General features: G+C 62.3%; 103 protein-coding genes and 3 tRNA genes (2 of these 106 only partly in view). 60 read left to right on the top strand and 46 right to left on the bottom strand.

Annotation, left to right across the window (positions count from 1 at the left end):
- Positions 1-1,176 carry the 3' portion of an ABC transporter ATP-binding protein gene (locus tag AC1L6K_RS10820; protein WP_480948896.1) on the top strand. Its footprint begins 504 nt before the window's first position, so the window shows 1,176 of its 1,680 coding nt (coding positions 505-1,680); the start codon falls outside the window, past its left edge; the stop codon is at positions 1,174-1,176.
- A 313-nt stretch (positions 1,177-1,489) separates the two neighbouring features.
- On the opposite strand, the gene AC1L6K_RS10825 is transcribed toward AC1L6K_RS10820, so the two are convergent.
- Entirely contained in the window at positions 1,490-2,653 is a 1,164-nt protein-coding gene (locus tag AC1L6K_RS10825; RefSeq protein ID WP_480948897.1) for a tyrosine-type recombinase/integrase, read from the bottom strand.
- A 7-nt stretch (positions 2,654-2,660) separates the two neighbouring features.
- Positions 2,661-2,882, bottom strand: a complete 222-nt coding sequence (locus AC1L6K_RS10830; RefSeq protein ID WP_480948898.1) for a helix-turn-helix domain-containing protein — start codon at positions 2,880-2,882, stop codon at positions 2,661-2,663.
- Between the two features lie 401 nt (positions 2,883-3,283).
- Here AC1L6K_RS10830 and istA point away from each other — a divergent pair, with 401 nt between their 5' ends.
- Together istA and AC1L6K_RS10840 are read left to right on the top strand one after the other, a co-directional pair.
- Positions 3,284-4,840 carry an IS21 family transposase gene (gene istA, locus AC1L6K_RS10835; protein WP_480948876.1) on the top strand — a complete coding sequence of 519 codons (1,557 nt, stop codon included), beginning with the start codon at positions 3,284-3,286 and terminating at the stop codon, positions 4,838-4,840.
- Positions 4,837-5,586, top strand: a complete 750-nt coding sequence (locus AC1L6K_RS10840) for an ATP-binding protein (RefSeq protein WP_480948877.1) — start codon at positions 4,837-4,839, stop codon at positions 5,584-5,586. The genes istA and AC1L6K_RS10840 overlap by 4 nt, the downstream gene beginning before the upstream one ends.
- A gap of 676 nt (positions 5,587-6,262) precedes the next feature.
- Here the strand turns inward: AC1L6K_RS10840 and AC1L6K_RS10845 are convergent.
- The 6 genes from AC1L6K_RS10845 to AC1L6K_RS10870 form a co-directional block, all read right to left on the bottom strand.
- Positions 6,263-6,658 (bottom strand): alpha/beta fold hydrolase, encoded by a 396-nt coding sequence (locus tag AC1L6K_RS10845; protein WP_480948899.1) that lies wholly within the window; start codon positions 6,656-6,658, stop codon positions 6,263-6,265.
- A 119-nt stretch (positions 6,659-6,777) separates the two neighbouring features.
- Positions 6,778-8,001: an ABC transporter permease gene (locus AC1L6K_RS10850; protein ID WP_480948900.1), complete on the bottom strand. Its 1,224-nt coding sequence runs from the start codon at positions 7,999-8,001 to the stop codon at positions 6,778-6,780.
- A gap of 2 nt (positions 8,002-8,003) precedes the next feature.
- The gene (locus AC1L6K_RS10855) at positions 8,004-8,933 is read right to left on the bottom strand and encodes an ABC transporter ATP-binding protein (RefSeq protein ID WP_480948901.1); all 930 of its coding nucleotides are present in this window, start codon (positions 8,931-8,933) and stop codon (positions 8,004-8,006) included.
- Complete coding sequence (locus AC1L6K_RS10860; protein ID WP_480948902.1) at positions 8,930-9,736, bottom strand: CPBP family intramembrane glutamic endopeptidase; 807 nt, start codon at positions 9,734-9,736, stop codon at positions 8,930-8,932. The genes AC1L6K_RS10855 and AC1L6K_RS10860 overlap by 4 nt, the downstream gene beginning before the upstream one ends.
- A gap of 725 nt (positions 9,737-10,461) precedes the next feature.
- Positions 10,462-12,894: an HAD-IC family P-type ATPase gene (locus tag AC1L6K_RS10865; protein ID WP_480948903.1), complete on the bottom strand. Its 2,433-nt coding sequence runs from the start codon at positions 12,892-12,894 to the stop codon at positions 10,462-10,464.
- 80 nt (positions 12,895-12,974) lie between these two features.
- A complete protein-coding gene (locus AC1L6K_RS10870) occupies positions 12,975-14,459 on the bottom strand; it encodes a DUF4389 domain-containing protein (protein ID WP_480948904.1) in 1,485 nt (494 codons plus the stop codon).
- A 188-nt stretch (positions 14,460-14,647) separates the two neighbouring features.
- On the opposite strand from AC1L6K_RS10870, the gene AC1L6K_RS10875 reads away from it, so the two are divergent.
- The 5 genes from AC1L6K_RS10875 to AC1L6K_RS10895 all read left to right on the top strand — a co-directional run bounded on the left by AC1L6K_RS10875 (position 14,648) and on the right by AC1L6K_RS10895 (position 18,160).
- Positions 14,648-15,490 (top strand): CPBP family intramembrane glutamic endopeptidase, encoded by an 843-nt coding sequence (locus AC1L6K_RS10875; protein WP_480948905.1) that lies wholly within the window; start codon positions 14,648-14,650, stop codon positions 15,488-15,490.
- A 146-nt stretch (positions 15,491-15,636) separates the two neighbouring features.
- The gene (locus tag AC1L6K_RS10880) at positions 15,637-15,993 is read left to right on the top strand and encodes an SPW repeat domain-containing protein (RefSeq protein WP_480948906.1); all 357 of its coding nucleotides are present in this window, start codon (positions 15,637-15,639) and stop codon (positions 15,991-15,993) included.
- 144 nt (positions 15,994-16,137) lie between these two features.
- Complete coding sequence (locus AC1L6K_RS10885; protein WP_480948907.1) at positions 16,138-16,473, top strand: PLD nuclease N-terminal domain-containing protein; 336 nt, start codon at positions 16,138-16,140, stop codon at positions 16,471-16,473.
- Positions 16,470-17,399 carry an ABC transporter ATP-binding protein gene (locus AC1L6K_RS10890; protein ID WP_480948908.1) on the top strand — a complete coding sequence of 310 codons (930 nt, stop codon included), beginning with the start codon at positions 16,470-16,472 and terminating at the stop codon, positions 17,397-17,399. The genes AC1L6K_RS10885 and AC1L6K_RS10890 overlap by 4 nt, the downstream gene beginning before the upstream one ends.
- Positions 17,396-18,160: an ABC transporter permease gene (locus AC1L6K_RS10895; RefSeq protein ID WP_480948909.1), complete on the top strand. Its 765-nt coding sequence runs from the start codon at positions 17,396-17,398 to the stop codon at positions 18,158-18,160. The genes AC1L6K_RS10890 and AC1L6K_RS10895 overlap by 4 nt, the downstream gene beginning before the upstream one ends.
- Positions 18,161-18,731: 571 nt before the next feature.
- Here AC1L6K_RS10895 and AC1L6K_RS10900 read toward each other — a convergent pair.
- On the bottom strand, positions 18,732-19,271 hold the full coding sequence (locus AC1L6K_RS10900; protein WP_480948910.1) for a flavodoxin family protein: 540 nt from the start codon (positions 19,269-19,271) through the stop codon (positions 18,732-18,734).
- A gap of 591 nt (positions 19,272-19,862) precedes the next feature.
- Here AC1L6K_RS10900 and AC1L6K_RS10905 point away from each other — a divergent pair.
- From AC1L6K_RS10905 to AC1L6K_RS10925, 5 genes are all read left to right on the top strand, one after another.
- Positions 19,863-20,798, top strand: a complete 936-nt coding sequence (locus tag AC1L6K_RS10905; protein WP_480948911.1) for an ABC transporter ATP-binding protein — start codon at positions 19,863-19,865, stop codon at positions 20,796-20,798.
- Positions 20,795-22,465, top strand: a complete 1,671-nt coding sequence (locus AC1L6K_RS10910) for an ABC transporter permease (protein WP_480948912.1) — start codon at positions 20,795-20,797, stop codon at positions 22,463-22,465. The genes AC1L6K_RS10905 and AC1L6K_RS10910 overlap by 4 nt, the downstream gene beginning before the upstream one ends.
- Before the next feature lie 1,105 nt (positions 22,466-23,570).
- The gene (locus AC1L6K_RS10915) at positions 23,571-24,332 is read left to right on the top strand and encodes an SDR family NAD(P)-dependent oxidoreductase (RefSeq protein ID WP_480948913.1); all 762 of its coding nucleotides are present in this window, start codon (positions 23,571-23,573) and stop codon (positions 24,330-24,332) included.
- A gap of 211 nt (positions 24,333-24,543) precedes the next feature.
- Entirely contained in the window at positions 24,544-27,009 is a 2,466-nt protein-coding gene (gene ppsA / locus AC1L6K_RS10920; protein WP_480948914.1) for a phosphoenolpyruvate synthase, read from the top strand.
- 137 nt (positions 27,010-27,146) lie between these two features.
- Positions 27,147-28,532 (top strand): MBL fold metallo-hydrolase RNA specificity domain-containing protein, encoded by a 1,386-nt coding sequence (locus AC1L6K_RS10925; RefSeq protein WP_480948915.1) that lies wholly within the window; start codon positions 27,147-27,149, stop codon positions 28,530-28,532.
- 168 nt (positions 28,533-28,700) lie between these two features.
- On the opposite strand, the gene AC1L6K_RS10930 is transcribed toward AC1L6K_RS10925, so the two are convergent.
- Positions 28,701-29,342, bottom strand: coding sequence for an NADPH-dependent F420 reductase (locus tag AC1L6K_RS10930; RefSeq protein ID WP_480948916.1), 642 nt, complete (start codon positions 29,340-29,342; stop codon positions 28,701-28,703).
- A gap of 67 nt (positions 29,343-29,409) precedes the next feature.
- The gene (locus AC1L6K_RS10935) at positions 29,410-30,471 is read right to left on the bottom strand and encodes a zinc-dependent alcohol dehydrogenase family protein (protein WP_480948917.1); all 1,062 of its coding nucleotides are present in this window, start codon (positions 30,469-30,471) and stop codon (positions 29,410-29,412) included.
- Between the two features lie 283 nt (positions 30,472-30,754).
- Between AC1L6K_RS10935 and AC1L6K_RS10940 the strand changes: the two genes are divergently transcribed.
- Both AC1L6K_RS10940 and AC1L6K_RS10945 read left to right on the top strand, forming a co-directional pair.
- Positions 30,755-34,015 (top strand): beta-phosphoglucomutase family hydrolase, encoded by a 3,261-nt coding sequence (locus AC1L6K_RS10940; RefSeq protein ID WP_480948918.1) that lies wholly within the window; start codon positions 30,755-30,757, stop codon positions 34,013-34,015.
- Between the two features lie 457 nt (positions 34,016-34,472).
- Positions 34,473-34,817, top strand: a complete 345-nt coding sequence (locus tag AC1L6K_RS10945; RefSeq protein WP_480952738.1) for a histidine kinase — start codon at positions 34,473-34,475, stop codon at positions 34,815-34,817.
- Here AC1L6K_RS10945 and AC1L6K_RS10950 read toward each other — a convergent pair.
- The 4 genes from AC1L6K_RS10950 to AC1L6K_RS10965 all read right to left on the bottom strand — a co-directional run bounded on the left by AC1L6K_RS10950 (position 34,743) and on the right by AC1L6K_RS10965 (position 37,623).
- Entirely contained in the window at positions 34,743-35,897 is a 1,155-nt protein-coding gene (locus AC1L6K_RS10950; RefSeq protein WP_480948919.1) for a hypothetical protein, read from the bottom strand. The two genes, AC1L6K_RS10945 and AC1L6K_RS10950, sit on opposite strands and share 75 nt — an antisense overlap.
- Before the next feature lie 269 nt (positions 35,898-36,166).
- Positions 36,167-36,520 carry a helix-turn-helix domain-containing protein gene (locus tag AC1L6K_RS10955; RefSeq protein ID WP_480948920.1) on the bottom strand — a complete coding sequence of 118 codons (354 nt, stop codon included), beginning with the start codon at positions 36,518-36,520 and terminating at the stop codon, positions 36,167-36,169.
- Complete coding sequence (locus tag AC1L6K_RS10960; RefSeq protein ID WP_480948921.1) at positions 36,507-36,830, bottom strand: tyrosine-type recombinase/integrase; 324 nt, start codon at positions 36,828-36,830, stop codon at positions 36,507-36,509. The genes AC1L6K_RS10955 and AC1L6K_RS10960 overlap by 14 nt, the downstream gene beginning before the upstream one ends.
- A 31-nt stretch (positions 36,831-36,861) precedes the next feature.
- On the bottom strand, positions 36,862-37,623 hold the full coding sequence (locus AC1L6K_RS10965; RefSeq protein WP_480948922.1) for a hypothetical protein: 762 nt from the start codon (positions 37,621-37,623) through the stop codon (positions 36,862-36,864).
- A 19-nt stretch (positions 37,624-37,642) separates the two neighbouring features.
- Here AC1L6K_RS10965 and AC1L6K_RS10970 point away from each other — a divergent pair, with 19 nt between their 5' ends.
- A complete protein-coding gene (locus tag AC1L6K_RS10970) occupies positions 37,643-37,927 on the top strand; it encodes an SHOCT domain-containing protein (RefSeq protein WP_480948923.1) in 285 nt (94 codons plus the stop codon).
- A 249-nt stretch (positions 37,928-38,176) separates the two neighbouring features.
- Here the strand turns inward: AC1L6K_RS10970 and AC1L6K_RS10975 are convergent, their stop codons facing one another.
- The 4 genes from AC1L6K_RS10975 to AC1L6K_RS10990 form a co-directional block, all read right to left on the bottom strand.
- The gene (locus tag AC1L6K_RS10975) at positions 38,177-38,587 is read right to left on the bottom strand and encodes a DUF302 domain-containing protein (RefSeq protein ID WP_480948924.1); all 411 of its coding nucleotides are present in this window, start codon (positions 38,585-38,587) and stop codon (positions 38,177-38,179) included.
- A gap of 55 nt (positions 38,588-38,642) precedes the next feature.
- On the bottom strand, positions 38,643-40,148 hold the full coding sequence (locus tag AC1L6K_RS10980; RefSeq protein WP_480952739.1) for a multicopper oxidase family protein: 1,506 nt from the start codon (positions 40,146-40,148) through the stop codon (positions 38,643-38,645).
- Complete coding sequence (locus AC1L6K_RS10985; RefSeq protein ID WP_480948925.1) at positions 40,148-40,411, bottom strand: SHOCT domain-containing protein; 264 nt, start codon at positions 40,409-40,411, stop codon at positions 40,148-40,150. The genes AC1L6K_RS10980 and AC1L6K_RS10985 overlap by 1 nt, the downstream gene beginning before the upstream one ends.
- A 156-nt stretch (positions 40,412-40,567) precedes the next feature.
- Positions 40,568-40,825 carry a metal-sensitive transcriptional regulator gene (locus tag AC1L6K_RS10990; RefSeq protein ID WP_480948926.1) on the bottom strand — a complete coding sequence of 86 codons (258 nt, stop codon included), beginning with the start codon at positions 40,823-40,825 and terminating at the stop codon, positions 40,568-40,570.
- Positions 40,826-41,018: 193 nt separating this feature from the next.
- Here AC1L6K_RS10990 and AC1L6K_RS10995 point away from each other — a divergent pair, with 193 nt between their 5' ends.
- A complete protein-coding gene (locus tag AC1L6K_RS10995) occupies positions 41,019-42,428 on the top strand; it encodes an MBL fold metallo-hydrolase (RefSeq protein ID WP_480948927.1) in 1,410 nt (469 codons plus the stop codon).
- A gap of 586 nt (positions 42,429-43,014) precedes the next feature.
- Here AC1L6K_RS10995 and AC1L6K_RS11000 read toward each other — a convergent pair.
- Positions 43,015-43,779 carry a sulfite exporter TauE/SafE family protein gene (locus AC1L6K_RS11000; RefSeq protein ID WP_480948928.1) on the bottom strand — a complete coding sequence of 255 codons (765 nt, stop codon included), beginning with the start codon at positions 43,777-43,779 and terminating at the stop codon, positions 43,015-43,017.
- Complete coding sequence (locus AC1L6K_RS11005; protein ID WP_480948929.1) at positions 43,776-44,384, bottom strand: rhodanese-like domain-containing protein; 609 nt, start codon at positions 44,382-44,384, stop codon at positions 43,776-43,778. Before AC1L6K_RS11005 ends, AC1L6K_RS11000 begins: the two co-directional genes overlap by 4 nt.
- 681 nt (positions 44,385-45,065) lie before the next feature.
- Between AC1L6K_RS11005 and AC1L6K_RS11010 the strand changes: the two genes are divergently transcribed.
- From AC1L6K_RS11010 to AC1L6K_RS11020, 3 genes are all read left to right on the top strand, one after another.
- Positions 45,066-45,536, top strand: coding sequence for a sensor histidine kinase (locus tag AC1L6K_RS11010; RefSeq protein WP_480948930.1), 471 nt, complete (start codon positions 45,066-45,068; stop codon positions 45,534-45,536).
- Positions 45,537-45,576: 40 nt separating this feature from the next.
- Positions 45,577-46,101: a hypothetical protein gene (locus AC1L6K_RS11015; RefSeq protein ID WP_480948931.1), complete on the top strand. Its 525-nt coding sequence runs from the start codon at positions 45,577-45,579 to the stop codon at positions 46,099-46,101.
- 346 nt (positions 46,102-46,447) lie between these two features.
- Entirely contained in the window at positions 46,448-46,750 is a 303-nt protein-coding gene (locus tag AC1L6K_RS11020) for a hypothetical protein (RefSeq protein ID WP_480948932.1), read from the top strand.
- A gap of 4 nt (positions 46,751-46,754) precedes the next feature.
- Here the strand turns inward: AC1L6K_RS11020 and AC1L6K_RS11025 are convergent, their stop codons facing one another.
- The 3 genes from AC1L6K_RS11025 to AC1L6K_RS11035 form a co-directional block, all read right to left on the bottom strand.
- Entirely contained in the window at positions 46,755-47,168 is a 414-nt protein-coding gene (locus AC1L6K_RS11025; RefSeq protein ID WP_480948933.1) for an SRPBCC family protein, read from the bottom strand.
- Positions 47,165-47,857 (bottom strand): hypothetical protein, encoded by a 693-nt coding sequence (locus tag AC1L6K_RS11030; RefSeq protein WP_480948934.1) that lies wholly within the window; start codon positions 47,855-47,857, stop codon positions 47,165-47,167. The genes AC1L6K_RS11025 and AC1L6K_RS11030 overlap by 4 nt, the downstream gene beginning before the upstream one ends.
- 339 nt (positions 47,858-48,196) lie before the next feature.
- Positions 48,197-48,667, bottom strand: coding sequence for a pyridoxamine 5'-phosphate oxidase family protein (locus AC1L6K_RS11035; protein WP_218712488.1), 471 nt, complete (start codon positions 48,665-48,667; stop codon positions 48,197-48,199).
- Positions 48,668-48,954: 287 nt separating this feature from the next.
- On the opposite strand from AC1L6K_RS11035, the gene AC1L6K_RS11040 reads away from it, so the two are divergent.
- The 7 genes from AC1L6K_RS11040 (at position 48,955) to AC1L6K_RS11070 (ending at position 54,235) form a co-directional block, all read left to right on the top strand.
- Complete coding sequence (locus tag AC1L6K_RS11040; RefSeq protein ID WP_480948935.1) at positions 48,955-49,623, top strand: response regulator transcription factor; 669 nt, start codon at positions 48,955-48,957, stop codon at positions 49,621-49,623.
- Positions 49,620-50,840 (top strand): sensor histidine kinase, encoded by a 1,221-nt coding sequence (locus AC1L6K_RS11045; RefSeq protein WP_480948936.1) that lies wholly within the window; start codon positions 49,620-49,622, stop codon positions 50,838-50,840. The genes AC1L6K_RS11040 and AC1L6K_RS11045 overlap by 4 nt, the downstream gene beginning before the upstream one ends.
- Before the next feature lie 107 nt (positions 50,841-50,947).
- Positions 50,948-51,238, top strand: coding sequence for a hypothetical protein (locus AC1L6K_RS11050; RefSeq protein ID WP_480948937.1), 291 nt, complete (start codon positions 50,948-50,950; stop codon positions 51,236-51,238).
- A 1-nt stretch (position 51,239) separates the two neighbouring features.
- Positions 51,240-52,211, top strand: coding sequence for an FAD:protein FMN transferase (locus tag AC1L6K_RS11055; protein ID WP_480948938.1), 972 nt, complete (start codon positions 51,240-51,242; stop codon positions 52,209-52,211).
- Complete coding sequence (locus tag AC1L6K_RS11060; RefSeq protein ID WP_480952740.1) at positions 52,204-52,761, top strand: ferric reductase-like transmembrane domain-containing protein; 558 nt, start codon at positions 52,204-52,206, stop codon at positions 52,759-52,761. Before AC1L6K_RS11055 ends, AC1L6K_RS11060 begins: the two co-directional genes overlap by 8 nt.
- On the top strand, positions 52,758-54,011 hold the full coding sequence (locus AC1L6K_RS11065; protein ID WP_480948939.1) for an NADH-ubiquinone oxidoreductase-F iron-sulfur binding region domain-containing protein: 1,254 nt from the start codon (positions 52,758-52,760) through the stop codon (positions 54,009-54,011). The genes AC1L6K_RS11060 and AC1L6K_RS11065 overlap by 4 nt, the downstream gene beginning before the upstream one ends.
- Positions 54,008-54,235, top strand: coding sequence for a ferredoxin (locus AC1L6K_RS11070; protein ID WP_480948940.1), 228 nt, complete (start codon positions 54,008-54,010; stop codon positions 54,233-54,235). The genes AC1L6K_RS11065 and AC1L6K_RS11070 overlap by 4 nt, the downstream gene beginning before the upstream one ends.
- Here AC1L6K_RS11070 and AC1L6K_RS11075 read toward each other — a convergent pair.
- Genes AC1L6K_RS11075 through AC1L6K_RS11100 form a run of 6 tightly spaced genes read right to left on the bottom strand, consistent with a single transcriptional unit; the run spans position 54,228 to position 59,727 of the window.
- Entirely contained in the window at positions 54,228-54,950 is a 723-nt protein-coding gene (locus AC1L6K_RS11075) for a VIT1/CCC1 transporter family protein (protein ID WP_480948941.1), read from the bottom strand. The genes AC1L6K_RS11070 and AC1L6K_RS11075 overlap by 8 nt on opposite strands.
- A 48-nt stretch (positions 54,951-54,998) precedes the next feature.
- Positions 54,999-55,952, bottom strand: coding sequence for a hypothetical protein (locus AC1L6K_RS11080; RefSeq protein ID WP_480948942.1), 954 nt, complete (start codon positions 55,950-55,952; stop codon positions 54,999-55,001).
- Entirely contained in the window at positions 55,949-56,671 is a 723-nt protein-coding gene (locus AC1L6K_RS11085; RefSeq protein WP_480948943.1) for a cytochrome b N-terminal domain-containing protein, read from the bottom strand. Before AC1L6K_RS11085 ends, AC1L6K_RS11080 begins: the two co-directional genes overlap by 4 nt.
- Positions 56,668-56,835, bottom strand: coding sequence for a hypothetical protein (locus tag AC1L6K_RS11090; RefSeq protein WP_480948944.1), 168 nt, complete (start codon positions 56,833-56,835; stop codon positions 56,668-56,670). Before AC1L6K_RS11090 ends, AC1L6K_RS11085 begins: the two co-directional genes overlap by 4 nt.
- Complete coding sequence (locus tag AC1L6K_RS11095) at positions 56,828-57,280, bottom strand: universal stress protein (RefSeq protein ID WP_480948945.1); 453 nt, start codon at positions 57,278-57,280, stop codon at positions 56,828-56,830. The genes AC1L6K_RS11090 and AC1L6K_RS11095 overlap by 8 nt, the downstream gene beginning before the upstream one ends.
- Positions 57,277-59,727 (bottom strand): phosphoketolase family protein, encoded by a 2,451-nt coding sequence (locus tag AC1L6K_RS11100; RefSeq protein ID WP_480952741.1) that lies wholly within the window; start codon positions 59,725-59,727, stop codon positions 57,277-57,279. Before AC1L6K_RS11100 ends, AC1L6K_RS11095 begins: the two co-directional genes overlap by 4 nt.
- Positions 59,728-60,001: 274 nt before the next feature.
- On the opposite strand from AC1L6K_RS11100, the gene AC1L6K_RS11105 reads away from it, so the two are divergent.
- The 3 genes from AC1L6K_RS11105 to AC1L6K_RS11115 all read left to right on the top strand — a co-directional run bounded on the left by AC1L6K_RS11105 (position 60,002) and on the right by AC1L6K_RS11115 (position 64,231).
- Positions 60,002-60,517: a universal stress protein gene (locus AC1L6K_RS11105; protein WP_480948946.1), complete on the top strand. Its 516-nt coding sequence runs from the start codon at positions 60,002-60,004 to the stop codon at positions 60,515-60,517.
- A complete protein-coding gene (gene mgtA, locus AC1L6K_RS11110; protein WP_480948947.1) occupies positions 60,495-63,146 on the top strand; it encodes a magnesium-translocating P-type ATPase in 2,652 nt (883 codons plus the stop codon). The genes AC1L6K_RS11105 and mgtA overlap by 23 nt, the downstream gene beginning before the upstream one ends.
- Positions 63,147-63,355: 209 nt before the next feature.
- Positions 63,356-64,231 carry a universal stress protein gene (locus AC1L6K_RS11115; RefSeq protein ID WP_480948948.1) on the top strand — a complete coding sequence of 292 codons (876 nt, stop codon included), beginning with the start codon at positions 63,356-63,358 and terminating at the stop codon, positions 64,229-64,231.
- Here the strand turns inward: AC1L6K_RS11115 and AC1L6K_RS11120 are convergent.
- From AC1L6K_RS11120 to AC1L6K_RS11130, 3 genes are all read right to left on the bottom strand, one after another.
- Entirely contained in the window at positions 64,151-66,100 is a 1,950-nt protein-coding gene (locus AC1L6K_RS11120) for a heavy metal translocating P-type ATPase (RefSeq protein ID WP_480948949.1), read from the bottom strand. The two genes, AC1L6K_RS11115 and AC1L6K_RS11120, sit on opposite strands and share 81 nt — an antisense overlap.
- A gap of 45 nt (positions 66,101-66,145) precedes the next feature.
- Positions 66,146-66,601 carry a universal stress protein gene (locus AC1L6K_RS11125; RefSeq protein WP_480948950.1) on the bottom strand — a complete coding sequence of 152 codons (456 nt, stop codon included), beginning with the start codon at positions 66,599-66,601 and terminating at the stop codon, positions 66,146-66,148.
- A 210-nt stretch (positions 66,602-66,811) separates the two neighbouring features.
- Positions 66,812-67,282, bottom strand: a complete 471-nt coding sequence (locus AC1L6K_RS11130) for a pyridoxamine 5'-phosphate oxidase family protein (RefSeq protein ID WP_480948951.1) — start codon at positions 67,280-67,282, stop codon at positions 66,812-66,814.
- Between the two features lie 151 nt (positions 67,283-67,433).
- Between AC1L6K_RS11130 and AC1L6K_RS11135 the strand changes: the two genes are divergently transcribed.
- A complete protein-coding gene (locus AC1L6K_RS11135) occupies positions 67,434-69,125 on the top strand; it encodes a GAF domain-containing sensor histidine kinase (protein WP_480948952.1) in 1,692 nt (563 codons plus the stop codon).
- 35 nt (positions 69,126-69,160) lie between these two features.
- Here the strand turns inward: AC1L6K_RS11135 and AC1L6K_RS11140 are convergent, their stop codons facing one another.
- Together AC1L6K_RS11140 and AC1L6K_RS11145 are read right to left on the bottom strand one after the other, a co-directional pair.
- Complete coding sequence (locus tag AC1L6K_RS11140) at positions 69,161-69,823, bottom strand: response regulator (RefSeq protein ID WP_480952742.1); 663 nt, start codon at positions 69,821-69,823, stop codon at positions 69,161-69,163.
- Between the two features lie 135 nt (positions 69,824-69,958).
- Positions 69,959-70,429 (bottom strand): DUF3040 domain-containing protein, encoded by a 471-nt coding sequence (locus AC1L6K_RS11145; protein WP_480948953.1) that lies wholly within the window; start codon positions 70,427-70,429, stop codon positions 69,959-69,961.
- A 137-nt stretch (positions 70,430-70,566) separates the two neighbouring features.
- Here AC1L6K_RS11145 and AC1L6K_RS11150 point away from each other — a divergent pair, with 137 nt between their 5' ends.
- Positions 70,567-70,989, top strand: coding sequence for a pyridoxamine 5'-phosphate oxidase family protein (locus tag AC1L6K_RS11150; protein WP_480948954.1), 423 nt, complete (start codon positions 70,567-70,569; stop codon positions 70,987-70,989).
- Here AC1L6K_RS11150 and AC1L6K_RS11155 read toward each other — a convergent pair.
- Positions 70,983-72,638, bottom strand: a complete 1,656-nt coding sequence (locus AC1L6K_RS11155; RefSeq protein ID WP_480948955.1) for an ABC1 kinase family protein — start codon at positions 72,636-72,638, stop codon at positions 70,983-70,985. The genes AC1L6K_RS11150 and AC1L6K_RS11155 overlap by 7 nt on opposite strands.
- 249 nt (positions 72,639-72,887) lie before the next feature.
- Here AC1L6K_RS11155 and AC1L6K_RS11160 point away from each other — a divergent pair, with 249 nt between their 5' ends.
- The 4 genes from AC1L6K_RS11160 to AC1L6K_RS11175 all read left to right on the top strand — a co-directional run bounded on the left by AC1L6K_RS11160 (position 72,888) and on the right by AC1L6K_RS11175 (position 76,345).
- Positions 72,888-73,352, top strand: coding sequence for a universal stress protein (locus tag AC1L6K_RS11160; RefSeq protein ID WP_480948956.1), 465 nt, complete (start codon positions 72,888-72,890; stop codon positions 73,350-73,352).
- Positions 73,342-74,250 carry a non-homologous end-joining DNA ligase gene (gene ligD, locus AC1L6K_RS11165; protein WP_480948957.1) on the top strand — a complete coding sequence of 303 codons (909 nt, stop codon included), beginning with the start codon at positions 73,342-73,344 and terminating at the stop codon, positions 74,248-74,250. The genes AC1L6K_RS11160 and ligD overlap by 11 nt, the downstream gene beginning before the upstream one ends.
- A gap of 93 nt (positions 74,251-74,343) precedes the next feature.
- Positions 74,344-75,417, top strand: a complete 1,074-nt coding sequence (locus tag AC1L6K_RS11170) for a cation:proton antiporter (protein ID WP_480948958.1) — start codon at positions 74,344-74,346, stop codon at positions 75,415-75,417.
- Positions 75,418-76,195: 778 nt separating this feature from the next.
- Positions 76,196-76,345 carry a hypothetical protein gene (locus AC1L6K_RS11175; RefSeq protein WP_480948959.1) on the top strand — a complete coding sequence of 50 codons (150 nt, stop codon included), beginning with the start codon at positions 76,196-76,198 and terminating at the stop codon, positions 76,343-76,345.
- Between the two features lie 319 nt (positions 76,346-76,664).
- On the opposite strand, the gene AC1L6K_RS11180 is transcribed toward AC1L6K_RS11175, so the two are convergent.
- A tRNA-Arg gene (locus tag AC1L6K_RS11180) sits at positions 76,665-76,737 on the bottom strand.
- 183 nt (positions 76,738-76,920) lie between these two features.
- On the opposite strand from AC1L6K_RS11180, the gene AC1L6K_RS11185 reads away from it, so the two are divergent.
- The 4 genes from AC1L6K_RS11185 to AC1L6K_RS11200 all read left to right on the top strand — a co-directional run bounded on the left by AC1L6K_RS11185 (position 76,921) and on the right by AC1L6K_RS11200 (position 82,160).
- Positions 76,921-77,571 (top strand): single-stranded DNA-binding protein, encoded by a 651-nt coding sequence (locus AC1L6K_RS11185; protein WP_480948960.1) that lies wholly within the window; start codon positions 76,921-76,923, stop codon positions 77,569-77,571.
- A gap of 288 nt (positions 77,572-77,859) precedes the next feature.
- Positions 77,860-78,129: a DUF6993 domain-containing protein gene (locus AC1L6K_RS11190; protein WP_480948961.1), complete on the top strand. Its 270-nt coding sequence runs from the start codon at positions 77,860-77,862 to the stop codon at positions 78,127-78,129.
- 181 nt (positions 78,130-78,310) lie between these two features.
- Positions 78,311-79,993, top strand: a complete 1,683-nt coding sequence (gene ettA, locus AC1L6K_RS11195) for an energy-dependent translational throttle protein EttA (RefSeq protein WP_480948962.1) — start codon at positions 78,311-78,313, stop codon at positions 79,991-79,993.
- A 400-nt stretch (positions 79,994-80,393) separates the two neighbouring features.
- Positions 80,394-82,160, top strand: coding sequence for a BCCT family transporter (locus AC1L6K_RS11200; protein WP_480948963.1), 1,767 nt, complete (start codon positions 80,394-80,396; stop codon positions 82,158-82,160).
- 104 nt (positions 82,161-82,264) lie between these two features.
- Here the strand turns inward: AC1L6K_RS11200 and AC1L6K_RS11205 are convergent, their stop codons facing one another.
- Positions 82,265-83,170, bottom strand: a complete 906-nt coding sequence (locus tag AC1L6K_RS11205; protein WP_480948964.1) for an acyl-CoA thioesterase — start codon at positions 83,168-83,170, stop codon at positions 82,265-82,267.
- Positions 83,171-83,295: 125 nt separating this feature from the next.
- Between AC1L6K_RS11205 and AC1L6K_RS11210 the strand changes: the two genes are divergently transcribed.
- Complete coding sequence (locus tag AC1L6K_RS11210; protein ID WP_480948965.1) at positions 83,296-83,787, top strand: acyl-CoA thioesterase; 492 nt, start codon at positions 83,296-83,298, stop codon at positions 83,785-83,787.
- Entirely contained in the window at positions 83,787-84,455 is a 669-nt protein-coding gene (locus AC1L6K_RS11215) for a DUF8185 domain-containing protein (RefSeq protein WP_480948966.1), read from the top strand. Before AC1L6K_RS11210 ends, AC1L6K_RS11215 begins: the two co-directional genes overlap by 1 nt.
- A gap of 213 nt (positions 84,456-84,668) precedes the next feature.
- Here the strand turns inward: AC1L6K_RS11215 and AC1L6K_RS11220 are convergent, their stop codons facing one another.
- The 5 genes from AC1L6K_RS11220 to pepN all read right to left on the bottom strand — a co-directional run bounded on the left by AC1L6K_RS11220 (position 84,669) and on the right by pepN (position 90,079).
- Positions 84,669-85,175 carry a globin gene (locus tag AC1L6K_RS11220; protein ID WP_480952743.1) on the bottom strand — a complete coding sequence of 169 codons (507 nt, stop codon included), beginning with the start codon at positions 85,173-85,175 and terminating at the stop codon, positions 84,669-84,671.
- A gap of 124 nt (positions 85,176-85,299) precedes the next feature.
- Positions 85,300-86,055, bottom strand: coding sequence for a mechanosensitive ion channel family protein (locus tag AC1L6K_RS11225; RefSeq protein ID WP_480948967.1), 756 nt, complete (start codon positions 86,053-86,055; stop codon positions 85,300-85,302).
- Between the two features lie 59 nt (positions 86,056-86,114).
- A complete protein-coding gene (locus AC1L6K_RS11230; RefSeq protein WP_480948968.1) occupies positions 86,115-86,597 on the bottom strand; it encodes an OsmC family protein in 483 nt (160 codons plus the stop codon).
- Positions 86,588-87,424, bottom strand: coding sequence for an SGNH/GDSL hydrolase family protein (locus AC1L6K_RS11235; protein ID WP_480948969.1), 837 nt, complete (start codon positions 87,422-87,424; stop codon positions 86,588-86,590). Before AC1L6K_RS11235 ends, AC1L6K_RS11230 begins: the two co-directional genes overlap by 10 nt.
- Before the next feature lie 75 nt (positions 87,425-87,499).
- Entirely contained in the window at positions 87,500-90,079 is a 2,580-nt protein-coding gene (pepN, locus tag AC1L6K_RS11240) for an aminopeptidase N (protein WP_480948970.1), read from the bottom strand.
- 260 nt (positions 90,080-90,339) lie between these two features.
- Between pepN and AC1L6K_RS11245 the strand changes: the two genes are divergently transcribed.
- The 11 genes from AC1L6K_RS11245 (at position 90,340) to AC1L6K_RS11295 (ending at position 100,106) form a co-directional block, all read left to right on the top strand.
- Positions 90,340-91,365 (top strand): hypothetical protein, encoded by a 1,026-nt coding sequence (locus AC1L6K_RS11245; protein WP_480948971.1) that lies wholly within the window; start codon positions 90,340-90,342, stop codon positions 91,363-91,365.
- Positions 91,366-91,369: 4 nt separating this feature from the next.
- On the top strand, positions 91,370-92,365 hold the full coding sequence (locus AC1L6K_RS11250) for a hypothetical protein (RefSeq protein WP_480948972.1): 996 nt from the start codon (positions 91,370-91,372) through the stop codon (positions 92,363-92,365).
- Between the two features lie 77 nt (positions 92,366-92,442).
- A complete protein-coding gene (locus AC1L6K_RS11255) occupies positions 92,443-92,916 on the top strand; it encodes a ribose-5-phosphate isomerase (RefSeq protein WP_480948973.1) in 474 nt (157 codons plus the stop codon).
- A 56-nt stretch (positions 92,917-92,972) separates the two neighbouring features.
- On the top strand, positions 92,973-93,998 hold the full coding sequence (locus AC1L6K_RS11260; protein WP_480948974.1) for an Fpg/Nei family DNA glycosylase: 1,026 nt from the start codon (positions 92,973-92,975) through the stop codon (positions 93,996-93,998).
- A 189-nt stretch (positions 93,999-94,187) separates the two neighbouring features.
- Positions 94,188-94,261 (top strand) — tRNA-Gly (locus tag AC1L6K_RS11265).
- A 452-nt stretch (positions 94,262-94,713) separates the two neighbouring features.
- Positions 94,714-94,786: transfer RNA gene (locus AC1L6K_RS11270), tRNA-Pro, on the top strand.
- Positions 94,787-94,876: 90 nt separating this feature from the next.
- The gene (tig, locus tag AC1L6K_RS11275; protein WP_480948975.1) at positions 94,877-96,247 is read left to right on the top strand and encodes a trigger factor; all 1,371 of its coding nucleotides are present in this window, start codon (positions 94,877-94,879) and stop codon (positions 96,245-96,247) included.
- A gap of 298 nt (positions 96,248-96,545) precedes the next feature.
- Positions 96,546-97,166: an ATP-dependent Clp protease proteolytic subunit gene (locus tag AC1L6K_RS11280; RefSeq protein ID WP_480948976.1), complete on the top strand. Its 621-nt coding sequence runs from the start codon at positions 96,546-96,548 to the stop codon at positions 97,164-97,166.
- A 32-nt stretch (positions 97,167-97,198) separates the two neighbouring features.
- Entirely contained in the window at positions 97,199-97,873 is a 675-nt protein-coding gene (locus AC1L6K_RS11285) for an ATP-dependent Clp protease proteolytic subunit (protein ID WP_480948977.1), read from the top strand.
- A gap of 187 nt (positions 97,874-98,060) precedes the next feature.
- Positions 98,061-99,347 carry an ATP-dependent Clp protease ATP-binding subunit ClpX gene (gene clpX, locus AC1L6K_RS11290; protein ID WP_480948978.1) on the top strand — a complete coding sequence of 429 codons (1,287 nt, stop codon included), beginning with the start codon at positions 98,061-98,063 and terminating at the stop codon, positions 99,345-99,347.
- 132 nt (positions 99,348-99,479) lie between these two features.
- Positions 99,480-100,106 (top strand): mycothiol-dependent nitroreductase Rv2466c family protein, encoded by a 627-nt coding sequence (locus tag AC1L6K_RS11295; protein ID WP_480948979.1) that lies wholly within the window; start codon positions 99,480-99,482, stop codon positions 100,104-100,106.
- A gap of 259 nt (positions 100,107-100,365) precedes the next feature.
- On the opposite strand, the gene AC1L6K_RS11300 is transcribed toward AC1L6K_RS11295, so the two are convergent.
- On the bottom strand, positions 100,366-100,770 hold the full coding sequence (locus AC1L6K_RS11300; RefSeq protein ID WP_480948980.1) for a DoxX family protein: 405 nt from the start codon (positions 100,768-100,770) through the stop codon (positions 100,366-100,368).
- 1 nt (position 100,771) lies between these two features.
- Positions 100,772-101,380 carry a TetR/AcrR family transcriptional regulator gene (locus AC1L6K_RS11305; protein ID WP_480948981.1) on the bottom strand — a complete coding sequence of 203 codons (609 nt, stop codon included), beginning with the start codon at positions 101,378-101,380 and terminating at the stop codon, positions 100,772-100,774.
- A 185-nt stretch (positions 101,381-101,565) separates the two neighbouring features.
- On the opposite strand from AC1L6K_RS11305, the gene AC1L6K_RS11310 reads away from it, so the two are divergent.
- The 3 genes from AC1L6K_RS11310 to AC1L6K_RS11320 are packed head-to-tail and all read left to right on the top strand — an operon-like array spanning position 101,566 to position 104,972.
- Entirely contained in the window at positions 101,566-102,711 is a 1,146-nt protein-coding gene (locus AC1L6K_RS11310; protein WP_480948982.1) for a glycosyltransferase family 4 protein, read from the top strand.
- Positions 102,708-104,132 (top strand): UDP-glucose dehydrogenase family protein, encoded by a 1,425-nt coding sequence (locus tag AC1L6K_RS11315; protein WP_480948983.1) that lies wholly within the window; start codon positions 102,708-102,710, stop codon positions 104,130-104,132. Before AC1L6K_RS11310 ends, AC1L6K_RS11315 begins: the two co-directional genes overlap by 4 nt.
- A 9-nt stretch (positions 104,133-104,141) precedes the next feature.
- On the top strand, positions 104,142-104,972 hold the full coding sequence (locus tag AC1L6K_RS11320; protein ID WP_480948984.1) for an SGNH/GDSL hydrolase family protein: 831 nt from the start codon (positions 104,142-104,144) through the stop codon (positions 104,970-104,972).
- Between the two features lie 56 nt (positions 104,973-105,028).
- On the opposite strand, the gene valS is transcribed toward AC1L6K_RS11320, so the two are convergent.
- The gene (valS, locus tag AC1L6K_RS11325; RefSeq protein ID WP_480948985.1) at positions 105,029-107,650 is read right to left on the bottom strand and encodes a valine--tRNA ligase; all 2,622 of its coding nucleotides are present in this window, start codon (positions 107,648-107,650) and stop codon (positions 105,029-105,031) included.
- A gap of 48 nt (positions 107,651-107,698) precedes the next feature.
- Here valS and AC1L6K_RS11330 point away from each other — a divergent pair, with 48 nt between their 5' ends.
- The 4 genes from AC1L6K_RS11330 to ileS form a co-directional block, all read left to right on the top strand.
- Entirely contained in the window at positions 107,699-108,187 is a 489-nt protein-coding gene (locus AC1L6K_RS11330) for a MepB family protein (RefSeq protein WP_480948986.1), read from the top strand.
- 178 nt (positions 108,188-108,365) lie between these two features.
- A complete protein-coding gene (locus tag AC1L6K_RS11335; RefSeq protein ID WP_480948987.1) occupies positions 108,366-108,710 on the top strand; it encodes a DUF488 domain-containing protein in 345 nt (114 codons plus the stop codon).
- A gap of 55 nt (positions 108,711-108,765) precedes the next feature.
- Complete coding sequence (locus tag AC1L6K_RS11340) at positions 108,766-109,533, top strand: SDR family oxidoreductase (RefSeq protein ID WP_480948988.1); 768 nt, start codon at positions 108,766-108,768, stop codon at positions 109,531-109,533.
- 280 nt (positions 109,534-109,813) lie between these two features.
- Positions 109,814-112,406, top strand: partial view of an isoleucine--tRNA ligase gene (gene ileS / locus AC1L6K_RS11345; protein WP_480952744.1) — the 5' portion only. Its footprint extends 686 nt past the window's final position; only the first 2,593 of its 3,279 coding nucleotides appear in the window; it begins with the start codon at positions 109,814-109,816; the stop codon falls past the right edge of the window.

Genomic DNA, 112,406 nt, shown 5'->3' on the forward strand with positions numbered 1-112,406 from the left:
ATATCGTCGGAGCCGACGCTCCTCATAGCAGATGAACCGACAACCGCTCTAGACGTAACCGTGCAGGCTGAAATCCTAGATCTGATACTGGAGCTCCAGAAGAAGATGGGGATGGCGGTCCTTCTCATTACGCACGATATGGGGGTAGTGGCGGACGTCGCTGATCGCGTTTTCGTGATGTCCGGCGGCAGTGTCGTGGAGGACGCTAAAACAGAGCAGCTGTTTGCCGCGCCTCAAGCGCAATATACACGTGACCTGCTTGAAGCAGTCCCCTATTTGGGCCGGGGAACCACCAACAAGCACAATGACGAAATGCCTGGCGGCAAGATAGATCATGAGGGGTCATCCAGTACTACTCTGGAGTTCAAAAATGCCGTCATTGAATATCCTGGTACTCGGAGAAAACCGGGATTCCGTGCTGTCAACGATGTCTCTTTTGCTATACAAACTGGGGAGATACTCGGACTCGTTGGTGAGTCTGGATCGGGTAAATCAACGATCGGAAGGGCTGCCATTGGCCTCATTCCCTCAGTTGCTGGGTCAATTCTTATAAACGGAGCAGACATTGGTGTGGCAGATACCAGAAAGAAGAGAGAGATAAGAAGAAATGTAGCAATGGTTTTTCAAGACCCCGCTTCTTCGTTGAACCCGCGAGCAACGATCGGGCGAAGTGTAACGGATCCACTACGTTGGACGGGAACAAGATTAAACAACAGACAACTCGATACCAAGGCGAAGGAGCTTCTCGACAGCGTCAGGATTCCCGGCGACTGGGTCGGCAGATATCCACACGAGCTTTCCGGTGGCCAGAGGCAGCGTGTGGGCATCGCAAGAGCCATAGCCATCGATCCGGTTCTTATGGTCGCTGATGAGCCTACTTCCGCCCTGGATGTCTCGGTTCAGGCGTCGGTGCTGGAACTCCTGCTCGAGCTCCAGAAGAACATGGGCTTCTCCTGCCTGTTCATCAGCCATGACCTGTCCGTCGTTGAGCAACTCGCAAACCGGATGGCGGTGCTCAGCCAAGGAAGTGTCGTCGAAATCGGTCCAACCCAGAGCATCCTTCACCACGCGCAGCATTCCTACACGCAAAAGCTTCTAGCCGCCGCGCCTGTTCCTGACCCGGCAGTGCAGCGCCAGAAGCGTGCGGACCGCATGGCCCTTTCCGTCAAGGTATAGGAATATCTAGGACAACTGCCAGACTGCTGTCATGCCCGTCACGAATTGTTAGGGTTTGCCAGCAGTCTGGTCGACACGCCACCTGATGCTAGTAGTACTTTGTTAGGTCTTGTGCGGGAGTTTTTTAATTCTGTGCGGGATCTGTTATTTATTTGCCATGAAGGAAGATCAGGTCGCGGCGCTGCGGGACGAGCTTGAGGGCTTTGTCGCCGAGAATTTGGCTTCCCCGCCGCGGAAGGATCAGCGGGAGAAATTCAGCTCGGGTTGGTGCATGTGAACCAACCATGCAAAGACTTTGGCAATTTGTAGCGACTTAGACATCGTGATTGCGACCAAAAGCCTGCAACACCTCTGTATTGTCCGGCGCCTCATGCGTCTTCTGGACGTAGTGTTTGCGGGTGATCTTTTCATTGGAATGGCCAAGCTGTGCAGTTGCGGCTGCAATGCCCTGGGTGTTGGCGAGGATCGTTCCGACTGACTTTCGGAACGTGTGCGGCGTAACCAAGTCATAACCGAGGGCTTCTCGGACCTCTCGCCATTGCTTGCGAAAGCCGTTGGGATCACGAATGGTGCCCACACTGGAGGCGAAGACAAGGCCAAGGTCGTTGGTTCGCGCAGTGTCGGCTTGACGTTTGCGGAGCATTTCTACGGCAAAGGAAGGTACGAAGTACCTCTGCCGAGAGTTGGAACTCTTCGGATGGTCTTGAATTTTCAGGCCACTTGTTCCCTTGACTTTGATGACAGTTCCATTGATCGTCACTGTCGGCTTTTCGGACTCCAGGTCCACATCAGTCCAATGAATGGCAAGGGCCTCGCCGATGCGTGCCCCGGTGGCCAGCATGATGTCGACGACGTCGAGGATGTCCTTCTCATGCAGCCCATTGGGGCGCCCTGTTGGTTGCTGCCACTTGTACACGCCTTTGCGAAGGGCGATGACCTCCTCCAGCGTCAGGGCTCGGACTTCCTTGGTAACGATGGGGATCTTGGCGACTTCACGTAGAGGGTTGGCGCTGATGGCGCCGTGCCGTGTAGCGAGGCTGAGCATCCCGGACAGGATGGTCTTGCACATCTTGGCAGTCGTTGCGCCGCTATTGGTTCGGATGAATTTGAGGAACCTGTCGAGGGCATTGACGTTGGCTTCCCTGATCGTCAGCTCGCCGGTGCCTGGCAGGATGTGGGTGTCCAGGAGTTCCCGATACCGTTTGCTCGTGTTGGAGGCCCTGCCGAGGTCTTCAAACTCCGCCCACCAGATCCGTGAAAGTTCGCGCAGTTGCATCTCCGGTCCGATCTCATCCTCATTGACCGGGATCAAAAGTGTGAGTTTGTGGATCAGTGCTGCCTCTGCTTTTGGGCCAGAAGGTCCCCAGGCTTCGTATCGGCGGACCGCACCGTCGAAGGAGCGAAACTTAGCGCGAGCACGCCAAATTTTTGGTTTGAGTTGCTTGCGGGTGATCTGCCCCCAAGTTCCCAATGGCAAGCGTGCCCTAGGCAAAGTGATCTTCCGTCGTTGCTAGCCACTCATTTAGATCGCTCCGGCTGATGCGCAGGTGCCGGCCAATCCGGTGGGCACGTGGCCCGAGGTGCTTGACGCGCCACTGGTAGAAGGTCTGCTCGGGGATCTGCAGTTCCCGGCAGATGTCCCGTGGGGTCAGCCATTCCTCCGCGATTGCTGCGGTGGAAGGGGCATGGCTTGTTTGCTCGCTCATCGGATTCTCCTCTTCTACGTGGACGTTCACCTATCCATGTCGAAAGGAGACTGGAATTACATGACCGCCGACGCCATGTCGGAAGAACGACGGCGGCCACCTCACCAAATATCTTGGCGTGGCACGCAGAAGAGCTGCAGTTTGCTGGCGGGTTTGAACGTGGTGTTGCATTCGGAGCGGGTTTGCTTGGTCACACCTCTGCATAGCTAGCCGACCCGGTTACCTCATGACTTGCCGTCACACTGAATATTGGCTTCTGTGGGCTCCGCCTGTGGTGCGGGTAAGCGCCATCGCTCGGCAGTGCGGCCGGTGTGGTTGAACACCACCATTGGTGTGGTTGAGCACCACCTGCAAGGCTCCTTCCACCATGTGATGGCCACGTGGTGGAAGGAGTACTGGTAATGGTACGGAAGATCAAAGCGAAGCTGGTGTTGCAGCTACGTAATCAAAACCTGTCGCGTAGAGCGATTGAGTCCGCTCACAAGATATCCCGGCACAGCATTCAGGCTGTCCTGGATGCGGCGCAGCTGGCAGGACTTGGTTGGGATGACGTCGCCGAGCTGTCGGAGGCCGAGGTATACACGGCGTTGTTTCCCGGCCGCGGGGTCCGGGAAAGCGTGTTCGCGCAGCCAGACTGGGCTCGGGTACACACCGAGCTGGCGCGGGTTGGGGTGACGTTGAAGCTTTTGCATCAGGAGTATGTCGACGAGACTTCTCGCGCGGGGCAAGCGGTCATGAGCTACGACAGGTTCTGTCGGCTTTATGGTGAGCACGCGGCCGTGACTGGAGCATCGTCCCGGGTTGGTCACAAGGCTGCCCGCAGCATCGAGGTGGACTGGTCCGGACCCACGATGCAACTGCTGGATCCGAGCACCGGTGAGCTCTCGAAAGTGTATTTGTTCGTCGCTTGCCTGCCGTTCAGCCGGTACGCGTTCGTGGAAGCGAGCCTGGATATGCGCCAGGGGTCCTGGCTGCGTGCACATGCATCGATGTTCGCCTTCTTCGGTGGCAGCGTTCCACGCCTGGTTCCCGACAATCTGAAGACCGGGGTGATCTCCCACCCCCGTGAGGGCGAGGTCGTTCTCAACGACGCCTACCGAGAAATGGCGGCGCACTATTCGGCCGCGGTACTGCCGGGCAGAGTTCGGGCACCAAAAGATAAGGCGAGCGTCGAAAACACGGTTTCACATGTTGCGACCTGGGTTATCGCGGGGCTTAGGCACGAGCAGTTCACGTCGTTGGCGCAGTTGCGCACCCGGATCCGGGAGAAGATCGATGCCTATAATCGGCAGCCGTTCCAGAAACGCCCCGGGTCCCGGCTCAGTGTGTTCACCACCGAGGAGCTGCCGCTGATGCAACCGCTACCGGCAGCTCCGTTCGAGATCAGCACGTGGATCTATAAGCGCAAGGTGAACAACAACGCTCACGTGGTCTGGGCGAAGAACTTCTACTCCGTGCCCTTTGGCCATATCGGCGCCCATGTTGACCTTCGCGTGACGGACACGATGCTGGAGGTTTATCGCAGTGATGAGCGTCTGACAAGCCACCTGCTGCTGCCGGCAAGCACGGTCAATCAGTATCAGAGCAACGACGCGGACTTGCCTGAGGGGCGCAGTTGGCAGGCTTGGGACCGGGACCGGATCGATGACTGGGCAGCCCGGATGGGCCCGGCTACGGTGACGGTGATCGGCAAGATCTTCGAAGCGGCCTCGATCGAGGAGGCTGGCTTTGACCCGGCGTTGGCGGTGCTACGCCTCTCTCGCCGGTTCTCCCCGGCCCGGGTCGAAGCGGCCTGTGTGCTGGCGTTGCGCGGGCCAATCCGCTCTCCTCGTTACGCACACCTGCGGCCAATCCTTGACACCGGGCAAGATAAAACGGGGCACGTCCCCGATGAGTCTGAGGCTGAGGACGGCGGATACGTCCGCGGCAGCGCCTACTACGCTGGCGGCACCCGATGAGCCGGCTGGACGGGGAGACCAAACGCAAGCTGCGTGAAATGAACGCCGGTGAACTCTTGGCCGCGATTGACAGTCAGGACGAGACGCTCAGCATCGGCATACCGTTCGAAGAGCGGGTGCGGTTAGTCGTCGATGACGCCTATTCCACCTTTACTCACTCCAAGGTCGAGGGTCTGATCCGGCGGGCGGGGCTGCGTTACCCAAACGCTGACCTGCGCCGCATTGATCTGCTCCAGGAGCGCAGCCTCAACCGAGAACTCCTGACCCAGCTCGGCACATGTTCCTTCGTGGCCCGACAGCAGAACGTTGTCTTCCAAGGATTCACCGGCTCGGGGAAATCGTATCTGGGATGCGCTCTGGCCAAACGCGCCTGCGAACACCGCATCAGAGCCCACTACGTCCGCATGCCCGACCTGGAGGAGGCCTGGGTCGCCGCGCAAGACAGCCCCGGCGGGTCCGGGAAGTTCCTGCGCAAGTACGCCGCGTTCACGTTGCTCGTCGTTGATGAGTGGTTGCTGGATCGGCCGACGGAATCGATGCGCGGCATGTTGCTGGAGCTGATGGAGCGCCGCTACGGCGAAACGTCAACCGTGTTCTGCACCCAGTATTCGCAGAAAGACTGGCACCAGCGCCTCGGCTCCGGTGTTCACGCGGACGCCATCATGGACAGGATCATCCACAACACGATCTGGGTCGAGACCGGCACCTACAACATGAGGGAGCACACCGCACAGGCCGACTCGTAATCCATGACGGAGGGCGTCAGTGGTTCCCAGCCACACCACCACTGGCGCTCTCTCACACGAACTGTGGTGCTGAACCGCACGATCAGGTGGTGCTCAAAGCCTCAAATACTCAGTCACACTGGCCGTGACGGCCACCTGCTTGGGTGCCAGAAGTGTGACGCTGGGGGATGTGACGCTGGTGATGTCGGTTCGTTGGCGGTCATCGGCAACGCATCCAGCGACGTTAGCCTATGTCGGTCTGATAACTGGTCTGCGAGCTTCTGAACGCAAGACAGCTGCTTCGGCTACCTGGAGTGTAAGAATACTGATGTCTGCCACTACGGGATTCGCGTTCTGAGAGGGTGCCGCAAAAAACACAGGGCCAAGCCACAGTGCAGGCACGGAGCCTGAACTACCTTCCAGGAGTCAAACAGGTGCGCGACGCCTTCATCCAAGCAACCTAAGTAAGGTTTGGGTGGCTTGTCGGACAAGCCGCAACGGAATCTACTATCGCATGCCGCTCGGGGTGGGCCTGTTTCCGCGAACCACCGCGACAACAAGGCTCTGACTTGGAGCACTGGATTGAGTCCAGCGATGAGTAACCCAAACGGAGTCAGAAATATGTGGCGTACCTGACTCGTGACTTGATAGATCCAACACTAGATGTTGCCCGAGCTGAACATTTGCTGCCTGATACTCAAACGCTTGTGCTGTATACCTCTCTTCCAGCCGCTCTCGAGTTGCGTTGTCGAGCTCGCGCCATTGAGTGGGCCATCAAAAGGTAGTACCCTTTCACGCCAAGGGTCGAAAGAGTGTCGTGCAGCCCGGTTGAGATGTTCTCGACAGTTCGCTCGGTGGCGCCCCTGTCACTGTAGCCATATCCGAACCGCTCGATGACAACAACGGTGTACTCGTCCTTGAGCTCCTTGATCAAGGGAGTGAAGTCCGGTGCCGGTGAGGCGGTCCCGTAGCCGCTGAGCACAACCACGGTCTGTCCACCTGTTCCGGCCACAGAGACGTTGACCTGGCCGCCGTCGATACTGACACGCTGACCATACGGCTTGACGGTTCCCTGCGCGTAAGCACCCAACACCAGATTAGTGATGGTCGAGGTCACGGCAAGAACGACGGGGCCATCCCGACGATCGTCAGTATCGTCAGCAGTTTCCTCACGCGCTCCGTCGAACATCGTATGGATTGGGCATGTCCCACCTACCCCGCCTTTCCGGACAGGACGGACCGCAACGGGACCTTCTTCGTGTACGAGATCGACCCGTACTGGAAAATGCTGACGGCCAGGCGGAGCATTGAGGCTGCCGAGAAGAAAAGGATGGCGATGACGATGATCGACTCAACACTCCCCAGCGTGCCAAGTCCGTTGCGGACGAGCGCGGTGGTTGGTGCGGTGAACGGGAAATAGGTGAAGATCTGCACGATGATGGTGTGCGGGTCCGAGACGACCAAGCCGATCACGTAAAACGGCACAAAGATCAGTGCCATCATGACACCAATGAAACTACCGGCCTCTTTGGCGGTCGGCATGGCTGCCCCCACAGCGACAAGCGTGGTGGTGTACAGGGAGAAGCCGCCGAGCATGATCAAGAACCCCACGGTCATGCGCACCGGGTCAAAGACCAGCTGTGTGAGATCCAAGGACGGCAGGTTCAACTGGTCACGGAAGAACACGTAACCGATGACGACAGGCAGGGCGAAGACAAGGGCTTGCAGCAGTCCGATCATGAACAAGGTGATGACCTTGCCGGTAATCAGGGTTGATGGTTTCAGTGTTGTGAGGATCATTTCCGTAACGCGGTTTTCCTTCTCCTCCAGCGTCGAATTAACCATCTGTCCTGCCAGCAACATGATCAACCCGTAGAAGACCAAGATGAAGAGCAGAGGTGGAACCACAGAATTGAGGCCCCCGGCCTCGGTGGATCCTTGATAGGTCGTGACGTTGATTGTCGCGGGATGTTGGGCGATGCTGGCCAGTTGTGGTGAGCCGATCTTTTCCTGTACGGACTGGCTGAGCATCTCCTGCGCGACAGCAGCGTATTTTCCGTTCTCGAAGATCCCCTGATCAACTGCATAGACGTGGATGGGTTCCATGGCCGGATCCGCGGGGAAAGCAAAGTAGGCATCCGTTGTACCCGCCTTGACGGCGTCAATGCCCTGGTCGGAACTGCTGGCTTGAATGGCGCCGAACATGGTTGCGCTCTGGTCCGTGACAAGGCCTGAAGCGTCGGTGTAGGTGACGCTGAACTGGGCGCTCTTCTGGGCGTCGCTGGTGCTGCTGGTGGTGGTGTTGCTGATGACGGTAAGCACGAGAATGACGGCAATGGCCGCCGGGAAAGCCAGGGTTCCAAGCCAGAACTGTTTCCTGCTGATGGTCCGGAAGAACTCGAAGGAGACCACGGTGCCCAGATTGTGCTGTGTCATGGTCACACTCCCGCCATTTCGCGTTGATATGCCACGTTCTGGTCCCCGTAGATCTTTATGAAGATATCGTCCAGGGAAACCTTGGTGACGGTGAAGCCGCGAACACGCACTCCGGCGTCGAGCAGCCCACGCAAAATGAGGGATTCATCTTCCTCGTCGATCAGGGCCAGTTCCGCATAGTTCTTTTGTTCCAGCGCCACCGAATAGTGTGGTGACTCTGGGATCTGACCCGAGTATTTGAGCCGCACCATCCTTCCGCCGTATCGATTCTGCACCTCATCAATGGTTCCGTAGGCTTCGGCGGTGCCGTTCTTCAGCAGAAGAACACGGTCGCACAGTCGTTCAACCTCTTCCATCTGGTGGGTGATCATGACGACGGTGGCCCCCGCCTTCTTCTGGTCGGCAATAATGTCCATGAGCAGGCGCCGGTTGACCGGGTCAAAACCCTTGGTGGGTTCGTCCAGAATCAGCAGTTCCGGATCGTTCATGATCGTCACCCCCAGCTGAATCTTTTGCTGCTGCCCGCCGGAGAGCTTGTCTAGCCGGAGCTTGGCCTTGTCCGCCAGGGCCACACGTTCCAGATAGTCAAGGGACCAGGACTTGGCTGTGCGGCGGTCCATCCCCTTGAGTCGGCCAAAGTATGTCATGATCTCGATGACCGGCTCCTTCTTGTACAAGCCGCGCTCTTCCGGCAAGTAGCCCAAACGGCTGCCATCTTCCGGGCTGAACGGTTTTCCGTTGATGTGCAGTGTCCCCGAGGTGGGCCGGTAAATGCCAAGTAGCGCCCGCACTGTCGTCGTCTTGCCAGAACCGTTGCTGCCCAGAAAACCGAACGTTTCGCCCTGCCTGACGTCGAAGGATAAATCGCGGATAACCGTGGTGTCCTCGAAATCCATTCTGAATCCGTCAATGTGTACTAGTGCTTCGTTCATGGTGTACCCCGTTTTGTCCTAGTGGTGGGTGTTGCAGTGACATCCGTTTGGGCCGAGGCGGTCGAAGCGGGGATGGTGACGATCGCCGCTCCGGCCTTGGTGAGGCTATGGTGCAGGAACAGGATGTAGGGGATCATCACGACCGCGATGATCCCTGCCGTCACGGAATCCCACAGCACCGAGTGTGCGGTGATCGTGCCGCTGATGTTAAACAAGATGTGGAAGGCAACTCCAGGCATGATGCTTCCGGTGAGCGCCACGCAGTATGCCAGCGCGATGCCAACGAGCACGGCCACCACCAATTGCAGAGCCTGGTCTGTGAGCGAGTACCCGCGTAAGAGGTTGACGATGTGGCCGAGGCCGAAGGTGACTCCCGAAATGAGGATTGCACGATTCAGGTTGCCGCGCGTCCTCAGCGCCTGGAGCAGGAAGCCGCGGAACAGGAGCTCCTCGATGAATCCGACGGCTACCATCAGGAGAATCGCGTACAGGATGATTTGCAGGTCAAGGTCGCGCGCGAATCCCTTGGCATACTCCAGAAAGGCGATCGCGAAGAGTGGAACGTAGAAGAGCGTGAGTGGCGGTGTTCCTGGCTGCACCAACCGAACTCCGTAGGCTGAGAGCCGGCCACCACCCCGCAGATAGACGATGAGAACGGCGGATACGGCAACGAGCACCAGGCTCGTGAGTTCCGGGAAGTCCAGCATCGCCCCGACGTTGTCCCCGAGGTTGACAGCGAGGATATAGATCCCAATCCAGATCAGTGCGTGCCAGATGGGTCTGGTGTCCTGAAGCGTGCGCATGTGACTCCTTCGATGGGTGAACCGCATATGCGGTTCAGGAATGCCGTTGACTGAAGCTCAGCGCTTCCGAAAAAGCACCGGGTGCATGGAGGCAGACAACACGCCTGCGATCACACCGGCGGTGGTGCCTACTGCCCAAGAATTAGTCGTCCAGTAAGTGAGCACGATGACTGCTGCGGTTCCGCCCACAACAGCAGCAATGAACGAGACGATCTGAGCTGGGCTGTTTCGCCGCCGGCTGTCATTGGTCAAAATATCCTCCGAGTGCTGGGCAGCCCGCAGTGGTGCGGCATGGATCCTTCCTCTTAGTACATGTCAGCTGCGCTGTGCCAGCTAGGGCACAAGGTCCCTGATGGGTGCTGGCAATGAGGGGTCGAAGGGCTCTATCCCTACCGGCTGCCCGATGTCACGATCAAGGAAGCGCTCATGGATTGCGGGGCCACATAAACCTGCGTGTTGTTCGGCTGTGCTTGATGGAAGGGTGTTTGTTCGATGCCTAAAACAATAGAATTGCTGAGCGTTTGTGTCTCGGAGGGCCGCCCGTGGTGCCACCAGTGCGGAACGGACCAGCTGCTGCTCATAGAGTCTGTGGCGCCGTGCCCAAGCCACGTTGCCGGGCATGTCAGCGTGGACTATTCCTGTCTGAAGTGCGAAAGTTTTGCAGGGCACTGTGTGCGGGTCAGTGACGTGGGCGATGCCTTGGCGCTCATGGTGGCAGCCAAGCGTTAGTGCCCCAGTGCCCGTGGGGCCTTGCGCTGGGGGACGCCGCTGCCAGCACGGGCGTTGACCCGGGCCCGGATCCGGCCCAAGATATCCACGGCCAAAATTCCTACGCCTGAGGCAATCAGCGTGATGATCAGCAGCGTTGGCGGTGGCACCGCCAGATTGAAGAAGTCCCTTGGCAGGGGAATCGTCAGCAGGCCCACAAGAACCCCGCACATGGCCAGCACAACGCCCGCACGCGCAATAGTCAGCGGGCGGGCCACGACCCCCAGGATCCACAGCGCAATGAGCGAGAGCGTTATGACGGATGAGCCCTGAACGTCTTGGGGTGTAAAACCACCGACCAAGGCCGCACACGCATTCACCGCCACAACGCTTGCCGTGAGGATAAGACCGGCAGGGACGGCGAAGGAGAGCGAACGTTTCAGAAATCCCCGACGGTAGCGGCTCTTGTTGACCATCAGGGCAAGGAAGAACGCGGGGATCCCGATGGTCAGTCCGTCGGTGACGGACAGCTGGCGGGGCAGGAACGGGAACTCCCACACCAGCGCTCCGAAGACCACGGATATCGCAACCGCGTAGGCGGTCTTGCTCAGGTACAGCATGGAAACCCGTTCGATGTTGGCTATTACCTGACGGCCCTCCGCCACGACGTTGGGGAGCCGGTCGAACCGTCCATCGAGCAACACCAGCCGGGACACGGCCTTGGTGGCTGCAGCGGCGGTGTTCATGGCGATGCCAATGTCGGCGTGTTTGAGCGCGAGTGCATCATTGACGCCGTCGCCCGTCATGGCGACCACGTGCCCCCGTTGCTGCAAGGCTTGAACCATCTGCTTCTTCTGTGTCGGGGTGACCCGGCCGAACACCCGCTGTTGCTCCATCACGTCCGCGAGTAATTCGGGGTCGGTGGGTAGCTTGCGGGCGTCATAGCCTGCATCGACGTGGATGCCAACCTCGCGCGCGACCGCTGCGACCGTCTGGGGGTCGTCGCCGGAGATGATGCGCACGCCCACTCCTTGGTCGCGGAAGAACTTGAGGGTGTCGGCCGCGTCGGGGCGCACCTTCTCCCGAAAGGTCAGCAACACCACCGGCGACACTCCGGACGGGAGGCGTGTTCCGGGTGTGACACCGGCAGCCGTCCCCGCACTGTGTGCGAGCACGAGCGTGCGCATTCCTGCCGAGGACAGTTCCTTGGCTTTGGCAAGCACGACGGCGGTTGCCTCCTCGGGTGCCGCGGACTGCGGTCCGCGGGCCAAGACAATTTCTGGCGCACCCAGCACCCACGTGCCCGGGGCGGCAGTGTCGGCGTTGAAGGTAACTGCGCTCCACTTGCGTTCGGAGGAGAACGGAATGGCGTCGACGGCCAGGAGTGTGTTGTCAGGGAGGAATTCATCGGCGAGACAGCGGGCTGTCGCGTTTGCGTTGGGATCGGCCCCGAACCAGCCCAGGCTGTGGCGCCAGCCGTGCTGGTGTCCTGCTCCCGGTCCGGCGGGCACGCCAGGAAGGTGGACGGCGTCGAACCTAACGGCGCCTTCGGTGAGGGTGCCGGTCTTGTCCAAGCAGATGACGTTCACTCGGGCGAGCACCTCCACGGCTGCCAACTCTTGGATCAGCACCTTTTGCCGGGCCAGCCGCACGCCACTGACAGCGAAGGCGACGCTGGTCATCAGGACAAGACCCAGCGGAACCATGGCGATAACGCTCGCCACGGCACCGACCGACGCGGTTTTCCAGCCGCCTGTGGCAATGGCCGCTGTCCAGCCTCCCTCGGCGTGTATTTGGCCGTTGACAACGATGAGCATGATGGGCAGCAGCGCCCACGCGACCCACCGCAGCACCCTGTTGAGGCCGTTCCGAATCTCAGAATTGACCAGCGAAAACTGCTTGGCTTCAGCACTCAGGCGGCCGGCAAAGGAATCGGCGCCCACGCATGTGGCCTGGGCCCTGCCATGACCGGCAAGCACACTTGAGCCAGAGAGCACGGTCTCGCCCGGGAACTTCAGCATCGGATCTGCCTCGCCTGTCAGCAGCGACTCATCGATCTCCAGGCTCTCGCCATCAAGCATCACGGAGTCGGCGGAAACCTGATCTCCGGCCCGAAGCACAAGGACGTCGTCGCGCACCACGGCCTCCACAGCAATCTCCTGCACCGTGCCGTCTCGAATCACCCGGGCACGTGGGATGGTGATGACGACGAGCCGGTCGAGGGCCTTTTTGGCGCGGTATTCCTGCACCACTCCGATCACTGCGTTACCAACGGCGGAGAATCCGAACAACGCGTCGCGCCACTGGCCCAGGACGAGAAGCAGAATAAAGCTCCCAGCCACGATCGCATTGAACAGTGTGAAGACGTTCGCGCGAACGATCTCCCACAGGCTGCGGCTGGAGGCTTGTGAGGTCTTGTTTGTCAGCCCGTCCGAGTTTCGGCGCGCCACCTGTTCACTGGACAGCCCCACGGGAACTGGCCCGCACTTGACCGCCGGGGGACGCACATTCTGTGCTTGGCTTGCTGCGATCACTGCCGCGGCGGCTCTGGGCTTGCCATGGGTGCGGAACCGCTGGGGGGAAAGTTGGTTTCGTCCGGGTCGAACGGTCCCTGGTCCAGCCGGAACGGCGGATATTCGTCCCTCAGCAACAGGACATAGGCGGCAACACGGTAGATCCACCGGTTGATTCCCATGGCCAGATCGAAGATCGTCCGTGGGTAGCGGCCGGTGAACAGGAGCACCACGGCCGCCACCAGCACCAGTATGCCAAGGAGGGAGAAACCGGCAGCGCGGCCGTAGTCCGCTGTCCCGTTGTCAGTGCCGGGCCACGACCACCACACGGTGCTGCTGAAGATGCCGACGATCACAAGGTGGGGGATCGCGAGCAGCCACCCCTTGACCAGCACAAGCCCGTGGGAGAGGCGCTCCGGGTAGTCGACGTCGAAATCGGCGGGATAGTCGGTGGATGCGAGGGTGAAGGGCGGGTACTTGTCAGTGGCCAGCGCCGAGTAGGTGTAGAAAACGACGCGCCAGTTCCAGCGCAGGACGCCGACAACGAAGTCAAAGAGCGGGCGAGGGTACCGGCCGGTGAAGAGGATGGCGAAGCCGGCAATGATCGTGGTGATGACGACGGCGAACCACAGGAAAAAGAGAATAAAGAAATGGGGAAACGCCAGTAGCCACTTGACCAGCCACAGCCCACGGGACAGCGGCGGGTCCAGCCGGCCGACGAGCCTTGCCGGGTAGACCCCAACCGGGGCAGGGAGCGCATTTGCAGGCTGTTGCACCGGCAAGGAAGTCCTTCTACCCAGCATGACGGCGCCAAGGGCCACCAAGCCCGAACCAAGGACCAACAGGACCAGTCCGCCAATCCAAAGTGCCGGGGGGATGGTGCCCAGCAATGAGGAATGGAAAGCTGCCTGCAGATTGACCGTGACGCCGGCCCCGGCGTCAGAATTCATGACAACCACAACCCAGTTGCCGCTGCGCAGGTCCATGGTGACTTCCTGGGTCCCCGGTCCGGACGCGGACTCGGTCCAGAAGCCCTGGTCACCCGGCGGGGTTGCGGCGCCGGTCCCGGGCACATCACGGTACTGCACCCGGAAAGGTGCTGACTCGACGCCGGTGATTTCACTGATGTTGACGCCGCTGAGGTAGCGGTCGACGTCAGTCTTGGGTCCGATGCCAATGAAGACCTGCCCGCCGGGCTTGGAGGATGTGGCGCTGAGCCGGAAGTTGCCAAGGTCAAAGGGAACCTTGTCAGTGCCGATCCTGGCTGGCGGAGAGGTCAGCGCGTAGGACGTGGTGGTGAATGCCCGTGTCGGGGAACTGAGGTATCCGTCCGGGCCCTGCCCGGCAGACACCGTCGCGGCGGCAACACCACCGGCGATGCCGGCCACACCAAGCATGGCCAGCAGAATCCCCAGCACAAGTGCCACGATGCCGCCCGCCACTCCACCACTGACCTTTCTTGGGTCCGGTGTTCCGTTGTCAATTTTTGCAGTTCTTGTCATGTCATCGCTCCCCGTCAGTTGATTTCCACTCTGCACTGCGCTGCGCAACGGCAGTAGAGGAGAAGGACCTAGTGGAGTTGAAGCCAATCCGGGCATCCCCGCCCCATCCCGGGACCAAGGCCTCTGGCGTGCAAAGGTCAGCAATGCTGGCATGGAAGCCCAACGAATTCCATTCGAAGGGACCCATCATGTCTGACGCAGCATTCCACGCACCGGAAAATGCCGGCCACGGCAGGCAGCCATCGGGACGGGCAGTGGCCACCTTTGTGTCCGTCACCTTCGGTTTCACCTGGTTGGCCTGGCTGCCACTGGTGTTCAGCGGGCCAACGATGGTCATGCCGTGGAATTTCTACCTGGGCTCGATGGGGCCCGCCCTCGGCGCCATCGCCGCGACCCTCGTCTTGCGGCCGGACGGCGGATTCGGGTCCTGGGCACGCCGAACGTTCTCTGTCACCGGCATTGGACGGGCCCTGGCCGTCGTGGTGGTCTCGATACTGACGTATGTCGGCGTCGGGCTTCTGGTGGAGCGCCTGGTGAGCGGTTCACTGGAGAGGATGTCCACTTTCGGGTTGACCTCGCAGCTGCCGGGTGCTTCGGCCGTGCTGGTGTTGCTTGTCTGGGTCCTGACGTTTGGCATCGGGGAGGAAACCGGCTGGCGCGGCTGGCTCATGCCGACCTTAACCGGCCGTCTTGGCTACGTCCCAGCCTCCCTCATGGTTGCCGGCACATGGATAGCCTGGCACCTTCCACAATTCATCTTCAACCCGGGGTTTCGAAACATGGGCTGGGCCGCCGCCGGCTGGATGATTGCCATGGTGGCCGGCTCTTTCTGGTTGGGCTGGCTGGCGAAGATAGGGCGGTGGAGCATCGTGCCGGTGGTGCTCTTCCACGGCGGCTTTGACCTGCTCAGCTCAAGCGATCTGGGACCAGCGACCCTTGCCGCCACAAGCAGCACCCTCGTCATGGTGCAGGCGGTGGCTGTCGTCGTAGCGCTAGCCGTCGGGCGGGCACGTGCCCTGCACACTGAGTAGCTCGGTGCCCGGATGCTGTCTTCCCTGCGCACATCTCGGGAAAAGCGCCGAGTGGGGACTTTGTGCCGTGGTGATGGTGTGACTAGGAGACGAGGATGATGGTGTTCCGCAAACCAGTGGGACCAGAATTGAGGAGGCAGGTTCCGGTGAAGAATTGGACTCGTTGGCAGGATTGGACAGCAGTTGTTGCAGGCGCAGTGGCCGCACTCTCGCCCTTGTGGACAGCACACACCACCGCTTCAGTGTGGCTGATGGTCATCTTGGGTGTCGTGATCGCCGCCAGCGGAGTGGTGAACTTGGCATCCCCGGGCATGCCGTGGGTGGAAACAGCCCAAGTCGTTCTTGGCGCCGTTTTGGTCCTCGCGCCCTGGCTGGGTGCCTACACCGGCCAGATGGGGGCTGCATGGACTTCGTGGATCGCGGGCGCCGTGGTGGTCATAGCCTCGGCGTTGGCTCTCAGGCCCAGCACCGACGCCCACCAGCATGCAGTGCCGTCACACTGACGGTGCCCGCGTTTCAACCGGAAGGGTCCCGCCAGGGTCCCTTCCGCCGTTTTGGTTGACGGGCATCTTCCTGGACATGTCCCGGAGCGGCCGTCGGCACTGAATCGTCAACTCTAGAGAGTGTTTGATTATTAGGAGACCGTGATGAACCTGAACCTTGGCTCGCTTCCTCCCTCAGTGCTGGCGGTTCTGGGCGTCCTGGCACTTGTGCAGCTGACTCTCGACGTCATTGCCCTGGTGGACCTCGCCCGGCGACCCCGGGAATCAGTCGTTTTCGGCAACAGGTGGGTGTGGCTTGCGATCATCGTGCTTGTCAACCTGCTCGGAGTCATCGTGTACCTGGTGATCGGCCGGCGGCAAGCCTCCCCACCCGAGGACTATTGGACCCCGCCCGGCACCGGTGCCAAACCGGCGTCGTCAATCGCCGATGAACTCTATGGCACGCGCAATGTGCAGCCCGGGGCCGGGGAATCGCAATGAGTGCGGCCCTGGAGGTGTCGGAGCTCACCAAGGTCTATAAGGGCAAGCGCGTGCTCGACGGCGTCAACCTCACTGTGGAGGAGGGCTCGGTCTTTGGATTCCTGGGACCCAACGGCGCCGGCAAGACGACGACGCTGCGCGTGGTCACGGGACTTGCCCGCCCCACATCCGGGGTCGTCCGCGTACTGGGCCACGACGTGTCAACAACAGGAAACGCCGTTCGGGCGCAGCTGGGGTTTCTGCCTGATGTTCCTGCCTTCTACCCCTGGATGACGGCGACGGAATTCATGCACTTCGCCGGGGACTTGTTCGGGCTCGAACACCGTGTCCTGACACAGCGGACCGCGATGCTGCTGGACACCGCCGGGTTGGGCGGGGTGAAATCCAGGATTGGCGGGTACTCCCGTGGCATGAGGCAGCGTCTCGGAATCGCCCAAGCCCTTGTCAACGCCCCTCGTTTGCTGTTGCTCGATGAGCCCACGAGCGCGCTGGACCCGATCGGGCGCAAGGACGTCCTGGAACTGATCGACTCCTTCCGCGGACGGACAACAATATTCTTTTCAACCCACATCCTCGGCGACGTCGAGCGGGTCTGCGACTCAGTCGCCGTCCTGGACCGTGGGCGGGTACTCACGCAGGCGCCGATCCACGAGCTCAAGGCGCGGCATGGCCGGCACAAGATCGTCATGGAGGTGACCGAGGGGGCCGACAACCTCGCCATGGCCATCGCCGAACGGCCGTGGGCAGTGACAGCGGTAAGTGGCGCCACAGGCTCAATTGAGGTGACCGTGACGGATGTGCACAGAGCCGAGCATGACATCCCCAGGCTCGTCGCGGCCCAAGACACCGGACTCGTCCGGTTTGAGGCGGGGGAGATGGGGCTCGAGGAAGTGTTTGTGGATCTTGTGGGGCAGGCCGGACCATGAGGAAATCCTTGATGTTTGCCCGCAAGGAAGCACTTGAGATCCTGCGGACCTGGCGAATCTACGTTCTGCCCTCGATCATGCTGCTCCTTGCCGCCACCGGTCCGGTCTTGGCGAAGTACACGCCGCAATTGCTGGCGGCCGTTGGCGGGAGCCAGTTTGCGTCGCTCCAGCTACCTGAACCGACCGCATTCGACTCCTACGGGCAGTGGATCAAGAACCTCTCGCAGATCGTCCTCTTTGCGCTGATCATCATTTACGGGGGCATCATCTCCTCCGAGCGCCGCAGCGGAACAGCCGTGCTGGTGCTCACGAAACCGGTGTCCAGGACCGCGTTCGTGATCGTGAAGACCGTGGTCCACGCGCTGTACCTGGCGGTGCTGTTGGTGGCCGGGACGCTCGTGACCTGGGGCCTCACCGCAGTGGTCTTCGGCGAGGCGCCGGGAGGGGCCCTGTGGTCCTCCACCCTCATCTGGCTTGCCATGGCTGTGACGTACCTGTGCCTGATGACGCTGTTCTCTGTGCTGATTCCTTCAGGGGCAGGAGCCGCCGGGGCAGGTTTGGGCGTCTTCGTAATGTTCTCGATCGGGGCGATCTGGAAGCCGGCCAGTGATTATTCGCCGGCGGGCTTGTCGGGGCGGGCGGCACAGTTGGCCAGCGGAGCCCAGGCGAACTTCCCGTTCTGGCCGGTCATGTCTTCGCTGGTGGTCTCTGTCGCCGCGGTCGGGCTCGCCGTCGTCCTCTTTCGGAGGAAGGAACTTTGATTCTGGCCGCAACCGCCCTGGATCGCATGTGACTTTGTGGCGAGCATGGGTGCACCCGTTCGGCGTCCGAGAGCCAGGGAGGTCAGTGCCGGGACGAAAATTGCCGTCTTTGGAGCGACAGGGGTGGCTGCGTAGCTGTTCTCGCGAATCATCCGGCAAAGCTGGGAATCACGAATGAGCGACTGACCGTGGTCGCTGGTGAACTCACGGGCAATGCGGTGATGGAAGAAGCCCTCGCGGGTGCGGACCGCGTCAGCCTCCTGGGACAGGGCCTTCCGGTGATTGGCCAACCGATAAGCCACCGCCACGGCTATTCGTGAATCAGACCGCGACTGAACCGGTGTCCGCCCGCAGTTACTCAACGACGGGTCCAAGACCGGCCACATCGTTGCAGGCTATCCGGGAGATGAGATTATGGGGACCCACCTTGCACGCGCCAAAGCTGCTGGTTTTATGCTCAAACAACTCCGAAGCGACTCGCACTCGAAGCAGGCCCCTTTGTCAGTCACGCCGTAGACATCGGCTTGGCTGCGGACAGGTCTTTCACGGACAGCTTGCTGTCTGCGGCGCCTCAGTGATGGATGAACTGCTCCATGGCCCTGCCCACGCTGGTGCCCCAGTTGCGGGCACGGGCCAGCTCGCCTTCGGCAAGTTTGCTTTCCTTGGTTACGAGGAAGCTTTCAGGCGAAATGACTTCACGGGAGCCCTGTTTCACCAGGGCATGCTGGATGTGGCCGCACGCAGCCCCGGAAAGCAGGCGTGCCATGTCCACCCGGGTGTCAAAGGCAGCACTCAGGTGCGGAACGTGGCCAACGTCCTTGAGCCACTCACGCACGCCAGTTCCTGGTGCCGAAGGTTCAAGCGCCAGATCCTTTTTCGGGTCCTGCGACCACGCCAGCGCCTCTTCACGCGAGGACGGCCGGCTCATGCCGTGCACATGGGTCGGGCCGCCGACCACAAGCAAGTTGGCTGAATGAACGGCTTGCATGGCGCGCGGGTCGTTGACGTTGGCCGTGACCACCACCCCGTAGGGTGCCAGCCCCTCAGCGATAGCCAAGGCAATTTCGCGGGTACTGCCAAACATGGATTCAAAGACAACGGCGATAGTCAACTTAGCGGCCCCTCTGGGCGAACGTACGGTGGTATGTGAATGACCCAAGTCTTGCTGAACGCTGCATGGTCCAACAGGGCCAAACGTCCCGCCATTCTGCGGTCCCTGCAGCCACCGGCCTGGGGCCCGTCACGGAGTTGGCCCCGGAAGCAAGCGGCAGCGATCGTATCCCAAACCGGGCTCGATGCCGGTGCTGCACGGGCCGTCGTGGCTGCCGGTGTGAACGGGAAGCCACTGACAGGGATGCGCTGGTGATGGAGCGGGCGCACCGTGGGGCAACGCCATGGGCGTGCGATCCCAGGAAGGTCGGCACCGCAAGTTCCCCGGGTGTCCCGCGGCAGGGGGAAGCTCGGTGGTGTCCAATGCGGCTGCCGCTATGCCGTGATTCAACGCGCAAAACTGTTGCTGGGCTGCAGGGCAGACTCCTGTGGCCTGCCTGGGCCCAGGACTGCATACTTAGCGCCGCCCGGGCGGCAAATGGTGACTTTTGGCCCTGTCGACGGCGTACCGCAGCACCGTAGCCTTCACTGAGGAGGCGTGTCCTGCTGCACGTTTGCACAGGGCCCGCCGCGTGCTGAATTGGAGAACGCCATGTCAATTGCCAAGTCGGAAAGTTTCAACCCCGCCATCGAGGTTGTTGGTCTGCGGAAGTCCTTTGGCCACCAGGTTGCCCTGGACGGGCTGGACCTGAGGGTCGAGACCGGGCAAATCGCTGGCTTCTTGGGACCGAATGGTTCGGGGAAGTCAACCACGATCAGGATCCTGCTGGGGCTGCTGAGGGCTGAGGCAGCCACTGTGCGCGTGTTGGGCGGCGACCCCTGGCGCGACGCCGTCGACCTGCATCGCCGGATCGCATACGTTCCCGGCGACGTGAACCTGTGGCCGAACCTCACCGGCGGACAGATCATCGATATCCTGGGCGGACTCAGGGGAGGGGCCAACAAGGCACGCAGGGACGAACTCCTGCAACGGTTTGAGCTCGACCCATCCAAGAAGGCGCGGGCCTACTCGAAAGGCAACCGGCAAAAGGTGGCGCTCGTCTCGGCGCTGGCATCGGACGCAGACCTGTTGATCCTCGACGAGCCAACCTCGGGGCTTGACCCGATCATGGAGGCCGCCTTCCGTGCCTGCATCCGGGAAGTCCAGGCACAGGGACGTTCCGTGCTGCTCTCCAGCCACATCTTCGCCGAGGTTGAAAACCTGTGCGACACCGTCACCATCATTCGACAGGGCAAGACCGTCGAATCCGGCACGCTTGCTCAATTGCGCCATTTGCAGCGGAGTACCGTCTCGGTGATCCTTGACGACCCATCGGCCAATTTGTCGCTCGTGCCAGGGGTGAACGAGCTTGTCGAGGAGGGAGGGCGGGCCGTGTTCACCGTCGCCGATGCGGATCTGGGTTCGGTCCTTGCTGTTCTCGCCCGCTGGAAGCCGAGGGCCCTGGTCGCCTCACCGCCGTCGCTCGAGGAACTCTTCCTGCGCCACTACAGCACGGAGCTGGCCGCCGACGGGATGAGCGTCCCATGACCGCGAGCACTGCCCGGGCAACCGGTGGACGCCGAGAAGCCTTGGTGGGCCAGCTACCGTCCCGATCCTCGCTGCAAGGTTTACCCGACATGGTGCTCTTCATCGCCCGGCGCAACTGGCTGCGCCTTCTGGTGTGGGCGGTAGTGCTCGTGGGTATGATTCCCTTCGTCTATGAATCCCAACGTGCAGCCTTCCCCACAGCGGCAGACCGCGAGGCGTATGCCTCCATCGCGAACACGCCGTCGGTGGCCGCACTGACGGGAACTGCGTATGCGGCGAACACCTTGGGCGGAATTCTGGTGCTGAAGATTTGGATGACACTTGCCATCACGCTGGCGTTTGTGACGGTTTTCCTTGTGACGCGCAACGGCCGTGCCGATGAGGAAGACGGGCGCACGGAACTCCTGCGCGCCAACGTCCTGGGCCGGCACTCCTACACCCTTGCCAATTACTTCGTCGTCGCTGCCTTCAATGTCGTGGTCGGTGTGGGAATCGCCGGGACCGCCATGGTCCTGACCCTGCCCGTCACGGGCAGCCTTGTCCTGGGTGCTTCCCTGGCCGGGCTGGGCCTGTTTTTTCTTGGCGTGGCCGCGATCGGAAGCCAGGTTTCCACCACCAGTCGTGGGGCGAACAGTTTCGCTGCAGCCGTGATCGGGGTGGCGTATGTGGTGCGTGCGATTGGCGACTTGAACGGTACGGTGACCACGCCGGGCTGGTTTTCCTGGTTGTCTCCGATTGGGTGGGGCCAGGAGATGCGCGCATTCGGGGTGAACCGGTGGGGGCCCTTGGTGCTCCTCGTTGTTGGCGCAGTTCTGCTGTGTTGGATCGCGGTCATGGTTGAGGCGCGGCGGGACCTAGGCTCGGGTGTTTTGCCGGAACGTCCGGGTCTTTCAGTGGCGGGCCGGTTCCTGCAGACTCCGTTCGGGCTAGCGATCCGGCTGCAGCGGGGGACGATCTTCGGCTGGTTCGCCAGTGTGGTGGTCATGGCCCTCTTGTACGGGTCGGTGGCTTCGGCGATGGTCGATCTGCTGGGAACGAACCCAGTATTCAGTAAGGTGTTTGAGGGTCAGGGCCAGTCGATCACCAATGGTGTGCTGGGGCTGTTGGTGATGCTCAACGCGATCGTGGCGAGTGCTTTCGTCGTTGAGAGCACCCTTCAGCTCAGGGTGGAGGAGGCCTCCGGACGTGCTGAGCCGCAGCTGGCGGGCAGAGTCTCACGCCTTCGCTGGGCAAGCGGACGGCTTCTGGTGCCCGTGCTGGGGTCGGCTCTGATGCTTCTTCTTGGCGGCGCGGTGATGGGGGCTGCGTATGGGGTTTCCCAGTCCGACTCGTCTCAGCTGTGGGTGCTATTGGGGGCGTCAATTGCCTATTGGCCCGGCGTCCTGCTCACGGCCGGTGTTGCCGTTGTGTTCTTTGCTTACATCCCGCGCCAGGCTTTGGCACTGTCCTGGGCTTACTTCAGCATCCTTGTCATCATCAGCGTCTTCGGTGAGTTGTTCAGCCTTCCCTCCCAAATCATCAACAACACCCCCCTCACAGCAACACCGCGCCTGCCGGCGGAGGCTCTTTCGGCACTGCCGCTGCTGGTGCTGGCAGGGATCGCACTTCTCCTGTGGGCTATTGGGCTCCTGCGCTTTGCACGGCGTGACTTGATCCAGGGAGCGTAGGCCTCGATCCACCGAGCCGGCTTGTGGGTGGCCGCAAAGAGGCTCTCCCGCTCGTGGTGTCAGTGCCAAGAATCGGGACGCCGGAGGTAATGCGCCGGGCGCCCAGGCAGTCCGGGCATGTTTGCCGTGAGTCTTGTCGGGCGACCTCGCCGCAGATGGCGTACTCGAAATGAAACAGGACCCACGCATGGGAGCCGTTGGCGCCGGTGTGTTTGGGGAAGCGCAGCGGTTCGGCGACGAATCCCTGGCACCACGAGAGGATTTCGCAGCCCCGTTGAGCAGGCGATGGCCAAATTAATCACCCAAGCCGTGCGCTCTCTTGAAGTGGCGGCATGCGGGGTTCTTTGCGTTGGGCCTGCCGTGTGATGACTGCGGCACCGTCTTGATGTCCCGAATTCCTGCCTCAGGCGGGGTGCAGGCCGGTGCCGGGCTCAATGTGGTTATGGCTGTCACGGGGGCGTGGCCTTGTTGTTGATGGTGGTCCATCTGGGGTGGGTTGTCATGGTGTTGCTGCGCAACCGTGAGGAGGAGAAGAAGCGTTTTGCGTAGGTTTTCCCTTCATGTGTGGGGCATCTGGCTTGTTCCTTATTTCACCGGGGCATCGGCGCAAAAATCGAGTGATCCGCACGCCGGATCATCCTCCGACTTGGCGGCCACGTTAGGGACTTTGGACCTTATCTGTGCCGGTTGTTGCTGCCTAGAGTGGGCATTACGTTGTGGCTGAGGGATTCCGGAAAGGATGATGGCCATGCCTGACAACGAAAGCGGCGCGGAGCATACCAGTCCCGAGGCAATGAGCCAGGAACGGGCCAGCAACCCCATTTGGTGCAACGGCTGTAGGACGGATGCCCACACCGTCGTTGATTGCGCCTGGAACCCCTTTGGGCGCCGGAAGGTACTTTGGAAGTTTCCTATTTCTGCTCCCAATGCCACTCGGTCTGCGGACACTTGGTTAAGGAATCCGAACTTCAGGGGAGACTCATCGCCGCCATAGCCACAGCCCGGCGCCGTTGACCACAACGCACCCCCAAGCAGCGCCGGCCACCATGCCGGCTCAGTCACCGCTGGCCGTCGAAGCCAGCTACTACGAGATGAAGAAACAACCATGGAGCAATCATTTGTTGCCGGCCGCTTTGCTGGAAGGACCGCCGTGGTCACTGGTGCCGGATCCGGCATTGGCCGGGCCACGGCCGTCCGGCTGATTCACGAGGGTGCCCGCGTCATCGCAACGGATGTCCTGCCCGAGAGGTTGGCCGAGCTGGAGCGTGAGCTTGCCAGCAGCGACCTCGTCACAGTCGCCGGGGACATTGCCTCGGAAGACACCGTGAGGTCGGTGCTGGCTGAGGCAGCGGGACGGGTGGACGCGCTCGCCAATGTTGCCGGGATCATGGACGGCTTTCTTCCCTCCGCCGAGATTGATGACGCCATCTGGGAGAGGGTCATGGGCGTAAACGTCACTGCCGTCATGCGGATGACCCGAGCGGTCCTTCCACTCAGGCTCGAGGCCGGTTCAGGGTCCATTGTCAACGTTAGTTCTGAGGCCGGACTTCGAGGGGCTGCCGCCGGGACGGCCTACACCACCTCGAAGCATGCCGTGAATGGGTTCACCAAGAGCACTGCGTTCTTCTACACGCCACAGGGCATCCGCTGCAACGCTGTGGCACCCGGACCTGTAGCCACCAACATCGAGGCGCCATTCAGCTCACCCTTTGCCGCGGAGCGGATCGGGCCCTTCCTACAGACCAACGTCCCTCCCATGGCCACCCCGGACCAACAGGCAGCCGCCATCACGTGGCTCCTGGGCGATGATGCGGCCAACGTCTCCGGGGTCATCCTTGCAAGTGACGGGGGATGGGCAGCCGTCTAATGCCGAGTACGACGGCGGCAGCCCACCCTTGCTGGGTGCGCCGCCGTGGCGCTCCTTGCCCGAGAAGCACTGGCCCAGCTGGGCCAGCCGTCTTTTCACATGACGAGCGGCAGCTAGGGAACTCATCTCTAGGCCGCACAGTGGTGACTTTGGCCCCTATCCGGGCACCGTCCAACGGGGTTGACTCGTTGCGTGGGCACCTGGCCCAAGGATGCCCGTGGCGCAGCGCCCGGGAGACGGAAAAGGAAAGCTGATTACGGTGAACACAGTGAATGTTGTCTGGCTTGAAGACGTTGGCATCAAGGACGTTGCCGACGTTGGTGGAAAAAATGCATCCCTGGGTGAGATGCTCCATTCGCTGTCCGCTGAGGGGGTCAGGGTGCCCGGCGGCTTCGCCCTCACCGCGTCCGCGTACCGGGAGTTCATCGTCGCGAACGACATGGCGCGAAAGCTGGAGCGGATCCTCGCCACCAGGGATGGCAGCGACAACAACTGGCGGTCCATTGGAAACGAGATTCGGGAGCTGATCCTCACGGGTGAGGTCCCGGTCGGGATTTCCCAGCAAATTCGTGCCTTCTACCGCGAGCTGGCTGTGCGCACCGGACAGGCGGACCCCGCCGTCGCCGTTCGCAGCAGCGCCACTGCCGAGGACCTGCCTGACGCCAGTTTTGCCGGACAACAGGAAACGTTCCTGAACGTTAGGGGCGAGCAACAACTGGTGGATGCCTGCCTGCGCTGCTACGCCTCCTTGTTCACCGACCGGGCCATCAGCTACCGGGAGATCATGAACTATGGGCATCTTGAGGTGGCGCTGTCAGTGGGAGTGCAGCTCATGGTCCGCTCCGATGTGGGCGCCGCAGGAGTCATGTTCTCCATCGACACAGAAACCGGCTTCCCGAGGGCCGCCGTCATCAGCGCCAACTGGGGACTCGGCGAGACTGTGGTGCTGGGCATGGTCAACCCGGACAAATACGGGGTCTTCAAACCACTCCTTGACACCGAGGCGTTCTCACCCGTGATCGAGAAGACACTCGGCTCCAAGGCTCGCAAACTCACCTACTCGGCCGACGGATGTGCGGGAACACTCATGGTTGACGCCAGTGATGCGGAACGGGCCTCCTTTTGCCTGAACGACGACGAGATAGTCCAGTTGGGCAGGTGGGCCGTCCAGATCGAGAACCACTATGGCCGGCCGATGGACATGGAATGGGCCAAGGACGGGGTGAGCGGAGAACTGTTCATAGTCCAGGCCAGGCCGGAAACCGTCCAGGCCCGCAAGAACGGCACAATTATGACCACGCACCGGCTGACCGAGGAGGGGCGGCAGCTGGCCGAAGGCGCCGCTGTGGGCGATTCCATTGCCTCAGGCACGGCCTGCGTGATCAAGAGCGCCGCTGACATCGGCAGCTTCGTGGACGGCTCCGTACTGGTTGCCGAACAAACCGATCCGGACTGGGTCCCGGTCATGAAGCGGGCCAAGGCCATCGTCACCGACAAGGGCGGGGCAACCAGCCATGCGGCAATCGTGAGCCGGGAACTGGGGATTGCCGCCGTCGTCGGCACCTCAAATGCCACCAGCGTGATTGCGGAAGGGCAGGCCATCACGGTTTCATGTGCGGCTGGGGACACCGGCCACGTCTATGAGGGGCTCTTGGCGAACACCCAAGACGATGTGGACCTCGGCGAAATGCCGGCCACGCGGACGGCGGTCATGCTCAACCTGGCCAGCCCGTCCGAGGCGTTCAAGTGGTGGCGCCTGCCGGCCAAGGGCATCGGGCTGGCGCGCATGGAGTTCGTCATCAACGACATGGTCCAGGTGCACCCGATGGCACTGGCACACCCGGAGCGGGTCACAGATCCGGCAGACCGGGCCAGGATCAAGGAACTCACGCGCGGCTTTGACGACCCGGCAGAATATTTTGTGAACACCCTAGCCCGTGGGCTGGCCAAGCTGGCAGCACCCTTTTACCCCGCCCCGGCGGTGGTCCGGTTCAGCGACTTCAAGACCAACGAGTACGCCCATCTGGTGGGTGGTTCAGCCTTTGAAGAGGAGGAATCCAATCCGATGATCGGATTCCGGGGGTCCTCACGTTACTACGATCCGCGCTACCGGCCCGGTTTTGAGCTGGAATGCAGGGCCATCCGGCGCCTGCGCAACCACTGCGGCTTCATGAATGTCATCGTCATGGTGCCGTTCTGCCGGACGCTGGGCGAAGCTGATCGTGTCCTGGCAGTGATGGCCGAGAACGGTCTTATCCGGGGCAAGGACGGGCTCAAGGTGTACACGATGTGCGAGATCCCTGCAAATGTTGTCCTGGCCGAAAAGTTTGCCGCCAAGTTCGACGGCTTCTCCATCGGTTCAAACGACCTAACCCAACTGGTGCTCGGTGTGGACCGGGACTCGGCTGCCCTTGCGCCGCTCTTTGACGAACGCGACGAGGCCGTGACGGCCATGATCAGGGCAGCGGTCGCCGGAGCCCATGCGGCAGGCATCCACATTGGGATCTGCGGGCAGGGCCCCAGCAACCACCCGGACTTTGCACAGTTCCTGGTTGCCGAGGGCATCGATTCCATCTCGCTGAATCCAGACAGCTTCCTGCGCACCGTCCCCATCATTGCGGCGGCCGAGGCTGCGGCGAAACACGAACTTCAAACCACGGCAGCGCCCGTACAGTGAGCTCCGGGTGGGGTCCTAATGCCCTAGGCGCCCCTGCACCAGGTGCCTAGCCTTAATGCACAATGCCGGATCACACCGCCGTCGGGAATTCCCCCAATGGCGGCGGGTGCCGGCCACCCGACAAGCAGGGGAGCGACATGAACCAGGATCAAAGCCCAACGTTGCGTTTTCTCGGCGGTGCAGGGAGCGTCACTGGTTCCAAGTACCTGCTGGAAGCGCCAGGACAGCGGATACTGGTGGATTGCGGCCTGTTTCAGGGCTACAAGTACCTCCGGGACAGAAACCGGGCCAGGTTGCCCGTGCCGGCGTCGTCAATCGATGCCGTCATTGTGACCCATGCCCACCTTGACCACACCGGATATCTGCCGGCACTGGTCCGCGACGGATTTCGCGGCACCATCCACGCCACAGAGGGAACCCAGGAGCTGTGCTCCCTGCTGCTCCCCGACAGCGGGCACCTGTTGGAGGAGGAAGCCCACTACGCCGAGCACAGGGGCTCTTCCATCCACACCCCGCCCGTGGCCCTGTACACGGCTGCGGACGCGGTGCGCTCGCTCAAGAGCTTCCGGGCCCACGACTTTGACAGGCCCTTCGAGGTTGGCGGGGGCATCAGCGCCACCTTGCTACCCGCCGGTCACATTCTTGGTGCCGCGCAGATCCATTTGTCGATCTCCGGGCACAGCGTCCATTTCACGGGGGATCTGGGGCGGGCGGACGACCCCCTGATGTACCCACCCCGGGGACTGGAACCGGTGGATGTTCTTGTCACGGAATCGACGTACGGAAACCGCTCGCACCCGCCCGGAAACGCCGACGACGGGTTGGGGGAACTGGTCAACCGGGTACTCAAGCGTGGCGGTGTGATTATGATTGCCGCGTTCGCAGTGGGACGGGCCGAGAGCATATTGCTGAGCTTGTCGAGGTTGCTGCGTCGCGGCGCGATCCCGGAGGTCCCGATCTTTCTGAACAGTCCGATGGCAATCGATGCCTCGCTCATGTACCAGCGGCACCGTGACGAGCACCGGATCAGCGACGCCGAGTTTAGCCAGATGTATAAGCTGGCAACCATGACCCGGACAGTGGATGAGTCCAAGTTGCTCAATCTCCGTGGCGGGCCCATGATCATCATCTCCGCCAGCGGCATGCTCACCGGCGGACGGATCCTCCACCACGTGGCCAGCTATGGGCAGGACCGCAGGAATGCGATTGTGCTGGCCGGATACCAGGCCGGCGGAACTCGGGGAGCTTCGTTGGCATCAGGGAACCGCCAGCTGCGCATCTATGGGCAGGATATCGCCGTCCGGGCGGAAGTATTTCAGACGGAGGCGTTTTCGGCCCACGCCGATGCTGACGCCATCATGGCCTGGTTGCGGAATGCCCCGGAAGCGCCGCGCATGAGCTACATCGTCCACGGTGAACCTGACGCCTCCGAGGCCCTGCGCCTGCGGATCAAGCACGAACTGGGATGGAAAGCACGGGCGGCAGAGTATCTGGAAACAGTCTCCCTGGCGCATCCGCACTGAGCCCAGCTCAGCTGAAGGCGGGGCCGCCGTCGGGTCCCGCCTTCAGCTGTGACTATCGTGACGTTGCGGTTGTCCCCAAGGCCCTGGCCGAGTGGCCGGATCCGGCACCACTGACGACGCGATCGGGCTCACTGGTTTGTGCAGTCATGTCGCTCCCGCTCCAGGAGATCACGGAAGAAGCTTGACTGCGGTGTCCCAATTGAAATTGTCATGGCTGGGGTCCACCTGCAGCCCCATGAACATCAGCATCATGGCCTCCAATTCCCGCGCCCGGCGCAGGGGGCCGACGTCGATTGGGCGCAGGCCGGATGCGGCCACGACGGCGCTGACCTTGAGCTTGGCTTCCTGGGAGTCTCCGGCAATGAAGACATCCAGAGGCTGGCCAGCAACTTGTCCGGCTTCAAGGGTTGCCGCGAAACAGGTGTTGAACGCCTTGACAACCAAGGCGTCCTTGGAGACATGCAGGGCGACCTGCTCTGCTGCGGACGATCCTGCGGGGGTCCGCATCGAATCAAAGGTGGCCAGGTCAATTGGGTTGCTGATGTCGACCACGACCTTGCCGGCCAAGGTTTCTCCGTAGAGGAGCACCACCTTTATGGTTTCCTCATAGGGGACTGCCAGAAAGACGATGCCGCCTTCGACCACTGCCTCTTCTCCGCCCCCCGTGGCGCCAGCACCGAGGTCTTCGACCAGCTCGCGGGTCTTTTCTCCGTCCCGACCAAGGATCTGGACTGAATGGCGGGCGTGGATCATGCGCACGGCGATGGCCCTGGCCATGTGTCCGTTGCCGATGATGGTTACTTGGGACATGGTGCTCTTCCTTTCGTGATGGCGGGAAAATGCGATTTCCCACCTGATTTGCTTGCTGCGCGGGAGCTCAGCCAGCGCGTGATATGACGACCTTGAGGGCCTTGGTGGAGGCCGCATGCGAAAACGTCTCGTAGGCGTCGAGCATTTGGTCAAAGGTGAAGTAGTGGGTCGCGAACTGTTCGGCAGGGATCTTGTGGGAGGCAACGAGCTTGAGCAGCATCGGCGTGGTGTTGGCGTTGACCAGGCCCATGGTGATGGTGATGTTGCGAATCCACAGCTCGTCCAGGTGCAGTTCGACGGGCTTTCCATGAACTCCGACGTTGGCCACATGGCCGCCGGGGCGCACCGTGTCCACTGCCATTTCAAACGTTTCGGGAAGGCCTACGGCTTCGATGGCAACGTCCACCCCGGCCCCGTCGGTAAGTGCAAGGACCTGCTCTTTCCAGTCGTCGGCGCCGGAATCAACGGAGTCGGTGGCACCAAATCTTCTGGCCTGCTCCAACCGGCCCTTGTCCACGTCGAGGGCGATGACCCTGGCCGCGCCGCACAACCCGGAGGTCATCATCGCGGCGAGCCCCACGGGGCCGGCGCCGATGACCGCCACCACGTCACCGGGCTTGACCTGGCCGGCAAGGACTCCGATCTCGAACCCGGTGGGCAAAATGTCAGAGAGCATGACGGCCTGGACGTCGCTCACGCCGTCGGGCAGCATGTGCAGCGAGTTGTCCGCATAGGGCACCCGGACATATTCGGCCTGTGTTCCGTCGATGAGGTGCCCAAACACCCAGCCAATTCCGGAGGCTCCTTCGTCCCCAAGGCAGTGTGAATACAAGCTGCTGCGGCAGTTGATACAGTGCCCGCAGGACTTGATGCAGGAGATGATGACGCGGTCGCCGACTGCGAAGTCTTTCACGCCGGTGCCGGTCTCTGTGATGGTGCCAACACCTTCATGGCCCAGAATTCGGCCCGGCGTGACGGCAGGAACGTCTCCTTTGAGGATATGCAGGTCCGTGCCGCAGATGGTGGTGGTGTCCACGCGGACAATCACGTCACCGGGGCTGGACAGCCGGGGCATCGGCACTTCCTTCCATTCCTTCTCGCCTGGGCCAAGATAGACCAGAGCTTTCATGACGTGTCCTTTCGATGGGGTGTTGCTGCGTGGGGCTGCTTTTGGCCAGGAGATCCGGCCCGCACCATCGACGCTACTGCCGGACGGGCGCCGTGATTAGGGCCAAAGGGCCTGCATATGTCCCATGCGACCACAGCCTCCGGGCAGACGGCGGGGGACCTTGTGCCCTGTGCAACGCGGGCACGCGCATGGATCATGGGAATGAGCATTGCAGCCCAGGCGGCACAGGGCCGGACGCAGTTCACGGCTGCCGGAATACGGGGAAGCAGGGATGGTTGAGGACATGAAACTCCGTAATGTCTCTCGGGCGCATGGCAGAACGGCGGTGACCGGCGGCTACGGTGCCGTCATTTTTGACATGGACGGCGTGGTCACGGACACCGCCAGGCTGCATGCAGCAGCGTGGAAGGCACTTTTCGATGAGGCCCTGCCGATGTTGTCCGGGACGTCGATCGAAGGGTTTGACATTGAGCCGGACTACCGGCAATTTGTTGACGGGCGAAGCCGTGAGGACGGCATCCGGAACTTTCTGTCGCACCGGGGCATACAGGCACGCGAAGGAGACGCCAGCGACGCTCCAGGCACCATGAGCGTCTTCGGGTTGGCCGCTCGAAAGCAGCAAATCTTCGCAGACTTACTCAAGGAATCCGGGACAGTGGTCTTCCCCGATGCGCTGGCGCTGCTGCGCCGGCTCTTCGGGGCCATGGTGCCAACGGCCTTGGTCTCGGCCAGCCGCAACTGTCGGGCGACACTGGCTGCCGCAGGCATCACAGAAATGTTCACTGTTCTCGTTGACGGAACCGACGCCGCGAACCTTGACCTTCCGGGGAAACCGGACCCGGCAATGTTCCTTGAGGCCGCCCGGCGTCTCCACGTCCGGCCGGCGGACGCCGTCGTCCTGGAAGACGCCTCGGCAGGACTCCAGGCTGGGGTTCTTGGCGGCTTTTCCTTGGTCGTTGGGGTTGACAGGGGAGCGGGAGCCGGACTCTTGCTGGAAGCCGGGGCGAACGTCGTCGTCAAAGACCTCAGTGCACTGTCGCTGGTTCGGCCACCGGCAAGAACCGCTAATTGCGCCTCTCCGGCCAAAGCCGAAAATGAACCATGGCCCAATGATGAAGTCGTTGACGAATGGCGGCTTTCCTTCGAGGGCTTCGATCCAGCCCTGGAGGGTCGGCGCGAAACGCTCTGTACACTCGGCAACGGCTATTGGGCCACCCGTGGATCTGTTCCTGGCACGCAGGCAGACGCAACCCACTATCCGGGAACGTACTTCGGAGGTGTCTACAATCGTGCCGTGACACAGCTGGCGGGGCGGAGCGATGAAGCGGAGCATATGGTCAATGCCCCCGATTGGACATTTCTTTCCATCCGGAGCGTTGATGGGCCGCTACTGCAACCGGGGCGGCCCGAGATGCTCAGCCACCACCAGGCCCTTGACGTCCGTCATGGGATATTGACGCGGACCACCCGCTATCGCGACGCTGCCGGCAGGACCACTCGCGTGGCCTCCCGGCAGTTTCAGTCAATGGCCGATCCTCATCTGGCCGTCATTGAAACAACTGTCGAAGCCGAAGACTGGGGTGGTGAGGTGGAGGTTGTGTCCGCGATCAACGCCGCTGTGGTCAACCGGAACTCCATTGCCGACAGCCACCTGTCCGGTGACCATCTCGTGGCCATTGGTGGCAGCCTGCTTGATGAGGATACCGTCCTGTGGGAGTCCCGGACCAGGCAATCAGGGATTGACATTGCCATGGCCATGCGGACCAGCATTCGAAATGCTGTGGGGGAGCTGACCGTCGTCAAGCGTCAGCCATTGCTGGGGGCTACCAGAGCAGGTTTTTCCATCTCCTTCGCCGTGGAAGAGGGTCAGCCCGTCACCATGGAAAGGACAGTAGCGGCAGCAACCTCGCGCGACCGGGCTTTGTCAACGGCTGCGCTGTCTGCGGGCGTGCGGATTGGGCGGGCGCCAAGGCCGGAGACGCTCCTGCAGGCGCACCAGCACGCCTGGGACAGTCTGTGGAGCGTATTTGCGGTCGCCATGGAGGCCGGGCAACCCCAGTGCCAGGCCCTGAACCTCAACATCTTTCATGTCCTGCAAACCGTTGCGTCGGCCGTCCCCGACCTCGATGCCGGCGTGCCTGCGAGGGGACTGCATGGTGAAGGCTACAGGGGACACATTTTCTGGGATGAACTGTTCGTGTTTCCGATGCTGACACTAAGGCGCCCGGATCTCACAAAGTCTCTGCTGTTGTACAGGTGCCGGCGCTTGGACGAAGCCAGGGCGGCGGCCCAGGCTGCAGGCTTCGACGGTGCCATGTTCCCATGGCAGAGCGGCAGCGACGGCCGCGAGGAGACGCCAACCGCGCTGTTCAATATTCGTGACCAGCAGTGGATGCCAGACAACTCCCACCTGCAGCGACACAGCGGCTTGGCCGTTGCCTACAACGCCTGGCAGTACTTCCAGGCCACCGGTGACACGGCATTCTTGGTCAGGCATGGCGTTGAACTCTTGGTGGAGGTTTCCCGGTTCTTTGCCGCACTGGCCACGCCCGCCGCTGCGGATGGCAGATACGACATCACGGGGGTTATGGGCCCTGATGAATTCCATGACGGGTATCCAGACCATCCTGGAAAGGGCCTGCGCAACAACGCCTATACGAACGTGCTTGCCTCATGGGTCCTGGCCAAGGCCGGGGAAGCCGTGGAAATTGTCACAGCGATTGACGGTGGATCCTTTCGGCGACGCTTGTCCGTGGACTCAGGGGAAATTGCCGAGTGGGACAGGATCAGCCGCCGGCTGCGGGTCCCGTTTCATGCAGACGGTGTCATCAGCCAATTTGAAGGGTACGAGGACCTGCAGGAATTTGACTGGGCCAGATATCGGGACAGCTACGGAGACATTGCCCGCCTGGATCTCATACTTCAGGCGGAAGGGGACTCGGCCAACTGCTACAAGTTGTCCAAGCAGGCCGATGTGTTGATGCTCTTCTACCTTCTGTCTGTTGAAGAGCTCAGAGAGGTGTTCGAACGGCTCGGCTACCTCCTTCCGCCGGATCTGGTTCCGCGGACCATTCGCTATTACCTGGCCCGGACAAGCCATGGATCCACTCTCAGCAGGCTGGCACATAGCTGGGTCCTGGCGCGGAGCGACCGGGAACAATCTTGGACACTCTTCACCCAGAGCCTGGAATGCGATATTGCAGACACCCAGGGCGGGAGCACAAGGGAAGGCGTGCACCTCGGTGCCATGGCCGGGACCTCGGACATGGTGCTGCGCTGTTATGGAGGGTTGGAAACGCGTGGGGACACGTTGTGGCTGCATCCCCTGCTGCCGACTGAGCTCTCACGGGCATCGTTTCAGCTTTGTTTCCGTGGCCAGGAAATCGCAGTCACGCTCACTCCAGACAACATTTCGATGATCCTCGCTGCAGGCCAGGCCGCGCCCATCCGCATCAACGTTGAAGGTCAGGAGCATGTCCTTGGTCCTGGCGACAGCTTGAACATGGTGCTTGAAACTGGGGAATCCACTATCCACCAGAATTGAGACCGTCCTCTTGTAACCGTGCCCCGATGGCATCGCATTGACATGGCATTCGGTCCTTCGTGGTCATCATCGGAGTGGAAGTATGCCCGAAATTCTCGCCATGGTGGGCGAGCACGCCCTTGCGGCTTCCGATTCATCACTGGCAGTCATTGCCTCGGTCCGGACCGATGAGAGGTTGGTCTGCCAGGCTTCAGTCGGAGACCAAGCGGTTGCTGCTGGGCGGGAGATCTTGCTTCAGCCGGCCATGGCCGCCATTCTGGCATCCGGGGTGGCAGCGAGCGTCCGTAGGGCGGCCGACGTGTTTGGACCTGCCGACGCAGACAAGATGGGGCCTGCCCTGGTAGTGCCCGTGGACCTTGACAGGCTGGGCCACGGCATACTGGTTCTGGTCCGGAGCGACAATGCGCCACCATTTATGCAAGAAGACGTTGAGACCAGCATCCTCTTCAGTTCGAGGATGGTGCTGGCCGTAGAACTCGTCCGGGAGCGGGGCCTACAGCAGTCTCTGCTGCTCTCCGAAGACCGTGACAGGATCGCCAGGGACCTGCACGACCTGGTCATCCAAAGGATCTACGCTGCGGGCCTGAGCCTCCAAAGCCTGCGCAGAGTCATAACGGATGAATCATCCCTGCAGCGGGTTACAGCAATCACTGACGAACTGGACGCAGCAATCCACGAACTATCGGGGTCATGCGGGTATTCGTTCCGCTGCATAGGCAATAATTTTCTATCGAATGGCGGGGTAGTCGCTCCAAGTGTGACCGGACCGTTGAGCCCATTGGGAGGCGGTGTAAACACTTAATCCGAGGGTATCTGCGATGACGCTGACGGGCATGGCAGCGGCAAGTTGCAGCATTGCTGCCTGACGAAATGGCCTGGCCTTAATGCCGACTTCGGAGAGGCGCATTGACATGTGGTTGGGGGTTACGTGTTGTCCTGGGATGAGTCCGTTGAAGAGCCAGTCTGTTTCGGGTCGGTGGTAGATGTACCGGCTAGTCGGCGCCTGAAGTTGAGTGAGAACCAGACTGGCGAGGGCAGGGGGTAGCCAGATTGCGTCGGCGCCAAACCTTACGGACACCTTGGAGCCTGTTACTTCAACGTCGGAGCGTTTGAGACGGACTGTATTGGTGACATGTTGTCCGAAGAGAAGCAGGAAAAGCCCGATGATTCGTACGTCCCGTGCGATGGATCCGTCGTGGAGCAGGAACTCAACCTTGTCCCACAGCTCTTCATGGCCAGCGGCTATTCCCGGCATGGAGCGTTTCCGTGCGAGATCAATCTCTGAGGCCAGGTGTTGTTCACGGGCCCACCTGATGAATGTACTGAGGGCTGTTGCGGTGCCAGCCGTCGCAAAGTATTGGTCGATGTGAGCTTGGTTTACCGTCTCCAAGCAATGATCTTGGTCGTCCAGCCAGGTGAGAAAGGCGGCAATCGCTCGTAGTTCAGCTCGCCGACTATTGAGTGCGTTGGCACTTGTCGGCGCTTTGGCCGAGGCGCGCCGCATGACTCTCAAAACGTACCAGCGTTGGTATCGACTGAGAATAGAAGCTTGGTGGGGTGGGGTGCTGCTGATGAACTTGGCACTGTAGACCTCGTAGGCGTGCAGTTGTACGTCTACGGCCGGGAGTGTCCCTGCACTGACGAGCACTTGCCGGAAATAGCGCACGCGATGAGTCTGGGGGAGTTGATCCAGGCTCAGGTGACTGACGGGCAGATACCCTTGGGCCATGGCTTGCAGTGTTTCTTCAATGGGCGGATGTCTCATCCAACGGGTCACGGTTCGTGGATCCGGGGTGGCAAGAAAGTGTTGATAGAGCCCGTTGAGATCGGGATGAATCGTGCCATCTTCCCGGGACAGAAGGGCTGCGGCTCGGTCCTTCATGCGGCATCGGCCACATTGCGATCCTGTGAGTTGCACTTCACTGCCGCAGCTCTTGCACGCGAATCGGGATGGTTCTCCGGCGCATCCTGCGCAAACTACTAAACCCGCATCGTCATGAAATGCGAGAACTTTGATGCGGTGGCATCGTGGACAGGCTGTCGCCGATCGCCGGATCCGCGAGTAGCACGGGTTGCAGATTGTGCCTCCCAAAAGTTCGTACCCGCTAGTGATGGTCCGGCTGCAAAGATGACACTCCAAGGCATCCGGGCTCATGTTGGGCGGCGGATCCGAGCCGGCACGGGACGAAGGTCTCCGATTGAATGACCATTGGGGCCAGCGTTGTCCGTCGTTCCAGTTCGACGCCCGTCTGCAAGCGAGGCGGCCGGTTTGATCTGGATCAAATCATTGGGAGTGCAGCTGAGGATCTGGCACAGACCAGCGAGAACCTCGACATTCAGTCGTGCTGGGGTTTTGGTGACGAGACGAAAGACCTGCTCCCGCGATAGCTGAATCCCGACGTCTTGAAGAGGACCGACGAGATCAGTGGTGTGGAACATGCCCGCTGCCGCCATGAGCTCACGCAAGCGCCAGGAAATCGGTGATTGATCTTCAGAGGTGCGCATTATTGTCTCCATACACTCGAGAAAGGGCTCGGGCGATCACCCGGTTCTTGTAGTCACTGCCCACCGATGTGTAGATCGCGGTGGTTGATGCGTAGAGGTGGCCGACTTGGTCTTGGACGAACTTTTCCGAGTAGCCCCACTCGATCAAATTTGTCACATAGCTGTGGCGCAGGGAGTGCAGGCTGAGTTCTTTGGGGAGTCCGGCACAATCACGGATCTCGGCAAAACGGTCGTCAAGGTATCTCAGGGAGACTCGAGTTCCTCGTTCGGTGGGCCACAGCGTGCCGCGGCGTTCATCGGTCACCCGCATCCTCCCCATCTCGACCCACTGCCGCAAACCATCAATAGCCCAGTCGAACTCGGGCAGGGCCAGAACGGAACGTCGGCGTGGGCCGGAACCGTTGGATCCCTTGCCCCCACCTAACATCCAAGGATCCATAGTTCCCGAAGCGGGCTGCTGATGGATTCGGACGCAGGTCGGCAATATCGAGCCCTACGGCTTCAGCTCTCCGAAGACCAAAAGCGTAGATCGTTTTGAAAATCTGGGTGTCTCGCAGGGCGGCCAGGGCCCCTTTCTTGCCGGACTGAACGATGGCTTCCACTCGTCCATCGGCATGGCCAAAGAATTCGTCGAGTTCGTCGTACGTCAGCGCTCGTCGTTCTGGCCGGCCCTCGTAATCGGCAATATGCGCCGCGGTGTTCCACTCGTGGCAGATCTGTTGAGGGGCGCATCCGAAACGTTTCTGGCACTGTGCAATCCAGTCGTATCGGGTGTCGGTGATGAAATCGCAGAACACCCGGATTCTTGCCTGGTAGGCGCGGATCGTCGACTTGGCCAGCCTCCCATCCCCAGAACTGCAGTGCACAGTGAAGTCTTCAATATCGTCGGGAATCCATTGCCAGGGCAACTTGTCGCAGTAGATCGCAAAACGGCGAATGAATTGAATCCTCGCCTCAACGGTACTGGCTGCCAGTCCCCTGCTGACTTGTTGATCGTGCCAGCCGGAGAGCATCGCGTCGAAGACAAACTCGCCCTCATGAAGAGGGCGAACGTTGTCCAATAACCGCAATAGGGGACTCACTGAGCGAATGTCATCGTCCATGCGTTCATGGTTGCATTAAATGCATCATTGTTGCAACCAATATTCGCAAATTGAGGCGTTTGACCTCGAATGGGCCATAGGCCTGCTGTTGGCCATTGGCCTCGTCTGGGTCATCATCCGCGGCGTCCGCGCCGCTGGCGACGACAGCGTCCAAAACAACAGTCAGGAACCCCGAGCCACGGACATCGGGGCCGCCGAGACACCCGGGGGTGCCTGCGGGATACTCGCTGAACGATACTCACGTGGTGAACTGAGTGCACAGGAGTACCAGGAACCTGTCCGTATCCTCGGCGAGGGCCCTTAACGACTCCGGACACCATCTTCGGCGGGTAATCCGCCGTTTTTGTCGCCGGCCAGAGCGCTGCCCCGAGCTACGCTGGTTGGCCGGACGGTATTCAGCAGCCTGGTGATTGCCGCCAACAAGGCCCCCGGCTGAGCCGGGCACCGCATGATTTCTCCCGCCGCCACAGCACCGCGGCCGGCTCCAGGGACGTGACGCGTTCAACCACAGTCGCTCTCCACGGCCGGACGGTCGCCGCACGTTGGCCGGGTCTCAAGCGGTTTCGAGTTCCTTCAGGGCTGCGAGGAGCCGGTGATCGGCGTCGGTGGCGACTTCGGCGACGGCCGGGGCGTCGCTGAGCTGGACCATGGTCTGCGGGTCGATGGTCTGGATGACAGTATTGCCGTTGTCCGGCTGGCGCCTGATGACGACGTTGCAGGGCAGGAGCAGTCCCATGTCCGGGTCCGCGGCGAGAGCTTTCTGCGCCAGGGCAGGATTGCAGACGCCCAGGATGAGGTAGTCGCCCAGGCCCTGCCCGGCGTCGGGCCCGAGCTTGGCCTCGAATGTGGCGCGAACATCGATTTCGGACAGCACGCCAAATCCCTGCATCGAGAGAGCTTCACGGGTCCGGGTTACTGCCTCTTCGTAGGGCAGGGCGACGGTGATGGTGTGTGCATAGCTCATTGTGGTGCTCCTTCGTCGGTTTTCTCAGGAATGCAAAAGACTACGGGGTGCTGTTCTACCGGGCTTCGATCAGGCCCATCATGCCGCTGTCCTCGTGGTCGAGGATGTGGCAGTGATAGACGGTTTTTCCGGTGAAGTCATCAAAAGCGATCCGGACCCGAACACTGCTGCGGGCCGGGACGTTCACCACATCCTGCCACATGGGGCTGTCCACGGGCCTGCCACCCTGTTCGATGATCTGCATGGGCCACACGTGCAGGTGTACGGGGTGGTCCATCGGGCTGGTGTTCCGCAGGGTCCATTCCTCGACGGCGCCGGCGGGGATTGTGGTGTCGACCCGGGCGGGGTCGAACGGCCTGCCGTTGATGGTGAAGCTCATCATTCCGGTGCCCTGCCCCATCCCATTGCCCATGCCCGAGTCGTTGCTATTCATACCCGTACCCATGCTCATGGCGAAGACCATTTCCCGGTGCGCGGTCACAGCCACAGTGCGCAGGTCCCGCGGCGCGTGCTGTTCCGGAACCGGCCCCGGTGCAGCGGCCGGCGCGCCGGTAACGGCCAGGGTGGCCAGGACCGTTCCGTCCGGGCTGGCGGCGGACTGACCGCCTCCGTTGTTGCCGCCCATCATGGATCCCATGCTGCCTCTGTCCACGGGCAGGGTTCGCAGCACGGCCGCACCCTGCACGGCGGTGACCAGCAGATCCGCCCGGTTGCCTGGGGTCAGCAGCACCTCCTCAACGTCCCGGGGACTCTGGTAGCGGCCCGAGTCCAGGCCCAGCAGCTGCAAGGACTGACCGTCCAGGCGCAGTTTCAGGTACCGGGAGGTGCAGGCATTGATGATCCTCCACCGTTCACGCTCGCCCGGCCGGGCGGCCAGTGCCGGGTTCAGCTGCCCGTTGACCAGGATCAGGTTCCCTTCCCGGCCTATCATTTTCTCCATCGCCGAGACGGCGGCGATGGAACCGTCACTGGTGAGGGAGATGTCTGAGATGACCAGGACACGTTCCCTGCTGACCGGCACGGGCTGGGGGTCTTGGACGATGATCGCCCCGTACAGGCCACCGAAGATCTGGTCGGCCACGCTTCCGTGGCGGTGGGGGTGGTACCAGTACACGCCTGGCGGGTGGTCCGCCGGAAGCCGGTACTCATAATCAAAGGACGTTCCCGGGTCGACCGACACCAGTGCGTTATCGCTGTTGCCCTGCGGGGAGACGTGCAGCCCGTGAACGTGCAGGTTCGTCGGATCCCCCAGCCGGTTCTCCAGCGTTACATTCACCCGGTCCCCGGGCCGCAGGAACAGGGTGGGTCCGGGCAGTGACCCATTATAGGACAGCGCGTTGACATCCCTGCCGGCGATCCGTGCCTGGCCCAGGCCTGCTGACAGCTTCCCCTGAAGTCGACCATCGACACTGTGCAGTGCCTCGGGTTCATGCAGGTCCTGGCCCCCGGCTGCCTTGAAGCCCGTGCCCTGGCCCCACAGCAGGCCCGCTGCCCCGGTCGCCGCGGTAAGGATTCCTGTCCCGCCCAGGACCAAGGTGGTGCGACGGCTCAGCGACTCCATCAGGTATCGCACCCAAGAGTTCTAAGCCGTTCGTTGTACTCCTCAGTGCTCAGCTCCCCCTTGGCGTACCGTTCATCCAGGATCTCCCGGGCGGCGCCTCCTGGACCAGTCCGGTCCGGGCCCTCCCCGCGGCCGGTTCCGCCACGGTTCATACCGCCGTAGAACAGTCGTGCGGCGAGGATCACCAGCAGCACGATACCGACAATCAGGAGCGCCCAGAACAGCCACGTCCAGCCCATCATCGAACCATATCCGCCCATCATTTTTCCCCGTTCCTGTGGCCTTGGCCGTCGGTGGCCGCCTCGGGAGTCGTGGCGGGACCGGTGCAACGATTGCCAGCAATGATTCCCCATATTCGACCCTAACTGGCCGGGCCACAGCGACGCCCTCCGTGGGCTGGTTTTTCGGTTGTTTGCGGTTCAGGCGAGGGACAGGAAGAGTTTTTCCAGGTCTTTTTTGTCCATGCCGGGGTCCTCGCTCCTGATGCACTGCTCCAGGCCGGTAGCTATGATGACAAAACCTGCCCTGTCCAAGGCCTTGGAGACGGCGGCGAGCTGGGTGACGACGTCCTTGCAGTCCCGACCCTCTTCGAGCATCCGGGTCACGGCGGCGAGCTGGCCTTGGGCGCGTTTGAGTCGGTTGATAACCGGGGTGAGTTCTTTCGAATCAAGTTCCATGGCGGACTCCAGAGATGGGGACGTTTTTCACAGTATATACCCCTGAGGGTATGTTAGCCAGTGGAACTCAATCCGCTTCCTGCCAGGCGGGGACCATTTGCAAGATACCCTAGGGGGTATTATCGTTTTAGTTAGAAGATACCGGAGAGTTCCCTCTAGGAGACTCCATCACCGCCCCCGCAAGGAGAGTCCCATGCTTATTGAGCGTATCTACGACGAAGATTTGGCCCAGGCCAGCTATTTCATCGGCTGCCAGGCCAAGGGCGAAGCTCTTGTTGTCGACCCCCGTCGTGACATCGCCGTCTACCAGTCGCTGGCCGCCGCGAACGGAATGAAAATCGTGGCCGTCACAGAAACTCATATCCACGCGGACTTCCTCTCCGGAACCCGTGAACTGGCCGCCGCGACCGGAGCCATTGCCTACGTTTCCGGCGAGGGCGGCGTGGACTGGCAGTACGGTTTCGAAGCCGAACGCCTGCTCGACAACGATGAGATCACCCTCGGAAACATCACCGTCAAGGCCCTGCACACTCCCGGCCACACGCCCGAGCACCTCTCCTTCCTGATCACCGACGGCGCATTCGCCGACACTCCGGGCTACCTGCTCTCCGGTGACTTCGTCTTCTCCGGCGACCTGGGACGACCCGATCTGCTCGATGAAGCCGCCGGTGGTGTGGACACCCGCTTCGCCGGCGCCAAGCATCTCTTCACCAGCCTGCGGGAGAAGTTCTTGACCTTGCCGGATTACGTCCAGGTTCACCCCGGTCACGGTGCCGGCAGCGCCTGTGGCAAGGCTTTGGGTGCCATCCCCTCCACCACGGTCGGCTACGAACGCCTCTACTCTTGGTGGGGACCGTACTTGGCAGCCAATGACGAGGCCGGCTTCGTCGCTGAACTGTTAGACGGCCAGCCCGACGCCCACGCCTACTTCGGACGCATGAAACGTGAAAACCGCGAAGGGCCCGCAGTGATGGGAGCTCGGGCACCCCTCCAGGAGCTCGCCACCGCCGACGTCCTCCGCAATCTCGCCGCGGACACGGTGACCTTCGTGGACACCCGCTCCCATGCCGAAGTCCACGAGGGCACCGTTGTAGGGTCCCTGAACATCCCGGCCGGCAAATCCACCGCCAGCTTCGGCGCCTGGGTGGTGAACCCGGAAACCGATTTGAACCCGCTCGTGCTGCTGGCCGCTAACCAGGCATCGGCGCAGGAGATGTGGGACCACCTCGTCCGCGTCGGCGTTGACCGGGTTGCCGGCTACATCACCAGCATTGAAGGCCTGCCCTCGAGCACGCCGAAGCTGATCCAGTCCGAAGAGCTCGACGGCTTCGACGCCGCGATGGTCCTGGATGTCCGCAACCGCACCGAGCACACTGCCGGCCACATCCCAGGTTCCCACCAGCTCAGTGGCGGCCGCGTCATGTGGAACCTCGACCAACTCCCGTCCGACGGCACTATCGTGAGCTACTGTCAGAGCGGCGTCCGGAATTCCGTCGCGGCCAGTGCCCTGCGTCGCGCAGGCTACGACGTCGTTGAACTCGATGGCAGCTTCGCCGGATGGGCCACCTGGAATCAGACGCGGGAGCCTGTTTCCAGCAACTAATCGTGCCACATCTGAACTGATCAACTATCACCATTGGCGGCACCCGGAACACTGGGCGCCGCCAATGTAGCATCCCCGACTGTTCCGCGGTCGTCGCAATCGGCCGGGCGGGTGCCGCCGCGGATCGCTGCAAAAGTGCGTCAGATACTCCGCCGTCGACGACGTGGGCCCTACGATCGCCCGGCTGCAGTCGCGTCCTCGTGGGGGAATCAATGTACGGTAACGGTCACAAGCCGGCCGCTTGGTGAGAAGGTGTCACCGGAAAAAATACCCCATGGGGTATACTTATGGAACTATCCAAGCATATAAAGGGAGCAAGCAGATGTGCCGTGCGGTGACATGTAAGAAATGCGGTAAGACGACGTGGGCTGGCTGCGGCCAGCACGTTGATCAGGTCATGCGCGAGGTCCCCTCCTCTGAGCGTTGCCGTGGGCACGAGCAGGAAAAGTCGGAGCGCAAGGGCTTTTTCGCAAAGCTGCTCGGCCGGTAGTTTGGACATTCACAACGACTGGATGGTCGTTGAGCTCATAAGGGAAGCCCCGGAAGATACATTTCCGGGGCTTCCCTTATGTCGCCACGGCTCCTCTCAGGAGAGGAGCGCCTGCACGACCACGTAAGCGGCAATGACCAGGACCAGGATTCCAAAGCCACGTTTGAGAATCTTGTCGGGGATCCGGGTGCCGATCCTTCCCGCTATGAGTGAGGCGGCCATCGCGGCCCCGGCAAAGGCCGCCGTGACGGCCCAGTCGATCTGCAGATCGCCCAGGTGGGCGGTGAAGCCGGCGGCCGAGTTGATGACAATGATGACCAGCGATGTTCCGATGGTCAAGGCCATCGGGAGTCCGAGAATTAGGGTGAGCGCCGGGACTATCAGGAACCCTCCGCCCACGCCCAGCAGCCCGGTCAGGAACCCTACGACGGTGCCGGTGGCGATGGCCTTGGGCAGGCAGCTGCGCCAGTGCACCCCGCCGCCGGGCAGCGCACAGGACCCCCCGGATGAGGTGGAGGGCATCAGCATCCTGATGCCGGCGAAGATCATGATAGCGGCGAAGGTCAGCAGCAGGATCTTTGGATCAAGTAGGCGGTTGACCATTGCGCCGAGGTAGGCAGTAACGGTGCCGGCTGCACCGATGATCAGTGCCAGACGCCAGTTCACACCGGTCCGCAGTCGGGGCAGCACGGCGACGGCGGAGGAGGCTCCGACGACGACGAGCGAGGTCGGGATTGCCGCGGCAAGCGGCAGTCCGACACCGTAGACGAGGGCAGGGACGGCGAGGATGGATCCGCCTCCGCCGACCAGACCTAGCAGGGCGCCGACGATCAACCCGAACCCTGCTGCGGAGATGATCATTCCCTGGAGCCCAAGCTCTGCAGGGCCTGATGTGCGGTGGGCTCGTTGGGTGATCGGTTCCAAGGCATGCGGGACAAGACGTTCCCCATGGCGCAGCTGTTCGTTGCGGCCGAGAATGTCAGGCCCGCTCCGATCCCGCCAGCCACCAGGCGCAGTTTCGGTGAGACGAATTTCCCGGCGACGATGCTGGCAAGCACCAAGGACCCTGCCGTCATTCTCACCTGGCGTTCCAGCGCCCAGGTTCGGCGGCCACGGACTACGTCGCCGCCAGCAGCAGCATAGGCGGGAACTCCTCCGGAAAGGACACTGGCACTGGCCAATCCGACGGAATCGAGGCGTTTGCGGGCCTGTTCGGCCCGGTTACCGGACTGGCATACGAGCACGACGCTGGTGCCCATTTTTGCCGCAAATTCTTCAGTGTGTTCGCTGAGCATGGCCAACGGCACATGGTACGAGCCCCTGATATGCAGGGAATCGAACTCCGCGCCGCTGCGCACGTCAATGATCATCAGATCATCATGGTGATCTTCCCAGCCCTTCAGTGTGGAGGCGTCGATAGCCTGAGGTGCGTTTTCGACCGTGTTGGTCTTGGCTGAGATAGTCATAGTCACTTTCGATATGTCTTGGAACATTTCTGGTGGCCGACGTCCATGGACCCTGCCCTGAAAGGACACCGCGAGGCGTATGGAGGGACCGGTCGGTTTCGGTGTGCGCCACCTGTGCGGTCTTGTGGACTGCGTCAATAGATGGGGAGTCCTCGCGGCACCTACGCTTCGAATCATAATACCCCATGGGGTATTATGATTCGAATCGATACCTTGAGAAATGGAGCGTTAAGCCCCTGTCGAATTGAGTGCAGTAACGATCGTTCGCGAGACACTGCGCGGCATGGCCAGTAAGTTGCGGAATCACGCACCCGATTACGTCATGCTTCCCGGGTACGCGCCTATGTAACGACTATTTCCCTTTGCATTTCACCACGTCCAAAAGAACGATGCCCTGGCATCGATTGGGCTTTGCGGCGACAAGGAACACACCGCTTTTGGCCGGAATACCGTGCTGGCGTCGGACATTTTACTTTTCCACAAGCCCTGTTAGTGGATGGTTATGTTTCGCTGGACTGGATGTTGGCCTTATGCGTGGGTATGGATCGGCATGGATTCTTGGGTGTCGGCAAGTGCGGTTTGAATTATTTGCTCTTTGCTGGTCTTGCGTTGTTTGTGGACGAGAGTCATAAATGAAGCTACAAAAGGAGCACAGAACGCCGCGTTGTAGCTACCGCGATAATGCCTACTCTGCGGGACACCATCTATTCCCTGCACAAGTCGGGCGGGGCCGCGGAAACTCTGGGCCAGCGGATCTTGCGCACCATCGCCACCGTGAGTGCCGACGCCATCCTTGACCCACGGATCCACCTTGCAGGGCCGTTCGACGACGTGGACGAGGCTGTGGCCGAACACCTTGTGTCCGTTGTCACCGAAGGGCTGAGCAACGTAGTCAGGCACTCCGGGGCGGTCAGCGTCAACATCACGATCGATGCTGGCCCCAATATGGTCGAATTGGTGATGATCGATGACGGCGTCGGGTTCGTGAACCCCAGCCACGGCAACGGACTGGCAAACATGAGGGACCGAGCGGCGCTTCTGGGCGGCAGAAGCAGCATCGAAAGCACACCGGGTAGGGGAACCTGCCTGACATGGACAGTCCCGCATGCCCAGCCCGCGCAGCCAATCCACCGGGACCCAGCAGGGCTTTAGCCTCTAGAAGACCCGCTGCGATTGGGACACCATGGGTTGCATGACTGAAGAAGCAGCCCGACCGTCCCCATCTTGGCGGGGGACTGCGCGAATGGGTGCCGCCGGGCGAAGGGGAGGCTACATCTCTGCTGTGCTCAGCTCCGTCGTATTCTTCTGGCTCACAAACATCTGGCCGGGGTGGCAGGCGTTGCCGTTTCTTGACAGCGCAACACCCCAGGTCCTGGGCATCTTCAATGCATCCCTGATTGTCTCTGCAGCGGTGAACCTGGCCAATGCCGCCGTCGACCTGCGGTGGTTCCGGGCGGTGGGCGAAATTGCCACCTCCATCGTTGGGCTCTCAATGTTTGCGCGAATCTGGACGGTATTCCCCTTCGACTTCGGGAATTCAACATTTGATTGGCCCTTGGTAGTGCGCATCCTCTTGGTCCTTGCGTGCGTTGGATGTGCCATCAGCATATTGATGCAGTTCGTCATTCTCCTTCGTTTGGCGTGGGGCATGCCGGCGGGCAGCCACGAGGGGCGTGCGCCAAGTAGGACCGGCCATCATGGCCGCCGTGAACCCTAGAACAGGAGTGGAACATGCACGCAATCGTGGTTGATAAGTCCATGTGTGGCAATGCCCGTCACGTTGCGGCGGCAGTAAATCTGGATGCCGCGAGTGAGGGCGTGCGTGGCTCGTTGCGGTCGCTGTGGGGGATAAGTCGCAGGGAGACAGCCTTCGACACGCGGTTTGACGGGGCACCGAAAACCATTGGAGAGGCCCAAGCATCATGAGGCTTGCCCGGACACCACTCGTCATTCTCTTCCTTTTCGGGGCATTTTCAGCGGTAGTGGGTGCCGTAATGGCTTTGGCCTTCAACGGCGCCGGAATGCCCCTGGCATCTTTGGAAGGCAGCCCATTTAATTCATTCGTGATCCCGGGACTCATCCTCGGCCTGGTGGTCGGCGGCACCCAATTGTTGGCGGCGCTGGCATTGCTCGCAAACCGCCAGTGGTCTCTGCTGGCAGCGGCCGTTGCTGGATTTGGCATGTTGATATGGATCTTCGTCGAGATGGCCGTCATCCAAGGATACTCATTCCTACAGGCGATCTACTTTGGGCTGGGGATTGCGGAACTGGCTCTGGTCCTTGCGTTGCTGGGAGTTGCTGCGGGCGCCCTGGCCATTGGACATGCCAGTGCGGATCACGCCTCCGGGACGGACCTCTCGAGATAGTCCCTCAACTTCGCCCAGTTGTTCCGCTCTTGGTGCTTGCCCACGGCCCTGATGACCGGCGAAATCCAGCGCAGGAAACCCCACGGGGAGGAAGCATCCAGGACCACGCGAGCCGGGTTTGGCCGCCTTCGGTGGAGAAATCAAGCGTGCCCTCAATGTCCATTCCCTGCATGCGGCTCACGGATGTTAGGGACTGTGGCCGTGAGAACTTGGTGTAGGTAATGGTGACCGCAGCTGGGTGGGGTGCACCGGCCATGGTTGCCTGGAATTGCGTGCCGACCCCTATCGGGCCGGGAGTAGTCTTCTGTGCCTGGGCCATGCTGGGGTTGTAGCGTGGTTCGTTGCGCTGGTCTGCGACAAAGTCGAACACTGCTGCAATCGGGGCATCAATCAGGACGTGCCCGTGGATCGCCCTCACGATGCGTCAACTCCCGCTTTACTGGTGCCCGAGGTGGCGAGGTGGGATTCCTGAGCTCTCCAAGGGGAGAACGCGAATCCCACCAGGATGCCGGAAGTGGCCAGAACGAGGTGGCTCAGCAGAAGTGCGAATACTTCAAAACGGACGTCAAGGCGGTCCCGATATACAGCGGTGAAGAGCACAAACAGGAGCAGGGTCAGTGTGCCCCCGAAGGTGAAAATCCACCCAGCAACCCGGGCATTCCGCGACAGGGCTTTGGTGAGCGGACTGCCGAGAAGTACAAGAGCCAGGGCCAGTAAGCCATATCCAATGTTTTCAAGGCCGATGAAGACACCGTGCGGATTGTATTGGGAGAGCAGCGACAACCCCGATGACTCACCCGCGAGCAGGCTTGGCTGCACGACCGACAGCTGCAGCCCGTAGTCGAGCACCAAAATGCCTGTCGCGACCATCACAAGGCACATTCCGGCAAGGCTGAGTTGCCGCCGGCGGGCGGGTGCCACACTGGGGATGCACACCACCAGAAGGACGAAGGTGATCGGGGCCAGCAGGGCCGGGTACATCCAAAGGTAGTCGCGCGGGACATAGTCGACCACGTCCGTGTACGGGTATGGGATGCAATCATCGGGGCAGTACAGGCCGGAGCGGGGCGGGGTGGTCAGGGCCATGACAAGGGTTGTAATAGCCAAGGCCCCTGTGGACAAGCCCGCCCAGAAGCCAAGATGTGACCCTTCCCCCACGAAGCCGCGTCGCAGTCGTAGGGTGGACTGACTCCGGATCGCCCCAGTGCCGCCGCTAGAATTGTTCATCTCATCCACGCTCCTCAGCAGGTTCCTTGGGTCAGGTGGCTCTGCTGGCTCTGGGTTGCATTGCGACGATGCTTTCCAGTGGCTGGGCCGACGCCCAACCATGCAGAAGCTGCCGATCCGAAGGACGTGTCCTTCCCACGGTTTCAACGGCCAAGGGCTCATCATTTCCCGGTTGGAGACAGGCAGAGACGGATCCCGGTGGAGCGCCTTGGACGTCGCCTATTCGAGTCCGGCCCGAACCGCATCATTCAGGGGGAGGTTCCACGTCATGGAGGCATCCAAGGTGAAGCGCCTGCCTGTCACGGTGTCCGGCACAATGCGGATGAGATGGCTCTTTCCCACCCCCTGCCATGGAAACAATCCATGAATTGCAGTGTTAAGTTCATGGCTGTCCGCCGGAAGGCTTTCGGCGCTGCCTTTGACGACGACGCTCCACGCAAGGCCAAATTCTGCGCTCACTGCGTCTGCTTCCAATGCGACGCTGGCGTTGTCATTGATGGCGTCAAGCTTGGTGCCAGGGCCCGTGCGGAACAGGAGTGATTCGCCGTCGACTTTGTAGTTTACGGGGAACACGTCAGGCTTCCCGTCAATGGTTACGGCAAGCCTGCCGACAGAAGTGTCGGAAAGGAGTTTCCAGCACTGCTTGGTTGTCAGGGATTCAGTTTTGGGTGCTACTTTGTCATCTCTCATGTAATGATCCTACGGAGGGCTTGTTCGGCCAAGATAGGGCACAAAGGCCCAACTTCAGAACGCTGGTGCTGCCGCACGCCGAAGTGACAGCCCAGCTGAGGTTGGCCCGGTCGGGAATGCCCCTGCCGACTGAGTTGCGGCCCCGATATGGCAGCGGGGGTGTGCCGGGAAAGTCCGCTCGGTCCTGCCCCTACTCCGGCACCGGCATGGTGGTGACGATGGGCAGCCAAAGACCGCGGACAATTTTGCAGGGTCAATAGACGGCGCCGCACCCTATACTTCACATCATGGCGGACCAGAAAAACGTACTTGTCGTGGAGGACGATGCGGCGCTGTGCCTGATGCTTCAGGAACTCCTTGAAGGCGAGGGCTACACGGTGGTGACCGCCCGCGATGGCCAGCGCGCCCTCCACGAAGGGCTCAGCCGGCAATTCGACGTCATTGTGATGGACCGGGGCCTTCCTGCCATCGAGGGCCTGGACGTTCTGGCGCGCCTGCGGCGAAAAGGCGTCTCCACCCCTGTGCTCATCCTGTCGGCATTGGGCAACCCGGCGGACCGGGTCGAGGGGCTCGACCGCGGCGCCGAGGATTACCTGGGCAAGCCGTTCGACATTGACGAACTTCTGGCCAGGCTCAGGGCCTTGTTGCGCCGCAACTTGGAGACCTCAACCGTGCTTCCCGTTCCAGGGGGAGTCTTGGACCTCGACACCAGGACTGTGACCTTGGCGGTGGCCGGCACTGTAGTCCTGTCCGAACGAGAGACTGACTTTCTGGAACACCTGGCCAGACATCCACATCAAGTCTTTACCAGGGCAGTCCTACTGGAATCGGTCTTTGCCGAGGCGGACGACGGCGGCGTGGTGGACACCTATGTCCATTACCTGCGCAAGAAACTGGGGCGGTCCGCCATTGTGACGGTGCGGGGCCTCGGGTACGTCTTGGGCCGCCTCGGATGAGCGCCCGGGAGGCCACTGAACTGCGCCGCGCGGTTATCAAGCTGGCCGTGCAGTTCACAGCGTTGATAGTGGTGCTGTTGGCAATCATGGGCGCCCTGCTCTACTCCCTTGTGGCAGCCAGCACTGCTGAATCCACGACCAGGGCCCTGCTTGCGGCCAGTGCCGTGGACTCGCCGCATGACGCGCCCTTGGGCACCTTTGTTGTCATGTCGGTCAACGGAAGGCTGGCAATGCCGCCTGTTGTGCCGTCGGGGCTGCCGGACATGGCCGCCATCAGCCGTGTGGCTGCCACCCAAATGGATGAACGGGAGTCTTTGTCCGCCGGAGGACGGAACTATGCGGTGTTGACGGCCTATCGGGGTGGCAGGGTGGTCCAAGCCGCCGTCGATACGCATGAGGGCCATGAGTCCCTGGACCGGCTGCTGTGGGCAGTTGCGGTTTCCATCGCCGCGTCCGGCGTGCTTGCCGCGGCCGCATCGGTTTGGATGGCTGGCCGGGCCATGCGGCCTTTGGCGGACAGCCTTGCCCTGCAGCGGCGGTTTGTGGCCGATGCCAGCCACGAGCTGCGGACACCGCTGACCCTCCTGAGCACACGGTCCCAGCTCCTGCGCCGGAAACTGGATGCCCCAGGTGGTGGCATCTCTCAGCACAGCATCTCGGCGGAAGTAGGAAGGATCGTTGAGGATGCACGACTGCTAACAGGAATTCTCGATGACATGCTGATCTCGGCAGACCCACGCTCCGCCGTGGACCACACCAAGGTTGACTTGGCCGAGGTAGCCCGCAACGCCGTCGCCCTGGCCTCGGCCGACGCGGTGCAACGGTCCATCCGGCTGGAGGAACAAGGCGGAGCCTTGCCGGTTCTGGTGCAGGGGTCTCCCGTAGGCCTTTTACGGGTGTTCACGGCGCTCATTGCCAATTCCCTGGACCATGCCCGAAGCGTTGTCAACGTCAACGTGTCCACCCAGGGAAAAGATGCCTGCATCGTGGTCTCCGATGACGGGCCAGGGTTCGGCACCGGCACCGAGGCCAGGGTATTTGAGCGGTTCTCCTCATCGCGCCAAGGTGCCGGGGGAGCCGGAGGGCCGCGGCACTACGGGCTGGGACTGGCCCTTGTAGCCGAAATCGTGGCATTGCACCAGGGCAAGGTCACGGTGGAGACGGCCGAGGAAGGGGGAGCTGTCGTCAGGGTCCTGCTGCCCTTGGTGAAGCCCTGACTTACCTGAATTCATGACCGGTGGACAGTCCCGTCTAAGAATCCTCAAAGAATTCGTGGGGATGATGAAAGGGAAAGTATTTCACCGGCAACGGACAGGAGCAGGCCATGGCAACCCGAATCAAGGGAAAGAAGATGGCGGCAGGCATCACCGCCACCATCGCAGTAGGAAGTTTTGCCGTGGTGGGGATTGGCGCCGTCGCCGTGGACCAGGCAACCGGCAGTCACACGCCCGGCACAAGTTCCGTGTCCGGCAGTGGCGGAGGTGCCACACCAGATCAGGGGTTGAACCAGGGCTCAACACAGGACGGCAACAGCTACTACGGAGGCTATCCCGGCGGCAACTCGGTACTGCCGGGCAACGGAGGGTCTGTCAGCGGCAGATCCTCGGGGTCCTGACATGGAAGCCACAAGGTCCTGGACAGTGTGGGGACTCGACGCGTCAGTCACGGTCACCGAGCCCGGCCTGGCGGCAGCTGCCGAACGATTGGTCCGGGCCGAGATTTCCGACGTCGACCAGGCGTGCAGCCGCTTCCGGGAGGATTCGGAATTGATGCGCCTGCAGCGAGACCTGGCAGCGGGAACCACGGTGAGCCCGCTCCTGGCCCTGTTGGTGGACAGGGCCCTCGACGCCGCACGGTGGACCGACGGCGACGTGGACCCCACCCTCGGCAGGGACATGGTGGCACTGGGCTACGACCGTGACATTTCACAGCTGCGGCTGGCCCCGGACGGGACGGTTGCCCAGGACGACAGGCTGCGCGTGCAGGCCCCGGGGTGGCAACGGGTACGCCTTGCGGGGAAGACACTGAGAGTGCCGGCGGATCTTCGGCTGGATCTGGGGGCAACTGCCAAGGCTGTTGCGGCCGACCGCGCAGCAGCCCGCGTTGCCGTCGAACTGGGCTGCGGAGCCCTGGTTTCACTGGGTGGCGACATTGCCACGGCGGGAGAAGCCCCGGACGGTGGCTGGCAGGTGCTGGTCCAGGACCTGCCAGCAGACCCCTGGCAACAGGTCACGCTTCGTGCAGGGAGGGCCATGGCCACCTCGAGCACACAGAAACGTCGGTGGCAGCATGGGGGCAAAACGGTCCACCACATCTTAGACCCCCGGTTCGGGCTTCCAGCCGAGCCGGTATGGCGCTCCGTGACCGTGGCAGCCGCTACCTGCCTCCAGGCCAATGCGTTCAGCACGGCCGGCATTGTCAGGGGCTTCACCGCCAGGGAATGGTTGGAGCAGCTGGGTATCGCGGCACGGCTCGTCGACCGGCAGGGCAGGGTCTCTGCCACCGGTAGCTGGCCCAGGCACGACCTTGCCCGGGCGTATGAGGACACGCCAAACAAAACCATGATGGGGGTGGGTGCAGATGGATAATGCCCTGTGGGCCATTGGCCGGATGAGCGGATTTGTGGCGCTGGCCCTGTTTACGGTGACTGCGCTGCTGGGAATCCTGACCCGCTCGGGCAGGCCATTGTTGTCCATCCCGAGGTTTTCCTTGACCCTCCTGCACCGCAACATGTCCCTGCTGGCGACCGTGTTTTTGCTGCTCCATGTGGGCACGTTGCTGCTTGACTCCTATGCGAAACTCAATATCACCGACGTTGTTGTCCCCTTCGTGGGGACATTCAAGCCCTTCTGGCAGGGGCTTGGCACGGTGGCTTTCGACCTGGTGCTGGCACTTGTGGCCACCGGTCTGCTGCGGCACCGCATCGGAGCTCGGACCTTTCGCGCGATCCACTGGTTCAGCTATGCAATGTGGCCGCTCGCGCTGGGACACGCAATCGGCAACGGAACCAACGGAACCAGCAAGTGGTTCTTGCTGCTGGCTGCCGGATCGGTTGTGGTTGTTGCCGCGGCCGTTGCATGGCGGCTTTCGGCCACATTCCTGGAAACATCCAAAGCGCGCCAAGGAGGCTTGACATGACATCCCTGATAACGGCAAAGACCAGCGACGAAGAAGCCACGAATGACTTCGGAACCCATCAGCTCTTTGCCGCCGGGCCCAACGCGGACCTGGCCCGGCACGAGCTGGCCTTCGGGCGCTTGTCCCTGGAACGGGTCGACTCGTCCTTCATTTCAGTGCTGGAAGCATCCGGCCTGACGGGGCGCGGAGGCGCAGCCTTTGCCTCATGGCGCAAAATGGCCGCAACCGATCAAGGCCGCGGAGGTGTATTCCTGGCGGCCAAGCCCGTGGTGGTTGCCAACGGTGCCGAGGGTGAACCGCTCGGCTTTAAGGATAAGACCCTGCTGGCCCACGCGCCCCACCTGGTCCTGGACGGACTGCTGGTCGCCGGACGGGCGGTCCAGGCTTCGCTGCTGTACATCTACACAACACCGGACTCGCTGCCGGCGGTGGAAGCCGCCGTTGCCGCCCGACACGACAGCCGCAGGGTCAAGGTGGTTCCGGCGCCGGAAACCTTCATCTCCGGTGAGGCCAGCGCCGTCGTGAACAGCATTTCCAATGGCATTTCACTGCCCATGGACAGCCGACAGCGCCTGAGTGAGGCAGGGATCAAGGGCCGCCCCACGCTGGTGCTCAATGTTGAGACGCTTGCACACATTGCCCTGATCGCCCGCCACGGGGCCAGCTGGTTCCGCACAGCAGGCTCGGAACGGGACCCCGGGACCCGGCTCGTGTCGCTATCAGGCTTTTGTGCCGAACAGGTCCTTGAGGTGGAGGGCGATGCGAGCCTTGCCGGTATCCTGGCCGAGGCAGGGGTCGACCCAGCGGATGTCCAGGCGGTCCTGGTTGGCGGGTACCACGGCCGCTGGGTCCGCCCGCTTGACTACCGACTGTCGCCCACAGGGCCGGAGAACCACGTGGTCCGCCCAGGTGCGGGTGTTATCCACGTCCTGCCTGTGACCGCGTGCGGGCTTGATACCACGGCTCGGATTGTCAGTTATCTGGCTGCACAGTCGGCCAGGCAGTGCGGTCCCTGCATGTTTGGACTTCCCGCCATGTCAAGGGTGCTGGATGCGATTGCCCATGGTGACCGGGACCCGGGGCTGGTCCAGGAACTGCAGCGGCTGGGCAAGCTGGTGGGAGGCCGGGGGGCCTGCCACCATCCGGACGGCACGGCCCGGCTGGTCGGTAGCGCATTGGAAACATTTTCCGACGACGTGCGCGCCCACTTGGCGGGGAGCTGCACACGATCCACAGGGAGGACCTCATGAGCGAATCACTGCACATTGACTGGACCCGGTGCGACGGGCGGGGTCTGTGCACCGAACTCCTGCCCCATCAGCTGACACGGGACGACTGGGGGTACCCCCTGGCTCGTCAGGCCCGCAATGGTGGCCGCACCAACGTTGAGATCGGTGCAGCTGATGTTCAGGCTGCCCGTGAGGCAGTTGCGCTGTGCCCGAAGCTGGCGCTGAGCCTGAAGCCCGCTAAATGACCCCGCTTGCCCCGAGCGCGCTGCCAATCCCGTAGGTCGCGGCCAGAGCCAGGGCGCCGCCAATGACGAGGCGCGCCGCCGAGGTGGACTTAGAGCTGCCGCCGATGGCGGCGCCCAGGGTGCCGGTCAGGGCAAGGGCCAGCAGGACGGCGGCAAACGTCACCGGTATCCGCCACTCTGCCGGTGGCAGCAGGATCGCAATCAGGGGCAGGATGGCTCCGATGGTGAATGCGGCCGCGGACGCGTAGGCGGCCTGCCAGGGGCTGGCCTCGTCAGCTTCATCAATGTTGAGCTCGGCGGAGAGATGGGCAGCCAGGGCATCGTGTTCAGTCAGTTCGAGCGCCACCTGCTCCGCTGTCACATCGCTGAGGCCCTTGGCCCGATACAGGCCCGTGAGCTCAGCCAACTCCGCCTCCGGGTCATCCGCCAACTCCCGGCGTTCCTTTTCGACCAGTGCCCGTTGGCTGTCGCGTTGGCTGCTCACAGAAACATATTCACCCAATGCCATGGAAATGGCACCTCCCACAACGGCGGCGATCCCGGCCACCAGTATCGGAGTGGGTGCGTTGGTCACCCCCGCAACGCCCACCACGGTTGCGGCCACAGAAACGATGCCGTCGTTGGCGCCGAGCACCCCGGCCCGGAGCCAGTTCAACCGCCCTGCGATATTGGAGGTGTGCGGTTCGTTGCTGTGGATCTCGTAGGGGCTGCTCATGCGCCCAATCTAGCAGCCCTGACGCATTCTGGCAGGCGATCCGGGTGCTCACCGTTGGCGGTAGTAATCCTTCCAAATCAGGCGGTGGACGGGGATTTTGCGGGGCAGGGCACGCAGGCCGGGAATGAATGGCAGAAGAGTCAGCAGCAGTGAGAGCACCAGCATGGTCGAGACCACCAGGATGTCCGCATTGGGGGAGGACTTGAACGGCTCAATCTGGTACAGCAGGGAGAAGAGCCACAGCCAGGACTGGCCCGGGGTGTTGCCGGTTTCATTCATCACGCCCCACTGGTCCCCTGTCAAGTGGGCTGCGGCTGCCAGGTTGGGAAAGTAGCTCCCGTCCCCCAGGAACAAGATGGTCGGGGTGTAGTCGAGGTTGTAGGGTTGGCCGGCACTTTGCAGGACGCCGTCCAGGCTGCCGCCGACGGCCGTGGCCAGCAGGGCCTGCGTCAGGGCAGGCACGGGACCGTAGCTGCCTGCAGCCACCTTGGCCGGGTCGCCGTCGGGAGTGGCGGCAAGAGCCTCCGAGTAGGCCGCGGTCCATACAGTCTGCTGCCCAGGGGTGGCGGCGGACCACTGGTCCAGGGCTGGTGGTGGTGTGGGCAGCGTCTTCAGTGGGGTGATGACAAAGTCGTTTGCGGTGTCGATCGGCAGTCGCACGCCGGAGAGGGCCTGCAGGTCGATGAAGCCGAGGTGCTGGGTGGCATCCGGTGTCGAGTTGTAGGGCGGGCCATAGCCGGCGGTTTCACTGGTGCCGCCCAGCTCGGCCGTGGCGGTCGCCACAAAGTCCGACGGCGCCGCCGTCGCCCATGATTTCAGGCTAACCCCGGGATCGTCCGGGGAGCTGAAGATGGCTGAAAGCCCCAGCACGAGCAGCCCGACGACGACCAGGCCAATCGTGAGTTCCTTGAAGAGGTCGTAGTCACGTACGCGTCCCGTCCATGGACTCCCGGCAATGCCATGTCCCATGCGCCAAGACATCGGGGAAAGGTCCTTGCTCATGGCCGTTGCGCCTCCGGGTCAGGGGTTTGTGGAGCGGATTGCTGCAATTGGGCATCAGTGTAGGCTGCATCCAGCGGGGGCACCACCCCGTGGGCGCGCACCAGCAACACGTGCAGGGCGACGATGGCACCGACGGCTAGGGGCAGCAGCATGATGTGCCACATGAAGATCTGGCCGAGGTTGGCCACGTTGAACCACGCGCCGACGCCGACGGAGTTCAGGGCATCCTTGGCTTCGAAGGCGATCCATTGGGAGTCAAAGTTGGTCTGTAGCAGGTACCCGGTGAAGGCCGTGACGATGGAGACAAGGAAGGCCACCATGCCGGTGATCCAGGTCAGCACCCGTCCGCCGCGCCAGGCCGCCATCCAAAACTTGATCCACAGGTGGACCACCATGAACATGAAGAACAGCTCCACGCTCCACAGATGCACGCTGTTGACGAAGTGGCCCAGGGAGGAGACGTGGTACCACTGTGGCCCGTTCAGGCTCAAGACCACGCCGGAGGCGATGATAAAGACCAGCCCGGCCACCGCCCCCATGCCAAAAACGTAGGCCCACGAGGCCACGTAGCTGGGTTGGTCCTCAGGCAGCAACTTCTCCGGTGGAAGGTGCTTTACGAACCAGCGGCGGGATTTTCCGGTCCACGTATAGACACCGGTCTCGGGCTCTGGTGGTTCAGGTTCCGGCGGTTCGGGTGCGGGCATGCCGTGCTTGTTCATTTCCGACTCTTTCCGCCAGGAAACGGGAGCACCAGGGCAAGCCCGAAGAGGATGAGCATCACCACGATCACCACCAGATTGCCGGATTGGATGGTCACATCGCCCCAGCCAAAGTATGTACCCGGCGTGATCGGGGCGGACATGGCCGCAAGGGATTCATACATTGGTTTCTCCCATCTTGGGGGCGTGGACCACCATGACTGGGCAGTGCGCGTGGGCGGTGCAGGCGGCGCTGACCGACCCCATCAGCAGCCCCTTGAACCCACCCATGCCACGCCTGCCCAGCACAAGCAGTGCCGCATCTTTGCTGGCGTCAATGAGGGTTGGCCGGGCTGATCCCTGAACCAGCTGAGTTGTGAGATTCCTTGGCCAGTCCAAGCCAAACGCGCTCTCAACGGCCCCATCGAGTATTTCCTGTGCGGCCTCCTTATAGCCAAAGTTTCCTAAGGCGTAAGGCACAGTATAGGCGCTGGGGTAGTTCCAGCAGGTTAAGGCTTTCACCTGTGAGCCAAGGGGTTTCGCCAACCACACGGCCTCCCGCAGCGCTTCAATGGATGAGTCTGATCCGTCGACTCCCACGATAATGGTGTGTTTTTGTGCGGTGGTCATGATTCGTTCCTTCGGTCCTCCGGCGGCGTCCAGACCCAGTCACGAATTTCCGGCAGGTCTTCCAGGTGATCGTGAATGTAGGTCTCATGATTGGCAAGCATCTGATGGCAGTGGTCCGCCAATTCCTGTGCGCCGTCAAAGTGGCCGCCCACCCGGTTCAGGGCCTCCAAGGCGAGGTGGTACCTGCTCATCCTGTTCAGGACGACCATGTCGAACGGGGTGGTTGTGGTGCCTTGCTCGTTGTAGCCGCGGACGTGGAACCGGCCTGGGTTCGGGCGTCCATGCAGAAGCTGGTGGAACGCCCTGGCATATCCATGCCAGGCCACAACCACCTCGCCATCAGCGGTGAAAAGCTTTTCAAAGTCAATGTCGGACAGTCCGTGGGGGTGCGTGTCGTGTGGCGGCAGCACGAGCAGATCCATGACGTTGACCACGCGCACCCGCAACCCGGGGACATGATGCTGGAGCAGCCACGCGGCGGCCAAAGTCTCCTCTGTGGGGACGTCGCCGGCGCAGGCCATGACAATGTCCGGTTTGGTTGCCCCCGCAGGCTCGTCACGGGTGGTGACGGAGGATTCGGTGCCGGACAAGACGCTCCGGTGGGTGACTTCTCCGATGGCGGTGTCGTCGTTTCCAGCCCAGTGCCAGATCGAGGCGCCGGCAGCAGCGTGCTTGCGGGCGTCGTCGAGGTTCAGGTATTGGGGGTGGGCCTGCTTGTCCACGACCACCAGGTTCACATAGTCCTTGCTGAGCAGGACGTGTTCGGCTGCGGCCAGCAAAGTGTTGGAGTCTGGTGGCAGATAAACGCGGATGACGGAACCCGAGAGTGAGAGGACGGTGTCGATCAGGCCCGGTCCCTGGTGGCTGAAGCCGTTGTGGTCATTGCGCCAACAGGTCGAGGTGAGCAAGATGTTGAGGCTGGGCACGGGGGTGCGCCACGCCAATTCACGGGCGTGCTGGAGCCATTTGGCATGTTGGATGGTCATGGAGGCGCTGACCATGGCGAATGCCTCATAGGTGGCGAACAGCCCGTGCCGCCCAGTCAGGACGTAGCCTTCGAGCCAGCCCTGGCAGAGGTGTTCGGAGAGGACTTCCATGACGCGCCCGTTCGGGGACAGATGGTCATCATCGTCCCGGATGGCCTCCATTTGGCACCTGTCGGTGACTTCGAAGACGGCGCCCAGCCTGTTGCTGTTGGTCTCGTCCGGGCTGAACAGCCGGAAACGGGGATCGTGGGAGGTGTCCGTGTAGATGTCTCTGAGCATTTCACCCAGGGGCCTGGTGGTTTCATGCTTGATGGACCCCGGAACAGGCACGTCAAGGGCGTAGTTTTCGAGGGGGCGCAGGGGTAGCGGGGCCGTGTCCGTGCCTCCGTTGGCACAGGGGTTGGCACCCATGCGCAAGTGACCTTTCGGGGCCAAGACAGCCAGTTCCGGCACCAGCCGGCCGGCAGCGTCAAAGAGTGTTTCGGGCTTATAGGAGCGCAGCCAGGCCTCCAGCTGGGCCAGATGGGCGGGATTTTCACGGACTCCTGCCAGCGGGACCTGGTGGGCGCGGAACGTGCCTTCCACCTGAATTCCGTCGACAACACCGGGACCGGTCCAGCCTTTGGGCGTGCGCAGGATGATCGCCGGCCAGGGAGCGGGGCGGGTGGTGCCGCGTCGGCGCGCCTGCTGCTGGATCTGGAGGATGCGGGTGTGGGCGTTCCCCAAGGCGTCTGCCAGTTGGTGGTGCACCAACTCGGGGTCGTTGCCGGAGACGACGACGGGGTCCCACCCATGTGCGCGCAGCAGGGCCCTGACGTGCTCATCGGACTGGCGGCCAAGCACTGTGGGGCCGGAGATCTTATAGCCGTTCAGGTGAAGTATCGGAAGGACGGCTCCGTCCCGGCTCGGGTTGAGGAAGGCCGGAGCCTTCCACGCACCCTCCAGGGGGCCGGTTTCGGCTTCCCCGTCGCCAACCACACAGGCCACTATAAGATCCGGGTTGTCCATGGCAGCTCCCGTGGCATGTGCCAGCGAATAGCCCAGCTCCCCGCCTTCGTGGATGGACCCGGGGGTCGGCGGACCGACATGGCTGGGGATGCCGCCGGGAGTGGAGAACTGGCGGATCAATTGGCGGAGGCCATCCGCGTCCTGGCTGACGCGGGGATAAATCTCGGAGTAGGTCCCCTCCAAATAAAGATTTGCAATCACGGCCGGGCCGCCATGTCCCGGGCCAGCCACGAACAGTATCTTGGCTCCGGTATTGCGAATGAGCCGGTTCAAATGGACATAGATCAAGGACAGCCCGGGGCTGGTTCCCCAATGGCCCAGCAAGCGGGGCTTGATTTGTTCCGCCGCAAGGGGGGACCGCAGCAGGGCATTCTCCTGCAGGTAGATCTGCGCCACTGTCAGGAAATTGGCCGCATCCCAGTACCGTCCAAGCTGTACCCACCCGGCACTCATGGCCAAGGGCGTGGCCGCATGCTGTGCTGATGGATTCGGGGCGCGATGAATGCTGGTCAAGGTTGTCTCCCTGTGGACGTGATTGAGGAAGTGCTGGCTGATTCCAGCGTCCCACTGCGGCGAGCCGGGCGTTAGGGCCCTTGTACCCTGTGCACGGCAGTCAGCATCGGCAAACATGAAAGCAGAATGATGCCGGACCGTGGACGGGAATCGGCGCAAACCGCACCCCTGTGGGGCGGACCCGGGTTCAAGCAACTGAAGGTTGGTAGTGAACATGACCGATGCAACACTTGGCACGGGGACAATCATTGTCGTCGGAGTGGACGGTTCGCCGGAATCCATCTTGGCGTTGCGGTGGGCCAAAACGCTGGCTTCCACACTTGGATGCACCATCATGGCCATTTCTGCATGGCACCTTGAAACGGTGTACGGGCCATATCCCGTCACCGATTGGGATGGCGAATCAGAAGCACACCAGGTGCTGAACCAGGCGCTGGGTGAAGCATTCGGCGGGGAGCCGCCGGTTGGCATGGTTGCGGAAGTTCGTCGCGGCCGACCGGTGCCGGTGTTGCTCAACCTGGCGCAGTCCGCACAAATGCTCATTGTCGGTTCGCGGGGCCACGGCGGTTTCGCAGGCATGTTGCTTGGATCTGTCAGCTCCGCCTGTGCCGCCCATGCCCGGTGTCCTGTCCTTGTGGTCCATGGGTCACAGCAGCTGGGCGAGGGGAGACCAGCGACAGTGCCGGAGTCACAGGGGCAGGACGTCGATGAGCCAACTGGCAACATCTAGGTCCGCCGGGGCAGCTGCCCGGGTGCTCACCATCGAGGCAGCTGCCCGGTTGACGCCCGAGCAGACGCTGAAAGAATTGGGGTCCACCAACCGGGGGATTGCCACTGCCGAGGCGCACCGGCGGCTGGATGAGGTTGGCCCCAACGCCTTGAGAACGCACAAGGCCAGTCCATGGCCGGTACTGTGGCGCCAATTGCGCAGTCCCATCTTGATTCTTCTGGTTGTCACCGCCGGTGTGTCCTTGTTCTTGGGGGATGCAACGAATTCGACAGTCATCGGAGTCATCTTACTTGCCAGCGTCGGGCTGGGATTCAGCAATGAATTCCGGGCCGAACGGGCCGCTAAGGCACTTCACTCCCGCGTCACGCACACCGTGGTTGTCCTTCGGGACGGTGCGGAATGCCAAATCGGCGTAGTGGATCTGGTGCCCGGCGACGTTGTCCGGCTGGCTCTGGGCACAGTCATCCCGGCTGACATCCGGCTGCTGGACAGCGAGGGTCTGCTGTGTGATGAGAGCATCCTCACGGGCGAATCACTGCCCGTGGACAAGCTGCCTGCTCCGGTCACAGGGGAGTCGGCGTTGGGAGACTCGTCGTGTTGCGTCTTCATGGGGACCGTTGTGCAGACGGGGAGCTGCACGGGGGTTGTGGTTGCCACGGGCGGTCAGGCCGAGTTTGGCCGCATAGCGTTGGGGCTGGGCGAGCGCCACCCCCAGACAGAATTCCAAGTAGGCCTGAAAAGGTTCTCGTACCTACTGCTTCAGGTGGCCGTGGTCCTGACCACGCTCATTTTTGTTGCCAATCTCCTCCTTGGCCGCCCCTTGTTCGACTCGCTGCTGTTTTCTCTGGCCATCGCCGTCGGCATCACACCTCAACTGTTGCCAGCCGTCGTCAGCACCTGTCTGGCCGCCGGAACCCGCGTGCTGGCCCGTCGCCAGGTGCTCGTCAAGCGTCTGGTCTGCATTGAGGATCTCGGCGACATGGACGTGCTCGTAACGGACAAAACGGGCACGCTCACCGAGGGCCGCATCAGCTTCACCACTGCCCTCCCCGTCCGACCGGAGATCACGGAGGCTGCCCTTTTCACGCTGGGGCTGGTGGCCACCGAAGCCGACTATTCCCACGGGGTTGTCCCGTCCGCGGCACAGAATCCACTCGACGCGGCGCTGTGGGAGGCGCCCAGGGCCCGCAGTTTTGTCCCTGCCGACCACCACCGGCTGGACATCATCCCTTTCGACCACCGGCGCCGCCGGACCAGTGCGCTCGTGGCCGGCGCGGATGGCAACCGGGTCCTTGTCACGAAGGGCTCACCGGAGGATGTTCTGCCACTCTGCGAGCATGTCCCAAAGGAGGTGCAGGCCCTGCTCGACCACGAGTACGACGCCGGATCCCGGGTTATTGCTGTTGCCTCACGTACCGCTGTGGGCATGGAATCCATAGATTCAGCGGATGAACGCAGTCTGGTCCTGGACGGATTTCTGGTCTTTCTGGACAAGCCCAAGTCCAACGCGAAGGACTCTCTGCTGGAGCTGTTCGATCTTGGCATCACCGTCAAGATTGCCACCGGAGACAATGCCCGGGTGGCCGAAAAGGTGTGCAGGGATCTGGGTCTGAAGTCCGGAGGGACGCTGACTGGCGCACAAATTGATGCGTTCTCGGATGCTGAACTTTCAGCGGCGCTGGGAGAGACCGGGATCTTTGCCCGAGTGTCACCGGAGCAGAAGGCCCGCGTCATCAGTTTGTTGCGGCGGCAAGGCCGGTCCGTGGGCTTTTTGGGTGACGGGGTCAACGACGCGCTGGCGCTGCATCACGCCGATGTTGGCATCTCAGTGGACAGTGCCACCGACGTTGCCAAGGATGCGGCGGACATAGTCCTGATGGACAAGGACCTTGGAGTCCTGGCCGAGGGTGTGCGTGAGGGCAGGCGCATCTTTGCCAACACGATCAAGTACGTGCTCATGGGAACCTCCAGCAATTTCGGCAACATGTTCAGCGCCGCAGCGGCGTCGGTGGTGTTGAGTTTCCTGCCCATGCTTCCGGGGCAGATCCTGCTCAACAATCTGCTCTACGACACGGGACAGCTGGCAATCCCCGGCGACCGGGTGGACAAGGAGCAGCTGCTGGCTCCGTCCCATTGGAACATTGCCTTTATCCGGAGGTTCATGTTGGTTTTCGGGCCCATCAGCTCACTGTTCGATTTTGCGACCTTCGCTCTCATGCTGCTGGCGTTTCATGCTGTGCCGGGCGAGTTCCGTGCCGGCTGGTTCATTGAATCCATTGCCACCCAGACGCTGATCATTTTTGCCATCCGGACCCGCAGAGTACCGTTCCTGCGCAGTCGTCCCTCGACCGGGCTGCTGTGGGCGTCCCTCGGAGTGGTCATTGTGGGTGTGCTGTTGCCGCTCTCGCCCGTGGGCAGTGTGCTGGGGTTCGACCCGTTGCCCCCATTCTTCTTCGCAGCACTGCTCGTCATGGTGGTTTTTTACCTGGTCTTGGTGGAGACGGCAAAGAAGTGGTTCTTCGCCCGCGAATTTCCGGTGCCTGTCCCAAGCCGCCTGCGGGGAAACAGCCACCGCATCCACCGCCGAGCCGCGCGGTTCAGCGTTCCACGCCCACTGGTGCCCCGGTGATGGCCGCCATATCGCAACTCCATGGTCCTCGGGCGAAGTGCATACCCACGGCGAGTGCGAATCGGCAGATTTGCTTCGGCTGGGCAACATGCAGGAACTAGGGTGGAGGGACCGTGCCACGGATCCGTGCGAAACCGTCAAGCCCGGCAAGTCACAGTAAGTTTGCAGAAACCAGCACGGGATACTTCCCGTGTCGAACAGGAGGGCACATGCCAGGCACCATCGTGGTGGGTTTTGACGGCTCACCGGCATCGTCGGCCGCAGTGGATTGGGCGGTCCTGCGCGCTCAACGGTTGGCCTGCGACGTGAATCTAGTGTGGTGCAGCATGCCGGAAACCTGGGGCCCCGGAACGCCGAGGCTGGCTCGGGCCGCGTATGAAACGGCCGTCTGTGCATTGGATGCTGAACGGGCGAGGATCTCAGCATCGCTTCCACCAACAACCATTCACGCGACCGTGATGCAGGGTGAAGTGGCCGAGGTGCTTGATGAACTCTCTGTCGGTGCGGCCATGGTGGTGGTGGGCCGGGACAAACCAGGCGGCGCACATGGGGAAGGCTTCGGTGCAGTGGTCCTGCCCTTGGTGATCCGCAGTGCCTGCACGGTGGCTGTCATTCCGCGAACCACCACGCCAGGAACCGGCGTGGTGGTGGGTTTCGATGGGGGCCCCGAATCGGAGCGCGCCTTGCGTGTAGCTGCCGGGGAGGCGGCGGCATTGAGGCAGCCACTGACCATCGTGCATTCCACCGGTGGCGCCCGAGCTGCGTCACGGGGGATGGGGAAGGACTGGCCTGGGGTGGACATGTCAACCGAAGGTGACCGGATTTTGGTTGCTGCAACCACGGTTGTCGCAGCCAGCCACCCGCATCTGGTTGTCGATCGCGTGCTGGACACGCGGAAGACCGCAGCCGAGGCCCTTGCAGCCGCAGCGGAAGGAGCCTCGCTTCTTGTGGTTGGAAGCCGCGGCAGGGAAGGGGTGAAGCACATGAACCCCGGCGCCATCGGATCACTGGTGCTCGCCCGAATCGACTGCCCCATGGTGGTGACCAAGGGGACTATGGGGGATCGACTGCCGGGACGTCGGTGAGGTGGACCGGTGGCCAGCGCGTGAGCGCTCCATGGTTGTTCGTTCGCCCGGCTTAAGCGAGCGCAGTGCGTTCAAAATGGTGGCCAAATCAACCAGCTCCTGGCTGAGGGCCCCCGCCACCGCAGGGATTTGTCCCATCGCGGCCATGACCATCAGTCCCAGGCTCAGCACAATACCCACCCAAATGCTCTGCACAGCAATGCGGATTGTGTCCTTGCTGATGCTCACTGCCATGGCGGCCTTGGAGAGGTCGTCCACCATGATGACGACGTCGGCAGACTCACTGGCAGCCGTCGCGCCCTTGGCCCCCATGGCCACCCCAACGTCCGCCGCGGCCAACACGGGCGCATCGTTGATGCCATCTCCCACCATCATGACTGGCCGCGGAGCCAATGTCCTGACAATATTGACCTTGTCCTCTGGCCGACATGCGGCCCACACCCCGGTGATTCCAGCAGCCTGGGCGATGTGCCGGGCCGTCGCCTCAGCATCGCCGGTCACCATCACGGTGCGCCTCACGCCCAGTACAGCCAGTGCGGCCAGGGTCTCCATGGCATTGTCGCGCAAGGGATCCCTCATGATGAGCGCTCCGGCGTAGACATTTTCAATCGCCACGTAGACGGCCAGTTGCCCGCTGGCAAGGGCTGCTGCGTCGATGGGGCCTGTCACTTGTTCCACAAACGCCTGCTTCCCGACGAAGACCCGGTGCCCGTCGACAACGGCAGCCACACCGTCGGTGGCGTGTTCCACGGCTTCCGACGGCATGGGGATAACCAGCTGCCTGGCCCGCGCCGCTGACACCACCGATGCGGCAAGTACGTGCGAGGAATGCAGCTCCGCGGACGCCGCCAAAGCGAGCAACCTGTCATCCGAACAGGCGGCGCCAGGTGCGTCTGACGGCCGGATCTGCTCCAACGAGGGTTGACCCTGCGTCAACGTGCCGGTCTTGTCAAAGACTGCGGTCCTGATCCGGGCGAGCTGTTCAAGAGTGCCCCCGTTCTTGACAATGATTCCGTTTCTTGCCGTTCGACTCATGCCGCCGAGAAAGGCCACGGGTGCTGCAATCAGGAGTGGGCAGGGGGTGGCAACCACCAGCACTTCCGCGAACCGCACAGCCTCACCGCTGAGAAACCAGGCCAGTCCTCCCAGCAGGAGGCCGAGCACCGTGAATGGTGCAGCGTATTTGTCGGCGAGCCGAACCACAGGTGCCCTGCTGGCGGCTGCGTTACGCACCAGTGCAACAATGCGGCTGTATTGGGAATGCTCCGTCGTGGCAGTGGCGGCGAGCCTCACCGCGGCAGCACCGTTGACTGATCCGCTCAGCACCCCAGCGCCCTGCTTCAACTCCACTGGAAGGCTTTCGCCTGTAATGGCGGATTCATCAAAGCAGGCGGTTGGGGAGAGCAGACGCCCGTCAACGGGAACAACCTCGGCTGGTCTCAACACGAGTACATCCCCGGCCTTGATTTGCGTTACAGCAACGTCCTCCAAATCCCCACCAGGAGTTTCCCGGTGGGCTGTTTGGGGGACCCGGTCCAGCAACGCGCTGAGTTCTGCTTTCGCCCTGCCCGAGGCGTAGTCTTCGAGTGCTGAGCCCCCAAAGAGCATCAGCACAACAATGAGGGCTGCAACGTATTCGCCTACGGCGACGGTACTGACGATGGCCGTCACAGCAAGGATATCCACACCCCACCGGCCGTGGAACATGTCACGCACCATGGCAGCACCCCTATAAACGGCAGCCGCCAACGCGAAAACACTGGCCAGCCATTGCGCGCCAATCCCGCTGCCGAGGATCCACAGCAGGAGCACGACCACCCCGACACCGACAGTGGCAACAACCATGAAATATCGGCGTATGAACGGCATAAACGTCTTCCCTCTCTTATGGCAGTGGTAGCTGACGATGGCGGTCTACTCCTGACTGCTGGCTACGAGTACTGGACACCGGGCATGTGCGATGCATGCGGACGACACAGATCCCAGCCGAAGTCCGAGGAAGCCTCCCCGTCCGCGCCGTCCCACGACAAGCAGACGGGCGCTGGCACCCTCCTGGACCAAGATCTGGGCCGGATGCCCGTACCTGATGCCGGTGATCAGGCCCCGCGGCCGTTCCAGGCCAAAGACACGTTCGACGGCGTCCTCCACGAAGCGGGCAGCCTCCGCTTCCCGCGGGTCGATTTCCGCAAACACTCCCGCGGGGATCTGCGCAGCAAGATATATTTCGGACCGGTTCCAGCAGCTTAAGGCCTCGAGTCGAAGGTTCAGGGCTCTGGCGAGGCCTGCCGCGGCTCTCAAGGCGTGCGTGGAGTGGTCGGAGCCGTCGATTCCAACGACAATGCGATCCGCATGGGTGGAGGGAGTGTTCATCGGGGCCCTAGAGAGGGACCTGCAGAGACGTGTCCCGGGTCATGTGCCCGATGCCAATTACGATGTTCTGATCCACGGTGGTTCCTTTCGGCAGTGGCCGGATAAACCGTCAATCGGCCGCCAATATCTGGCCGAGGGCGAACAGGTGTGGCGGATATCGCCGTTAGCGTCGTGCATCGTGCATCGAGCATCAAGCTTGAGCGCCTCGCCTCATTCAGGCGACGAGTGAGGCGCATTGGCGTACGCAGTCCACCAGTCCGCCGGCGGGGTGACCTTGAATCGTCGTCCTGTGACCGACGTCGGCTGGATGCGAACAAAGTTGTCTTTGTGGCCTGAATGCCAAGGGAATAGTCGCAGGGAAAAGCTGTCCAGAATGTCGTCAGTTGACGACAGGAGAACGGCAGATCCCTTGACCACCACGCTCCAGGCGATGCCGGTGTCAGGGTCGACGCCGTCGGCTTCGAAAGCAACGGGATGGTCTTGGAGCAGGGCCGTGAGCTTGGTCCCTTCGCCGGTGCGAAACACGAGCGTGCCGTGGTCCACTGTGTAATTTATGGGGAAAATATCGGGATGGTCCTTATTCCAGAGGGCGAGCCTGCCTACCGATACCTTACGGAGTTGGGCCCAACAATCGTGGACTGGGAGATTATCCATCCGTGCGGCGGCTGGTTGATTGGTCATGAATCGAGCCTAGAATCCTCGGGCTCGTACTGCTAGGGGACAAAGTCCTGTTGTCAATCGTGGCTGCATGGCTGCCAACCGCGTAGCATGAGCCAAACGGGGGAACCAACGGCACCCAGGGGCTCAGTCAGGCATGCAAAGGAAGGCTGATATGAGGCAGCAGAGACAAAGCAACGAAGAATCGGCGGACTCCTCCGTCCAGTCACCTCGTCTGTCGGCCGAGGATAAGGTGCAGGGGCTTCTCTCGGCGGTTGTATCCATTGCCGAAGAGCCCAGCCTGGATGCAGTGCTGAGGCACATTGTGCAAGCAGCCTGCAAACTCGTTGACGCCGAGTACGGGGCCTTGGGCGTCATCGGAGACAATGGCAGGCTGAGCCATTTTGTAACGGAAGGCGTCGATCCCGAACTGGCAAGACTCATAGGCCCCCTGCCCACAGGCCACGGAGTGTTGGGGCTGCTGATCCGAGATCCGCGCCCAATCCGCCTCCCCAACCTTCACGACCACCCCGCGTCCTATGGATTCCCCGAGCATCATCCCCCCATGAGCACTTTCTTGGGAGTTCCCATCCGTGTCCGAGACTTTGTTTTTGGAAACCTGTATCTCACCGAAAAAAATGGCGGAGAACTGTTTACGGACGAAGACCAGGAAATGGCCGTCGCGCTTGCGGGCGCAGCCGGTTTTGCTATTGAAAACGCCAAACTGTTCGATGATGCACAACTGCGCACCCAGTGGCTGGAGGCCGGCAGGAAGATGGCGGTACGGATGATGGGCGCCCAGAATGAGGATCCCTCTGCTGGCCGGAGCTGGGTGGCCGAGGCTGCCCTCGATGCATCGGAATCCACGCTGGCCCTCATTGCCGGTCCGCCCAATGAGGCCGGACAATTGGAGGTTCTTGCGGGTGCCGGCAGGGACTCGAAGGCATGGCAGGGGCAGTTGTTGGATCTTGACAGTGTCAGGCTGGGAAACGTCCTGACGTCGGGCAGGCCGGCGACCTTCAGCAAGGCAACCGAACTTCTGGGATCCGTTGCCGGAAGGCTGGCTGGACCAGCACTGCTGGCGCGCCTGGGCACAAAGGGCGCCGAACAGGGATTGCTCATACTGGTGCGGGCAAGGACTGATAAGGGATTTTCGGCACTCACGGTCGAAATGGCAGCCGTCTACTGTGCACAATCGGCACTGGCTCTGGAGCTTGCCAAGACCCATCGCATCCGTGAACAACTGGTGTTGTACGCAGATCGCGACCGTATTGCTCAGGATCTCCACGACGTCGTTATCCAGCGCTTGTTTGCCGCCGGGCTGAATATACAGAGCATGGCCAGGTTCGTTTCCGATCCGGCGGGTCTCTCTCGCATCCATGCCATTACTGACGAGTTGGATGCAACCATCAAGGAGCTAAGGGGTACCATTTATTCTCTCCGTGCCTCGTCCGGTGAGACCGACCTCTTGAGCAGCCGTATCTTGAACGTCGTCAGCAAAGTATCCAGACCTCTCTCTTTTGCGCCAGGCATCGGCCTGTCCGGGCCCATCGATTCACGCGTGGCGCCTGAACTGGCGGGCCAATTGCTTGCCGTGGTGACGGAAGGCGTCAGCAATGCGGTCAGGCATGCGCAAGCGAGCCAGATTGACATTGCTGTCTCCGCGAACGGCGGAGCCTTGAGTGTCACGGTCATTGACGACGGCTGTGGAATCGGGAATCCCCACGGCACAAGCGGTTTGGCAAACATGGAGATTCGGGCACTGAACCACGACGGCGTGTTTCAGGTGGAGGGCGCAGAGGGTCAGGGGACTAGATTCTTTTGGTCAGTTCCGCTGGACCGTGAAATTGCGATCATCAGGCCATAGTGTCAAGAATATTTGCTAGGAGCCTGAGCCGAAGTCTATTTCCGTGTGATGTAGACAGCTGCCTGGGTGCGACGCTCGAAGCCAAGCTTCGCCAACAGTGAGGACACATAGTTCTTGACAGTTTTTTCGGCAAGGAACAGTTCTTGGCCGATCTGCTTGTTTGTCATGCCCTGTCCAATGAGGGTCAAGACCCTTCGTTCCTGTGCCGTGAGAGCCGCCACGCGGGGATCCAGTGGGACCGGTTCGGTGAGGCCAGCAATAACCCTGCTCTTGAGGTCACTATCAAACAAAGACCCGCCATCAGCAGCCAGCCGGATGGCAGAGATCAGGTCTGTACCGCCAATCTCCTTCAAAACATAACCGGAAGCTCCAGCCAGCACAGCTCCACGGAGTGCTTGCTCGTCGTCGTAGCTGGTCAGAATCAAGCATTTCAGTGACGGATCCACTGAGCGCACATCACGGCACACTTCAATTCCGGTACCGTCCGGCAGCCTCCCGTCGAGCACGCACACGTCGGGATGAAGCGCAGGGATCAGACGTGTGGCCTCCGCCGCTGAGCCGGAAGAACCAACAACTGTGAAGCCATTCCCCTCCAGCATTTCTTTTAGGCCCAGTCTGACAAGTTCGTGGTCATCAAGTATAAAGACCCGGATGGCAGTGGCTGATCCGGGATGTGTCGCCTGCACCGTCATGTCCATAATTTCCATCATCTCCTGGATTGATCCGTCAAAATCATGAAGTGAAAGCAAAATCGAACGGCGTGCTCATGGTCATGCCAGTCTAGGAGCTCATTCTCCGGCCTGGTGCGTGCGCCGGGCAAGCTAAGCATGAGGTCACTGGTCCGGCAGGATTTGTGACCTGACTGATTTTCGACAAAGTCTTCTCTTCGTTCGGAACCGGGGGAATCGGCCCGATGCGACATAGGCCCCTGCTGTCATGGCGGTGAACGCTACCGCGCCCAGGGGCATCGAACCGAGTATCAGGGCAAAGACCATCAGTCCTAAGCCCGGACCCATGACAGCTGTGCCCAGCAACAGGTGCTGGACTGCCCGTCCCTGGATCGTGGCGGTGGTCAGAACCCTCGCCAGTCGCGGGTCGCTGGCCATCAATTCTTGCTGGATCTCTTGGAGGATGCGTGATTCGTGCTCCGACAGTTCCATGATGTCTTCCTCGGATTCTTCGATGCTGGGCTGGGCTGGCATTGGGTTGTGGCGGGCTTCGGTGCTTGGGCGAATGGCCGCCATTTCTTCGTGGGACCCAACCTCCTGGGCATACGGTCCCGCACGTTTGCGGGATACTTCCATAATCACCCGTGAGAGGACTGGAAACCATGGACCAAAGTCCCAAGTTCTTGTGCGAAATTCACCCTGGCGGGGCTGCGTTCTGAAACCACGGTCCTTGGGCCCTTCCCAATGGCACGGAATGGCATGATGATCGGATTATGAACAGTGATGAAGTGCCCGGAGTTGTATTGTCACGGAACGAAGCGTGGGGGTTGCTGCAGGGCAGCCAATTTGGCAGGTTGGCCGTCAGCGTCGCCAACCAGCCCGACATTTTCCCGCTGAATTTCGTCGCTACCGCAGACAAGATTTGGATCAGGACAAATCCTGGCACCAAACTTGCCGAGATGACAATCAATGCCTTGGTGGCGCTGGAAAGCGACGAAGTCGGCGATGGGGAAGCGTGGAGCGTGGTGGTTAAGGGGACGGCCAGGGTGGTGGAGTCCCAGACGGAGATTGACACCGCTGACCTGCTCCACCTCGATTCTTGGACCAAAACACGGAAATGGGCCTACGTCGAGATTACTCCGGCGAGTGTCAACGGCCGGAGGTTTGTGCTCGGCGGTGAACCGGAGCGCTATTGACGGCGGCTGCGGAGCCCGGGACGGGACGTCCAGGCCAGGTAGCCGCCCATGGCACCCAAGGCTCCAACGCCTGTGGCCAGCAGGGTGTTTTGCCAGTTTTGCCAGTTTTGCAGGTGCCGGCGGTCTGCGGCTGTCAGTTCGCCGATGCCCCGAATGAAGGCCGCGAGAATCAGGCCGGCCACCAGACGGTTGCCAATGCGTTCGGCCCTTGCTACTAGCGGAGCGATTTCCGCGGCACGCAGATGCACTTCGACGCCGTCGTCGAGTTGCTGCAACATGCGTTCCAGCCTTTCTGGCATGTCTGCACCAAAGTCGGCAGCGTCCAGGCCCAGTTGCTTGAGCAGTCCAGGGAGTTTTTGCGGGCTGAATTGTTCAAGAGCCAGCCGTCCGGCGTAAGGTTTGAGCACTTCGCCGAGGTTGAAGCCAGGATTGAGACCCACACCCATGCCTTCGGTCATGATGACCATTTTGGTGAGCATGGCGATTCCGCTGGGTAGTTGGATGTGGTGGGTGCGCAGGATGGTCAGTATTTCGGTGATTAGAGGCGCAATCCGGATCTCGCCCAGACTCCGACCCTGGTATTGCTGCATAAAGGGTGCCACGTCCTGCCGGAGGCGCCCACGGTCGGTGGCAGTTCGGTTGATGGCCAGTCCCAGCAGTGCGCGGCTGATTCGGTCGGGGTCGTTGCGGCTGAAGGCGAGGAGGAGTTTGCCGAGCCGCTTCCGGAGCTGTTCGTCGAGTTCTCCCACCATGCCAAAGTCGATCAGTCCAATCCGGCCGGTGGACTCCACGAACAGATTCCCTGGATGCGGATCGGCGTGGAAGAAACCGTCCTCGAAGATCATCTTGGCTGCTGCCCTCGCCGCCGTGGTGGCGTGCCGGTCCCTGCCGGCCAGGGGCAGGTTGGTTACCTGCTTGTCATCAATTCTTTGGCCGTAGATCCTCTCCATCGTCAAAACTCTGGACGTGGTGGTTGACCAGTAGATTTTTGGAATGTGAATGCCGGTGTCATGGGCAAAATTACGAGCGAACCGCTCCGCATTCCGTCCCTCCACAAGATAGTCCAATTCTGCCCGCAGCGTTTCCGCGAACGTGGAGACCACGGCCTCCACGTTGTAGTCAGCCAGCGCCGCCCAGTTACGGCTGGCCTGGTGGGCCAAGTTTTGCAGTATCTCCAGATCCTCCTGAACCTGGGCAACGACGCCGGGACGGCGCACCTTCACGACGACAGAGGTGCCGTCGTGAAGGGTAGCCGCATGGGCCTGGCCGATGGAGGCGCTGGCGAGGGGGACGTCATCAAAGGTGTTGAAAACAACGTCAGGGGAAGCTCCCAATTCCTGCTCGAGGATGGTGCGAATCTGGTTCGTTGCAACGGGAGGAGCATCGTCCTGAAGGCGTGCCAGCGCGGTGGTGTACTGCCGGGGGAGAATGTCCGGGCGTGTTGAGAGTAGTTGGCCGAGTTTGATGAAGGTGGGACCGAGTTCCTCCAACGCCACAACAAGCCTGTCAGGCGTTGCCCTTGTTCCAGCCCTCAGCGGCATGGGCCCCAGATGCAGCTGCCCAAGCCCCAACAGAGGAGCGATCGAGCCGAATCCGTGCCGGATTAGAATTTCTGCGACTTCCGCGTAGCGTTCAAAATGGTTGGCCATTCCCTGCTCCAGAGTCGATGGTGTGGGCTGGTTGTGTGCCAAGCAACCCAGACGGCTGTATTGCCAAACCTGACGTCATGCCTGCCAGAGTATGCCGGCGCCGGGGCGGGCCACAGAGCCAAAGGTCCCGATTCCTTGGCTCGGCGACGTGCCTGGCAAGGGATTGGTGCCGTTGGACCCTATGCACTGGAGCCATGGCACAGCAGGATGGAAGTCAGATGGTCATGGTGACGAGGGAAGGCACGTACAGTGGGCGCAAATCAGGAAATGGGCAAAATTGTCGTCGGCATTGATGGATCCGCCGGGTCCATTGCGGCGCTCAAGGAAGCAGCACGCATTGCCGAAGCCACTGGATCGTGGCTTGATGTGGTGGCATGTTGGAATGTTCCCACGTCCATGGCTGTTCCCTACGCGCTCGGCACGGTGGAGTTCGAAAAAGGCGCGAGACAACTTCTGCAGGACACCGTCACCAAGACTTTCGGCACGCCACTGCCGGAAAATATGTCGACGACCTTGGTCCAGGGCCGGCCGCGACAGAAGCTCATAGAAATGAGCGACGGCTCGGACATGCTTGTTGTCGGACGCCGGGGATATGGGGGCTTCACGGGACTCCTGCTCGGTTCTGTCAGCCAGGCCTGTGTGGCCCATGCGCACTGTCCCGTATTGGTTGTGAACACAGGCAAGGAATTTGACGGGCCAGGGCATGACCACTAAGGAACAGCTGCCGGGTTGGCAAGACTTGCTCGTGGAAGGCGTGCTGGTCAGAATCACCCATCCGGACAAAGTGCTGTATCCGGACACCGGCACCACCAAAGCGGACGTTGCGCGCTACTACCAGCAGGTGGCGCCATTCCTGATTCCCTGGGCCATGAACCGACCGGCGACGCGGAAGCGCTGGGTGGACGGGGTGGGGACGGAGTCAAAACCGGGGAAGAGTTTCTTCCAGAAGAACCTCGGTACTGCGACTCCGTCATGGGTCCTGCGCCGAAGAATGCACCACAAAGACCACGACAACCTTTATCCCCTCGTCAATGACATCCGGACGTTGGTGTGGCTGGCACAGATTGCTGCCCTGGAGATTCACGTCCCGCAATGGACATTTACAGAGGACGGTGTTCCGCGGAATCCGGACCGCTTGGTGCTTGACCTGGACCCTGGCGAGGGTGCGGGCCTGGCTGAATGTGCTGCCGTCTCACTCATCGCAAGGGACTCCCTGGCTCAGCGTGGCCTCGACGCCGTGCCGGTTACAAGCGGAGGCAAGGGGATGCACCTCTATGCTCCGCTTGATGGGCGAAGGACCTCGGACGACGTTGCCACCCTTGCGCAAGACCTGGCCCAGTCAATCGAACACGAGCATCCGGACCTGGTGGTCAGTCGCATGGACAGGTCCCTGCGCCGCGGAAAGGTGTTTATCGACTGGAGCCAAAATTGGCCCGGGAAAACCACTGTGGTGCCTTATTCGCTGCGGGGCCGGCCACAACCGATGGTGGCTGCGCCACGGTATTGGGAAGAAGTCATTCCAGATGCGTTGGCCCAATTGGACGCCAACCAGGTCCTGACAAGAATCAAGGACGGGATTGTTCCGGAGCTTAGCATCAAGAAATCCGGGTGACCTTCCGTCGCATGCAAGCCGTTCATTTTTGGTTTCCCTGGACCGGAAACTTAGTGGGTTCATAGAGCAAATGAACATGGAAAGGATCCTGGAATGACTTTTCCCTTGTTGGCCATCATTTGCACCGCGGCACTTCTCGGCCCGTTGCTGGCCGTACCGCGTCGTTGGCAGGTGCCGATCGTTGTCGGGGAGTTGCTGGCCGGGATTCTCATTGGCCGCTCAGGATTGAACTTGGTTGACCCAGCTGAACCGGCTTTTGCGTTTCTTGCCGACGTCGGCTTTGCCTTGGTCATGTTCGTTGCCGGCAGCCATGTGCCCCTGCGTGATGCCTCGCTGAGATCCTCCTTGAGCAAGGCGGCATTCCGGCTAGCGGCCGTCAGCGTGCTGGCGGCCATTGCGGGAATCGGTGTTGCTGTCCTATTTGGTACAGGACAAGCGCCTCTTTACGCTGTGTTGATGGCGTCGTCCTCGGCAGCAATGGTGCTGCCCATGGTCACGTCCTTGGGGCTCCGCGGCCCGAGTGTGTTGGCTACCATCGCCCAGGTGGCCATGGCCGACACCTTGGCCATAGTCGCGCTGCCGCTGGCCATGGATCCGTCCGCAGCAGGCCGTGCCGCGTTGGGTGCGGTGGCCGTGTTGGCGGGTGCCGCCGTCGTCTATCTTTGTTTGAGGGAGGGCGATCGCCGGGGCTCCCGGCAGCGCCTCCGCAGGGTCTCTGAAAAGCGGAAGTTCGCCCTGGAGCTGCGGCTGCAGTTGGTTGTCCTGTTTGCCCTCGCCGGGTTGGCTGTTTGGGGTCATGTTTCCATCATGCTGGCCGGTTTCTCCTTTGGACTGGCCGTTGCCGCCGTGGGGGAGCCCCGCCGGCTGGCCCGGCAGCTGTTCGCCCTCACCGAGGGCTTCTTGGGGCCCTGTTCTTTGTCTGGCTCGGCGCCTCCTTGCAGTTGCAGGCACTGGGTGAACATCCGGGGAAGATCGTCCTTGGACTTGTCTTGGGGTTGGGCGCACTGGCCGTGCACGCCAGCATGCGGTTGCTGGGCCAGGAACTCCCTCTCGGCCTACTGGCTGCCTCGCAGCTGGGAGTCCCGGTGGCCGCAGCCACCATCGGCATTCAGCAAGGTTTGCTGGCACCCGGAGAACCGGCAGCCCTCGTCCTCGGTGCCCTGGTGACGATTGCGGTGGCTACTGTAGCTACCGGCCGGTATGGAGCACATGGCCACCCGCCGCTTGTGAAGCCATAAGCTTCGCCAAGGATCAGGGGCCATTGTTTCGAGTCGAGCCCAAGGCCTGTGCCGCGGGAGGAAGATCCAATCGAGGACGGGTGGATGCCGACACAAACTTCAGGAGGATAGCCTTCCATGTTGATCCTTTTGGTTCCGCGTTCTCGTACGAACGGCGGCCATGGCCGTTTTGAGGATATCCGCCGGAGTCAACGCGAAATCAACGTGCGATGGTGTGAACGTATCGGTGATTGGCGATGGATGAGTGCGGGCCGGGGTGTCGTTGAGCCGTGCAAACCGGCGGCCCTGAGGTAATATCGGCGTAGATCATGGTGGCAAGTGCGGGGCAATCGGAGACTGAATTCGGTGTGCTGTTGGACCTGTTGACAATGTCAGCGCTTTTCCTGCTGGACTGGCCCGGACTGTGTCGTACTGGGCCGTGCTTCCGCACCAGTTCGCTTCTCCCCAGTGTTTGCAAGGGCTGAAGTCTGGTTCAAGGCCCACCTCGGGCACATATATCCGGCTTACGATTCCAGTGAGATGGTCTTGTTGAATTTCCGAGCAGCGCTGATTTCCCGCTGCGCATAAGTGCGGGCTCCGGTGACTGGAAACAGCCGTGGACCTCTCACGACTTCCGGTTGGCCGGGGATCCTTCGATGGCCGGGTCGAACCCATCTCACCGGAATCGTAAGCCGGACATAAATGGCAGGTTCGCCTATCCTTGGTCCATGAAGATCATCGGCACTCTGGAGACCATTGAGACCGGAACGATCGAGCAGACGGAGTCAGAGTGTCCTGACTACCGTCAGGGATTCAACGCCATGCGCCGGCTACTGCCCGATGGTGTGCGGTTGAACGGCGTCCATGTCGAACGGTAAACCATTCAGCATACTGAGGTCATTGGGGCTTCGGGGAACCACCGGGCTGCCCTGTTGCATGCCAGGCTCCCACCAGATTGGAAATCATCCTCACACCACCGGTCGAGATATGACCGTCCCCAGCAGCGGAATTCAGCTTGCACCGGGCCTGAATAATCGGCTCGGCGAACAAATGGATGACCAAGCCACACTGAATAAGATGACCGAAATCTCAGGAAAATTCTGCTTAATTAGATGAGTAAAAGATGACCTGGGCTGTTTTCCGCCTTAAACGCCTCTGACCTCCGGAACATAACCGCAGGTCAGAGGCCCTTTTGTGTGCCCCGGGCGGGAATTGAACCCACGACCAAGAGATTAGAAGGCTCCTGCTCTATCCGCTGAGCTACCGAGGCATGGCCCAAGTAAGGGCCGCATCTAAATTATCAGGTTTATTGCATTATCTCTTCCTCCACACCTGCACCAGCGCATGGACTTGTCCACATTTGGTCCTTGCACACTACCTCTGTACGGCAGAGGGGCGTTTGCTGGATACAAGTGAACACCGCCGCAGCAGCGGCCTATCGAAAGGCAAGGAAATGGCCAACCACATCAGTCTCAGGGGTTTTGTCAGCTCCGAGTTCGAGATGCGTACGACAGCAACCGGCCTGGTGGTCGGGCAGTTCCGGATCGGTTCCAACGAGCGCAGGCTGGACCCGATCACGAATGCTTGGACGGACGGTCGCACCAACTGGTACCGCATCAATGTCTTCCGTGCGCTCGCCCAAAACGCCATGGTCAGTCTCCGCAAGGGTGACCGCATCCTCGTGGTGGGCAAGCTGCACATCAAGGCCTTCCTCCGCAAGGATGGCAGCCACGGGACCAATGTGGAGATCGATGCCGAGAGCATCGGCCCCGACCTCCAGTTCGGCGTGGCCCACTACAGCCGCATGGTGAGTGCGCACCCGGCTGGTCAGTGCAATGCCTCGAACGACGGCGAATCCTCCTCCGCGGGAGTGCGCCTGTCTGCGGTGCCGGATGCACGTGAAAATCCTGCTGACCAATCCGTGGATGTGGCTGGCCTAGGCGGAGAAGGCGAGTCGTACGACGACGACGATGAGATGGCTGAAGATCACGACCAAGCAGCCGCCAAGGGCGGCGGTGGCCCGGACGATGAGGACGGTCTCGAGGATGGGGAGCAGGCAGACCTTGAGACGGGAGAAATTGCCAAGGAAACCGCGCCCTTCTAGCTCTGTGGTTATATGCACAGGGGGTCGTGGCAGAATGGCGGGGTGACTTTGGAAAAGATGACATCCCGCCACCAACCATCACATCGCCGCACCACGGTGCATGTTGTTGGAGCAACAGTCCTTTTGGCTGCCTCTCTGGCCTTGGGCGGCTGTTCCCTCTTGCCCACAAGCACGCAGACTTCCGATTCAACGCAGACGGCCGCCGGAGCAACTACCCCTCAAGACGGGGCCGAGGCGCAAGTAAAACCACCGGAACCCCAGTCTGCCGCCCAAGAACTTTCCGGAAAAGTGAAAGAGTCACTCACCACGCTCACTTCCGGTGCCAAGGCGCCAAACCGCGAGCAAATGATGGCGGCCATGCTGGCAGCTGGAGCGGTCGAGGAAAAAGTGGAACTCTCCCTTGACATCACGCCCACAGGCCTCGCCGTTGACGCCATTGAAGCAGCAACTCCGGTGGCGGAAGAATGCGTCATTGGGCAAGTGCGCGACGGGCACGTCACTGTGACGATTCTTCCTGTTCTGGCGTCAGGCCTTTGTTTTGTTGGCGGCACACACTAGTCACCACCTCCCTAACCTCGTGCCTCGGCCAGGGAACCCCGCCGGAGTGGGCCCATCCAGATGCTCCCAACCATATGCAGTTCCGCCGGAAAATGCCTTGTAGGGCGCAGGGATTGCCACGTTGCTCACTTGTGCCGTAGCGAATGTGAGTTATGTGCCTGCACCCACTAACCTTGGGGGTATGGCGGAATTTATTTATACGATGTCCAATGCCCGCAAGGCTGTTGGCGAAAAACTCATTCTTGACAACGTAAGCATGTCTTTCTATCCGGGCGCCAAGATTGGTGTCGTCGGACCCAATGGTGCCGGTAAGTCCACCATCTTGAAAATCATGGCTGGCTTGGATATCCCTTCCAACGGTGAGGCTCGTTTGAGCCCGGGCTACACTGTGGGCATTTTGCTCCAGGAGCCGCCGCTGAACGAGGAAAAGACCGTTCTGGGCAATGTCCAGGAAGGCGTTGGCGAGATCTACGCAAAGATCACCCGTTACAACGAGATCTCCGAGGAAATGTCCAGCCCCGACGCTGACTTCGACACCCTCCTTGAAGAGATGGGCAAGTTGCAGGAGGCCATTGATACGGCCGACGCCTGGGACATTGACTCGCAGTTGGAACAGGCCATGGACGCACTTCAGTGCCCCCCGGGCGACTCAGACGTCACAACCCTGTCCGGTGGTGAGCGCCGCCGCGTGGCCTTGTGCAAGCTCCTGTTGCAGAAGCCTGACCTGCTGCTCCTCGATGAGCCCACCAACCACTTGGACGCCGAGTCCGTAAATTGGTTGGAACAGCACCTGAAGAGCTACGCCGGCGCCGTCCTGGCCGTCACACACGATAGGTACTTCCTGGACCACGTGGCCGAGTGGATCGCTGAAGTCGACCGCGGCCACCTGTACCCGTACGAGGGCAACTACTCCACCTACCTGGAAAAGAAGCGCGCCCGCCTTGAAGTACAGGGCAAGAAGGACGCCAAGCAGGCCAAGCGTCTCACCGAGGAACTTGAGTGGGTGCGCTCCAATGCCAAGGGCCGCCAGACCAAGTCCAAGGCCCGTCTGGCCCGCTACGAGGAAATGGCTGCCGAAGCCGACCGCACGCGCAAGCTCGACTTCGAAGAAATCCAGATCCCGCCGGGCCCGCGCCTAGGCGGCATCGTGTTGGAAGCCGAGAACCTGAAGAAGGGCTACGGCGACCGCGTCCTCATCGACGGCCTCAGCTTCACGCTGCCCCGCAACGGCATTGTCGGCGTCATCGGCCCTAACGGTGTCGGCAAGTCCACCCTGTTCAAAACCATCGTTGGCTTGGAAGAGCTCGACGGCGGCGCGCTCAAGGTGGGTGACTCGGTCAAGATTTCCTACGCTGACCAGAGCCGCGGCGGCATCGACCCGGACAAGACCCTGTGGGAAGTGGTTTCCGACGGCCTGGACTTTATCCAGGTCGGCCAGGTGGAGATGCCTTCCCGCGCCTACGTTGCCGCCTTCGGCTTCAAGGGTCCGGACCAGCAGAAGAAGGCAGGTGTGCTCTCCGGTGGTGAGCGCAACCGCTTGAACCTCGCGCTGACCTTGAAACAGGGTGGAAACCTGCTGCTGCTGGATGAGCCCACAAACGACCTTGATGTGGAAACGCTCAGCAGTCTGGAAAACGCGCTGCTGGAATTCCCTGGTTGCGCCGTGGTGGTCTCTCACGACCGTTGGTTCCTTGACAGGATCGCCACCCACATCCTCGCCTACGAAGGCACGGATGAGAACCCGGCCAATTGGCACTGGTTCGAAGGCAACTTTGACGCCTACGAGGAAAACAAGGTGGAGCGCCTCGGTGCCGATGCGGCACGTCCGCACCGTGTCACGCACCGCCGCCTCACGCGCGAGTAGCCCTAATCAACACCCCTGGATAGCCATTTGGCGAACACTCCACGGGGCCCCGAACGGGGCACAGAAGTGGCCGGTCCCTCAAGGGGCCGGCCATTTTTGTGCCAGCCGCTTCAGAGTGGAGCTTTTTGGCAATCGACGCGGAGGGTGCCGAAACGCAGGAACGCGACCCGGTGTGTGGCCAAGCTCTCAAGCCAGCATCAGCCCGGAACCGGCGCGGGTTGGACCCCGATGTCGAGGCCTTGTGAAGCTGCCAAGTCGGGGCATACAGGCGACTGGCTGCCTGTGCGGCTTCCCGTGATTGGCCGAACAAGCCCAAAGAAAGTGTCGTCTTCGCGAAGCTGCCCGTTTTAAGTTGCCGGAAGCCCGATGTTCCGAGGGTTGATGCGCCTATGCTGGGACGATGTCAGTGACAAAATCAAAGCCTCCTGTCCATCGCTGGGTCTTCTGGCCAGCGGCGTCGATTGTCATGGTTTTCGCATCGTTCGCCATGATTGCCCCCGAAACCGCCGAAGCGCTGTTTTCCAGCATCCAAGGTGCCATCGTGGGCTATTTCAACTGGTATTACGTGCTGCTGGCCACCGCACTGGTGATCTTCTGCCTTTGGGTTGGCTTCGGCAAATTCGGCGACATCAAGCTGGGCAAGGACGACGACGAACCCGAGTTCTCGCTCGGCTCGTGGTTTTCGCTGTTGTTCGCCGCGGGCATGGGCATTGGCCTGGTGTTCTACGGGGTCAGCGAACCCCTGACGCACTTCGCCACACCGAAGCCCGGCACCACCGGAGCCCCCGGCGAACTCGCCCAGCAGGCCCTCTCACAAACCTTCCTGCACTGGGGCGTCCACGCCTGGTCAATCTACGTGGTCATCGGTTTGGCCCTGGCCTACGCCATCCACCGTCGCGGCCGGCCCGTATCGATCCGCTGGACGCTTGAACCCCTGTTCGGAAAGAGGGTTCGTGGCGGCCTGGGCAACCTCATCGACGTCGTCGCCCTGGTGGGCACGATCTTCGGCGTGGCCACCTCGCTGGGACTGGGCGTGTTGCAGATCAGCGCCGGACTGGAAAGTGCAGGGCTGATCACCTCGTCGTTGTTCATCGACATTGTCATCATTGCCGTGATCACCTGCTTCGTCTTGTTCTCAGTGCTTTCAGGCGTGGGCAAGGGCATGAAATGGCTGTCGAACACCAACCTCATCCTGGCCGGCATCTTTGTGGTCTTCCTGCTGGTGGTCGGCCCCACCCAGTTCCTGCTGCGCAACTTCGTCCAGTCCACCGGCAATTACCTGCAAAACTTCCTGGGCATGGCCTTCAATGTCAGCGCCTTCTCCGGCGCGGAGGGCGAAGCCTGGCAGTCAACCTGGACCACGTTCTACTGGGGCTGGTGGATCTCCTGGGCCCCCTTTGTGGGGATCTTCATCGCCCGCATATCCAAGGGCCGCACGGTGCGCCAGTTCGTGGCCGGCGTCATCCTGGTGCCCACCCTTGTCACGCTGCTGTGGTTCAGCGTGCTGGGCGGTACTGCACTTTACTCCGAGCTCTCCGGCAAGGGTGGCCTGGTCGGCCCGGACGGGACGGTCAATGCCGCCGGCGCCCTGTTCGAGACGCTGGCACAGGTTCCTGCCGGCGGGGTGCTCACCATCGGGGCGATCATCATGATCGTGATCTTCTTCGTGACGTCTGCCGACTCGGGCGCACTGGTGATGGGCATGATCGCCAGCGGGGGAGACGTGGAACCCAAGAACTGGATCCGCATCTTCTTCACCTTGGCCACGTCACTATTGGCCAGCGCGCTGCTGCTGTCAGGTGGGTTGGAGGCCCTGAAGACCGCTGCAATCATTATCGCCCTGCCGTTCAGCATTGTGCTGATCTTGATTTGCTGGTCTACCTACCGGGCCTTCTCGCGTGAATCCCGCGCCTACGAAAAGGCCAGGCGCATGGCCTTCGTCGAACACATTGGGGACTTTTACGGGCTGGAAGTCGAGGGCCCGAACGAGGATTCCCCGCTGCTGAACCTGCGCGCGCTCACAGCCATGCTGCGACGGCGTGTGCCGGCAGAACGGCGGACACGCATCGATCCGTTCGGCCACCACCCGCAGGACCACGATGCCGCAGGCGGACCGGACCCCGCCGATTCTTCTGCCTCGGCCCCGCCCTCCGAACCGGAGCCGTAGAACCGGAGCCGTATAGCCGGAGTCGTAATTCCGGATTCGGCTGGGAGGGCGGACGCGCGGGCCCCGAACAATTCCGTCCTGCCGGTTGGTGGACGTCCAGCCGGCTAGCGGATGCCCAGTCCGTCGGGCACGCGCATCATGCCCTCCTGGGCGACAGTGGCGACAAGCACGCCGTCGCGGTTGAAGAAACGGCCAAGGTTCAGCCCGCGGGACTCGGAGGCACTCGGTGACTCGGACACGTAGAGCAGCCAGTCGTCGACCTGCAGCGGGCGGTGCCACCACATGGCGTGGTCGAGGCTGGCCACGCTGATCCCCGGCGTGGACCAGCTGATGCCGTGCCGGCGCAGAGACGGTTCAAGCAGCGTGTAGTCGCTGGCGTAGGCCAGGGCGGCACGGTGCAGGTTCTGGTCTGTGGGCATGGGGCCCAGCGTTTTCAGCCAGATGGCCTGGTGGGCCACCTTCTCGCCCTTGACGTCAAAGTAGATGTTGGCGCCAACATGGCGGATGTCGAAGGGGCGCTCATATGCCCAGGCCTGGGCGACAGGGTGGTCGACGCCGCCCAGCAGCTCGGCCGACGTCGGAAGTGTTTCAGGTGCGGGGATTCCCGCAGGCATGGTGTCCTGGTGCTCAATGCCGCTGTCCGGGCGCTGGAAGGACGCGATCAGGGACAGGATCGGAACCCCATCCTGGTAGGCATGGGTGCGCCGGGCCGAGAAGGATCGGCCGTCGCGCAGCCGCTGCACACCAAAAGTCAGCGGTGCGGCGGCGTCGCCCGGGCGCAGGAAGTATCCGTGCATTGAGTGGACCAGGTGCTCGCTGCCCACGGTGCGTGCAGCGGCAACCAGCGACTGTGCCAGCACCTGGCCGCCAAAAAGCCGCGGCTGCGGGGCACTGGCGTCCCCAAGGCCCACAAAAATGTCTTCATCCGTTTGGGCCCCGCCGGCATCGGAAAGCTCCAGAATGGTCAGGAGTTTTTCCATGGGGCCGGAGTTGGGTGGGGTCACATTCATAGACGTGACTCTATGCGTCGGCGTGCCCCGGCGACAAATGGGGTTTCCGGCATGATCATGCCCTCCGCCTGTGATGTTGCAGACTTCGATTGGTGGCGCCCGTGCCGCTTTGAGATGATGAACGCATGGCACCCGGCATCCAGATCACCCAGCAAATCCGTTTCGGCGACATCGACTCCTACAACCACGTCAACAATGTGGTGTACCTGCAATATCTCGAAGATGCCCGCGTTCAGCTGACCTACGCCGAACTCCCCGGCGGCGGCACTTTCCAAGACCTCATCGGCACGGAACTGTTCACCCTTGTGGGCCGGAATGAAATTGAATACCTGGCACCGATCAGTTTCCGGCCGACACCGATATTTGTGAACATCTGGATCACCCACATCGGCGGTTCGAGCTTCGACTTCGGCTACACCGTGACCGAGGCGGACACCTCCGTCATCTTTGCCCAGGCCGCCACCTCCATGGTGCTTGTCTCGCGCACCACGGGCCGCCCCGTCCGGCTGACAGATTCCCAACGCAGCGCCCTCGAGGCCTGGCGCGGGGACCCTGTGCCGTTCAAACGAGCCGCGACCCGACCCAGCCTCCAAACCACTTTCGAAGGAAACCGCTGATGCCCACCGCCATCCACACCGAAGACCTCCTCCTGGACGACGCCGGAACCGTCGCTGATTTGCGCACCTTTGTTGCCCGGGCCCGTACCGCGGACGACGGCGCCATCAGGCTGCAGGGGGCCGGTCACGTCCTCGCGGCGTATGTGTGTGTCATGCGCGGGAAGCTTTTGGGCGAGGGGACCCCAACAATTCTGGGCCTGCGCACCATGGCCCTGGCAGCGTCGTCGGACGTTGATGTGACAGTCTCACTGTCCTCCGTGGCCGACCGCCTGGCCCGCATGGATGCCGACGACGTCCGCCTGCCGGTGCCGCCGACGACCGTCAATGAGTCGTGGGCCGGGGTCAGTGCGCCCCGCGGCGCGTGGGAGGAGCTCGGCACTGTGCCGGCCGACACGCTGATCGAGGTGGCCAAGGCTGGTGTGCAGGAAATTGGCCAGATCATTCCAGTCAACCCGGGGGCGATGCTCGTCAACAATATCCGTGCATCGGTGTGGGGCAGGCCCATGGCCGATGCGCCAGGCGAAGTCCCGGGCGGTGCGGCATTTGCCGCCTATGCCCTCGGCTTCGTGGCCCCGGGCGAATCGGGCACAATCTTCCGCTCCCACAAATGGCTGCGCATCAGCACGAATCGCGGGCACATCCTGGTCAGGCCGACGGCGTTCCTGTAGCGGGGAAAATGATGCCGGCTGCCTTCTGGCTCTCTTCTAGTTCTCTTCTGGTTCCGTGAGTGTACAGTTATTGCCGCTTACGGGGCTGCGAAGCGACAATAACTGTACACTCGGCGCGGGAATGGCACGGGGACGGGCGCAAGGGGCGCTAAAAGGGCGCTAGAAGCGGTACAAGGGACGCCAAAAGCGGCGGCAGCCCGTTCTGCGTCGGGCCTATAGCGCCTGGACCGGATCCGACGGGGCGTTGACCAGCGATGCGGCCGCACGCTCCATGTAGTCCCAGATGGTGGCCTCGTGCATGGGGGAGAGCTCCGCGGCGTCGACGCCCTTGCGCATGGCCGCCAGCCAGCGGTCCCGCGCCTCCGGGGTGACGGCGAAGGGGACGTGGCGCATGCGCAGGCGCGGGTGGCCGCGTTCCTCGAGATATGTCCGCGGGCCGCCCCAGTACTGCTCGATGAACATCAGCATCCGGTTCTCGGCCGGGCCCAGGTCCTCTTCGGCGTACATGGCGCGCAGTAGGGGATCGACGGCGATGCCCTGGTAGAACACGTGGATCATCTTCTTGAACGTCTCGTGCCCGCCCACCTGGCCATAAAAGGTATCCGAGTAGTCCACCGGTTCGGCCGCGACGGGACTGTCTTCCGGGCTTGGGCCGGCGTTGGCCGCCGGCACGGAGGTCGAGGGCAGGGGCCGGCCCAACGTCGTCGGGATCGGCAGCATGCGAGCCAGCGGTTCCCCAAAGCGCGACGGAATCGGGATCCCCTCCGCGGCGTCGTTTTCGGCGGGTCCGTTGGCGAAGGGGGACGTGGGGTTGTGTTCGGAAGTCATGGCGTTGCAGTGCTTTCTAGTCTTCGGATTCGGTGGGATCAATTGTTGCGGGGCCCAACGACGGGGCCGACGCCGGGGCGGAACCGGCCGCAGGGCTGCCGGGGGCGCTTGGACCGCCGGCCGGCACGTCGGCCGCAGCGTCGGCGGGAGCCCGGTAGTTGCCCTTGGAACGGTTGCCCAGGCGCAGGATCTCACCGTTGCGCAGGAACCAGAGCGTGCCGTCTTCAGCCAGGACCCGGGTGATGCGCAGTCCCAGATACTCGACAGTGCCCACGACCTCACTGGTTTCGATCACGTCACCGATGCCGTATTGGTCCTCGACCGTGATGAAGATGCCGGCGAGGAAGTCGCGGATCAGCTGTTGGGCGCCAAAACCTATCGCGATGCCCAGCACACCGACGCTGGCCAACAGCGGCGAAATGTCCACATGGAAGGACAACAGGACATAGAAGGCGGTGACGACTGCCACCACGGCTGTCAGAATTGAATTCAGCAGCGAACCAATGGTGCGCGCCCGCTGCACCCGGCGTTCGCGGTCGAGCGCACGGATTACGGGGTCGATGCCGCGGAGCATGGGGCCGGCCCAGCGCATGGACCGCCCGGAAAGAGGCACACGGTCAGCCATGGCGTGCTTGACGACACCGCGGATCAAGTAATGCAAAATCAGCCAGACGAGCAATCCGATGCCTACTGCCACTCCGGCCTGGAGCAGGTTGCTCCAGAGGGTGTCGCCGGGGCTGTCAATACCTTCAATAACTTGCACGCTGGGCATACCTTGAATCTGTAGGTGAATGGAACACTCCATCCAGCCTAACGCGGAGGATGCACGGATTAGTCCTGCGTGGCGGCGAGCAGACCGGGCTCGTGCTTGACCGGGAAGTTGACGCTGCGGGCAATGAAGCACTTTGCGGCGGCCTCTGCATGCAAAGTCAGTGCCAGTGCCGCCATGCCCGGGTCCGCCACAAAGACCTTCGGGTGCAGCGTGGCGGACTCAAACTGGCCGCTGCCGTCGGGGTTCATGAGCAAGGCCCCGGTGGCCGTGTCCTCATATTTCGTGACGACCACACCATGCATGACGGCGACGTGCAGGTAGGAAAGCATGTGGCATTGCGCCAGGGCCGTCAGCAGCAGTTGCTCCGGGTTCCACCGGTCCCGGTCACCGTGAAAGGTCCTGTCGGCAGAGCCGAGCAGCACGGGCAGACCGGCGGCCGTGACGCTGTGGTCGCGGCCGTAGGACTTGTAGGCGGACGTGCCGGTTCCCCGGTTGCCCGTCCAATTGAGGCTTATTTCGTAGTGGTGTTCATTCAGCGCCATACTCCAGCATAGAGCGGCGGACTCAGTTTCACGTTGGCCAGCGCGGCAGCGTAGCCGTTTACATAGCCGGACGCTGTGGGGTGGAAGGCCAGCAGCGGCGACACAAACGGTGAGACAAGCCAGCTGTTCACGGCGGGGAACGAGTGGCCGGTGAAGTAGCCGTCCACGCGGACAAAGGTTGCGCCGCTGCGCTGCACGCTTTGTGCGAGCACCGAGTTCAGCTGGTCAACGGCGGCATTGACTGCCACCGCCGCCTGGACCTGGGCGTCCGGGTAGCCGACCATGTTCTGCGGTTCAAACAGGTGAGGGTAGCCGAGGAAGACCACCTGCGCCCGCGGGGCCACGGAACGGATGCCCTTCACAAGGGCCTTCACCTGGGTGGGCAGCTGCACCAGCTTGCCCTCGGCGGCGGCAAGCGCGCCCTGGCAGACTTGCGGTGTTCCCAGCAGGCAGGCCTGGGCCACCTGGCCGGAGCCCACGTCATTGGCTCCCACTGTCAGCGCGATCAGCCTTGTGGTGGCGGGGACAAACGGCACCTGGGCGGCGGCAACTTGTGGGATTGTGGCGCCGTAACAGCCCAGGTTGGTCATCGAAAGACCGTTCACTGCGGCGAAAGTGTCCCCGTAGCCGTGGGGGCTTTGCAGGCACGGGCCCGCTTCCATACTGCCGCCGGACCCTGCCGAGTACGAATCCCCGAGCACAGTGTAGGTCCCGGGCGGCGGTGCCGCCACGGCGGGAACGCCGGCGAACCCCGCAAGGAGTCCGCCGGCAACCATGGCCGCTGCGGCTGTGCGCGCTGCCAACTTCCTGAATGGGTGAGTTCTCATGCCCCGAAGTTACGCGCCCGGCACCACGCCGTCGAGAGTAATTGCCACTCGTTTTCCGGGCGCGCCGCACCTGCACTACTGGTCGGCGGCCTGTGCCTTCAGCGCCCGCACCACGGTGTCGCGGCTTTCCACGAGCAGACGGCGCAGCGCCGGAACGTCGGACCCCAGCTCGGCCAGGAATGCATCGGTTGCGTCCAGCGTGGCCTGCGAAACCAGTTGTGCGGGGTACAGCCCGGTGATGATGGTGGAGGAGATTTCGTACGACTTTTCCTCCCACACGCCACGGATGGCCGCAAAGTATTTGGCCACATACGGTTCAAGCAGGGATGTGTCCCACACCTTCGTGAAGCCGGAAATGGCTGCGCGCTGGACGGCGTTGGCACCATCGCCGCGCACGACGACGGACTCCCAGACCTCAGCCTTTGCCTCAGTTGTGGGGATGGCTGCATGCGCGGTGGCTGCCGCAAGCTGTCCGGTTTGGGTGTTGTCCAGCACCAGCGCGGCATCAATGATGGCCGCATCGGCCCGGCCGCCGGCAGCCAGTGAGATCAGGAAGTCCCAGCGCATGTCGGTGTCCAGGGTCAGCGCATCCAGTTCCACGTCCCCGTCAAGCAGCGACTGGACCAGGTCCAGCTGCTCCGCCGACTGGGCGTATCCGGCGAAGGCCTTCACGAATTGCAGCTGTGCATCGGAGCCGGCCTCGGCGGCCTGCGCCAGGGCCCACAGGGAATCGGCGGCGGCAACGGCCGCGGCCTTTTGGCGTTCGGGAGCCACGTAGAAGTGCAGCGCCGTGGTCAGCTGGCGCAGCAGCACCATGATGACTGTGGAGTCGCTCTCGTGGCCAATGGTGGACAACACGAAGTCAACGTATTCGCGGGCCGGCGTTTCGCCGTCGCGGGTGGCATCCCAGGCGGAGGCGGACACCAGTGTGCGGGGAAGGGATTCCTTGAAGTCCTTCAAGTGCGCCTTGGCCGTCGCCAGGGATTGCGGATCGAGGCGGATCTTGGCGTACGCAAGGTCGTCGTCGTTGAGCAGGATCAGGGCAGGGCGCGCCATGCCCACGAGCTCGGGCACCTCGGTGACGGCGCCGTCAACGTCGAGCTCGACGCGGTGGGTGCGCACCAGCTTGCCGGCATCCTCCCCGGAACCGGAACCGGAACCGGAGTCGGCGAGGTCGTAGAAACCAATGGCAGCACGGTGCGGGCGCAGGGTCGGGTGGTCGGCCACGGCGGACTGGAGGATCGAGAACGAGGTGATCACGCCGTCGTCGGTGGTTTCAATGGCGGGCTTGAACGTGTTCACGCCGGCAGTCTCCAGCCACTTCTGCGTCCATACGGACAGGTCGCGGCCGCTGGCGGCCTCCAGCTCGACCATGAGGTCGGGCAGTTCGGTGTTGCCCCATGCATGCTTGCCGAAGTAGGCGCGCACGCCGGCCATGAACTCCTCCTGGCCCACCCAGGCCACCAGCTGGCGCAGCACGGAGGCGCCCTTGGCGTAGGTGATGCCGTCAAAGTTGACCAGCACGTCCTCAAGGTCGTTGATCTCGGCCTTGATCGGGTGCGTGGAGGGGAGCTGGTCCTGGCGGTACGCCCAACTCTTTTCCAGTGAGGAGAACGTGGTCCAGGAATCCACGTACTTCGTATTCTCCGCCGCAGCCAACGTGGACATGAATTCGGCGAAGGACTCATTGAGCCACAGGTCGTTCCACCAGCGCATGGTCACCAGGTCGCCAAACCACATGTGCGCGAGCTCGTGCAGGATGGTGATGGCACGGCGCTCAACCATGGCGTCGGTGACCTTCGAACGAAACACGTAGCTTTCCAGGAACGTCACGGCACCGGCATTTTCCATGGCCCCGGCGTTGAATTCGGGCACGAACAGCTGGTCGTACTTGGGGAACGGGTACGGGACGCCGAACTGTTTTTCAAAGAATTCAAAGCCCTGGCGGGTCAGCTCAAAAATGTTCTCGGCGTCGAGGAATTCCATGAGCGACTTCCGCGCAAACACGCCCAGCGGCACAATCCGGCCGTTGGAGCTGGTCAGCTCGCCGCGCACACACGCGTACGGGCCGGCGATCAATGCTGTGATGTAGCTGGACATAATCAGCGTCGGGGCAAAATGCCACACCGACTTGCCGACACCGTTTGCCTCGCCGGCGGCCTCGGGCACCGGGGTGGGGGAGTTGGAGATGACGTCCCAGTGCGACGGGGCGGTGATGTGGAAGGTGAACTCGGCCTTCTGGTCCGGCTGTTCAAACACGGCGAACATGCGGCGGCTGTCAGGCACCTCAAACTGGCTGTACAGATACACCTCGCCGTCCGCGGGGTCCACGAAACGGTGCAGACCCTCGCCGGTGTTCATGAACAAGGCGTCGGCGCGCACCGTGAGCACGTTCTCGGCGGCGAGAGCCGGCAGCTGGATGCGCACGCCGTCGGACACCACCGCCGGGTCCAGCTCGACACCGTTCAGCGTCACCTGGTGCACCGTGTCGGTCACGGCGTCAATGAACGACGACGAACCCTCCTTCGCGCTGAAGGCCACCGTGGTGGTGGTGGCGAAGGTGGTCTCGGAGGTGGTCAGGTCAAGCGTGACGTCGTAGCTGGTGACAGAAAGGGTGGCTGTGCGCTCAATGGCTTCGGCGCGGGTGAGGTTCATACCAGGCAAGGTGATGCCTTCCGTTCGAGTTCGGATGTATTCGGCAGCCTGCAGGATTTTCCGCGGCTGCAGCCGCCGGAGCATTGTCCGGCAACCGTTGAAATGATTCTGTCACCAATTCCTCGAGGGTGTGTCCCGGGTCTCGCCGGGTGCCTGCGAAGCGTCGGGTGGCGAAGTTGTCGGCGCCCGTGCGGTGGGGCAGTGTTAGGTGGGACGAACTTGTACAGGACTGATGACGGGATTTTTTGGTGGGGGAGCAAGTGCGAAGTGCTGAGGCGGAGAAGGCCTACAACAAGAGGTGGCTGGTTGGGTTGATCGCGGGTCCCCTGCTGATGGGGGTTGTGGCAGCCGCGTGGATCCTTTCCGTGGAGGGCAGGCTGCCTGCTGAATTGGCCTCGCACTGGAACTCGAAGAACGAAGTGGACGATTGGATTACCGTGGCCGGCGCAGCCTGGATGGCTGTGGCGATGGGCGCCCTGGGCGCCTTGATTGCACCGATGGGTTTGCTGTTCCGCTCCCAGGCTCTGCTGCTGGCACGGATCGGCGTGGGCTTCGGGCTGGCGTTTGGTGTCGGCATGGTTGCCCTGTCGGTGGCCATGGTTGCCGGCCAAATTGATCTCGTGGACACGTCACAGGCGGAGCTCTCCGGCCCCGTCATGGCAGTCGGCGTCGCACTTGCGTTCGTAGCGGGATTTGCCGGCTTGTGGTTCTACACGCCGGCCGAAGCGGACAGGACGCAAAGCGCAGAATCACTGGCCGTCAATGAAACAGCCACGGCCGGCGACTCCCCAATGGCAGCTGCCGCACGGGCCAAGGCGGGCAACGGTGAAACCCTGCGGATCAAGGTCTCCATGGGTGGATGGGCAGCGGTTCTGAGCCTGGGCCTTGGCGGCATTGCGGCCGTCAGCACCTATTTCATCTTTCCCGCGCTGGCCCTGCTGGGGCTTGTGGTTGCTGCTGCCACCTGGGTGTTCTGCAGCGGCACGGTGGTCATCGGCCCGGAGGGGCACAAGGTGCTGGCCGGCGGATTCTGCAGGCTCATGCCGCTGGAATGGAAGGAAGTCCGGGGCGCCTCGGTGGAAGACATCAAGGCCATGGACTACGGCGGCTGGGGATACAGGATGAACGGCGGGTCCGTCGCTTTCATCATGGCCAGCGGCCCGGCCCTTGTCATCGAGGCAGGATTCCACCAGAAATTCGTCGTGTCCATGCCGGACGTGGATACTGCGGGCGAGGCGGCGGCCCTGGTCAACGCTTACGTCCACGCCGGGAAGGTGCAAAACTAACACCATGGCACCCGACGGAAGCCACGACACAGCCGGCGAACGGCACCTTGACGCCCGGGCGCTGCGTTTTGCCCTGATTTTCCCCGTGCTGCTCGCCGCCGGGCTGGTTGTGGGCGGGCTGCTGGTTGCTCCGCAACTGCCAGGCGGTGTGGTGCTCCCGCTCGGCGGGAACCCTGTGCCACTGGCGACCTTCCTGGCCGTGGGTGGTGCAAGCATTTTGCTTCTGGGGGCGGGCATCGGCAGCTTTGGCGCCCAAACCAGGCTGCCCCGCATGTTGCGCAAAACACTGCTCGGTGTGGCCATGGCGCTGCAGCTGATTGCCTGCACACTCTTTGCGGCAGCCCTTTTGGGCCAGACCGGGGGAGGCGGGCTGCCTGCCGTGCGGATTGACGGCTACGTCATGCTGATGGGCAGCGGCCTGGCGATGGCCATGGGCGTTGTCCTGGCACTGACCTTCAGGCCCGACGAACAGTGGACTCCCTCCGACGACCAAGCCCTGGCGGCGATGCTCGACGCCGCAGCGGACCCCGCAGCCGCCAGCGACAAGCTCGCGTATTTCCTCCACCCGCGCGGCTCGGTCATCATCATGATCCTGCTGGCAGCCGTCCTGCCGGGAGCGCTCCTGGCGTTGTTGTCCCCCTGGATCCTGCTCGCGCTGGTCCTTGCCGCGCTGCTGGCGATTGCGCTGCTGTGCGCCACTGTCCAGGTTGACCGCCGCCAGCTCACGGTCAAGCTGCTCGGCTTCATTCCGGCACTCGCGGCACCCTGCGAAGGGGTCGATGCCGCGGTGTCCCTTACCATTGTGGCGAAAGACTACGGCGGCTGGGGCCTGCGCAGGCACAGCGGCTCCGCAACGTTCCTGACAAACTCCGGCGCCGCCGTCGTCCTTCGGCAAAACGACGGCGGGAAGGTTGTTATCGGTGCCCCAAACCTTGACATTGCCGACGAACTGTCCGAGATCCTCAACCGCCGGGCCGGGAAATCGCCGGAGCAGCGTTAGTTCTTCCGGGCAGAATCGGGCCGCCGGCTTGGGTAGGCTTGAATCTGCACCCATCACCTCGAAACGAAGGAACCCTCATGCGCGTTCACATCGCAACCGACCACGCCGGCATGGAGCTCAGCGCCCACCTCATCACGGCCCTGGCCGCCAAGGGCTACGAAATGGTCGACCACGGACCCCAGGCCTACGACGCCGAGGACGACTACCCCTCCTTCTGCATCAACGCGGCGCTGGCAGTGGTTGCCGACCAGGCCGCAGGCGTTGACGCGTTGGGCATTGTGCTGGGCGGCTCCGGCAATGGCGAGCAGATCGCGGCGAACAAGGTCAAAGGCGTGCGCGCGGCACTGGCATGGAACCTGTCCACCGCGAAACTCGCCCGCGAGCACAACGACGCCAACGTGGTCGCCGTGGGCGGGCGCCAGCACAGTGTCGAGGAAGCCACTGAAATCATTGCGGCGTTCCTGGCCGAGCCCTTTAGCGACGCCGAACGACATGTGCGCCGCATCGGCAAGATCGCCACGTACGAGACGACCGGCGAAGTCGTCGACTAACTACGTGCTAAGAGACGAGTCCAGAGGCATGCTGCGCTTGGCGGGCGGTGGATTCAATGCCTGAAGGACATTCGGTCCACCGCCTGGCGCGCCAGTTTCAGGACGTCTTCGGCGGGGCCCGGCTGGCTGTTTCCAGCCCGCAGGGCAAGTTTGCGGCCGGTGCGGCGTTGCTTGACGGGCACACCCTGGAGCGTGCCGAAGCCCATGGCAAGCAAATGTTCCTGTCCTTTTCGCACGACCTGGTGATGCGTGTGCACCTGGGGCTCTATGGAGCATGGGACTTTGGCGGCGACTCCACCTTCACCGGCGCCTCCAGCATTGGAGCGCCGCGGCGGATCGGTGAACAGGAAGTTGGTGCGGACGGAGGCGCCGATTCCGCCGGGGTCAGGGCCACTGGCAGCGGCGTCTCCGGGGGCTCCGTCGCCGGCAGCGGCGGGGCCGTGGAAGGATGCGGGGACTATGACGGCCCGCCCGAACCCAGGGGTGCCGTCCGCGTGCGACTGGTCTCCGACCATGGCTGGGCGGACTTGCGTGGTCCCACCGCCTGTGAGGCGATCACCCCCGCAGAAGCTGTCGCCGCCCGCAGGAAGCTGGGTCCGGATCCACTGAACAATTTCCCCGGTGACGCGGAAGAATTCGTGCGCCGGATCTGCAAAAGCACCACATCAATTGCTCTGCAGTTGATGAAACAAGACGTGCTCGCGGGTGTGGGCAATGTGTACCGCGCGGAGACCTTGTTCCGACTTGGTCTTGACCCCATGCTGCCCGGGCGGAGCTTGCAAGGGGAAGAAGCACGGGCGCTGTGGGACGACGTGGCCCGCATCATGGCCGATGGCGTCCGCGACGGCCGCATCATCACCACCGAGCTGGCCGACAGGCCGACGGGCGCGGGTGCTGAGGTGGGCCACGGCCTGGCAACCGCAGAGGCCGGCCAACGCTCCAACAAGCGGGTCCCGGTGGAAGATTCCCACTACGTGTACAAGCGCGAAGGGCTGCCGTGCCGGCACTGCGGCAGTGAAATCGCCATGAAGGAGGTGGGTGGCCGGAAATTGTATTGGTGCCCGTCCTGCCAAGGCGCCTGAAACCGGAGCACAGCAAATGCCACCGCGTTGGACTCAAATGCGATGGTGCAATCGGCGGTATTTACGTCAAATCGTGGCATTTCCCGAGCTTGGGGCGGGGCGATTTGCGAGAGTGTCAAAGTCGTTGATAGGGTTACGGAGTTGTTCAGCCGCAAGGCGAATTGTTTACTCCCAATGGCAACAATTTTTGGGGGCGTAGCTTAATGGTAAAGCCTCAGTTTTCCAAACTGATGACGCGGGTTCGATTCCCGTCGCCCCCTCCAAGAAATGCAATCCCCGGTCGACTGGCCGGGGATTATTTATTTAACCGGTGTAGCGGGTTACGGGTTAGTGGCCAAGGCGGTGCGTCAATCCGGCTCAGGGGCCGTTGTGGTCATTCGAGCCCGGTGGGCCACGGGCGAATGACCACAGCTGCCCCCTGAGCACTCCATTGTGTCCTTTGCCGTCGCGAATGACCGTTGCAGCCCCCGTTTCCATAAGTAGCCGCGTAAGAGCACCGGCTGCTCGGCCACCAATACGCCTGCCCGGCGCCGCGTGCCGGGACACGGCGAAAGTTGGCGGTCCAGTCCAGGGCGCGGTCGCCGTCGTGCATAAATGCGCGGGCAGACGCGGGGCAACCGCCGGGCATCAGAGCGGCGGGCAGTCGCGGGACGGCAGGCCGGATGGGCCGATTGTGCATCTGGGAACGTTTGCCCGTAGACTGTTGCGGGCACTACGGGGCGTAGCGTAGTGGCTAGCGCGCCTGCTTTGGGAGCAGGAGACCGCAGGTTCGAGTCCTGTCGCCCCGACTTCAGCATTATTCGGTTCACGTTTGGTCAGTGACTGCCCATGTGCTGGGGCCATTTATCCATCAACAGACCATCAGGGAGTACCACGCTGTGAAGAGCGCTGTCGAAAACCTCACACCCACTCGGGTAAAGCTCGATGTCGAGGTTTCCTTTGAGGAATTGAAGCCCAGCATCACTGAGGCTTATAAGACGATTGGTACCCAGGTGCAGGTGCCTGGTTTCCGCAAGGGCAAGGTCCCCAACAAGCTGATCGATCAGCGCGTTGGCCGCGGCTATGTCCTGGAAACGGCCATCAACTCCGGCCTCAATGGCTGGTACCAGGAAGCCGTTGTCGAGAACAAGCTCACCCCGTTGAGCCGTCCCGAGGTTGAAATCACCGAGGTTCCCGACCCGACTGCGACCGATGGCATCGTGAAGTTCCACGTTGAACTGGACATTCGCCCCGAAATCGAACTGCCTGACTATGAGGGCATCGAGGTTGAGGTTGCAGCTGTTGAGGCTTCTGCCGAAGACACCGAGACCGCCCTGGATGAACTCCGCGGCCGCTTCGGCACGCTCAAGGCCGAGGACCGCCCCGCTGCCGAGGGCGACTTCCTCACCATCAACATCAATGCCAAGATCGACGACGTCGAGGTTGACTCGGCTGCCGACCTGTCCTACCAGATCGGTGCCGGCAACATGCTTGACGGCCTGGACGAGGCTGCAACCGGCCTGTCCGCCGGCGAAGAGGCCATCTTCAACACCAAGCTCGCCGGCGGCGAGCACGCCGGTGAAGAAGCACAGGTCACCGTCAAGGTCACCTCCGTGAAGGTCCGTGAACTGCCCGAGGCAAACGACGACTTCGCACAGCTGGCTTCCGAGTTCGACACCATCGCCGAACTGAAGGAAGACCTGGCCAAGCAGGCCGCCGAATCCAAGACTGTCGAGCAGGGTGTTGAAGCCCGCGACAAGGTTCTCGAGAAGCTCATCGAGCTCATCGAGGTGCCCGTTCCGGATTCCGTCGTTGCCGACCAGCTCGAGCAGCACTTCAAGGCCGAGAACTCCCACGGCGCCGAAGAGCACGACACCGAAGAGCACCGCGCCGAGGTCAAGGAAAACACCGAGAAGGCGTTCCGCAACGAGATCATCCTCGACGCGATCGCTGAGAAGGAAGAGATCGGCGTCAGCCAGGCTGAACTGATCGACTACATCGTGTCCTCCGCCAGCCAGTACGGCATGGAACCGAACCAGTTCGCTCAGATGCTCGACTCCTCGGGCCAGGTCAACATGATCGTTGGCGAAGTCCGCCGCCGCAAGGCACTCGCCGTTGTTCTGGGCAAGGCGACCGTCAAGGACTCCGAGGGTGCAGCAGTGGACCTGACGGACTTCGTTTCAGTTGCTTCCGAAGAAGAAGAAATTGCTTCCGAGGACGAGGTCATCGAGCCCACAGCAGTGACCGATCCGGGCGAAGTCCGCATCTAACTGCTTCCCTTTGCAGGGTACATAAGTTTTAGCAAGCCGTTGCCGGTTCCTTTTCGAAGGGGCCGGCAACGGTTTTTTAAGCTGCGGGGCGAACGTTTCCTGGCGTGTTCCGGTTGCACTGCGGGGCCTGTTTTATTCCTGCATGCGGCGCATCTTCGGTGATCGTGCGCCTACAGCGAACAGTGTACTGATGGACGCCAACGCACGGCCAAAAAGGGCTACTGTCCAAGTAGTGAACATTAGTGATGGTCCCGTTGGGCACGCCCGGCGGACCGCACGAAGGAGAGGTAAACCCACCATGGCACAGCAAACCACCCCCACGATGGCCAGCGCGGACCCGTCAGCCCAGGACCAGTACATTTACAACCGCCTGCTCAAGGAACGCATCATCTGGCTCGGCTCGGAGGTACGCGACGACAACGCCAACCTCATCTGCTCGCAGCTGCTGCTGCTCTCGGCCGAGGACCCCGAAAAGGACATCTACCTTTACATCAACTCACCCGGTGGATCGGTGACGGCCGGCATGGCCATTTACGACACGATGGAGTTCATCCCGAACGACGTCGTCACGATTGCCACAGGGCTGGCCGCCTCGATGGGGCAGTTCCTGCTCTCCTCAGGCACCAAGGGCAAGCGCTACGCGACTCCCAACGCACGCATCCTCATGCACCAGCCTTCAGGCGGCATTGGCGGAACGGCGTCGGACATCAAGATCCAGGCCGAACTGATCCTGCACATGAAGAAGGTCATGGCCGAGCTGACGGCCGAGCAGACCGGCCAGACTGTCGAAAAGATCCTCGTCGACAACGACCGTGACAAGTGGTTCACGGCCGAGGAAGCACTTGAATACGGCTTCTTTGACAAGATCACACGCCACGCAGGATCCGCTGCCGGTGGCGGCGGAACAAACGCCAAATAACCAGCCGAAGAACAGATTTCAGGAGTAACACCATGACTTACAACTTTGGCAGCACAGCTTTTGGCAACACTGCCGGCAACCTGCCCACCAGCCGCTACGTGCTCCCGCAGTTCGAGGAGCGCACCCCCTACGGTTTCAAGCGCCAGGACCCGTACACGAAGCTCTTCGAGGACCGGATCATCTTCCTCGGCGTCCAGGTTGACGACGCCTCGGCCGACGACGTCATGGCCCAGCTGCTCGTGCTGGAAGCCGATGACACCGACCGCGATATCACCTTGTACATCAACTCGCCCGGCGGATCGTTCACGGCCATGACGGCCATCTACGACACCATGCAGTTCATCCGTCCGGAAATCCAGACTGTCTGCCTGGGCCAGGCTGCCTCCGCAGCTGCCGTGCTGCTTGCAGCCGGTGCCCCCGGCAAGCGCCTGGCCCTGCCGAACGCCCGCGTGCTGATCCACCAGCCGGCACTGTCCGGCGGCCAGGGCGGCCAGGCGTCCGACCTTGAGATCCAGGCCAACGAGGTCATGCGCATGCGTGAATGGCTCGAGAACACGCTCTCGGATCTCTCCGGCCGCACACCAGCGCAGGTCAGCAACGACATCGAGCGTGACAACATCCTCACGGCAGCCCAGGCCAAGGAATACGGCCTGATTGACGAAGTGCTCGCACCGCGCAAGATGAAGCCGGCAGCGATCACACGCTAAAGGCTGCAGGGCAGATGCCGGGACAGGGGAGAAGGAAAACCCTTGTTCCGGCGTTTGCATTCCACTGAATGTCCATGGCGTGGCCTAGAGTGGAAAGTAATTTGCACGACGTTCCCGGCAACAGCCGTGTTTGAATGTTTTAGATATCTCACCGCCGCCGGTGGGTGGTTCGCGGAAGGACACAACAATGGCCAGGATGGGCGAAAGCACAGATCTGCTGAAGTGTTCCTTCTGCGGCAAAAGCCAGAAGCAGGTCCGGAAGCTGATTGCCGGCCCCGGCGTGTACATCTGTGACGAGTGCATTGAACTCTGCAACGAGATCATTGACGAGGAACTGGCCGAAGTGGCCGACCTCGACGCATTTGAGCTGCCCAAGCCGCGGGAGATCTTCGACTTCCTGCAGGAATACGTCATTGGCCAGGAACCGGCCAAACGCTCACTGGCAGTGGCCGTCTACAACCACTACAAGCGCATCCAGTCCGGCCACGCCGTCAAGAGTGCCACCATTTCCGGCGGCGTGCACGACGAGGTGGAAATCGCCAAGTCCAACATCCTGCTGGTCGGACCCACCGGGTGCGGAAAAACGTATTTGGCACAAACCTTGGCCCGCCGCTTGAACGTGCCGTTCGCCGTAGCCGACGCCACTGCCCTCACCGAGGCCGGCTACGTGGGTGAAGACGTGGAAAACATTCTGCTCAAGCTCATCCAGGCTGCAGACTTCGACGTCAAAAAGGCCGAACAGGGCATCATCTACATCGACGAGATCGATAAAATTTCGCGCAAGTCTGAGAACCCTTCCATTACCCGGGATGTCTCCGGCGAGGGTGTGCAGCAGGCGCTGCTGAAAATTCTTGAGGGGACCGTCGCGTCGGTGCCGCCGCAGGGCGGCCGCAAGCACCCGCACCAGGAATTCATCCAGATCGACACCACCAATGTGCTGTTCATCGTTGCCGGCGCCTTTGCCGGACTGGAGGAGATCATCGGTTCGCGGGCGGGCAAGAAGGGCATTGGCTTTGGTGCCCCGCTCAGCGCCCTGAAGCAGACGGAGGCCAGCTACGCCGACGTCATGCCCGAGGACCTGCTGAAGTTCGGCCTGATCCCGGAGTTCATTGGCAGGCTGCCTGTCATCACCACCGTCACCCAGCTGGACAGGTCATCCTTGATCCAGATCCTGACGAAGCCCAAGAACGCCCTGGTCAAGCAGTACCAAAAGATGTTCACGCTCGACGGCGTCGAGCTTGAGTTTGACGACGAGGCCCTGGACGCCATTGCCGACTTGGCCCTGGAACGGGGCACCGGTGCGAGGGGTCTGCGCGCCATCCTTGAAGAAGTGCTCCAGCCAGTCATGTTCGACCTGCCCAGCCGCGAAGACATTGCCACGGTGGTGATCACGGCAGCCGTGGTCGGGAAGAAGGCCGAGCCGACGTTGATCCCGCACGAGGTTGTGGCCAAGCGGCGGAACAAGTCCGCATAATCCGCGCTGTTGGCCCCGACAGTGGTGCCGACTCTGCCTGCGGAATACATTTTTGTCCGGTGCGGTTGCACTAAGTAGTGGGCTTTGTCCCCGACGAAGCTCTGAATCCGAGTCTTAGCAAGGAGATTTGACGTGTCTGAAAATGTTGTAGCCACTGCCGAAACGGCCGATTTTTGGTTTGACCCGACCTGTCCCTTCGCCTGGGTCACCTCGCGTTGGATCGGTGAAGTGGAGCAGGTGCGCAACATCACCGTGAACTGGCACGTCATGAGCCTGTCGGTGCTCAATGAGCACAAGGAAGGCATTTCCGATGCCTACAAGGAACACGTGGCCAAGGCCTGGGGACCCGTTCGCGTCATCATTGCCGCAGCCCAGAAGCACGGCGAAGAAGTCATCAAGCCCTTGTACGACGCCATGGGCACGCAAATCCACGACAACGGCAACAAGAACCTGGCCGACGTCATCGCCAAGTCGCTGGCCGAGGTAGGCCTGCCCGCCGAGCTGGCCGCCGCAGCCACCTCCGATGCCAACGACGTGGCCCTGCGTGCCAGCCACGCAGAGGGCATCAACCGGGTGGGCCAGGACGTCGGCACCCCCATCGTCGCCTTCAACGGGACTGCCTTCTTCGGCCCCGTGATCACCCGCATTCCGCGCGGGGAGGAAGCCGGCAAATTGTGGGATGCAACCGTCACACTGGCCAGCTTCCCCTACTTCTTTGAAATCAAGCGCAGCAGGACCGAGGACCCGCAGTTCGGCTAGCATTCGCTGCCCAATTTCGGGTAATGGCCGGTGCGGAAATTTCTAGGAAAATTTCCGCACCGGCCCTTGTTATCGCCACGTTGGCAGGAGCATAATTGTTCTTACCCAATCCGCCAAGGAAAGGGCTGGCAGGCACCAGATATTCAGTGACTGAACCGCTTGATACAAGAGTTAACGCTTCGGCGGGACACTCGAAAAGGTTCATTGACACCGGTGACGCGGTGAAAAGTCCTGAAGGTCGATGGCACCCGCCAGACCGCTAACCGTCACATAGCGGCATGAAAGTCGAAGCCCCACCGACGGCAAAAGGCCGATGGGGCTTCCCCTTTGCCCCAAATCCACGGGTGGAGCAGCGGCAGGTTAGCAGCCAGAATTCCTGTTTAAGGAATCTCGCACGAATGTGTGCAGCGGCGGCCGCCAGGAAATACGCCACCACTCCGACGTTGGCGGCCAAACCAACGCCGGGAACGGCGAGGCCGGCCATCAGCCCGGCTGCTGCCAGCAACTTCACAACCACCAGGGCCCACCACCATTCCCGGGGGAAGCGGACGCCGTCGAGGCAGTCGCGAATGAACCGGGGCGGGTGAACAGACGCGGCAGCATCGACGAACAAGACCAGTGCCAGGAAGGTGCTGGGCCACCAAAGTTCCGGGAGGAGTAACATTTTATGCGCCGCCAGGCTGCAGGATCGTGCCAACCACCGTCTTGAGCTGGGCCAAGGCTTCGTATTGGTCGCAGGCCCCGCCGGCCCAGGCGAGAAGAATGCCGAGATAGGACAGGTGGACAGCCGTTGCGGCATTCCGGGCTCCGGCGGTCCGCATCCCGAACAGCCTGAAGACCTGCTCAAACTCGGCCTTGAGATTGGCAGCCAGTTCACCAAAGACGGCTGAGCCGCTGCTGCCCCTGAGAAGAATGGCGCCATATTCCCTGGCCAGTGGCAGGTCATCGGCAAAAAGCGTCAGAAAGGGTTCGACCAAGGCGGCGATCATGCCCTCGGCGTTGGTGCCAGCCTTCATGGCCAGGAACCCTGCGTCCGGGAGCTGTCGGTCCCTTTGCAGCTTTGAAATGTGCCGGTCCATGACAGCCACCAACAGACTGTCCTTGTCGCCTGCTGCCATGACCGTGCCAACGCTGACACCGGCGGCGGCCGCGATTTGACGCACAGTGGTGGCTTTGAAGCCCTGCTGGCGAAAGAGCGCCTCCGCGGCCGAGAGCACCCCCTGGATGGTTGCCGACCGTTGGCCGCTTCTCGACTGAACACGTTCACTGAACATGTTCATCAATTTATCAGGCCCCCATCCGCCTCGCAACCAACGCGGTGCCGCCCTCCGCTGGCGCCGTCGTTCGGTGCCGGCCGTGGCGCCGTCGTTCGTTGCCAGGGACCTCCGTTCACCCACTCTTCACCCCCACGTTCCCGTAGCGGCCCGTACCGGCAATCTTGGCCGGTCATGGTTGGAGCGTGAAGGTTGCCATAGTTGCTGAATCGTTCCTGCCCGAGATGAATGGGGTCACCCATTCGCTTCTAAAAATCCTGCAACACCTGGATGCGCGCGGAGATGACGTACTTGTCATTGCGCCGTCCACGCTTGAGAACGCACCCCGGCATGTGGAGGGGGCCACCGTCAGGCGGCTTCCAGCGGTTCCCCTGGCCGGGTATCGGAACATCCGCATTGCCTTTGGCGGTGTGGCCCGCGTGAAGACCCTGTTGGCCGAGTTCAACCCCGACGTGGTCCACCTGGCCTCGCCCTTCGTCTTGGGATGGCGTGCCGTCCGGGCCGCGGCACTGTTGGGCCTGCCGTCGGTGGCGGTCTACCAAACGGACGTCCCGGGATACGCCGCAAAATACGGCATGCCGTTCCTGGCGAACTGGGCCTGGCTGCGGGTGGAAAGAATCCACAAGACTGCCACGAAAACGCTGGCCCCGTCCACGGATGCGATGCAGAAACTCCGTGGACACGGCATCCCGCGCGTCGAGCTCTGGCGCCGCGGCGTGGACACCGAGCGCTTCCACCCCGGCAAGCGAAGTGAGGCCTTCCGCCGGGCTGTCGCACCCGGAGGCCAAAGGATCATCGGCTATGTGGGCCGCCTGGCCCTCGAGAAACAGGTCGAGGACCTCGCCGCCCTGGCGGGCATCCCGAACTCCCGGCTCGTCATCGTCGGCGACGGACCGCAGCGCCCGGCCTTGGAGGCGCTCCTGCCCGACGCCCACTTCACCGGATTTCTGGGTGGTGGGGAGCTGGCAGCCGCCATGGCCTCCTTCGACCTCTTTGTCCACCCCGGCGAGCTGGAAACCTTCTGCCAAACCATCCAGGAAGCCATGGCCTCGGGCGTCCCCGTTGTCGCCACCGGGCGCGGCGGGCCCGTGGACCTGGTGGATTCCTCCCGCACGGGATGGTTGTACGAACCGGGCGACCTGGCCCAGTTGCGGGGCTATGCCACCGACCTTCTCGGTGACGACGCCAAGCGGGCCGCCTTTGGTGCCGCAGCCTTCGACCAGGTCCAGGGCCGCAGCTGGCACGTTGTCTGCGAACAGCTGATGGACCTCTACACCCAGACCATTGCCGACCACCCGCGGCTTACTACCGCACTGAAAGGAATCAAATGAAAATTTCGGTTATTGGCGCAGGCTACCTCGGCACCGTGCACGCGGCCACACTGGCACATATGGGCCATGAGGTCGTTGGCCTGGACACGGACGCCACCCGGATCGCCCAGCTGGCCGCCGGCACCGCACCCTTCCACGAGCCCGGACTTGCCGAATTGCTCAAGGAAGGCCACAGCGGCGGCCATCTCACGTTCACCACCGACCCGGCCGAGCTCGCCGATGCCGAAATTCATTTCCTGTGCGTCGGCACCCCGCAATCCAAGACGGCCAACGATTCAGACCTGTCGTTCCTGCGGTCGGCCATTGAGTCGTTGCTGCCGCATCTGCGCCCCGACGCCCTGGTGGTGGGCAAGTCAACAGTGCCCGTGGGGACGGCAGGCGTGGTTGAGTCGATGATTGCAGCCACCGGGGCCGTGCTGGCGTGGAACCCCGAGTTCCTGCGCCAGGGCACCGCCGTCGAGGACTCCCTGGTCCCGGACCGGCTGGTCTACGGCGTCGCCGACGGTGAGCGCGGGGTCAGGGCCGGCACCATGCTCGACGCCGTCTATGCACCGCTGCTGGCACGCGGGACCCCAAAGGTGGTCACCAACTTTGCCACGGCGGAACTGATCAAGGTGTCCGCGAACGCGTTCTTGGCATTGAAACTGTCCTACATCAACGCCGTGGGTGAGTTTTGCGAGAAGGCCGGGGCCGACGTCGTCCAGCTTGCCCAGGCGCTGGGGCACGACGACCGCATCGGGGGCAAGTACTTCCACGCCGGCGTCGGTTTTGGCGGCGGCTGCCTGCCCAAGGACCTGAGGTCGTTCCGGGCGCAGGCCCAGAGCCACGGTGTTGACGCCCTCGATGAAATGTTTTCGCTGGTGGACGGCATCAACGCCGATGCGCGCTACCGCACAGCTGAGACTGCCGTGCGGCTTTGCGGCGGCTCCGTGGCCGGGCGGCGGGTCACCATCCTCGGCGCCTCGTTCAAGCCGCACACCGATGACATCCGTGATTCGCCGGCGTTGGATGTGGCAGCGCAGCTGGCGGCGGAGGGTGCGCACGTGACAGTCAGCGACCCACAGGCCGCCGACACCGCATGGTTGCAGTTTCCGCAGCTTGCCTTTGACAGCGATGCGGCCTCAGCCCTGCACGGAGCCGAGCTGGTGCTGTTGCTGACCCACTGGCCCGAATTCACCTCCTTGGATCCGGCCCAGGCGGCCGGCTGGGTGCAGCGGCCGGTGATCATTGACGGCCGCAACGCCCTGGACGCCGCGGCGTGGCAGTCGGCCGGCTGGGACTACCACGGGATCGGGCGCAGCGGCTCCGGCGCCGGTGTCTCCGGGACCCCGGCCCTTGGCTCGGCCCCGTCAGCCGGCCCTGCGCAGGCAGTTGCTTCTGTGCAGTCGGTTGGATCCGTGCAGTCCAGGTCGGCGGTCTAGCGCCCTGTGATGCAGAAGGTGCCGGGCCGCTTTGTGGCCTTGGGCGATTCGTTCACGGAGGGCGTCGGGGACTTCAACCAGCACCTGCCCAATGGTGTCAGGGGCTGGGCCGACAGGGTGGCTGAGGCCCTGGCCCGGGAGACGCCCGGCTGGGAGTACGCAAACCTTGCCATCCGCAGCAAGCGGCTGCGGCACATCATCGCCGAGCAGCTGGAGACAGCCGTTGCCATGGAACCGACGCTGATCACGCTGTACGCCGGCGGGAACGACGTCATGGACCTCGGCACCAGGATTCCCGACATCCTGGCCCAGTACGAGCTCCTGGTGTCGCGGCTTGCCCAAACAGGTGCCACGCTGGTGCTGTTCACCGGATACGACGTCGAGGTCTCACCCCTGCTGGGCCCGCTGCGGAAGAAGAACCACGCCTACAATGACGGGGTCCGCGGCCTCGCCGCAAAGTACGGGGCGGTGTTGGTGGACTACGCAGCCTTCGCGGCCTACACGAATCCCCGCCTGTGGGGCCCTGACAGGCTGCACATGTCCAAGGCCGGCCACAAATACCTGGCGGCGCAGCTCCTCGACCAGCTCGACGTCCCGCACGGCCTGGCGCTCAAGCACAAGGACAGGCGCCCCGGCCCCGGCGCCAGGGAGTGGGCCCGGAGCCAGTATGTGTGGGTCACCGACTGGGTGCTGCCGTTGGCGGCCCGCAAGGTGCGCGGCACCACGCTGGGCGATGACCTCAGCCCCCGCTGGCCGGAGCCCGTGCGGGTGCCGCCGAAAAAGGGTCTAAAGAAGCTGGCACGCCCCAAATTAAAAACTGCCCCGCAGTTGTGGTCGTAAAACAGCTCAAAATCGCTGCTTTTGCGACCACAACTGCGGGGCAGTTCAAGAGGGGGCTATGCCTGCGCGGGCTCCTCGGCCGGCGCCAGCTCGACGTCGGACACGGTGAGCTCGCTGCCGCCCACGGCAACCGTGAGTTCAAGCGCATTCGCGGCCGCCTTGAGGTCGCCCAAGCCCGCAAGCAGTTGCGCGGCCTGGACGTCGCCGGCCGTCACGGTGGCGGTGAGGACCTGGGTGCGCTGCTTGACCTTGGCCTCGGACTTGGCCTTGCGGATGCCGCTCAAGGCGTCGCCGACCGTCGCGAGCAAGGTGGTGTCGCCGTCGTCCACGGCAACAACACCGGGCCACGGGGCGCGGTGAACGGAGCCTGCACGCCACCAGCTCCACACTTCCTCCGTCGCGAACGGCAGGAACGGGGCGAACAGGCGCAGCAGCGAATCCAGCGTGGTGGCCAGGGCTGCCAGCACTGAAGCCTGGCCCTCCTCGCCGCTGGCACCGTAGGCACGGTCCTTGATGAGTTCGACGTAGTCGTCAGTGAAGTGCCAGAAGAAGCTCTCGGTGAGCTGCAGGGCGCGGGCGTAGTCGTACTTTTCAAACGCCGCCGTTGAAGCATGGACGACCTCGGCGAGCTGAGCCAGCAGGGCGCGGTCCAGCGGGTTGCTGAGCACGTCGGAGTCGGTGTTGAGCACATTGGCCTCGGTGGCGCCAAGGTTCAGCACGAACTTGGAGGCGTTGAGCAGCTTGATGGCCAGGCGCCGGCCGATCTTCATCTGCGCAATCTCATAGGCCGTGTCGGCGCCGAGCTTGGCGGACGCTGCCCAGTAGCGGACGGCATCGGCACCAAAGTCGTTGAGCACGTCGGTGGGGACGACCACGTTGCCCTTGGACTTGGACATCTTCTTGCGGTCCGGGTCAAGGATCCAGCCGGAGATGGCGGCATGCTTCCACGGTGCGCTGCCCTGGAGGGCGTCGGCGCGCACGGCCGAGGAGAACAGCCAGGTGCGGATGATGTCGTGGCCCTGCGGGCGCAGGTCGAAGGGGTAAACCTTCCCGAACAAGTCCTCATCAACGCCCCAGCCGCCGACAATCTGCGGCGTCAGGGAAGAGGTGGCCCAGGTGTCCAGCACGTCTGCGTCGCCGACGAAGCCGCCGGCCGCGTTGCGCTGGGATTCGGTGTAGCCCGGTGCCGCGTCGGCGGCCGGGTCCACCGGGAGCATCTCCGCGGTGGGCAGGATGGGATGGTCGTAGTCCGGGTTGGCGTCGGCATCCAGCGGGTACCAGACGGGAACCGGGACGCCGAAGAAGCGCTGGCGGGAAACGAGCCAGTCGCCGTTCAGGCCCGAGATCCAGTTGTCGTAGCGCGAGCGCATGAACGCCGGGTGGAACTCAATTTCCTTGCCCCGGTTGATCAAGCGTTCGCGGCGGTCCTCGTCGCGGCCGCCGTTGCGGATGTACCACTGGCGTGAGGAGACGATTTCCAGGGGCTTGTCGCCCTTTTCAAAGAAGTTCACGGGGTGCATGATCTTCTTGACGTCGCCGTCCAGCAGCTCCGCCTCGGTGAGCATGGCAACAACGCCTTCCTTGGCGCTGAACACTGTCTTGCCGGCGATCGCCGCGTAGTTGGTGCGGCCTTCCTCGGTGGTGATCCACTCGGGGGTGTCGCCGAGGATGCGGCCGTCCCGTCCTACGATGGCGCGGGTGGGCAGCTGCAGTTCACGCCACCAGGTGACGTCTGTCAGGTCTCCGAAGGTGCAGACCATGGCAATGCCCGAGCCCTTGTCGGCCTTGGCCAGGGCATGGGCGCGGACCTCAACCTCGACCCCGAACAGGGGGGAGGTGACCTTCTTGCCAAAGAGCGGCTTGTAGCGCTCGTCGTCGGGGTTGGCGACCAGGGCGGAGCAGGCGGCGAGCAGTTCCGGGCGTGTGGTCTCAATGTAAATCTTCGTGCCGTCTTCGGCGAAGAACGGGTACCGGTAGTAGGCGCCGGCAACTTCGCGGTCTTCCAGTTCGGCCTGGGCCACGGCGGTGCGGAACGTGACGTCCCAGAGTGTGGGTGCCTCGGCCATGTAGGCGTCGCCGGCCGAAAGGTTTTCCAGGAATCCGCGCTGGGACACTGAACGGGAGTGGTCGTCGATGGTCCTGTACGTCAGTGCCCAGTCAACAGAGAGGCCCAAGGTCTGGAACAGGTGTTCAAAGACCTTCTCGTCTTCCACGGCGAGCTCCTCGCACAGCTCAATGAAGTTCTTGCGGGAGATGACGTCGAAATCACGCTGGTTCTTGGCCGGTGTCGCGGGCGGGCGGTAGCCGTCCACGTAGGAGTACGTGGGATCGCAGCGCACGCCGTAGTAGTTCTGCACGCGGCGCTCGGTGGGCAGGCCGTTGTCGTCCCAACCCATGGGATAGAAGACGTTCTTGCCGTTCATGCGCTGGAAGCGGGCCAGTACGTCGGTCTGGGTGTACGAGAACATGTGGCCCACATGCAAGGAACCGGAGGCCGTGGGCGGGGGAGTGTCGATGGAGTACACCTGCTCCCGGGTGGTCTCACGGTCAAACTTGTAGGTGCCCTCGTCAAGCCAGCGCTTGGTCAGGGACTCTTCAAGGCCCTCCAAAACGGGCTTGTCGGGAACATTGCTTGTGGTGGGTGCGGGCGTGTCTGTGCCCGGAAAGTTTTCAGCCATGGCCCAATTCTTTCATGACTTGCCCTGGAAGCAGGATTCAGTGGTTATATGGTGCGTGTGGAAGCTCTGGGGCAGGCAAGGCGGATGTGGGAACTGGCGGGGCTGTCGTGGACCGGCGTCCGTGCCGAGCCGGAGGGTTCCGGCTACGGCGCCCACACCCTGTTGCTGGGCGGCCGGCCCGCCGTGTTCCGCGCCGCGAAGACCACGCCCACCAAGGCGGGGCAGTTTGTCACGCTGTGGCGGCGATCGGCAGCAGGGCCCATCCGCCCCTTTGACACGGCCGACGGCGCTGCCCTCTTTGTCATCCAGGCCGGCGTGGGTGCGGGGCTGGGCCAGTTCGTGTTCCCCCTGGGTGTGTTGGCACGCCACGGCGTGGTCTCGCTTGATGGCAGGGGCGGCAAACGGGCCATGCGCGTCTACACTCCCGACGTTGAGACCACCAGCACCCAGGCCCGGCACACCCAACAGTGGCAGGGCGAATTCTTTCTGCCCCATGATGCCTCCGCTGCACGGGTGCGGGAACTGTACGCGGCCTGATTGGGCGCAACCGTGCCCGGAAACTTCCGCCGGCGGCAGGACAGTGACCTAATCTGCGCACCGCTGGAAGCTGGCGTGCCGCATAACACTGTCATGCGGCACGCCAGCTTCCAGCTCAGCGCAGATTAGGTCACCAGGGCACCTGACCCACGTCCCGGCCCGGGGCTATGATGCAAATATGGGCACAGTACGGATTTTGCGTGTGTATGAGGAGCCGGAACCGGGGGAGTACCGCGTCCTGGTCGACAGGCTGTGGCCGCGCGGCGTCAAAAAAGACAAAGTTGACCTGTGGCTCAAGGAGGCGGGCCCCAGCACCGAGGTGCGCAACGCCTTCGGCCACCTGCCGGAACACTTTGAGGCGTTTGTCCGCGACTACACGGCCGAATTGAAACAAAATCCCGCCGTGGCGCAGCTGCGCGACATTATCGCCGAACACGAGGCCGTGGTGCTGCTCTATGGCGCCAAGGACCACCGCGAAAACCAGGCCGCCGTCCTCCTGGCCTTCCTCAACAAGAAGCCATAAGCGCCCGCTCTCCGGCCATTTCAGCAACCCGCGCCAACAGCGATACATTTGAACCATGGCTGAAAACACTTCCAAAAATGCAGTAGTCACAGGCGCCAGCTCAGGCATCGGCGCCGCCACCGTCCGCCGGCTCAGGGCAGAGGGCTGGAACGTCATCGCCGTGGCCCGCCGCGCAGACCGCCTCGACGAGCTCGCCCGGGAAACCGGAGCCATCGCCTGCGCCGCCGACATCACAACGGACGACGACGTCGCCCGCCTCCGCGATTTCGCCGCCGACACCTTTGGCCCGGCAGGCGGAGCCGACACACTCATCAACATTGCCGGCGGCGCCCGCGGCGTCGACAGTGTGGCCAACGCCAAGGAAGCAGACTGGGAGTGGATGTTTCAGGTCAATGTCATGGGCACCCTGAAGGTCATCAAGGCATTCCTGCCTGCCCTGCGCAGCCACGGCAACGCCACCATCCTGAACCTGACCTCGACGGCGGGGCACACCGCCTACGAGGGCGGATCCGGCTACAACGCCGCGAAATTCGGCCAGCATGCACTCAACGACGCCCTGCGCCTGGAAGAAGCCGAACACAACATCCGCGTCATCGAGGTGGCCCCCGGCATGGTGCACACGGAGGAGTTCACCCTCAACCGGCTCTCCGGAAACCAGGAAGCTGCCGACAACGTTTACAAGGGCGTGGCGAAACCCCTGACGGCGGAGGATGTGGCAGGCGTGGTGGGTTACGCCGTCGGGCTTCCCCACCATGTGAACCTGGACCAGATCGTCATGCGCCCCGTGGCCCAGGCCGCCGCCCACAAGGTGATCCGCCGCTAGACAGCCGCCGCTGGACAGCAGGGGCGGGGCGGCGGCGTCCGCACCAGTCCGCGGCATCCCGTAGACTGGGGGACAAAGCTTCGACCCGGCCATCACCGGTGAGCTTCCGGAAGAACGCCCCACCAAAAAAGGGGCCGGTAGAACCGGACGGGTAAGCCCGTCACAGCAGCTAATGAGCGGCCGCACCCGGTGTAAAAGCGGGGGACGGTAAGCGAGGTGGTACCGCGGCGCAAGCCGTCCTTGCATCCTGAACATGAACGCCCACAACCAGGATGATGTGATGACCCACTTCCCGAAGGCCTCAGCCGCCGCCGGCCTCCACGCCGAATCCAAGCACGTCCCCGCCTCCGTGAATTTTCCGAAGGTCGAAGAACTCGTCCTGAAGTACTGGGATGAAGACGGCACGTTCCAGGCCAGCATTGACGCGCGCGACGCCGGCACCGACGGGTCCAACGAATTCGTGTTCTACGACGGCCCTCCCTTCGCCAACGGACTGCCGCACTACGGCCACCTGCTGACCGGTTACGTCAAGGACCTCGTCGCCCGCTACCAGACCCAGCGCGGCCGCCGCGTTGAGCGCCGCTTTGGCTGGGACACGCACGGGCTGCCCGCCGAGCTGGAAGCCATGAAGCAGCTGGGCATGACCGACAAGGCCCAGATCGAGGCCATGGGCATCGACAAGTTCAACGACGCCTGCCGCTCCTCCGTCATGAAATACGCCGGCGAATGGCAGGAATACGTCACCCGCCAGGCCCGCTGGGTCGACTTCGACAACGATTACAAGACGCTCAACGTCGAGTACATGGAGTCCGTTCTCTGGGCGTTCAAGCAGCTCCACTCCAAGGGCCTGACGTACAACGGCTACCGCGTGCTGCCGTACTGCTGGAAGGATGAGACGCCGCTCTCCAACCACGAACTTCGCATGGACGACGACGTCTACAAGGACCGCCAGGACCAGACAGTCACCGTCACGTTCCCCATCCTGGCCGGCGAATCCGCGCTCTCGCAGGAGCTGGCCGGCGTTGCCGCCATCGCCTGGACCACCACGCCCTGGACGCTGCCCACCAACCAGGCCCTCGCCGTCGGGCCCAAGGTCAGCTACGCCGTCGTGCCTGTTGGCCCCAACGGGGTCACCCTGGGTGCCACGGGGGAGAAGTTCCTCCTGGCCTCGGACCTCGTTGGTGCCCACGCCAAGGATTTGGGGTACGACGACGGAGCTGCCGCGACGGCCGCCGTCACCGCCACGTACGCGGGCGCCGAGCTTGAGGGCCTGAAGTACGAGCCGCTGTGGGACTACTTTGCCGACGACGAGAAGTACGGCACGGCGAAGTCCTGGCAGTTCTTGCTTGCCGACTACGTGACCACCACCGACGGCACCGGCGTCGTCCACCAGGCGCCCGCCTACGGTGAAGAGGACCAGAAGGTCTGCGAGCAGTACGGCATCCCCGTGGTCCTGTCCGTCGATGAGGGCGCGAACTTCCTGTCCTTGTTTGCCGAAGGCCCGCTGAGCGACATTGCCGGGGTGCAGGTCTTTGACGCCAACAAGACCATCACCCGCGTAGTCCGCGACGCGGGCCGCCTGGTCCGCCAGGCCAGCTATGTGCACAGCTACCCGCATTGCTGGCGCTGCCGCACACCCCTGATCTACCGCGCCGTTTCCTCCTGGTATGTGGAAGTCACAGCGTTCAAGGACCGCATGGTCGAGCTGAACCAGGACATCAACTGGATCCCCGGCAACGTCAAGGACGGCCAGTTCGGCAAGTGGCTGTCCAACGCCCGGGACTGGTCCATCTCCCGCAACCGCTACTGGGGTTCACCCATCCCGGTGTGGCAGTCCGACGACGAAAACCACCCCCGCACGGATGTGTACGGCTCCCTCGCCGAGATTCAGGCCGACTTTGGCCGCCTGCCGTTGAACAAGGAGGGCGAGGTTGACCTGCACCGCCCGTTCATCGATGAGCTGACCCGCCCCAACCCGGACGACCCCACGGGCAAGTCGACCATGCGCCGCGTGGAAGATGTGCTCGATGTCTGGTTTGACTCCGGCTCCATGCCGTACGGCCAGGTCCACTACCCGTTCGAGAACGAGGACTGGTTCAACACCCACAACCCGGCCGACTTCATCGTCGAGTACATTGGCCAGACCCGCGGCTGGTTCTACATGCTGCACGTGCTCTCCACAGCACTGTTTGACCGCCCGGCGTTTAAGAACGTCATCAGCCACGGCATCGTCCTGGGCTCCGACGGGCAAAAGATGTCCAAGTCCCTGCACAACTACCCGGATGTTTCCGAGGTGCTCGACCGTGACGGCGCCGACGCCATGCGGTGGTTCCTGATGGCCAGCCCCATCCTGCGCGGTGGCAACCTGGTCGTGACCGAACAGGGCATCCGCGAGGGTGTCCGCCAGGTCATCCTGCCGTTGTGGAACGTGTACAGCTTCTTCACCCTCTACGCGAATACCGCCAATGAGGGCAAGGGTTACGATGCCAAGCTGCGCTACGACGAGTACTCCGACCCCATGGACCAGTACCTGATGGCCAACACCGGCGATCTGGTGCGTGAGATGGAAGCCAAGCTCAATGAGTACGACGTCTCCGGCGCCTGCGACTCCCTGCGCAGCTACTTCGACATGCTCACCAACTGGTACGTCCGCCGCAGCCGCAACCGCTTCTTTGACGAGAACGTGGACGCCTTCGACGCGCTCTACACGGCGCTGGAAACCGTGTGCCGCGTTGGCGCGTCCCTGCTGCCGCTGGTCACGGAAGAAGTCTGGCGCGGTCTCACCGGCGGGCGCTCCGTGCACCTGACCGACTGGCCCAACGCCGATTTGTTCCTGGGCAATGCCGAGCTCGTCGACCAGATGGACAAGATCC

This window comes from Specibacter sp. BI4, from assembly GCF_056680095.1.

Excerpts from the sequence above, each read along its gene's own strand:
- AC1L6K_RS11155 (WP_480948955.1), bottom strand. The coding sequence starts at position 72,638 with ATGGCCAACCATTTTGAACGCTACGCGGAAGTCGCAGAAATTCTAATC.
- AC1L6K_RS11070 (WP_480948940.1), top strand. The coding sequence starts at position 54,008 with ATGAGCGAATCACTGCACATTGACTGGACCCGGTGCGACGGGCGGGGT.
- AC1L6K_RS11000 (WP_480948928.1), bottom strand. The coding sequence starts at position 43,779 with ATGATCATCTCCGCAGCAGGGTTCGGGTTGATCGTCGGCGCCCTGCTA.
- AC1L6K_RS11145 (WP_480948953.1), bottom strand. The coding sequence starts at position 70,429 with ATGGAAGTATCCCGCAAACGTGCGGGACCGTATGCCCAGGAGGTTGGG.
- AC1L6K_RS11320 (WP_480948984.1), top strand. The coding sequence starts at position 104,142 with ATGCAGAAGGTGCCGGGCCGCTTTGTGGCCTTGGGCGATTCGTTCACG.
- AC1L6K_RS11205 (WP_480948964.1), bottom strand. The coding sequence starts at position 83,170 with ATGAATGTGACCCCACCCAACTCCGGCCCCATGGAAAAACTCCTGACC.
- AC1L6K_RS10995 (WP_480948927.1), top strand. The coding sequence starts at position 41,019 with ATGCTTATTGAGCGTATCTACGACGAAGATTTGGCCCAGGCCAGCTAT.
- AC1L6K_RS11035 (WP_218712488.1), bottom strand. The coding sequence starts at position 48,667 with ATGAGAGATGACAAAGTAGCACCCAAAACTGAATCCCTGACAACCAAG.
- AC1L6K_RS10945 (WP_480952738.1), top strand. The coding sequence starts at position 34,473 with ATGGTGCTGGCCGTAGAACTCGTCCGGGAGCGGGGCCTACAGCAGTCT.
- AC1L6K_RS11120 (WP_480948949.1), bottom strand. The coding sequence starts at position 66,100 with ATGCCGTTCATACGCCGATATTTCATGGTTGTTGCCACTGTCGGTGTC.
- AC1L6K_RS11255 (WP_480948973.1), top strand. The coding sequence starts at position 92,443 with ATGCGCGTTCACATCGCAACCGACCACGCCGGCATGGAGCTCAGCGCC.
- AC1L6K_RS10895 (WP_480948909.1), top strand. The coding sequence starts at position 17,396 with ATGAGGAAATCCTTGATGTTTGCCCGCAAGGAAGCACTTGAGATCCTG.
- istA (WP_480948876.1), top strand. The coding sequence starts at position 3,284 with ATGGTACGGAAGATCAAAGCGAAGCTGGTGTTGCAGCTACGTAATCAA.
- AC1L6K_RS10875 (WP_480948905.1), top strand. The coding sequence starts at position 14,648 with ATGTCTGACGCAGCATTCCACGCACCGGAAAATGCCGGCCACGGCAGG.
- AC1L6K_RS11005 (WP_480948929.1), bottom strand. The coding sequence starts at position 44,384 with ATGACTATCTCAGCCAAGACCAACACGGTCGAAAACGCACCTCAGGCT.
- AC1L6K_RS10905 (WP_480948911.1), top strand. The coding sequence starts at position 19,863 with ATGTCAATTGCCAAGTCGGAAAGTTTCAACCCCGCCATCGAGGTTGTT.
- AC1L6K_RS11010 (WP_480948930.1), top strand. The coding sequence starts at position 45,066 with ATGCCTACTCTGCGGGACACCATCTATTCCCTGCACAAGTCGGGCGGG.
- AC1L6K_RS11075 (WP_480948941.1), bottom strand. The coding sequence starts at position 54,950 with ATGAGCAGCCCCTACGAGATCCACAGCAACGAACCGCACACCTCCAAT.
- AC1L6K_RS11090 (WP_480948944.1), bottom strand. The coding sequence starts at position 56,835 with ATGTATGAATCCCTTGCGGCCATGTCCGCCCCGATCACGCCGGGTACA.
- AC1L6K_RS11230 (WP_480948968.1), bottom strand. The coding sequence starts at position 86,597 with ATGGCGCTGAATGAACACCACTACGAAATAAGCCTCAATTGGACGGGC.
- AC1L6K_RS10960 (WP_480948921.1), bottom strand. The coding sequence starts at position 36,830 with ATGCGGGTGACCGATGAACGCCGCGGCACGCTGTGGCCCACCGAACGA.
- AC1L6K_RS10915 (WP_480948913.1), top strand. The coding sequence starts at position 23,571 with ATGGAGCAATCATTTGTTGCCGGCCGCTTTGCTGGAAGGACCGCCGTG.
- AC1L6K_RS11050 (WP_480948937.1), top strand. The coding sequence starts at position 50,948 with ATGGCAACCCGAATCAAGGGAAAGAAGATGGCGGCAGGCATCACCGCC.
- AC1L6K_RS11040 (WP_480948935.1), top strand. The coding sequence starts at position 48,955 with ATGGCGGACCAGAAAAACGTACTTGTCGTGGAGGACGATGCGGCGCTG.
- AC1L6K_RS10885 (WP_480948907.1), top strand. The coding sequence starts at position 16,138 with ATGAACCTGAACCTTGGCTCGCTTCCTCCCTCAGTGCTGGCGGTTCTG.
- AC1L6K_RS11140 (WP_480952742.1), bottom strand. The coding sequence starts at position 69,823 with ATGGACATGACGGTGCAGGCGACACATCCCGGATCAGCCACTGCCATC.
- AC1L6K_RS11095 (WP_480948945.1), bottom strand. The coding sequence starts at position 57,280 with ATGACCACCGCACAAAAACACACCATTATCGTGGGAGTCGACGGATCA.
- AC1L6K_RS11225 (WP_480948967.1), bottom strand. The coding sequence starts at position 86,055 with ATGCCCAGCGTGCAAGTTATTGAAGGTATTGACAGCCCCGGCGACACC.
- AC1L6K_RS11045 (WP_480948936.1), top strand. The coding sequence starts at position 49,620 with ATGAGCGCCCGGGAGGCCACTGAACTGCGCCGCGCGGTTATCAAGCTG.
- AC1L6K_RS11335 (WP_480948987.1), top strand. The coding sequence starts at position 108,366 with ATGGGCACAGTACGGATTTTGCGTGTGTATGAGGAGCCGGAACCGGGG.
- AC1L6K_RS10870 (WP_480948904.1), bottom strand. The coding sequence starts at position 14,459 with ATGACAAGAACTGCAAAAATTGACAACGGAACACCGGACCCAAGAAAG.
- AC1L6K_RS11150 (WP_480948954.1), top strand. The coding sequence starts at position 70,567 with ATGAACAGTGATGAAGTGCCCGGAGTTGTATTGTCACGGAACGAAGCG.
- AC1L6K_RS11015 (WP_480948931.1), top strand. The coding sequence starts at position 45,577 with ATGACTGAAGAAGCAGCCCGACCGTCCCCATCTTGGCGGGGGACTGCG.
- AC1L6K_RS10940 (WP_480948918.1), top strand. The coding sequence starts at position 30,755 with ATGAAACTCCGTAATGTCTCTCGGGCGCATGGCAGAACGGCGGTGACC.
- AC1L6K_RS11305 (WP_480948981.1), bottom strand. The coding sequence starts at position 101,380 with ATGTTCAGTGAACGTGTTCAGTCGAGAAGCGGCCAACGGTCGGCAACC.
- AC1L6K_RS10990 (WP_480948926.1), bottom strand. The coding sequence starts at position 40,825 with ATGGAACTTGATTCGAAAGAACTCACCCCGGTTATCAACCGACTCAAA.
- AC1L6K_RS11210 (WP_480948965.1), top strand. The coding sequence starts at position 83,296 with ATGGCACCCGGCATCCAGATCACCCAGCAAATCCGTTTCGGCGACATC.
- AC1L6K_RS10830 (WP_480948898.1), bottom strand. The coding sequence starts at position 2,882 with ATGAGCGAGCAAACAAGCCATGCCCCTTCCACCGCAGCAATCGCGGAG.
- AC1L6K_RS10890 (WP_480948908.1), top strand. The coding sequence starts at position 16,470 with ATGAGTGCGGCCCTGGAGGTGTCGGAGCTCACCAAGGTCTATAAGGGC.
- AC1L6K_RS10950 (WP_480948919.1), bottom strand. The coding sequence starts at position 35,897 with ATGAAGGACCGAGCCGCAGCCCTTCTGTCCCGGGAAGATGGCACGATT.
- AC1L6K_RS10985 (WP_480948925.1), bottom strand. The coding sequence starts at position 40,411 with ATGATGGGCGGATATGGTTCGATGATGGGCTGGACGTGGCTGTTCTGG.
- AC1L6K_RS10850 (WP_480948900.1), bottom strand. The coding sequence starts at position 8,001 with ATGACACAGCACAATCTGGGCACCGTGGTCTCCTTCGAGTTCTTCCGG.
- AC1L6K_RS11080 (WP_480948942.1), bottom strand. The coding sequence starts at position 55,952 with ATGAGCAAGGACCTTTCCCCGATGTCTTGGCGCATGGGACATGGCATT.
- AC1L6K_RS11185 (WP_480948960.1), top strand. The coding sequence starts at position 76,921 with ATGGCCAACCACATCAGTCTCAGGGGTTTTGTCAGCTCCGAGTTCGAG.
- AC1L6K_RS11125 (WP_480948950.1), bottom strand. The coding sequence starts at position 66,601 with ATGAACACTCCCTCCACCCATGCGGATCGCATTGTCGTTGGAATCGAC.
- AC1L6K_RS11300 (WP_480948980.1), bottom strand. The coding sequence starts at position 100,770 with ATGTTACTCCTCCCGGAACTTTGGTGGCCCAGCACCTTCCTGGCACTG.
- AC1L6K_RS11260 (WP_480948974.1), top strand. The coding sequence starts at position 92,973 with ATGCCTGAAGGACATTCGGTCCACCGCCTGGCGCGCCAGTTTCAGGAC.
- AC1L6K_RS11215 (WP_480948966.1), top strand. The coding sequence starts at position 83,787 with ATGCCCACCGCCATCCACACCGAAGACCTCCTCCTGGACGACGCCGGA.
- AC1L6K_RS11055 (WP_480948938.1), top strand. The coding sequence starts at position 51,240 with ATGGAAGCCACAAGGTCCTGGACAGTGTGGGGACTCGACGCGTCAGTC.
- ettA (WP_480948962.1), top strand. The coding sequence starts at position 78,311 with ATGGCGGAATTTATTTATACGATGTCCAATGCCCGCAAGGCTGTTGGC.
- AC1L6K_RS11065 (WP_480948939.1), top strand. The coding sequence starts at position 52,758 with ATGACATCCCTGATAACGGCAAAGACCAGCGACGAAGAAGCCACGAAT.
- AC1L6K_RS11250 (WP_480948972.1), top strand. The coding sequence starts at position 91,370 with ATGGCACCCGACGGAAGCCACGACACAGCCGGCGAACGGCACCTTGAC.
- AC1L6K_RS11085 (WP_480948943.1), bottom strand. The coding sequence starts at position 56,671 with ATGAACAAGCACGGCATGCCCGCACCCGAACCGCCGGAACCTGAACCA.
- AC1L6K_RS11175 (WP_480948959.1), top strand. The coding sequence starts at position 76,196 with ATGAAGATCATCGGCACTCTGGAGACCATTGAGACCGGAACGATCGAG.
- AC1L6K_RS10980 (WP_480952739.1), bottom strand. The coding sequence starts at position 40,148 with ATGGAGTCGCTGAGCCGTCGCACCACCTTGGTCCTGGGCGGGACAGGA.
- AC1L6K_RS10955 (WP_480948920.1), bottom strand. The coding sequence starts at position 36,520 with ATGCGCACCTCTGAAGATCAATCACCGATTTCCTGGCGCTTGCGTGAG.
- AC1L6K_RS10910 (WP_480948912.1), top strand. The coding sequence starts at position 20,795 with ATGACCGCGAGCACTGCCCGGGCAACCGGTGGACGCCGAGAAGCCTTG.
- AC1L6K_RS11220 (WP_480952743.1), bottom strand. The coding sequence starts at position 85,175 with ATGCTGCCGATCCCGACGACGTTGGGCCGGCCCCTGCCCTCGACCTCC.
- AC1L6K_RS11200 (WP_480948963.1), top strand. The coding sequence starts at position 80,394 with ATGTCAGTGACAAAATCAAAGCCTCCTGTCCATCGCTGGGTCTTCTGG.
- AC1L6K_RS11285 (WP_480948977.1), top strand. The coding sequence starts at position 97,199 with ATGACTTACAACTTTGGCAGCACAGCTTTTGGCAACACTGCCGGCAAC.
- AC1L6K_RS11315 (WP_480948983.1), top strand. The coding sequence starts at position 102,708 with ATGAAAATTTCGGTTATTGGCGCAGGCTACCTCGGCACCGTGCACGCG.
- AC1L6K_RS11100 (WP_480952741.1), bottom strand. The coding sequence starts at position 59,727 with ATGAGTGCCGGGTGGGTACAGCTTGGACGGTACTGGGATGCGGCCAAT.
- AC1L6K_RS11170 (WP_480948958.1), top strand. The coding sequence starts at position 74,344 with ATGACTTTTCCCTTGTTGGCCATCATTTGCACCGCGGCACTTCTCGGC.
- pepN (WP_480948970.1), bottom strand. The coding sequence starts at position 90,079 with ATGAACCTCACCCGCGCCGAAGCCATTGAGCGCACAGCCACCCTTTCT.
- AC1L6K_RS11115 (WP_480948948.1), top strand. The coding sequence starts at position 63,356 with ATGCCAGGCACCATCGTGGTGGGTTTTGACGGCTCACCGGCATCGTCG.
- clpX (WP_480948978.1), top strand. The coding sequence starts at position 98,061 with ATGGCCAGGATGGGCGAAAGCACAGATCTGCTGAAGTGTTCCTTCTGC.
- AC1L6K_RS11105 (WP_480948946.1), top strand. The coding sequence starts at position 60,002 with ATGACCGATGCAACACTTGGCACGGGGACAATCATTGTCGTCGGAGTG.
- AC1L6K_RS10840 (WP_480948877.1), top strand. The coding sequence starts at position 4,837 with ATGAGCCGGCTGGACGGGGAGACCAAACGCAAGCTGCGTGAAATGAAC.
- AC1L6K_RS10975 (WP_480948924.1), bottom strand. The coding sequence starts at position 38,587 with ATGAGCTATGCACACACCATCACCGTCGCCCTGCCCTACGAAGAGGCA.
- AC1L6K_RS10860 (WP_480948902.1), bottom strand. The coding sequence starts at position 9,736 with ATGCGCACGCTTCAGGACACCAGACCCATCTGGCACGCACTGATCTGG.
- AC1L6K_RS11135 (WP_480948952.1), top strand. The coding sequence starts at position 67,434 with ATGAGGCAGCAGAGACAAAGCAACGAAGAATCGGCGGACTCCTCCGTC.
- AC1L6K_RS10970 (WP_480948923.1), top strand. The coding sequence starts at position 37,643 with ATGCATCATTGTTGCAACCAATATTCGCAAATTGAGGCGTTTGACCTC.
- mgtA (WP_480948947.1), top strand. The coding sequence starts at position 60,495 with ATGAGCCAACTGGCAACATCTAGGTCCGCCGGGGCAGCTGCCCGGGTG.
- AC1L6K_RS11130 (WP_480948951.1), bottom strand. The coding sequence starts at position 67,282 with ATGACCAATCAACCAGCCGCCGCACGGATGGATAATCTCCCAGTCCAC.
- valS (WP_480948985.1), bottom strand. The coding sequence starts at position 107,650 with ATGGCTGAAAACTTTCCGGGCACAGACACGCCCGCACCCACCACAAGC.
- ppsA (WP_480948914.1), top strand. The coding sequence starts at position 24,544 with ATGCCCGTGGCGCAGCGCCCGGGAGACGGAAAAGGAAAGCTGATTACG.
- AC1L6K_RS11235 (WP_480948969.1), bottom strand. The coding sequence starts at position 87,424 with ATGAGAACTCACCCATTCAGGAAGTTGGCAGCGCGCACAGCCGCAGCG.
- AC1L6K_RS11340 (WP_480948988.1), top strand. The coding sequence starts at position 108,766 with ATGGCTGAAAACACTTCCAAAAATGCAGTAGTCACAGGCGCCAGCTCA.
- AC1L6K_RS11280 (WP_480948976.1), top strand. The coding sequence starts at position 96,546 with ATGGCACAGCAAACCACCCCCACGATGGCCAGCGCGGACCCGTCAGCC.
- AC1L6K_RS10925 (WP_480948915.1), top strand. The coding sequence starts at position 27,147 with ATGAACCAGGATCAAAGCCCAACGTTGCGTTTTCTCGGCGGTGCAGGG.
- AC1L6K_RS11060 (WP_480952740.1), top strand. The coding sequence starts at position 52,204 with ATGGATAATGCCCTGTGGGCCATTGGCCGGATGAGCGGATTTGTGGCG.
- AC1L6K_RS11330 (WP_480948986.1), top strand. The coding sequence starts at position 107,699 with ATGGTGCGTGTGGAAGCTCTGGGGCAGGCAAGGCGGATGTGGGAACTG.
- AC1L6K_RS10965 (WP_480948922.1), bottom strand. The coding sequence starts at position 37,623 with ATGGACGATGACATTCGCTCAGTGAGTCCCCTATTGCGGTTATTGGAC.
- AC1L6K_RS10935 (WP_480948917.1), bottom strand. The coding sequence starts at position 30,471 with ATGAAAGCTCTGGTCTATCTTGGCCCAGGCGAGAAGGAATGGAAGGAA.
- ligD (WP_480948957.1), top strand. The coding sequence starts at position 73,342 with ATGACCACTAAGGAACAGCTGCCGGGTTGGCAAGACTTGCTCGTGGAA.
- AC1L6K_RS10855 (WP_480948901.1), bottom strand. The coding sequence starts at position 8,933 with ATGAACGAAGCACTAGTACACATTGACGGATTCAGAATGGATTTCGAG.
- AC1L6K_RS10930 (WP_480948916.1), bottom strand. The coding sequence starts at position 29,342 with ATGTCCCAAGTAACCATCATCGGCAACGGACACATGGCCAGGGCCATC.